Source organism: Priestia endophytica DSM 13796 (assembly GCF_900115845.1).
Taxonomy (GTDB): Bacteria; Bacillota; Bacilli; order Bacillales; family Bacillaceae_H; genus Bacillus_I; species Bacillus_I endophytica.
Genome location: NZ_FOXX01000002.1, coordinates 346,030 through 460,305, shown reverse-complemented (window position 1 = coordinate 460,305; position 114,276 = coordinate 346,030). Strand labels below are relative to the sequence as shown.

General features: G+C 36.8%; 130 protein-coding genes, 3 pseudogenes and 1 riboswitch (2 of these 134 cut by a window edge). Of the genes and pseudogenes, 39 read left to right on the top strand and 94 right to left on the bottom strand.

Translation table 11 applies throughout. The annotated features are described in order from the left end of the window. The 3 genes in view from BM012_RS06765 to BM012_RS06755 are tightly spaced (at most 3 nt apart) and all read right to left on the bottom strand, a layout consistent with a single transcriptional unit that may run on beyond the window. Positions 1–347, bottom strand: the 5' end (the start) of a protein-coding gene (locus BM012_RS06765) for an FtsW/RodA/SpoVE family cell cycle protein (protein WP_061803796.1). Its footprint begins 901 nt before the window's first position; 347 of the gene's 1,248 nt are visible here — the first part of the coding sequence; its start codon is at positions 345–347; its stop codon lies beyond the left edge, outside the window. 3 nt (positions 348–350) lie between these two features. Beyond that, complete coding sequence (locus BM012_RS06760; protein WP_061803795.1) at positions 351–758, bottom strand: PadR family transcriptional regulator; 408 nt, start codon at positions 756–758, stop codon at positions 351–353. Then, positions 743–1,300, bottom strand: coding sequence for a sigma-70 family RNA polymerase sigma factor (locus BM012_RS06755; protein WP_061803845.1), 558 nt, complete (start codon positions 1,298–1,300; stop codon positions 743–745). The genes BM012_RS06760 and BM012_RS06755 overlap by 16 nt, the downstream gene beginning before the upstream one ends. A 115-nt stretch (positions 1,301–1,415) precedes the next feature. Here BM012_RS06755 and BM012_RS06750 point away from each other — a divergent pair, with 115 nt between their 5' ends. The 3 genes from BM012_RS06750 (at position 1,416) to BM012_RS06740 (ending at position 3,094) form a co-directional block, all read left to right on the top strand. Then, entirely contained in the window at positions 1,416–1,661 is a 246-nt protein-coding gene (locus BM012_RS06750; RefSeq protein ID WP_019393292.1) for a hypothetical protein, read from the top strand. A 315-nt stretch (positions 1,662–1,976) separates the two neighbouring features. Next, on the top strand, positions 1,977–2,117 hold the full coding sequence (locus tag BM012_RS06745; protein ID WP_082802547.1) for a YrzI family small protein: 141 nt from the start codon (positions 1,977–1,979) through the stop codon (positions 2,115–2,117). Between the two features lie 182 nt (positions 2,118–2,299). Further along, positions 2,300–3,094 carry an ABC transporter ATP-binding protein gene (locus tag BM012_RS06740; protein ID WP_061803794.1) on the top strand — a complete coding sequence of 265 codons (795 nt, stop codon included), beginning with the start codon at positions 2,300–2,302 and terminating at the stop codon, positions 3,092–3,094. Positions 3,095–3,104: 10 nt separating this feature from the next. On the opposite strand, the gene BM012_RS06735 is transcribed toward BM012_RS06740, so the two are convergent. The 8 genes and pseudogenes from BM012_RS06735 to BM012_RS06695 form a co-directional block, all read right to left on the bottom strand. Beyond that, the gene (locus BM012_RS06735) at positions 3,105–4,349 is read right to left on the bottom strand and encodes a DNA polymerase IV (RefSeq protein WP_061803793.1); all 1,245 of its coding nucleotides are present in this window, start codon (positions 4,347–4,349) and stop codon (positions 3,105–3,107) included. 105 nt (positions 4,350–4,454) lie between these two features. Beyond that, positions 4,455–4,901, bottom strand: a complete 447-nt coding sequence (locus BM012_RS06730; RefSeq protein ID WP_061803792.1) for an OsmC family protein — start codon at positions 4,899–4,901, stop codon at positions 4,455–4,457. Positions 4,902–4,947: 46 nt separating this feature from the next. Then, a complete protein-coding gene (locus BM012_RS06725) occupies positions 4,948–6,069 on the bottom strand; it encodes a GerAB/ArcD/ProY family transporter (protein WP_061803791.1) in 1,122 nt (373 codons plus the stop codon). A 17-nt stretch (positions 6,070–6,086) separates the two neighbouring features. Beyond that, positions 6,087–7,261: pseudogene (locus BM012_RS06720) on the bottom strand (Ger(x)C family spore germination protein). A 24-nt stretch (positions 7,262–7,285) separates the two neighbouring features. Beyond that, positions 7,286–8,881, bottom strand: coding sequence for a spore germination protein (locus BM012_RS06715; RefSeq protein WP_061803789.1), 1,596 nt, complete (start codon positions 8,879–8,881; stop codon positions 7,286–7,288). A gap of 395 nt (positions 8,882–9,276) precedes the next feature. Continuing rightward, complete coding sequence (locus BM012_RS06705) at positions 9,277–10,014, bottom strand: tryptophan-rich sensory protein (RefSeq protein ID WP_061803787.1); 738 nt, start codon at positions 10,012–10,014, stop codon at positions 9,277–9,279. A 120-nt stretch (positions 10,015–10,134) separates the two neighbouring features. Further along, positions 10,135–11,559, bottom strand: a complete 1,425-nt coding sequence (locus tag BM012_RS06700; protein WP_061803786.1) for an amino acid permease — start codon at positions 11,557–11,559, stop codon at positions 10,135–10,137. A gap of 88 nt (positions 11,560–11,647) precedes the next feature. Then, positions 11,648–11,823, bottom strand: a riboswitch (Lysine riboswitch). Between the two features lie 111 nt (positions 11,824–11,934). After that, positions 11,935–12,816: a Cof-type HAD-IIB family hydrolase gene (locus tag BM012_RS06695; protein WP_061803785.1), complete on the bottom strand. Its 882-nt coding sequence runs from the start codon at positions 12,814–12,816 to the stop codon at positions 11,935–11,937. A gap of 341 nt (positions 12,817–13,157) precedes the next feature. On the opposite strand from BM012_RS06695, the gene BM012_RS06685 reads away from it, so the two are divergent. Both BM012_RS06685 and BM012_RS06680 read left to right on the top strand, forming a co-directional pair. Then, positions 13,158–13,943, top strand: coding sequence for a hypothetical protein (locus tag BM012_RS06685; protein WP_061803783.1), 786 nt, complete (start codon positions 13,158–13,160; stop codon positions 13,941–13,943). A 90-nt stretch (positions 13,944–14,033) separates the two neighbouring features. Beyond that, positions 14,034–14,450 (top strand): hypothetical protein, encoded by a 417-nt coding sequence (locus tag BM012_RS06680; RefSeq protein WP_061803782.1) that lies wholly within the window; start codon positions 14,034–14,036, stop codon positions 14,448–14,450. A 77-nt stretch (positions 14,451–14,527) separates the two neighbouring features. On the opposite strand, the gene BM012_RS06675 is transcribed toward BM012_RS06680, so the two are convergent. The 9 genes from BM012_RS06675 to BM012_RS06635 all read right to left on the bottom strand — a co-directional run bounded on the left by BM012_RS06675 (position 14,528) and on the right by BM012_RS06635 (position 22,432). Then, a complete protein-coding gene (locus BM012_RS06675; RefSeq protein WP_061803781.1) occupies positions 14,528–15,085 on the bottom strand; it encodes a GrpB family protein in 558 nt (185 codons plus the stop codon). 104 nt (positions 15,086–15,189) lie between these two features. Next, positions 15,190–15,918: a glycerophosphodiester phosphodiesterase gene (locus BM012_RS06670; protein ID WP_061803780.1), complete on the bottom strand. Its 729-nt coding sequence runs from the start codon at positions 15,916–15,918 to the stop codon at positions 15,190–15,192. 50 nt (positions 15,919–15,968) lie between these two features. Further along, the gene (locus BM012_RS06665) at positions 15,969–16,265 is read right to left on the bottom strand and encodes a hypothetical protein (RefSeq protein WP_061803779.1); all 297 of its coding nucleotides are present in this window, start codon (positions 16,263–16,265) and stop codon (positions 15,969–15,971) included. A gap of 248 nt (positions 16,266–16,513) precedes the next feature. Then, positions 16,514–16,804: a hypothetical protein gene (locus tag BM012_RS06660; protein WP_061803778.1), complete on the bottom strand. Its 291-nt coding sequence runs from the start codon at positions 16,802–16,804 to the stop codon at positions 16,514–16,516. A 117-nt stretch (positions 16,805–16,921) separates the two neighbouring features. Next, on the bottom strand, positions 16,922–17,761 hold the full coding sequence (locus BM012_RS06655; RefSeq protein ID WP_061803777.1) for a glycerophosphodiester phosphodiesterase: 840 nt from the start codon (positions 17,759–17,761) through the stop codon (positions 16,922–16,924). A gap of 193 nt (positions 17,762–17,954) precedes the next feature. Next, complete coding sequence (locus BM012_RS06650) at positions 17,955–19,247, bottom strand: amidohydrolase (RefSeq protein WP_061803776.1); 1,293 nt, start codon at positions 19,245–19,247, stop codon at positions 17,955–17,957. A gap of 112 nt (positions 19,248–19,359) precedes the next feature. Next, positions 19,360–20,262 carry an extracellular catalytic domain type 1 short-chain-length polyhydroxyalkanoate depolymerase gene (locus BM012_RS06645; RefSeq protein WP_061803775.1) on the bottom strand — a complete coding sequence of 301 codons (903 nt, stop codon included), beginning with the start codon at positions 20,260–20,262 and terminating at the stop codon, positions 19,360–19,362. A 287-nt stretch (positions 20,263–20,549) separates the two neighbouring features. Further along, positions 20,550–21,806: a SulP family inorganic anion transporter gene (locus tag BM012_RS06640; protein ID WP_061803774.1), complete on the bottom strand. Its 1,257-nt coding sequence runs from the start codon at positions 21,804–21,806 to the stop codon at positions 20,550–20,552. A 41-nt stretch (positions 21,807–21,847) separates the two neighbouring features. Continuing rightward, the gene (locus BM012_RS06635) at positions 21,848–22,432 is read right to left on the bottom strand and encodes a beta-class carbonic anhydrase (protein ID WP_061803773.1); all 585 of its coding nucleotides are present in this window, start codon (positions 22,430–22,432) and stop codon (positions 21,848–21,850) included. A gap of 294 nt (positions 22,433–22,726) precedes the next feature. Here BM012_RS06635 and BM012_RS06630 point away from each other — a divergent pair, with 294 nt between their 5' ends. Beyond that, on the top strand, positions 22,727–23,167 hold the full coding sequence (locus BM012_RS06630; RefSeq protein ID WP_061803772.1) for a YtoQ family protein: 441 nt from the start codon (positions 22,727–22,729) through the stop codon (positions 23,165–23,167). Positions 23,168–23,204: 37 nt separating this feature from the next. Here the strand turns inward: BM012_RS06630 and BM012_RS06625 are convergent, their stop codons facing one another. The 8 genes from BM012_RS06625 to BM012_RS06590 all read right to left on the bottom strand — a co-directional run bounded on the left by BM012_RS06625 (position 23,205) and on the right by BM012_RS06590 (position 30,901). Continuing rightward, positions 23,205–24,572 (bottom strand): PTS transporter subunit EIIC, encoded by a 1,368-nt coding sequence (locus BM012_RS06625; protein WP_061803771.1) that lies wholly within the window; start codon positions 24,570–24,572, stop codon positions 23,205–23,207. Between the two features lie 27 nt (positions 24,573–24,599). Beyond that, the gene (gene murQ, locus BM012_RS06620) at positions 24,600–25,484 is read right to left on the bottom strand and encodes an N-acetylmuramic acid 6-phosphate etherase (RefSeq protein ID WP_061803770.1); all 885 of its coding nucleotides are present in this window, start codon (positions 25,482–25,484) and stop codon (positions 24,600–24,602) included. A gap of 112 nt (positions 25,485–25,596) precedes the next feature. After that, positions 25,597–26,439 (bottom strand): MurR/RpiR family transcriptional regulator, encoded by an 843-nt coding sequence (locus tag BM012_RS06615; RefSeq protein ID WP_082802545.1) that lies wholly within the window; start codon positions 26,437–26,439, stop codon positions 25,597–25,599. A 115-nt stretch (positions 26,440–26,554) separates the two neighbouring features. Then, entirely contained in the window at positions 26,555–27,025 is a 471-nt protein-coding gene (locus tag BM012_RS06610; RefSeq protein ID WP_061803768.1) for a TraR/DksA C4-type zinc finger protein, read from the bottom strand. A gap of 95 nt (positions 27,026–27,120) precedes the next feature. Further along, positions 27,121–28,419 carry a nucleotide sugar dehydrogenase gene (locus tag BM012_RS06605; RefSeq protein WP_061803767.1) on the bottom strand — a complete coding sequence of 433 codons (1,299 nt, stop codon included), beginning with the start codon at positions 28,417–28,419 and terminating at the stop codon, positions 27,121–27,123. A 99-nt stretch (positions 28,420–28,518) separates the two neighbouring features. After that, complete coding sequence (locus tag BM012_RS06600; RefSeq protein ID WP_061803766.1) at positions 28,519–29,406, bottom strand: diacylglycerol/lipid kinase family protein; 888 nt, start codon at positions 29,404–29,406, stop codon at positions 28,519–28,521. A gap of 164 nt (positions 29,407–29,570) precedes the next feature. Beyond that, complete coding sequence (locus BM012_RS06595) at positions 29,571–30,332, bottom strand: TPM domain-containing protein (RefSeq protein ID WP_061803765.1); 762 nt, start codon at positions 30,330–30,332, stop codon at positions 29,571–29,573. After that, positions 30,329–30,901 (bottom strand): LemA family protein, encoded by a 573-nt coding sequence (locus BM012_RS06590; protein ID WP_061803764.1) that lies wholly within the window; start codon positions 30,899–30,901, stop codon positions 30,329–30,331. Before BM012_RS06590 ends, BM012_RS06595 begins: the two co-directional genes overlap by 4 nt. Before the next feature lie 184 nt (positions 30,902–31,085). Here BM012_RS06590 and cls point away from each other — a divergent pair, with 184 nt between their 5' ends. Next, complete coding sequence (gene cls, locus BM012_RS06585) at positions 31,086–32,555, top strand: cardiolipin synthase (protein WP_061803763.1); 1,470 nt, start codon at positions 31,086–31,088, stop codon at positions 32,553–32,555. Between the two features lie 33 nt (positions 32,556–32,588). On the opposite strand, the gene BM012_RS06580 is transcribed toward cls, so the two are convergent. The 4 genes from BM012_RS06580 to BM012_RS06565 all read right to left on the bottom strand — a co-directional run bounded on the left by BM012_RS06580 (position 32,589) and on the right by BM012_RS06565 (position 35,763). Further along, a complete protein-coding gene (locus BM012_RS06580; protein WP_061803762.1) occupies positions 32,589–33,206 on the bottom strand; it encodes an NUDIX hydrolase in 618 nt (205 codons plus the stop codon). Between the two features lie 84 nt (positions 33,207–33,290). Further along, the gene (locus tag BM012_RS06575; protein ID WP_061803761.1) at positions 33,291–33,746 is read right to left on the bottom strand and encodes an NUDIX hydrolase; all 456 of its coding nucleotides are present in this window, start codon (positions 33,744–33,746) and stop codon (positions 33,291–33,293) included. A gap of 124 nt (positions 33,747–33,870) precedes the next feature. Continuing rightward, positions 33,871–34,356, bottom strand: coding sequence for a DinB family protein (locus BM012_RS06570; protein ID WP_061803760.1), 486 nt, complete (start codon positions 34,354–34,356; stop codon positions 33,871–33,873). 90 nt (positions 34,357–34,446) lie between these two features. Next, positions 34,447–35,763 (bottom strand): MATE family efflux transporter, encoded by a 1,317-nt coding sequence (locus tag BM012_RS06565; RefSeq protein ID WP_061803759.1) that lies wholly within the window; start codon positions 35,761–35,763, stop codon positions 34,447–34,449. A 386-nt stretch (positions 35,764–36,149) separates the two neighbouring features. Between BM012_RS06565 and BM012_RS06560 the strand changes: the two genes are divergently transcribed. Together BM012_RS06560 and BM012_RS06555 are read left to right on the top strand one after the other, a co-directional pair. Beyond that, complete coding sequence (locus tag BM012_RS06560) at positions 36,150–37,061, top strand: ABC transporter ATP-binding protein (protein ID WP_061803758.1); 912 nt, start codon at positions 36,150–36,152, stop codon at positions 37,059–37,061. Next, on the top strand, positions 37,058–37,975 hold the full coding sequence (locus BM012_RS06555; protein ID WP_061803757.1) for an ABC transporter permease: 918 nt from the start codon (positions 37,058–37,060) through the stop codon (positions 37,973–37,975). Before BM012_RS06560 ends, BM012_RS06555 begins: the two co-directional genes overlap by 4 nt. A gap of 45 nt (positions 37,976–38,020) precedes the next feature. Here BM012_RS06555 and BM012_RS06550 read toward each other — a convergent pair whose 3' ends face one another. The 5 genes from BM012_RS06550 to BM012_RS06530 all read right to left on the bottom strand — a co-directional run bounded on the left by BM012_RS06550 (position 38,021) and on the right by BM012_RS06530 (position 40,715). Beyond that, complete coding sequence (locus tag BM012_RS06550; RefSeq protein ID WP_061803756.1) at positions 38,021–38,239, bottom strand: hypothetical protein; 219 nt, start codon at positions 38,237–38,239, stop codon at positions 38,021–38,023. 68 nt (positions 38,240–38,307) lie between these two features. Continuing rightward, entirely contained in the window at positions 38,308–38,748 is a 441-nt protein-coding gene (locus BM012_RS06545; protein ID WP_061803755.1) for a hypothetical protein, read from the bottom strand. 83 nt (positions 38,749–38,831) lie between these two features. Then, positions 38,832–39,182 (bottom strand): polymorphic toxin type 35 domain-containing protein, encoded by a 351-nt coding sequence (locus BM012_RS06540; protein ID WP_139210310.1) that lies wholly within the window; start codon positions 39,180–39,182, stop codon positions 38,832–38,834. Positions 39,183–39,274: 92 nt separating this feature from the next. Further along, positions 39,275–39,499 carry a hypothetical protein gene (locus tag BM012_RS06535; RefSeq protein ID WP_040058151.1) on the bottom strand — a complete coding sequence of 75 codons (225 nt, stop codon included), beginning with the start codon at positions 39,497–39,499 and terminating at the stop codon, positions 39,275–39,277. A gap of 115 nt (positions 39,500–39,614) precedes the next feature. Continuing rightward, complete coding sequence (locus BM012_RS06530) at positions 39,615–40,715, bottom strand: M24 family metallopeptidase (protein WP_061803753.1); 1,101 nt, start codon at positions 40,713–40,715, stop codon at positions 39,615–39,617. Positions 40,716–40,905: 190 nt separating this feature from the next. Here BM012_RS06530 and BM012_RS06525 point away from each other — a divergent pair, with 190 nt between their 5' ends. After that, positions 40,906–42,006, top strand: a complete 1,101-nt coding sequence (locus tag BM012_RS06525; protein ID WP_061803752.1) for a mechanosensitive ion channel family protein — start codon at positions 40,906–40,908, stop codon at positions 42,004–42,006. 41 nt (positions 42,007–42,047) lie between these two features. Here the strand turns inward: BM012_RS06525 and BM012_RS06520 are convergent, their stop codons facing one another. The 4 genes from BM012_RS06520 to BM012_RS06505 all read right to left on the bottom strand — a co-directional run bounded on the left by BM012_RS06520 (position 42,048) and on the right by BM012_RS06505 (position 45,207). Then, positions 42,048–43,415: a hemolysin family protein gene (locus tag BM012_RS06520; protein ID WP_061803751.1), complete on the bottom strand. Its 1,368-nt coding sequence runs from the start codon at positions 43,413–43,415 to the stop codon at positions 42,048–42,050. Between the two features lie 112 nt (positions 43,416–43,527). After that, positions 43,528–43,923, bottom strand: a complete 396-nt coding sequence (locus BM012_RS27160; protein WP_019393245.1) for a MerR family transcriptional regulator — start codon at positions 43,921–43,923, stop codon at positions 43,528–43,530. A 123-nt stretch (positions 43,924–44,046) separates the two neighbouring features. Then, on the bottom strand, positions 44,047–44,787 hold the full coding sequence (locus tag BM012_RS06510) for an NAD-dependent protein deacylase (RefSeq protein WP_061803750.1): 741 nt from the start codon (positions 44,785–44,787) through the stop codon (positions 44,047–44,049). A gap of 12 nt (positions 44,788–44,799) precedes the next feature. After that, a complete protein-coding gene (locus BM012_RS06505; RefSeq protein ID WP_019393243.1) occupies positions 44,800–45,207 on the bottom strand; it encodes a CBS domain-containing protein in 408 nt (135 codons plus the stop codon). Between the two features lie 171 nt (positions 45,208–45,378). On the opposite strand from BM012_RS06505, the gene BM012_RS06500 reads away from it, so the two are divergent. Further along, on the top strand, positions 45,379–45,918 hold the full coding sequence (locus tag BM012_RS06500; protein ID WP_061803749.1) for a 5' nucleotidase, NT5C type: 540 nt from the start codon (positions 45,379–45,381) through the stop codon (positions 45,916–45,918). A gap of 46 nt (positions 45,919–45,964) precedes the next feature. On the opposite strand, the gene BM012_RS27030 is transcribed toward BM012_RS06500, so the two are convergent. The 4 genes from BM012_RS27030 to BM012_RS06485 all read right to left on the bottom strand — a co-directional run bounded on the left by BM012_RS27030 (position 45,965) and on the right by BM012_RS06485 (position 49,094). Continuing rightward, entirely contained in the window at positions 45,965–46,096 is a 132-nt protein-coding gene (locus BM012_RS27030) for a hypothetical protein (RefSeq protein WP_260393240.1), read from the bottom strand. Positions 46,097–46,427: 331 nt separating this feature from the next. Then, positions 46,428–47,762 carry a sensor histidine kinase gene (locus BM012_RS06495; RefSeq protein WP_061803748.1) on the bottom strand — a complete coding sequence of 445 codons (1,335 nt, stop codon included), beginning with the start codon at positions 47,760–47,762 and terminating at the stop codon, positions 46,428–46,430. Beyond that, positions 47,759–48,421, bottom strand: a complete 663-nt coding sequence (locus tag BM012_RS06490) for a response regulator transcription factor (protein ID WP_061803747.1) — start codon at positions 48,419–48,421, stop codon at positions 47,759–47,761. Before BM012_RS06490 ends, BM012_RS06495 begins: the two co-directional genes overlap by 4 nt. A 133-nt stretch (positions 48,422–48,554) precedes the next feature. Then, positions 48,555–49,094, bottom strand: coding sequence for an HD domain-containing protein (locus BM012_RS06485; protein WP_061803746.1), 540 nt, complete (start codon positions 49,092–49,094; stop codon positions 48,555–48,557). Positions 49,095–49,347: 253 nt separating this feature from the next. Between BM012_RS06485 and BM012_RS06480 the strand changes: the two genes are divergently transcribed. The 5 genes from BM012_RS06480 (at position 49,348) to BM012_RS06460 (ending at position 52,917) form a co-directional block, all read left to right on the top strand. Beyond that, positions 49,348–50,652 (top strand): hemolysin family protein, encoded by a 1,305-nt coding sequence (locus BM012_RS06480; protein WP_061803844.1) that lies wholly within the window; start codon positions 49,348–49,350, stop codon positions 50,650–50,652. Positions 50,653–50,675: 23 nt separating this feature from the next. Continuing rightward, entirely contained in the window at positions 50,676–50,933 is a 258-nt protein-coding gene (locus BM012_RS06475) for a hypothetical protein (protein WP_061803745.1), read from the top strand. Positions 50,934–51,060: 127 nt separating this feature from the next. Beyond that, positions 51,061–51,540 (top strand): helix-turn-helix transcriptional regulator, encoded by a 480-nt coding sequence (locus BM012_RS06470; protein ID WP_061803744.1) that lies wholly within the window; start codon positions 51,061–51,063, stop codon positions 51,538–51,540. Between the two features lie 97 nt (positions 51,541–51,637). Next, positions 51,638–52,393 carry a DUF4397 domain-containing protein gene (locus BM012_RS06465; RefSeq protein ID WP_061803743.1) on the top strand — a complete coding sequence of 252 codons (756 nt, stop codon included), beginning with the start codon at positions 51,638–51,640 and terminating at the stop codon, positions 52,391–52,393. Further along, entirely contained in the window at positions 52,360–52,917 is a 558-nt protein-coding gene (locus BM012_RS06460; protein ID WP_082802544.1) for a class F sortase, read from the top strand. Before BM012_RS06465 ends, BM012_RS06460 begins: the two co-directional genes overlap by 34 nt. 138 nt (positions 52,918–53,055) lie before the next feature. Here BM012_RS06460 and yidC read toward each other — a convergent pair whose 3' ends face one another. From yidC to BM012_RS06440, 4 genes are all read right to left on the bottom strand, one after another. Then, the gene (gene yidC, locus BM012_RS06455) at positions 53,056–53,817 is read right to left on the bottom strand and encodes a membrane protein insertase YidC (protein WP_061803741.1); all 762 of its coding nucleotides are present in this window, start codon (positions 53,815–53,817) and stop codon (positions 53,056–53,058) included. An 11-nt stretch (positions 53,818–53,828) separates the two neighbouring features. After that, positions 53,829–54,122, bottom strand: coding sequence for a hypothetical protein (locus tag BM012_RS06450; RefSeq protein ID WP_061803740.1), 294 nt, complete (start codon positions 54,120–54,122; stop codon positions 53,829–53,831). A 165-nt stretch (positions 54,123–54,287) separates the two neighbouring features. Further along, positions 54,288–54,779 (bottom strand): PTS sugar transporter subunit IIA, encoded by a 492-nt coding sequence (locus tag BM012_RS06445; protein WP_061803739.1) that lies wholly within the window; start codon positions 54,777–54,779, stop codon positions 54,288–54,290. Positions 54,780–54,897: 118 nt separating this feature from the next. After that, entirely contained in the window at positions 54,898–55,473 is a 576-nt protein-coding gene (locus BM012_RS06440; RefSeq protein WP_061803738.1) for a hypothetical protein, read from the bottom strand. Positions 55,474–55,800: 327 nt separating this feature from the next. Between BM012_RS06440 and BM012_RS06435 the strand changes: the two genes are divergently transcribed. Then, positions 55,801–56,976 carry an FtsW/RodA/SpoVE family cell cycle protein gene (locus BM012_RS06435; protein ID WP_061803737.1) on the top strand — a complete coding sequence of 392 codons (1,176 nt, stop codon included), beginning with the start codon at positions 55,801–55,803 and terminating at the stop codon, positions 56,974–56,976. A 213-nt stretch (positions 56,977–57,189) separates the two neighbouring features. Here BM012_RS06435 and BM012_RS06430 read toward each other — a convergent pair whose 3' ends face one another. Further along, positions 57,190–58,479, bottom strand: coding sequence for a hemolysin family protein (locus tag BM012_RS06430; RefSeq protein ID WP_061803843.1), 1,290 nt, complete (start codon positions 58,477–58,479; stop codon positions 57,190–57,192). A 145-nt stretch (positions 58,480–58,624) separates the two neighbouring features. Here BM012_RS06430 and BM012_RS06425 point away from each other — a divergent pair, with 145 nt between their 5' ends. Then, a complete protein-coding gene (locus tag BM012_RS06425; RefSeq protein ID WP_061803736.1) occupies positions 58,625–58,792 on the top strand; it encodes a twin-arginine translocase TatA/TatE family subunit in 168 nt (55 codons plus the stop codon). A gap of 159 nt (positions 58,793–58,951) precedes the next feature. Here BM012_RS06425 and deoD read toward each other — a convergent pair whose 3' ends face one another. Further along, positions 58,952–59,656: a purine-nucleoside phosphorylase gene (gene deoD / locus BM012_RS06420; RefSeq protein WP_019393224.1), complete on the bottom strand. Its 705-nt coding sequence runs from the start codon at positions 59,654–59,656 to the stop codon at positions 58,952–58,954. Positions 59,657–59,833: 177 nt separating this feature from the next. Between deoD and BM012_RS27025 the strand changes: the two genes are divergently transcribed. Then, positions 59,834–59,962, top strand: coding sequence for a hypothetical protein (locus tag BM012_RS27025; protein ID WP_019393223.1), 129 nt, complete (start codon positions 59,834–59,836; stop codon positions 59,960–59,962). Between the two features lie 24 nt (positions 59,963–59,986). Here BM012_RS27025 and BM012_RS06415 read toward each other — a convergent pair whose 3' ends face one another. From BM012_RS06415 to BM012_RS06400, 5 genes are all read right to left on the bottom strand, one after another. Beyond that, positions 59,987–60,295, bottom strand: a complete 309-nt coding sequence (locus BM012_RS06415; RefSeq protein WP_040058486.1) for a hypothetical protein — start codon at positions 60,293–60,295, stop codon at positions 59,987–59,989. A 104-nt stretch (positions 60,296–60,399) separates the two neighbouring features. Further along, positions 60,400–60,903, bottom strand: coding sequence for a hypothetical protein (locus tag BM012_RS06410; RefSeq protein WP_061803735.1), 504 nt, complete (start codon positions 60,901–60,903; stop codon positions 60,400–60,402). Between the two features lie 23 nt (positions 60,904–60,926). Then, complete coding sequence (locus tag BM012_RS06405; protein ID WP_061803734.1) at positions 60,927–61,580, bottom strand: phosphatase PAP2 family protein; 654 nt, start codon at positions 61,578–61,580, stop codon at positions 60,927–60,929. Between the two features lie 53 nt (positions 61,581–61,633). Next, positions 61,634–61,765: a hypothetical protein gene (locus tag BM012_RS27020; RefSeq protein ID WP_268801465.1), complete on the bottom strand. Its 132-nt coding sequence runs from the start codon at positions 61,763–61,765 to the stop codon at positions 61,634–61,636. A 60-nt stretch (positions 61,766–61,825) separates the two neighbouring features. Next, complete coding sequence (locus tag BM012_RS06400) at positions 61,826–62,623, bottom strand: serine/threonine protein kinase (RefSeq protein WP_161939295.1); 798 nt, start codon at positions 62,621–62,623, stop codon at positions 61,826–61,828. 168 nt (positions 62,624–62,791) lie between these two features. On the opposite strand from BM012_RS06400, the gene BM012_RS06395 reads away from it, so the two are divergent. Further along, positions 62,792–63,865 (top strand): DUF2515 family protein, encoded by a 1,074-nt coding sequence (locus tag BM012_RS06395; RefSeq protein WP_061803733.1) that lies wholly within the window; start codon positions 62,792–62,794, stop codon positions 63,863–63,865. A gap of 40 nt (positions 63,866–63,905) precedes the next feature. Here BM012_RS06395 and BM012_RS06390 read toward each other — a convergent pair whose 3' ends face one another. After that, entirely contained in the window at positions 63,906–64,079 is a 174-nt protein-coding gene (locus tag BM012_RS06390) for a YozD family protein (protein WP_019393216.1), read from the bottom strand. 145 nt (positions 64,080–64,224) lie between these two features. Between BM012_RS06390 and BM012_RS26310 the strand changes: the two genes are divergently transcribed. Continuing rightward, on the top strand, positions 64,225–64,395 hold the full coding sequence (locus tag BM012_RS26310; RefSeq protein WP_161939294.1) for a hypothetical protein: 171 nt from the start codon (positions 64,225–64,227) through the stop codon (positions 64,393–64,395). Here the strand turns inward: BM012_RS26310 and BM012_RS06385 are convergent. Together BM012_RS06385 and BM012_RS06380 are read right to left on the bottom strand one after the other, a co-directional pair. Further along, the gene (locus BM012_RS06385) at positions 64,390–65,058 is read right to left on the bottom strand and encodes a hypothetical protein (RefSeq protein WP_061803732.1); all 669 of its coding nucleotides are present in this window, start codon (positions 65,056–65,058) and stop codon (positions 64,390–64,392) included. The two genes, BM012_RS26310 and BM012_RS06385, sit on opposite strands and share 6 nt — an antisense overlap. 154 nt (positions 65,059–65,212) lie before the next feature. Continuing rightward, positions 65,213–65,428 carry a YozE family protein gene (locus tag BM012_RS06380; protein WP_061803731.1) on the bottom strand — a complete coding sequence of 72 codons (216 nt, stop codon included), beginning with the start codon at positions 65,426–65,428 and terminating at the stop codon, positions 65,213–65,215. A 364-nt stretch (positions 65,429–65,792) separates the two neighbouring features. Between BM012_RS06380 and BM012_RS06375 the strand changes: the two genes are divergently transcribed. Then, entirely contained in the window at positions 65,793–66,824 is a 1,032-nt protein-coding gene (locus tag BM012_RS06375) for an acyltransferase family protein (protein WP_019393212.1), read from the top strand. 114 nt (positions 66,825–66,938) lie between these two features. Next, a complete protein-coding gene (locus tag BM012_RS06370) occupies positions 66,939–67,775 on the top strand; it encodes an aminotransferase class IV (RefSeq protein WP_061803730.1) in 837 nt (278 codons plus the stop codon). Positions 67,776–67,813: 38 nt separating this feature from the next. Here the strand turns inward: BM012_RS06370 and BM012_RS06365 are convergent, their stop codons facing one another. Together BM012_RS06365 and BM012_RS06360 are read right to left on the bottom strand one after the other, a co-directional pair. Then, on the bottom strand, positions 67,814–68,086 hold the full coding sequence (locus BM012_RS06365; RefSeq protein WP_061803729.1) for a YokU family protein: 273 nt from the start codon (positions 68,084–68,086) through the stop codon (positions 67,814–67,816). Further along, positions 68,086–68,508, bottom strand: a pseudogene (locus tag BM012_RS06360) (lysine 2,3-aminomutase); the annotation flags it as partial. The gene BM012_RS06365 and the pseudogene BM012_RS06360, both read right to left, overlap by 1 nt. 46 nt (positions 68,509–68,554) lie before the next feature. Between BM012_RS06360 and BM012_RS06355 the strand changes: the two are divergent. Further along, a complete protein-coding gene (locus BM012_RS06355; RefSeq protein ID WP_061803727.1) occupies positions 68,555–70,111 on the top strand; it encodes a recombinase family protein in 1,557 nt (518 codons plus the stop codon). A 209-nt stretch (positions 70,112–70,320) separates the two neighbouring features. Here the strand turns inward: BM012_RS06355 and BM012_RS06350 are convergent. The 6 genes and pseudogenes from BM012_RS06350 to BM012_RS06325 all read right to left on the bottom strand — a co-directional run. Then, positions 70,321–71,325 (bottom strand): annotated as a pseudogene (locus tag BM012_RS06350) (KamA family radical SAM protein); the annotation flags it as partial. Between the two features lie 43 nt (positions 71,326–71,368). Next, positions 71,369–72,235 (bottom strand): putative beta-lysine N-acetyltransferase, encoded by an 867-nt coding sequence (gene ablB / locus BM012_RS06345; protein WP_061803726.1) that lies wholly within the window; start codon positions 72,233–72,235, stop codon positions 71,369–71,371. A 14-nt stretch (positions 72,236–72,249) separates the two neighbouring features. Continuing rightward, the gene (locus BM012_RS06340) at positions 72,250–73,518 is read right to left on the bottom strand and encodes a peptidase (RefSeq protein WP_061803725.1); all 1,269 of its coding nucleotides are present in this window, start codon (positions 73,516–73,518) and stop codon (positions 72,250–72,252) included. 12 nt (positions 73,519–73,530) lie between these two features. Next, positions 73,531–74,187 carry a 3-oxoacid CoA-transferase subunit B gene (locus tag BM012_RS06335; protein ID WP_061803724.1) on the bottom strand — a complete coding sequence of 219 codons (657 nt, stop codon included), beginning with the start codon at positions 74,185–74,187 and terminating at the stop codon, positions 73,531–73,533. Beyond that, on the bottom strand, positions 74,166–74,864 hold the full coding sequence (locus tag BM012_RS06330) for a CoA transferase subunit A (protein ID WP_061803723.1): 699 nt from the start codon (positions 74,862–74,864) through the stop codon (positions 74,166–74,168). The genes BM012_RS06335 and BM012_RS06330 overlap by 22 nt, the downstream gene beginning before the upstream one ends. Continuing rightward, positions 74,861–76,210, bottom strand: a complete 1,350-nt coding sequence (locus tag BM012_RS06325; RefSeq protein ID WP_061803722.1) for an aspartate aminotransferase family protein — start codon at positions 76,208–76,210, stop codon at positions 74,861–74,863. The genes BM012_RS06330 and BM012_RS06325 overlap by 4 nt, the downstream gene beginning before the upstream one ends. 189 nt (positions 76,211–76,399) lie before the next feature. On the opposite strand from BM012_RS06325, the gene BM012_RS06320 reads away from it, so the two are divergent. The 5 genes from BM012_RS06320 (at position 76,400) to BM012_RS06300 (ending at position 82,833) form a co-directional block, all read left to right on the top strand. Beyond that, complete coding sequence (locus BM012_RS06320; protein WP_061803721.1) at positions 76,400–77,095, top strand: response regulator transcription factor; 696 nt, start codon at positions 76,400–76,402, stop codon at positions 77,093–77,095. Beyond that, positions 77,092–78,075 carry a sensor histidine kinase gene (locus tag BM012_RS06315; RefSeq protein WP_061803720.1) on the top strand — a complete coding sequence of 328 codons (984 nt, stop codon included), beginning with the start codon at positions 77,092–77,094 and terminating at the stop codon, positions 78,073–78,075. The genes BM012_RS06320 and BM012_RS06315 overlap by 4 nt, the downstream gene beginning before the upstream one ends. A 112-nt stretch (positions 78,076–78,187) precedes the next feature. After that, positions 78,188–78,958: an ABC transporter ATP-binding protein gene (locus BM012_RS06310; RefSeq protein ID WP_061803719.1), complete on the top strand. Its 771-nt coding sequence runs from the start codon at positions 78,188–78,190 to the stop codon at positions 78,956–78,958. Further along, the gene (locus tag BM012_RS06305; RefSeq protein ID WP_061803718.1) at positions 78,933–80,828 is read left to right on the top strand and encodes an FtsX-like permease family protein; all 1,896 of its coding nucleotides are present in this window, start codon (positions 78,933–78,935) and stop codon (positions 80,826–80,828) included. The genes BM012_RS06310 and BM012_RS06305 overlap by 26 nt, the downstream gene beginning before the upstream one ends. Before the next feature lie 19 nt (positions 80,829–80,847). Then, positions 80,848–82,833 (top strand): FtsX-like permease family protein, encoded by a 1,986-nt coding sequence (locus BM012_RS06300; protein ID WP_061803717.1) that lies wholly within the window; start codon positions 80,848–80,850, stop codon positions 82,831–82,833. A 30-nt stretch (positions 82,834–82,863) separates the two neighbouring features. On the opposite strand, the gene nagE is transcribed toward BM012_RS06300, so the two are convergent. From nagE to BM012_RS06280, 4 genes are all read right to left on the bottom strand, one after another. After that, positions 82,864–84,225, bottom strand: a complete 1,362-nt coding sequence (gene nagE, locus BM012_RS06295; RefSeq protein WP_061803716.1) for an N-acetylglucosamine-specific PTS transporter subunit IIBC — start codon at positions 84,223–84,225, stop codon at positions 82,864–82,866. Positions 84,226–84,729: 504 nt separating this feature from the next. After that, positions 84,730–86,130: an ATP-binding protein gene (locus BM012_RS06290; protein WP_061803715.1), complete on the bottom strand. Its 1,401-nt coding sequence runs from the start codon at positions 86,128–86,130 to the stop codon at positions 84,730–84,732. A gap of 150 nt (positions 86,131–86,280) precedes the next feature. Then, the gene (locus BM012_RS25820; protein WP_113713948.1) at positions 86,281–86,409 is read right to left on the bottom strand and encodes a YjcZ family sporulation protein; all 129 of its coding nucleotides are present in this window, start codon (positions 86,407–86,409) and stop codon (positions 86,281–86,283) included. 72 nt (positions 86,410–86,481) lie between these two features. Next, a complete protein-coding gene (locus BM012_RS06280; protein ID WP_061803714.1) occupies positions 86,482–86,799 on the bottom strand; it encodes a hypothetical protein in 318 nt (105 codons plus the stop codon). 331 nt (positions 86,800–87,130) lie between these two features. Between BM012_RS06280 and BM012_RS06275 the strand changes: the two genes are divergently transcribed. Beyond that, positions 87,131–87,877, top strand: coding sequence for a DUF4397 domain-containing protein (locus BM012_RS06275; protein WP_172461072.1), 747 nt, complete (start codon positions 87,131–87,133; stop codon positions 87,875–87,877). Between the two features lie 40 nt (positions 87,878–87,917). Here BM012_RS06275 and BM012_RS06270 read toward each other — a convergent pair whose 3' ends face one another. From BM012_RS06270 to ilvA, 5 genes are all read right to left on the bottom strand, one after another. Then, a complete protein-coding gene (locus tag BM012_RS06270) occupies positions 87,918–88,493 on the bottom strand; it encodes a YpmS family protein (protein WP_061803713.1) in 576 nt (191 codons plus the stop codon). After that, the gene (locus BM012_RS06265) at positions 88,490–89,311 is read right to left on the bottom strand and encodes an SGNH/GDSL hydrolase family protein (RefSeq protein ID WP_061803712.1); all 822 of its coding nucleotides are present in this window, start codon (positions 89,309–89,311) and stop codon (positions 88,490–88,492) included. The genes BM012_RS06270 and BM012_RS06265 overlap by 4 nt, the downstream gene beginning before the upstream one ends. Before the next feature lie 123 nt (positions 89,312–89,434). Next, the gene (locus BM012_RS06260) at positions 89,435–90,040 is read right to left on the bottom strand and encodes an SCO family protein (protein ID WP_061803711.1); all 606 of its coding nucleotides are present in this window, start codon (positions 90,038–90,040) and stop codon (positions 89,435–89,437) included. Positions 90,041–90,125: 85 nt separating this feature from the next. After that, positions 90,126–90,377 carry a DUF2535 family protein gene (locus tag BM012_RS06255; RefSeq protein ID WP_061803710.1) on the bottom strand — a complete coding sequence of 84 codons (252 nt, stop codon included), beginning with the start codon at positions 90,375–90,377 and terminating at the stop codon, positions 90,126–90,128. Positions 90,378–90,470: 93 nt separating this feature from the next. After that, the gene (gene ilvA, locus BM012_RS06250) at positions 90,471–91,739 is read right to left on the bottom strand and encodes a threonine ammonia-lyase IlvA (RefSeq protein WP_061803709.1); all 1,269 of its coding nucleotides are present in this window, start codon (positions 91,737–91,739) and stop codon (positions 90,471–90,473) included. 207 nt (positions 91,740–91,946) lie between these two features. On the opposite strand from ilvA, the gene BM012_RS06245 reads away from it, so the two are divergent. Then, entirely contained in the window at positions 91,947–92,174 is a 228-nt protein-coding gene (locus BM012_RS06245) for a hypothetical protein (protein WP_061803708.1), read from the top strand. Between the two features lie 25 nt (positions 92,175–92,199). Here BM012_RS06245 and BM012_RS06240 read toward each other — a convergent pair whose 3' ends face one another. The 11 genes from BM012_RS06240 to BM012_RS06190 all read right to left on the bottom strand — a co-directional run bounded on the left by BM012_RS06240 (position 92,200) and on the right by BM012_RS06190 (position 103,393). Continuing rightward, positions 92,200–92,943, bottom strand: a complete 744-nt coding sequence (locus BM012_RS06240; protein ID WP_061803707.1) for a lysophospholipid acyltransferase family protein — start codon at positions 92,941–92,943, stop codon at positions 92,200–92,202. A gap of 67 nt (positions 92,944–93,010) precedes the next feature. Further along, a complete protein-coding gene (gene folA, locus BM012_RS06235; protein WP_061803706.1) occupies positions 93,011–93,496 on the bottom strand; it encodes a type 3 dihydrofolate reductase in 486 nt (161 codons plus the stop codon). Further along, on the bottom strand, positions 93,493–94,287 hold the full coding sequence (locus BM012_RS06230; RefSeq protein ID WP_061803705.1) for a thymidylate synthase: 795 nt from the start codon (positions 94,285–94,287) through the stop codon (positions 93,493–93,495). The genes folA and BM012_RS06230 overlap by 4 nt, the downstream gene beginning before the upstream one ends. Before the next feature lie 32 nt (positions 94,288–94,319). Continuing rightward, on the bottom strand, positions 94,320–95,222 hold the full coding sequence (gene purU, locus BM012_RS06225) for a formyltetrahydrofolate deformylase (RefSeq protein WP_061803704.1): 903 nt from the start codon (positions 95,220–95,222) through the stop codon (positions 94,320–94,322). Positions 95,223–95,452: 230 nt separating this feature from the next. Continuing rightward, positions 95,453–96,046: a YpjP family protein gene (locus BM012_RS06220; RefSeq protein ID WP_061803703.1), complete on the bottom strand. Its 594-nt coding sequence runs from the start codon at positions 96,044–96,046 to the stop codon at positions 95,453–95,455. Positions 96,047–96,360: 314 nt separating this feature from the next. Next, entirely contained in the window at positions 96,361–97,149 is a 789-nt protein-coding gene (locus BM012_RS06215; protein WP_061803702.1) for a class I SAM-dependent methyltransferase, read from the bottom strand. A gap of 64 nt (positions 97,150–97,213) precedes the next feature. Next, positions 97,214–97,651 (bottom strand): BrxA/BrxB family bacilliredoxin, encoded by a 438-nt coding sequence (locus BM012_RS06210; RefSeq protein ID WP_019393178.1) that lies wholly within the window; start codon positions 97,649–97,651, stop codon positions 97,214–97,216. A 142-nt stretch (positions 97,652–97,793) separates the two neighbouring features. Next, complete coding sequence (gene ilvD, locus BM012_RS06205; protein ID WP_061803701.1) at positions 97,794–99,509, bottom strand: dihydroxy-acid dehydratase; 1,716 nt, start codon at positions 99,507–99,509, stop codon at positions 97,794–97,796. 192 nt (positions 99,510–99,701) lie between these two features. Further along, positions 99,702–100,823 carry a conserved virulence factor C family protein gene (locus BM012_RS06200; protein ID WP_061803700.1) on the bottom strand — a complete coding sequence of 374 codons (1,122 nt, stop codon included), beginning with the start codon at positions 100,821–100,823 and terminating at the stop codon, positions 99,702–99,704. Between the two features lie 46 nt (positions 100,824–100,869). After that, a complete protein-coding gene (locus tag BM012_RS06195; RefSeq protein WP_061803840.1) occupies positions 100,870–102,750 on the bottom strand; it encodes an ABC-F family ATP-binding cassette domain-containing protein in 1,881 nt (626 codons plus the stop codon). Then, positions 102,731–103,393 (bottom strand): HD domain-containing protein, encoded by a 663-nt coding sequence (locus tag BM012_RS06190; protein WP_061803699.1) that lies wholly within the window; start codon positions 103,391–103,393, stop codon positions 102,731–102,733. The genes BM012_RS06195 and BM012_RS06190 overlap by 20 nt, the downstream gene beginning before the upstream one ends. Positions 103,394–103,543: 150 nt before the next feature. On the opposite strand from BM012_RS06190, the gene BM012_RS06185 reads away from it, so the two are divergent. Next, positions 103,544–104,086 carry a hypothetical protein gene (locus BM012_RS06185; RefSeq protein WP_061803698.1) on the top strand — a complete coding sequence of 181 codons (543 nt, stop codon included), beginning with the start codon at positions 103,544–103,546 and terminating at the stop codon, positions 104,084–104,086. 42 nt (positions 104,087–104,128) lie between these two features. On the opposite strand, the gene BM012_RS06180 is transcribed toward BM012_RS06185, so the two are convergent. Beyond that, positions 104,129–104,629, bottom strand: coding sequence for a glutathione peroxidase (locus BM012_RS06180; protein ID WP_061803697.1), 501 nt, complete (start codon positions 104,627–104,629; stop codon positions 104,129–104,131). Positions 104,630–104,810: 181 nt separating this feature from the next. Here BM012_RS06180 and metA point away from each other — a divergent pair, with 181 nt between their 5' ends. Beyond that, positions 104,811–105,719 (top strand): homoserine O-acetyltransferase MetA, encoded by a 909-nt coding sequence (gene metA, locus BM012_RS06175; protein ID WP_061803696.1) that lies wholly within the window; start codon positions 104,811–104,813, stop codon positions 105,717–105,719. A gap of 42 nt (positions 105,720–105,761) precedes the next feature. On the opposite strand, the gene BM012_RS06170 is transcribed toward metA, so the two are convergent. Beyond that, a complete protein-coding gene (locus BM012_RS06170) occupies positions 105,762–106,454 on the bottom strand; it encodes a class I SAM-dependent methyltransferase (RefSeq protein WP_061803695.1) in 693 nt (230 codons plus the stop codon). A 92-nt stretch (positions 106,455–106,546) separates the two neighbouring features. On the opposite strand from BM012_RS06170, the gene BM012_RS06165 reads away from it, so the two are divergent. Together BM012_RS06165 and BM012_RS26305 are read left to right on the top strand one after the other, a co-directional pair. Then, positions 106,547–106,774: a DUF3892 domain-containing protein gene (locus BM012_RS06165; protein ID WP_019393169.1), complete on the top strand. Its 228-nt coding sequence runs from the start codon at positions 106,547–106,549 to the stop codon at positions 106,772–106,774. A gap of 15 nt (positions 106,775–106,789) precedes the next feature. After that, a complete protein-coding gene (locus BM012_RS26305; protein WP_019393168.1) occupies positions 106,790–106,960 on the top strand; it encodes a hypothetical protein in 171 nt (56 codons plus the stop codon). A 26-nt stretch (positions 106,961–106,986) separates the two neighbouring features. Here BM012_RS26305 and BM012_RS06160 read toward each other — a convergent pair whose 3' ends face one another. From BM012_RS06160 to BM012_RS06150, 3 genes are all read right to left on the bottom strand, one after another. Then, positions 106,987–107,871 carry an EamA family transporter gene (locus BM012_RS06160; RefSeq protein ID WP_061803694.1) on the bottom strand — a complete coding sequence of 295 codons (885 nt, stop codon included), beginning with the start codon at positions 107,869–107,871 and terminating at the stop codon, positions 106,987–106,989. A 91-nt stretch (positions 107,872–107,962) separates the two neighbouring features. Continuing rightward, positions 107,963–109,267 carry a Na+/H+ antiporter NhaC family protein gene (locus tag BM012_RS06155; protein WP_061803693.1) on the bottom strand — a complete coding sequence of 435 codons (1,305 nt, stop codon included), beginning with the start codon at positions 109,265–109,267 and terminating at the stop codon, positions 107,963–107,965. A 216-nt stretch (positions 109,268–109,483) separates the two neighbouring features. Then, positions 109,484–110,065: a VanZ family protein gene (locus BM012_RS06150; protein WP_061803692.1), complete on the bottom strand. Its 582-nt coding sequence runs from the start codon at positions 110,063–110,065 to the stop codon at positions 109,484–109,486. A 257-nt stretch (positions 110,066–110,322) separates the two neighbouring features. Here BM012_RS06150 and BM012_RS06145 point away from each other — a divergent pair, with 257 nt between their 5' ends. Further along, a complete protein-coding gene (locus BM012_RS06145) occupies positions 110,323–111,000 on the top strand; it encodes a GntR family transcriptional regulator (RefSeq protein WP_061803691.1) in 678 nt (225 codons plus the stop codon). 14 nt (positions 111,001–111,014) lie between these two features. Next, a complete protein-coding gene (locus BM012_RS06140) occupies positions 111,015–111,521 on the top strand; it encodes a GNAT family N-acetyltransferase (RefSeq protein ID WP_061803690.1) in 507 nt (168 codons plus the stop codon). Positions 111,522–111,549: 28 nt separating this feature from the next. On the opposite strand, the gene BM012_RS06135 is transcribed toward BM012_RS06140, so the two are convergent. Continuing rightward, on the bottom strand, positions 111,550–111,897 hold the full coding sequence (locus BM012_RS06135; protein WP_061803689.1) for a winged helix-turn-helix transcriptional regulator: 348 nt from the start codon (positions 111,895–111,897) through the stop codon (positions 111,550–111,552). Between the two features lie 186 nt (positions 111,898–112,083). Here BM012_RS06135 and hxlA point away from each other — a divergent pair, with 186 nt between their 5' ends. Continuing rightward, positions 112,084–112,716, top strand: a complete 633-nt coding sequence (gene hxlA / locus BM012_RS06130; RefSeq protein ID WP_061803688.1) for a 3-hexulose-6-phosphate synthase — start codon at positions 112,084–112,086, stop codon at positions 112,714–112,716. A gap of 3 nt (positions 112,717–112,719) precedes the next feature. Continuing rightward, positions 112,720–113,277, top strand: a complete 558-nt coding sequence (gene hxlB / locus BM012_RS06125) for a 6-phospho-3-hexuloisomerase (protein ID WP_061803687.1) — start codon at positions 112,720–112,722, stop codon at positions 113,275–113,277. 28 nt (positions 113,278–113,305) lie between these two features. Here the strand turns inward: hxlB and BM012_RS06120 are convergent, their stop codons facing one another. Next, positions 113,306–114,276 carry the final stretch of a type IA DNA topoisomerase gene (locus BM012_RS06120; RefSeq protein ID WP_061803686.1) on the bottom strand. It continues 1,183 nt past the right edge of the window, so only the last 971 of its 2,154 coding nucleotides appear in the window; its start codon lies beyond the right edge, outside the window; the stop codon is at positions 113,306–113,308.

Below are 114,276 nucleotides of genomic sequence, written 5' to 3'. Positions count from 1 at the left end.
CTAATTGAAACACCTATACTGTGCATTTTGAGCATATCTGATGAGGAAACTTTCGTAAAAAGAATAGGAGTTAGGAAACTTAATGCTATTAAGGAAATCATCGTTAAAAGAGCAAACCAATCTATAATAGGTCGATGCAGTTTATTCATCTTTTTCCCAATTTGAGCTGGACTCCCCATTTGTTCAATTGTTTTCTTTTCTGCTTCTTCCTTCGTCATTCCTTCTGCTTCCCATAAGGAAGAAAGCTCTCTCATATGTTGATAAAGCTCTAGTCGAACGACTTTTTTCGCTTCCTTAGAACGAATATGAGCTGTAACACGATTTAAAAAAGCTTCTTTCATATCCATTGATTACTCTCCCAAACTCCAACTTTGGGCAAAAGTCTTCACTTCTTTTCTCATATCACTTGCTTTTCCTAATACTTTCGCTCCTGTTTCCGTTAACTTGTAGTATTTTCGCTCAGCTTTCCATTCCCCTACAATCCAACGTTTGTTCTCAAGTTCGTGAAGAAATGTATACATCATCCCTTCTTTCCCTTCGAACGCAAAAAGAGCTTGCGACTTTAAGGCAGTTAGAATTTCCATGCCGGTTTTTTCTGTTCTCACAAGTTGCAACACAGCGAAAAGTATCTTATTTTTTTCACTATCCCCCCCGTTTATGGAAGAAGAAATAGCACGACGGTGCCGATCTGTAAACTGTAAATCTTTAAAAACCGTATTCTTCATCGCTTTTTTTAAGGATGCTAATTTTTCATCCATTGTTCGGCCTCCTTTAATTCATCTTTTAAAAGCTCTTTTGCTCTTCTAAGGCGTGTTTTCACCGTATTTTGTTTAATACCAATAAGCTCTTCAATTTGTTTTAGCGACATTTCTTCAAAATAGAAAAGGTAAATAACTTCCCTATATTTTATAGGCAGATTCATGACAACACTTACTAAACTTTCATCTTCACTTTTTTGGATTACTTCTTCTTCAACACTTTTTTGCTTAGGAGAAGAAAAAAGCGAAAGTTTTTCAGATACCATAACTTTTCGGTAGTGCCAGCTTTTAAAATAATCTTTACAGTGATTAATCGCAATCCTCCATAGCCATGTTTTCATTTTAGCTTGCCCTTTATATGTAGGAAGTGCTTTGTAGCATTTCACGAAAATCTCTTGTGTTAAGTCTTCTGCAATTTCGCGACTTTTCACATATGAATAAACAAGCTGCAGCACATCTTGGCCATAATCAATCATTAGTTCTTGAAGTACTTCATCACACTGATCCTCTTGGATTAGCTTTTCGAGTGCAATCTCACTCATTCTGACACCCCCTTCTTCTCTTTTCATTTGACGAACTCTCCTCTCTAAAAGTTTGATTTTTTAATCTATGTTTTTATGGACATACTAATGATATATGTATGAAAGGAGAGATTAGATGAGTCAATACTCTGGTTTAATTGTTTCAGGACACTATGTTAGAGAAGAAAATATGTTTTATATTCGAGCAATTAACGATATTTTTCATTCTTCGTCTTATACAAAGGATGAACTGAACTTTTTTTACGAACAAATAAAAAAAGGTGGCTTCCTCAATTTTAAAGATCCTGCTCCTCTTTCACATACTGAACAACATATGCTTCTTAATGATTTAAAAGAGATTAGCCATCTATACTCTCTTTAGCTATTTTCTTAGAAACCTTTTATAATTTCTACCCTTTTTGCCTATTTTTTCAAAAATACCTTTACCTTTTTCTGATTTTTCTATATAATTACATCGTTAAGAAAAAAATTCCAAGGAGGTCGACACTTATGAAAAAGTTTATGCATACTCATGCTTGCTGCCGTTTTTCTGTATTCCATCCGACCTTTCGTGGAGTGAAATAAGTTTTATTCTTTTCACATTCTACGCCACAGGACGGATGATGTTCTGTGGCTTTATTACGTTTAAAGCCATGAGTATTCTCGTGGCTTTTTACTTTGAAAGGAGGTGAAAAGAATGACGCTCAACTTAATATTTTTTACCATTTCTTTTAAAAAAAAGAAGTATACGAACGAAGAAATCGAATACAACGAGTTTGTAGAAAAGATTATGAAAGAACAGCACGATAAGATTATTAACTATTACTACCACAACTAATAAATCCATTTTGAAAGGTGATGATACGCATGAAAAGAAAGACAATATGGAAAAAAATCCAAGTTACACACTATATGGAGACTGACTCAACATAGCCTTCTTGGAAACGGTAAGCTGGACGAATTCAGAAAATAAAGTAAACTATACTAATAGACCTTTATTTTTTGGTAGGAGGAACAGCAATGAATACCATTATTTCGCTAGACAACATTTCATGGATCAGACAAAAACAGCCGATTATTAAAAATGTGTGCTGGACAATACAGGAAGGTGAACATTGGGCACTTGTTGGCCGAAATGGCTCTGGAAAAACGACACTGTTAAATATGATTAATGGCTATCTTTGGCCAACAAAAGGAAGTATTTCTGTTCTTGGAGAATCGTTTGGTCGCGTTAATTTACAAGAGCTCCGCAAGCATATTGGAATTGTTAGCTCCTCTCTTAGCGAACGATTTTCTTCAACAGTGCTCTGTGAGGAAGTGATTGTAAGCGGAAAATTCGCTTCTATTGGATTATATGATCAAACAGAAGAAGCAGATTTTGAAAAAGCGGCTGAGCTTATGAGCATGCTTAGAATCAAGGGCCTAGCAGCCCGAGAGTATGGCATCTGCTCACAGGGCGAAAAGCAAAAGGTGCTTATTGCGCGAGCTCTTATGGCAAATCCCAAGCTTCTTATTCTTGATGAGCCATGCAATGGCCTTGATTTACTTTCACGTGAAGCATTTTTAGAAAGTATTGAAACACTAGCATGTCTTGAGGATGGTCCAACCTTAATTTATGTAACACATCATATCGAAGAAATTTTACCTGTTTTTAACAAAACCTGTTTGTTAAAAGATGGAGAGGTGTATGCTCAAGGGAATAAAGAAGAGCTTTTAACCTCTAAAACGTTATCAACCTTTTTTAACGTTCCTCTTGAAGCTCAAACAGAAAACGGAAGAACTTACGTTAAAATTCTTCAACAAGAAAAGCGCTAAACAATTATGTTTAGCGCTTTTTCCATGCTCCATATTTTTTCTTGAAGTTTTCTTCAAAAGAAGAAGATTTTTGAATATGACGAACTCCTCGATGTAAAAGCGGCTTATCAAATTCTTTATTAATATCTTCTACAACATCTAAAATTTCTTCGTCTTGGATTTCATTTTCATATGTAAACAAGCTAAGCTGCTTTAATGATTGCTCTTTTTCTTCAACCCGAAGAGCTGTAACACCAAGAAGACGTACAGGAGAACCACTCCAATGTTTGTCAAATAAAGAAGAAGCAACTTGAAAAATATCTTCTTTCTCCTCAATTGGATTCATCAATTGCTGACTTCTTGTTACAGTTTGGAAATTGGCGTACCGTATCGTAATTTGGATATCGTCTGTTACGGTATTTCTCAATTGCATTCGTTTGCTAACTGTTTGAGACAAACTATTTAACGTATTTAATAGCAGTTCATCATCGTCACTATTAAAGGCAAGCGTTGTTGAATTTCCTATGCTTTTTACTGTTGCTGCAGCATCAGGATCAACAGGGCGTTTATCTATTCCATTTGCACGCTTTTTTAGCTGTGGTCCTAGAACACCAAGTAAAGCAGATAGCTTTCTCTCTTCTTCTCGAGCAAGGTCTCCTATCGTTTGAATACCAATACTGTGAAGCTTCTCAGCCGTTTTTTTGCCAATTCCGTGCATTTCATGTACAGTCTTTGGCCACAGCTCTTTTTGAACATCCCTTTTTCGTAAAATAGTAATGCCAAGCGGTTTTTTAAAATCAGAAGCCATTTTTGCTAAGAATTTGTTCGGTGCAATTCCGATTGAAACAGGCAAATTATATTTTTTTAAAATGTCTCTTCTAATTCTTTCAGCAATTTCCACAGGCGTACCAAGCTCATGACAGTTTGTAATGTCTAAGTACCCTTCATCAATTGAAGCAGGTTCAAGCAACGAGCTTATCGTTGATAAATAGGTAAAAAGGTTTAAAGATGCTTCTCGGTACAGAGAAAAGTTAGGCGTGCAAACAGCAAGCTCTGGACATTTCTTCCTTGCCTCCCACAAAGGCATTGTTGTATAAATTCCATATTTTCTCGCTTCATAATTGCACGTTAAAATAATTCCTCTTCGCTTCGTTCCTGCTACTGCCACTGGTTTGTCTCTCAAAGATGGATTGTTCGCAATTTCAACAGAGGCGAAAAAAGCATTTGCATCAATATGTAAAATAACGCGTCCCTTTTTTGGATACATCGATTTCATGAGCATCTTCCTTTAATATCGCTTTCCCTTTATCTTATCAAAAGAACGTATGTTCCTCAATAGATATAAAAAAAGTGATGAGCCCCACATAGGGCTCATCACTTTTTAAACTACACGAACAGTTTCTTCTGTTGCTAATTTTACATTCCCAGCTAAAGCTCTTGAAATCATACATGACTCTTCTGCTTTATGTGCTAGACGACGCGCTTTCTCAACTTGAAGAGAAGTTGATTCTGCTTTTAAGGTAATAACAGGCTTATGCGTTATGCTTTCATATGTAAAGATGTTGTTTGTAACATCCACAACAGCATCTGAATGAAGAGTTAAACTCTCTACCCCAATGTCTGCTCTCTCAAGCATAGCAGCAAGTGTTATCACATAACACGTTGCAGCTGCTCCAAGCAGCATTTCATCAGGATTCGTCCCAATTCCAGGTCCGCCCATTTCTTTTGGAATAGAAATAGAAGACTTTAAATTCCCTGCTTCAATATGCCCGTCGCTGTTTCTTCCTCCGTTCCAAACGGCTTCTAATTGAAAAGGATGTTTAGCCAATGTAATTCCTCCTTCTAAGTGTTTGACTTTGTCACTATAGCACACATTACGAAAGGCGCGTACTTTTATGCTCTTTGTTTTTCCTTATCTTTTTTTGAATATAAGCAATAACTAAAAGAAGCAGTGGAAGCATTTGGGGCACAATATGAATCATAATAATATTATGTCCTGTTCCTTCTTTAATGTGCTCAGGATAACTGCTCGCAATTGACATTGAAAGGAGGAGGATTAAAATGCCGAATGGATATGTGAGCTTTTTATAGTCTTTAAACTTAAATAATTCTGCAGTACCAATCAAAACAGCGTAAAAGAAAATACTAATTTTAAAGAATCCACCAAGAATAAGATAAACCATAAAAAACACATCAAGACGCTCTAAAAAATCAGCTACTTCAATTCTTTGGATTGTTCCGAGCAAAGGAAACTGAGAGCGCTCAAAAAGATCTAATCCAAGTACAGATAGGTTAATCACTATTGTAAGCATTAAGTTAATTCCGCTTAACAAAATAGCTAAAATTCCTGTTATTGTACTTTTAGACTTATCATTTAAATAAGGAAGAAGCATTAAAAACACAACCATTTCCCCAAACGGAAAATAAATCATTGACGTTACTAATGTTTTCAATACAGGTTTCCAGCCATTTTCAAGGATCGGCTTTAAATTACTTAAATCAACAAGGCCTGACGCAATGATTAAAATAAATCCAGGTATAGCCAAAAAATAAAGAAGGGAAAAAAACAGCTCCCCTGTTCTAGCAATAACTTCAAACCCTTTATAAACGGCATATACTATTGTTATCATCATTAGCATGCTAATGATAAATAAAGGGGTATCTACGTACGAGAATGCAATAAGAAACTCTCCGAAATCACGCAGTACCCGTGCAGATATATAAATAAAATAGACAAGATACATCACAGCTACAATACGCTCTAGAAATGAGCCAAGAATTTTTGGAACATAGCTTGTTAGAGGCTCATCTGGATAATACTTGTGAAGGCGATCGTAGAGAAAAAAGAGACATATCCCACTAAACATCCCAAGCAAAACAGCAATCCACGCATCCCTGTCAGCTCCCCCGCCAAGACCAACAACAAGAGCGCTTCCATGTTCGAAAAAGATAATAAGAAAGAACAGTTGCTTTGTACTTATTTTAATATTTTCCACGTTATTCACACTTTCTGTTACCGATTAGGATTAGAAAGGAACGGCTGATTACGAAGACCTGTCCTACGGATAAAAGCGTTAACGTTTACATCTACATCTACTTCTGTAAATCCCTTTACATTCCAATCGCACTTCAATTCTTTCCATTTTTTGGACTGTGTTCATAAATCGTTCTTCCAAACCCAAAAATATCACTTTTATCCTTTTTCGCTCTTTTTACTGTTTTCATTACTTCTTGTTCAATTTGCTTCTCCCATAGATTTTCGATTTTTTGAATGACCTGTGGGTCTCTTAAATCAACAGAAACATTAACTCCATTAATGTTTCCTTCTGTTTCGATATTTATCAGAATAATAGGACGTCCATGCTTCCATTTGACATCAAGCTTTGATTTTGCTCTTATTGTTTGCAACGCAATCACTTTCTTATGATTTTCCCAGTCTGTGCTATCTACAATGTCTTTCACTTTATTTGTTGTCCACAAAATTCCGTGCACATTGTATCCTTTTACCCAATCAATTAGTTTTCCTTCTCTAAAAATAGCAATGCCGCTTGCTTCTAACTTTCCTTTTGGATCACTTCCTTGGATACTTTCTTGCATTGACCCTTCTTCTGCACTACCTTGAATTGAAATGCCGTTAATAATAGGTTCTCTGCCTTGAGAGGTGATTTTTTGCAAAACCTCATCAACAGTTACTTTTATATTTTGTCCTCCATTGTCTTCCGCATTTTTAAGCATTTTATTTACATAAACGGCTGGAATTCGATCAATAGGAGTTAAGTTTTTAATTACATTCTCAGCACTTGTACCTTTTGCAATCACAATTGTAGCCGTTTCCCTTAGTTGATCACTTCGTTCAATAAAATCAAATAGTTCATATAGTCCTTTTGTTCTTGCTAATTCTTCATCAATGACAATTAAGTTTGTATGAGCATAGTATAAATTTCGTGACATTTTGCTTGTAACATGTCGACTAGCTTCAAATGGATTAAATGCTGTACTAGACATAATTGTCACAGGAGCATCTTGAACACTTGCTTGTTGTCCACCTGCAACGCTTCCTGGATTCACAACCTGCAGCGAAACTTTATATTTGTTTTCATCTTTATCTTTACTAATTCCAACTGCTGTAACAAAAGCTAAATCAGACATTTCTTTACTGCTCCAACAACCTGATAAAAAAAACAACATAAAATGATCATAAAAGCCCGTATACTACGTTTCATCTTGATTTTCCTCCTCTTCTGTTGGAGGATGAGGACGTTGATTTCTTCCTTGTCTTTTGACATTATCTTCATTTATCAGTGCTGGTCTACGATCAAGTGACCAAAAGGGGGCTCGAATAAACGTATCTCTTAGACCTTGAAAATCAAGTGGAGCAAGAGGAGACATATAAGGGACACCAAACGACCGCAAACTACCTAAATGAACAACCATTATAATTAATCCTAGGAAAATACCATAGAAGCCAAACGCAACTGCACAAACCATTAGAGCAAAACGAATAACACGGGCTGAAATAGCAATTGAAAATGACGGAGTAGCAAAGCTCGCGATTGCTGTTAACGAAACAATAATAATCATAGCTGGAGATACAAGACCAGCTTGAACAGCTGCTTGTCCAATAACAAGCGCTCCTACAATAGAGACAGCTTGCCCGACTGCCCTTGGCATTCGAACTCCTGCTTCTCGTAAAATTTCAAAAGTTACTTCCATAATTAAGGCTTCTACAAATGATGGAAATGGAACAACTTCTCGCTGTGCTGCAATTGAAAAAGCAAGCTGACTTGGAATCATTTCTTGGTGAAACGTTGTTGCTGCTATATAACTTGATGGCGCAATTAAAGAAATGAAAAAAATCATAATGCGCAAGAAGCGCAATCCTGAACTAATATCAAACCGAGTATAGTAATCATCAGGAGCCTGAAAAAATTGAATAAATAAAGCAGGCACAACAAGGGCAAACGGTGTTCCGTCTATAAGAATGGCTACTCTACCCTCAAGCAAATTTGCTGCTACAACATCAGGACGCTCTGTATGATAAACGGTCGGAAATGTTGTAAATGTTTCATCTTCAATAAGCTCTTCAATATTTCCCGACTCTAAAATTTTGTCCACATCAATTCTTGACATCCGGTCTCTTACTTCTTGAACAATTTTATCTTTTGCAATGCCATTCATGTAGACGATGCTTACATCTGTTTGAGTTGCTTTTCCAAGCTTTTTTGTTTCCATTCTAAAATCCGTACTTTTAATTCTTCTTCGAAGCAGAGCTGTATTTGTACGAATCGATTCTGTAAAACCATCTTTTGGTCCTCTAATGGAAACTTGCGTCTGTGGCTCCTCGATAGCTCTCTGTTCTCCCCCTCTAGCGCTTCCTGAGAGTGCTTGTGGATAACCATCAACTAAGACGATGGTTTCTCCATCTACTAAAGACTGAAATAGCGTTTCCCAATCCAACACTATCTTCACGTCATCAAGAGCTACCACTTTCGTTCGCAAAAGCTGAATAGGATTCCACTCATTAAAATAGCGTTCAATATTAGAATCCTCAAGCAGCATCTTAAGGAGAGAATCATTAATAATACTTGCCTCAACTAGTCCATCAATAAAAATAATGGCACACGAAATTTGTTCGTTATAGCCAATTGAAAATTCTCTTACAATAATATCTGAGCTATATCCAACTTCTTCCTTTACCCTTTTAATATTACACGTTAAATTACGATGAAGAAGTTCTGCTGGAGATTGCTCTTCATGGGTGTCATCTGACTTGCTGTCTTCTTTCTTTTTTCGTTTCTTAAAAAACATGGCAGAGACCTACCTTTTTTTATCCATTTTCTGCAGAAATGAGCACAATTATGCATTCATCTGTATAAAGAGAACTTCAAATGAAAAAAGTAAAAAAAACAAATGATAATTGCTGGAGGAAGACTACTTTGAAAATGCTTTTTTGCTCTTTTGCTTATGAGTTCTTTATCTTTCTCTTTAGCCATTGTTTTAGACCTTTTTATGAACTACTCTGTAGCGAGAGCTATTCGTAACGTATTTTATGGTTTTCGCGTTATGGCAGCTTTAGAATTCTTTTTGTTTTGTTTTCTACTTCTGTCTCTTGTTATTTATGTAGGCAGAGAAGTATAGCAACAAAGAAAAAGCAAAAAAAATTAAGAGCCAGCTTTATTTTAATAACAAAGCTGGCTCTTATATTATGAAAGACGTTTTTTTCTTCTAATAAGGCTTATAATAATGAAAATGATGATGAGGACGATAGAAATAGATGCTGTGATAACGATAGCATGCATATCTTGTCTTTGAACGATGATAGCAATGTATGCCCAAATGAAAACAAGAGAGTAGGCAATATCTCGATTTTTCAGTGTAAAGTAAATACTTAGTAATCCTCCTACTAATAGCATAATAATTGTCCATCCATATTCACTAACACCGAAAAGTTCCGTAATTCCTTTATATTTCAGGAGGGTAAAAACATTAACAATTGTCGCAATTGAAACCCAACCAATATAAATAGAGAATGGAAGACGCATGAGCCATGAATGGTGCTTTGTTGCATTCTGTGTTTTCGTGTAAATTACAATAAGCGTAACTAAAACGCCCAAAATGATAACAAGAGAAAGTGCAACATTTTCACTTCCAAAAACAGGACTCCATAACCCATTAAAAATGACGTTAAGTGCAAACCAAAGGCCAACTTTTTCATATATTTCTTTGTCTATCCCTTTGGCAAAAAATTGACGAATAGCATAAAAAGCTAAAAGAAGAAAAATGAGGCCCCAAATTGAAAAGGCGTAGCCAGCTGGTGTTATAAAAGCATTGATGCTGTCCGAGATTTTAGACACGTTGCGGCTTTCTGGAAAAAAGTAATTTGTACTGATCATAAATAAGAATGCTAAAAGATTAATAGCGCTTATAATAAGATATTTCATCGTTATTCCTCCTTCTTTATCTTGTATTCCACTTTTTATCACTTGATAAACACTATTCAAAACACTGCCTTTTCATCCATAAAAAAAGCTGAGGGAAAGTTTCCCTCAGCTTTTCATACTTTACATTTCTTGTGTGCTTTGTTGTTTTCCTTTGCGCTTTACAAGCGGATAAAATACAATTCCGATTAAAAAGAGGCCAATTCCTAAAGAAAAAGTTTTCATATCTGCAGTTCCGGAAATAATAACCCATGCCGCATAAATGAATGCAAGCCCAGCAATAATTCCGTCTTTTATACGCGAAGATGTTCCACCTAGCTCTGCGTATGTTTCACCTTTAATGACAACTTTTAAGAAATAAATAGTTGAAATTAAATATGGGATAAGATAAGCAAGCGTTGATGATGTCGTTAAGAAAGAATAGGCTTGACTAATCGTTCCTGAAACAGTTGAAAAAATAAAGATTTGAGACATAATATTCGTTACAAGTAAAGCATTACTTGGACTTCCTTTTTTGTTTGTTTTTGCAAAAAAGGCTGGAAAGTTTCCTTCACGCGCTGCTCTGTATGGAACTTCTGAACTTAATAAGATCCACCCAAGCATTGATCCAAACAAGGAGACAAGCGCAAGAAGTGCCATAATGATACTGCCGCCACGACCAATTAAAACGTTTAAAACGTCTACAAAAGGCTTATCTGATGCTTGAAGTTCGCTATGTGGGAGTGCCCCCATTGTGATCATTGTAATTGTCATATAAATAATAATAGCAATTGTTACACCTGCAACAGTGGCCTTTTTAATATCGCGCTGTGAAGATGCTCGACCTGATAAAATAACTGCTGACTCAATACCAACGAATGCCCATAGTGTTGAAATAGCGGCATTGTACACTTGACTTGAAAGCCCAAGCGGATTTCCTCCATCTGTGCTCTCAACAGGATAATAAAAACTTCCCATTGTTGAGAACTGAAAAGCAAATAACCCAGCAATAATGAAAAGAGCGAATCCTACGACTTTTGAAAATGTCGTAACAAAATTCAGTTTACCTGCTGCATTCATACTTGTAACTAAGATTGTATGAGTTCCCCATAAGAAGATAGAGCAAACTACAAAAGTAACCAGCTTCCCTAATTCAATCGGTTGAGACCCAACATGAAATAATACTCGACCGTCTCTCATAATCGGTAGAAAAGTAGACAAATAGCCTGCAAAACTTGTAATAATCGCTACGTTGCTAATCCAGTTTGCTACCCAGTATCCCCAAACGGTTGTAAAACTTGCTACATCACCTGTTTTTTTATTTTCAAATAGCGCTCTCGCATAACTCTGCGGTCCCGCTTGTAGCTCTGGTTTTCGAATTGATAGCGTTCCAAAAGTTAGGGCAAGCATTAATACACCAAACCCAGTAACAGCCCATGCTGTCATAACGCCAAGTGGACTTGCCACTTGTGCAAGCGTACTTGGAAGCATGAAAATTCCTGATCCTACCATGTTTCCAACAACAAAAGCTGTTAAGAGCCAAAAGCCCCATTTTTTCGTTTGTTCCATGCTGCAAAAATCCTCCAATAAGTAATTTTTAGCAGACAAAATAAAAAAGTATGGAAATGCCCATACTTTTGCATTCACTCTGCCATATCTCTCTGATAGCCCTCCACAAAAACTTGTGGCAGTCCTGTACTTATTTAATACAGGCCCAGCTTATAAAAAAAGTGGTTTTTTATAAGCTTCGGCGCCCATTCCTTTCACATATGTTCATAAGCTCCACTTGCTTCCCATATGTTACTCCTAATACGCGCAACCTCTACCTCACCGAGAAAGAGTGAGGATTTATATTATTTTTACTACGTTATAATACCAAAGAGAACATGAGCTGTCAAAGCCCTATTTTGTGTAAAATAAGGAAAAACAGCTCATATTTGTTTCTTATGCTTTTAGAGAACTTTTTAATACCTTTTCAATCGCTTTTGCTACTCCATTATTATCATTTGTTTCGGTTACATAGTCACATAATGACTGCACTTCAGGATCGCCATTTCCCATTCCAAAACTTGTAGCTGCTTCATTAAACATACTAATATCGTTGCGATTGTCTCCAATGGCGACTGAATGTTTCATATCAACTTTTAAATGCTCTGCCATTTTACGAAGCGCAATTCCCTTTGTTGCCTTCAAGTGGTTGACCTCCACGTTATGCAAAGCAGATGAACTAATAGCTACGTTGTCACTTTTTCCTAATTCATCTTTTACAACTTGAAGCTTGTTTAAGTCGAAGGAGAAAAAGAGGAATTTAAAAATATTAGTATCTTCTTGGAGCGCTTTTTTCATAAGCTGTTCTTTTGGTAAAAAGGTAACGCCAGCCTGCTGTGACTGTTTGGCAGCTAAAAGATCAAGTTCGAAGCGAGAAATTTTTTCATTGGAGCTTCTCACTCGGTCCGCTTCCGCTTTCATTACATCTCCTGCATTTTCATATGTATACACACCGTCTTGCACATACATTTCAAAGTAAACTTCCTCATCGTTATGGAAGCGAAGATTCATAGCATTTTGAATGTCTTGCTCCTCTAGAGATTGGCGATGAAGAACGTTTCCTTCTTCATCTCTTACGTCTGCTCCGTTTGCACAAATCTTAGGAAGTTTAAGATCGAACGGTTGTAAAGGACGCATTGCATCCTCATAACTTCTTCCAGTTGCAATGACAACCTTAACCCCAGCGCGCTGTGCATTTTTGATTGCTTCTACATTTTCAGCAGGCACCTTACCTTCACTATTTAATAATGTTCCATCCATATCAATTGCAATAATCATCAATTGTTCCCCCTTGCTGTATTTGTTTTTACTATAGCGTATGAAACGCTTTTCATTGAAAGATTTTTTATTATTTCATGTTATTTTTTAGACATAGTAAAAATATTATTCCCTATTTCATATGTTTCAATCAAAAATTAGAGTTTCATGAAATGCTTGTGAATTATCGCTCTTTTTTGTTGTCCTCTTCTCCTTTTCTATAATACTATAGAAAGAAGGAGATTTTTTACGATTTCTTGGTCTATTCACAAATTTTGACGATTGTTTTTTCACATGCTGTATATTATCTTGTATGTAAGCACCTTTAGGACCTATCCTAGAAAGGGGGTAAAGAAAAAACATTGATTCGTTCGCTAAAAAAAGCTCATCGCCTATCATCTGTTTCATACCTTGATTCACCAACGGCTTTTTCGTTTTATGCCTTGAGTTTTACATACATCGTACACATCGGGATATTAACGTTTAAACCACTTTCTACCGAGCATTATATAAGCGCTTTCGTTAACCTTCTTATTTTGTTGATTAATGGATTTTTATTAGCTACAGATAAAAGGGTTATTAAAAGCGTACGCTACAACAAACAAGCTCGGTTTCTCTACTTCTCAACAGCAGCTATCTGGTTATCTGCAGGAGCTATTTTTACAGAAAACTACTTTTTAATGGCTGTAACAGTAACTGTTATCTTTTATTTAATTGTAGAAGCTGTAAGACTTCTTTTATCTTTTTTCTACTATTGGGGAATTGCGCTATTTTTCCCTTATGAATACAAAGAAAAAAGTGACGATATGATTCGTTCAGGTCAGGAACTTTCCATGTTTTTAACAGCACCTGAACAAAAAGGACTTGCTTTCATAAGGCTTGTACATGGAATGTTGTATATAGCTGCTATTTTTGTTCTTTTTATGATTGTTTCTATTACAATGCCTATTCCAAACGAGAGCCTGTTTTCTTTATTTGATCAAGGAAGAAAACTTGCTACAGAAGCAGAGTTAACAAAACCATCTAATATTTTTATTTTTGGAGCTCTTTTCCTATCTGTTCTTGCTTTTACAGTTCCAAAAGTGAAGCAACTTGAACAACTTGCACTAGAGCGAAAGGCAGCCATTCAAAAATCACATGCTGTGTAACGTATAAGTTAAAAAGACTTATACGTTTTTTTGTGTAGAGTAATGTAAAGTGTAGTAAGATAGTGGATAAGAGTAGGAGGCTTTTTTCTTATGAAATACCTATTAATCTTTTGGGTGGTGATTGTATTGGCTGGATTCTCAAATGATCGACAAGCTCGGAAGCAAAAAGTGGAAGATAACATATTAAGAGCCGAGGTAAACATTTCCTATCACTCTAAAACAAAAGAATACACAATAGAGGCTTCACTACACAATAAAACATCTGCAGACATTCAACTTTTATTTGATCATGGCACTCTTCTCTGGCTTAATAAGAATGGAACAACTCAACCTTCTAATACGTTTTCAACACAAGTATACTCAATGCTTCTAGAAGGAAAAACAAGTGAAACCGTTAGTAGAACTCTTACAAAACAAGAGTGGAAAAAAGAAGGCTATGCTCTGTATGTTCAATACAAAGATCAAGATGGAAAAAAGCATATTCTTGCTCTTCATTCTCCTACGTAGCTAAAAAAGCTCATGCGTCTAGACGCATGAGCTTTATAATAAGTTAAATGAAGATAACAATTTCAGCGTGCTTGTCTTTATCGACTTAAAATCCCTTGAATAACGCTCGTTTTCGCTTTCGCGTATTCATTTGTACTTTCCCATTCTCGAAGTGCAAGCTTTCGCTTAACAGAAGCATATGCCTCTAAACTGTCTTCACTACTTCTTAAAATATCGCGAAATTGTAGATGCCTTTCCCATAAGTTGCTCCCCTTTACAACAACATGAAGATGTGCTTCATGATGAAAATCGGCATCCTGTGAAAAATCATGATCTCCATCCCTAATAATGTCTGGAAGACCTTCCTCTTTAAATCGAACGAAATAGCGTCGATTTGGCAAAATGGTTTCATATTGTTGCACATATGTATAACCAAGCTCTCGAATTGGATCAATAGCATACTGTAGTTCTTCTTCTTTTTCCACTCCTACAATTACGTCAATGATTGGTTTTGCCATCATATTTGGTACAGAAGTGCTACCAATATGCTCAATGCTAACCTTCATTGGTGCTAATTTTTCCTCCAACTGTTCTTTCAGAACCCTAAACTTTTCTGGCCACTGTGCATCATACGGAACAAGCTGTACTTTTGCCATTCTTTCTCCCCCCTCATCACTTTCCCATATTATTATATAATAGAAAGATTAATGAGGAAAAGAAGAATTATTGCTTTTTCAGAAAATAAGCGTATTCTGTCGGTTTAACGCGCTTTTTGAGTTTCCGCTACAAGATCAGGATAATCACAAATAATACCATCAACACCTAGGTTATAAAAGCTTTGAATTGTTTTTTTACGATACACAGCATAAGGAATAACTTTCATACTATTTTGGTGAATACGTTTTACAAGCTTCTTTGTAATAAGTCTTCTGTTCGGGTTTACATATGTAGCATATGCTGATATTTCTTTTAATTTTGCAGAAGATATCCCCCATATACTGTACTTTACAAGAACTCCTACTGAAATTTTCGGAAGACGTTTCTTAATCCGTTGAACAGCTTTCTCATCAAAAGATTGAACAATGATTTGATCAGACTCTGCTAATCGAAAACTTTCAAGCGTTCGTACAAGCTTCTCCTCCATCCCTGGATATAAAGAAGGATTCTTTAGTTCGATTAGAAAACCTACTTTCGTTCGGAATGTTGCAAATACTTCTGGGAGTGTAGGAATACGCTCGTTTTTAAACTCCCCGGAAAACCACCCTCCAGCGTCAAGTTCCTTTAGCTCATGAAGCGTTTTTTCACTAACAAGACCATTTCCATCTGTTGTGCGCTCTACTGTCTTATCGTGTATAAGCACAAGTTCTCCATCCCTGCTCATTTGAACATCAATTTCAAGATAGTCTGCCTTCATTTTCAATGCTAAAAAGTAAGCTGCAAACGTATTTTCTGGGGCATACCCTGAAGCACCTCTATGAGCAATATTCATGACTTCTCCCCTCTTATCTTTTTCCTTCATAAAAAAGGTGGAGCAATAACTCACTCCACCGAAATTTTGCTTGCTAATTCTCCATTTTTTAACCATACGTGTACTTCTTGACCCTTTTTCAGTCCAAACACGCCTTGATCTCCGCCCTCAAATTCTGTATCTTTGTCTGCTGTTACTTCAATGATTTGATATCCTTCATCTTGAGTTAATGGACCAAGGTATACTTTGCTTCCGCTAATATCAACTACTTTCCCATGATAATCCGCTCTTGTAAAAATAAAAAAAGCCGCACATATAAGAACAACAACTGCAACAGCAGGTATAACGATTCTTTTTTTAAGCTTCACTGGCTTTCGTTCCTTTCATCTCTTTTTCTTATATTTTCTTATTTATTCGTTCTTTTCCTTTAAGAGAAAAAGAGGAAATATGCAAATGTTTCTGTCATTTTTTGACGACTCTAAAGATATGTTTTAGGATTGTGCTTTATATAAAATTTCGTTTCTATTGCTCTCGATCGTTCTTTAATAAAAGAGGAGGCTTTTCAATAAGAGCTTAAGATCTCTCTAGAGCTTCTTTAGAAAACTTCCTCTTTTGATTAATACGCACTTGGCATGTGAGCTGCTGCAATAGAAAGAAGAATAAAGACGATGAGTACAGCACCATTTATAATGACCGCTACGATAGACATTTTTGTTCTCTCTTTAAAAAAGCTGATAATCGTTAATACGATTCCAACGAAAGATAAGAGAAAAGCACCGAAGAAAAAGAAAATGCCAAACGCAAATTGTAAAACAGTCGGTATAAAGAAGATCCCTGTACAAATAAGGCTTGCTATGCCGAACCATAATGAAGTTTTTCCAATATTCTTTTTTGTTTCTCTATACAATGAAACCTCCCCTTTTGTTTTTATTTCAAATATGACCGGTAACTTGATAATTATTCCAACACTGTACATCTTATCACGAAAAAGAGAAAGAACAAAACATAGAAAAAAGAGAAAATTCTATGAGTTCTGATTCTCAATTACATCCTTTAATACGTCAGGATTATTGGTAAAAAGACCATCTACGCCCCAATTTATAAGCTTCCCCATTGCCTTTTTATCATTAACTGTAAAAGCATGAAGAAACAAACCTTGACTATGAACTTTTTCAATATATCCTTTATCTAAACACGTAGCACGGGGACCAATTCCGTCTGCATACGTTTTAATTTCCTTTATTTCCTGTAATGATGGACGACAAAGAGAAAGCTTAATGAGTGAAAGTTCAGGCTTCTTCTCATGAATGCTTTTTAAACTTTTCGCACTAAAAGATTCAATTAAAAGATGCTCTTCTGGAATATTGTATTTATCCACAAGTTTAAGCAAATTCTCTTCCATTCCTTTATAGCTTTGTGGCGATTTTGTCTCAATATAGTAATGCTGATCACGCCCAAAGTAAGCAAAAATTTCTTCGAGTGATAGAATTGATTCTTTTTCAAATGACTCTTTTGCTTGCTCAGGATATTTTCGATTAAACCATGAACCAGCATCAAGCTTCTTTAATTGATCATATGTGTAATCTTTCACACGACCTTTTCCATTTGTTGTTCTTTCTAATTTTGAATCATGAATCGCCACAAGGACGCCATCCTTTGTTTGCTGCAGGTCTATTTCAAGATAGTCTGCTCCCATATCAAGAGCTTTTTTATAAGAAATCATCGTATGTTCAGGTGCATATGCAGAGGCACCACGATGAGCAATATTTAAAATAGGATGAGTAGATTGTGCTAGAACAAATCTATGTTCAGAACTCACGAGAAGCAGAAGTAACCCAATCGCGATAAAAATGCGTTTTGTCATCGTTTTCTCCTTTTTATGTAAGCCGTGTTTTTTACTATTCACGGTTCTTTCTTTTTTTATGTAAAAAGATTGTGTTTCTTTCATTATCATCTGTTATCCGCATTTCAAATGCTATCATAATTCTTTCATGTTGGGAACATTAGGAAAGGAGAAAGCGTAAAAAAGGTGCTAAAAGTAGCACCTTTTTTACATTTTATAATGTTTTATAGTAGTAATTTAGATCGTATATGATTCTTTCTTCATCTAGCGTTAAGAGAACACGGTTCTCCATTACGACATTTCCGTTAATAACACTATCAGAAACATCTTTTCCACTTGCTGCATATAAGAGATGCGAAGAGGCATTTTCAAGAGGTTGAAGATGAATTTTATCTCTTGGATCAATCGAAATGAAATCTGCTTTGTACCCTTCTTTTAAAACACCTGTATCCTCATATCCTAAAGCTTTTGCTCCATTCAAGGTTGCCATTTTTAGCATGCTATAAGCAGGCATTGCTTCTGGCGTTTTGTGTGTACCCTTTTGCAAAAGTGCAGCTGTGCGCATTTCTTCGAACATATCTAAATTATTATTAGAAGCAACGCTATCTGTTGCAATAGCTACGTTCACGCCTGCACTATTTAGGCGTGAAATATCAGCAACTCCAGATCCTAGCTTTAAATTACTAATAGGGTTATGAGCAATTGATGTTCCTTTTTCATTTAAAAGAGCAACATCTTCGTCTGTTAGGACAACTCCATGAGCAAAAATAGTAGGCTGTTCGTAAAAATCAAGCTCTGCTAGATATTGTACAGGAGTTGTTTCATGTTCTCTAAGACAATCATTCATCTCTTTTTCTGTTTCAGAAACATGAATATGAAGAGGCAAATCAAGCTCTTTTGCAATTGAAACAGATGAACGCAGCAGCTCTTCACTACAAGAATACGGACTGTGTGGAGCAACTGTTGTTCTAATTAATGAACGATCTTTCTTAATATGTTGAGCGATATCATGCGCTTCTTTTGCTATAGCTTTATCTCCCTTGTCATTAGAAAACAGGGTATACGCTAAGTTACCTTTCATTCCGGTATCTTTTACTGCTTCGTAAAGTTTAAATACATCAAGACCAATTGGATTATACATATCGTTAAAAAGCGTTGTCCCGCTCTTCATCATTTCAACAATAGCTGCTTTTGAGCTTGTAATAGCGAGATCTGTTGTAAACTTCGCTTCAAGAGGCCAAATTTTTTCCGTTAACCATGGATGAAGAAGCATATCATCTCCAACGCCACGTAGAATGTTCATTACAATATGAACATGTGAATTCACAAGCCCTGGCATAACCCATTTCCCGCTCCAGTTGTAAGTTTCTTCACAATCTTGCAATCGCTCTTCTTCCATCTTTCCAATATAGGCAATTTTTTCGTCTTCCGTTATAATCATTCCGTCTTTAATTATTTTTTCCTGATCTAAGGTGAATATATCGCAATGATAGAACGCTTTTTTCATTATATGTTTCCCTTCTTTTATGGTTTGAAGTTAAATTTTTTCAAGTATAGCATACCTGTTAAGCTCTCCGTAAGGCGTTCGTTTACTTTCCTAACATTCAAAATAATCAAGCTTATTGCTGGTTAAAAAAATTCCACATCATTTCACTAGCACTTGGAGCAAGAGGATCTGTGAACGTTCCTTTTACACTTCCTCCTGGCCATGAATGAAGCATGCTATTGATTGTCACGTAGTGAATTTTGATGCTTTTATCCGGAGATTCATATTCTTCAATTTTATACGTCTTCCCAACCGGTACCGCCCTCTTGTCTGTTCGAACAGGCGTAGAGGGAATTATTCCATCTTTTCCATTTTTGTTCATTAAATTACACAAAGTGATCCACTGTTTTATTAATTTATTAGCGTTTATTGGATGAACAACACGGTCATATGTACCGTGAAAGACAATAAGAGGAACCCTTTTATTGTACACAGCTGTTTTTTCGTATAAAAGCTCTCCCATCTTTTCAGCATCATGCTGTGGTCCGTTAATCATAGCGAGCGCACGCTCTGATTTGGTTTGGGCTGCTTTATAGGGAAGACCCCCTACAACTCCTATTCCTGAAAAAAGATCTGGATAAACTCCCCCTACGATGAGAGCCATTGCCGCCCCGGCAGAAAGACCTGTTATGTATATATCAGATATTTCATATTTTTCTTTCACATGATTAATCATGCTAACAATTTTGCGAGGCTCTCCTTTCCCTCTTTCTTGATGATCTGCATCATGCCAACTCCAGCATTTCCCAGAATCTTCACTTCTTGGCTGATCAGGATATAAAACAAGAAAATTGTTTTGGCGAGCCGTATCATTCATTTCTGTTGCCGTAGCAATAGTGAAAGGATTTTGCGTGCATCCATGCAAGACAACCATAAGTGGAGACTTTTCGTGTGGGCGATTATTTGGTGGTACATAAAGATAGTAAGAGCCCTGTTTAAATTTATATTCTTCAAAGCTTTCTTCTGCTTTTATCATATACACCCTACTCCTCGTTATTTTCAGAATAAAATTCGCTTCATCATAGCTTCATCGTTCTCTTCTCTTATTCCTTCTTTTTTTAATTTAAAAACAAGATAAAAAAAAGCATTCTCTCTTGTTTAGAGAAAATGCTTTAATAGAGGATGAACTTTCACCTAAAGTCCACCATGGACGGAGTTTCTTAACAATATACCTGCACTCAAAGGACTTACCTTTACTATAGGTTAGTTTACATGTTTTGTCTTCTTCCTTGTTAGAAGAACGAACACATCCTATCATTTTTCTTACATTCCAGCAGTTGAGCGAACTTTCTTTCCTATTGCTGTCTTGTTAAAGTTAAGGACAAAGTATGTGAGCATTCCAACGCCGATTCCAACCATCAAATCAAAAAAGACGGTGAAAAAGAAGGTAACAAGCAATACAAATGATTCACGTGATTTTTCTTTTACAATGCCCGCAAAATGTTTACGTTCACTCATATTCCACGCTACCACCATTAAAACTGGGGCAAGGCTTGCAAGCGGAATATGAGAAGCATAAGGAGCGAGCACGAGGAGGACCATTAAGGCGAATAAAGCATGCACAACACCTGAAAATCGAGTCGCTGCTTTGTTTCGAATATTTGTTGCCGTTCTTGCAATAGCTCCTGTAGCAGGAATTCCTTGAAAAAATGGTAATATAGTGTTTGCAATGCCTTGGGCAACAATCTCCCGATTACTTTTATGCTTGGTGCCAGCCATTTCATCTGCTACAACAGCCGAAAGTAGAGATTCCAACCCACCTAAGAAGGCAATGGCTAACGCTGCAGGAATAAGGGTAATAATTTTTTCTAGTGTAATTTCAGGAAGTCCAAACTGTGGAAGCGTGTTCGGGATTGCTCCGTAGAGAGTATTAATGGTTACAAGCTTATCAGGGAAAAGCAAAAGCGCAAAAGCAGTTGAGACGAGAACCCCAATAAGAGCACCTGGAATTTTAGGGACAAAGCGAGTTGCTAAAATAATGCTTGCAAGACCAACGATGCCTGTTAACACTCCATAAAAGTTAGCATCAGGTAGACTTTTAATAATGGAAACCATTCCAGCTAAAAATCCAGCTTCATCATTTGTATCATATAGACCTAAAAAGTGTGGAAGTTGGCCGTAGAAAATGATAATCGCAATCCCTGCTGTAAAACCGATAATAACAGGTTTTGGAATATATTTAACAAGCGAACCTGCTTTACATAATCCAAGTATAATGAGAATAAGCCCTGCCATAAAGGTCGCAATCATTAGATTATCAAATCCGTACTGTGTGACAATCCCGAGCAGTATCGGAACAAATGCCCCTGTTGGTCCTGCAATTTGAAATTTTGACCCTCCTAATGTAGAAACAATAATCCCGGCAATTACAACAGTATAAATTCCATGTACAGGTTCCGTTCCTGAAGCAATAGCAAATCCCATCCCAAGTGGAATAGCTACGATTCCTACAATAATCCCGGCAATCAAATCGCGCCTCAGCATCTCAAGCGTATATGGCTGTTTTTTTGTTGTATTCATTTTCTTCCTCCTCACCCATCTTCCTTTGTCCTCACTTTTTCTTAGACAGTACGCTCTACTTTTTCTTCTTTTATAAGCGATGTCACATGATCAACCTTTCCATTTTCTGGATTAATGATAAGACCGTGAATTTTTATTCCTTGAGGCAGAAGTGGGTACTCATGGAGGAATGAAACACTTTCTTTTACGCTATCTTCTACATGATCAAATCCTTTGAGCCATCTTTCAAAATTAACTCCTTCATTTGCTAATTGTTGCACGCCTTGTTGAATGTCGCTTCTGTCCTTCCATTTTTCAAGTAAATTGTCGCAACAAAATCCTGCCATACCGCAGTCATGATGACCTACGACAAAAATTTCTTCAACACCAAGCTCATAAACTGAAACAAGGATGCTTCTAAGAACATTTTCACTTTTTTCACAAACAAGAGCACCTGCTGTTTTAATAATGTTGGCATCTCCATTTTTTAAATCAAGGGCTTCTGGCAACATTTTAATTAAACGAGCGTCCATGCATGTAATGACGAGCATATTTTTATTAGAAAATTTACTTGCTTTAAACTTTTCTCCTTCGCCTTTTGCTACAAATTCCTCGTTCTTCTTTAACATGCTTTCTAATCGTTCCACCTTATTCATCCTTTCTTCCCTACGGCTTTTTAATTTGAACCGTTTTCTTTTATGTTCTTTTAAAGAATAAAAGGAAAATATGAGAGAATAATTAGATAAATATTAGAATTCTATGAGATTTTAGAAAATTTAAAAGGCATTTAACTTTCTTAATTTTTAATACAACTCAATTTTGTTAACTTATTGTAAATTAAACAACAAGTATTACAGAACTAATACAAAAGAACCTTTCTAAAGAAAGGTTTCTTTCTTATGATAAAAAGGTATAATGAACTGAAAAAGGAGGATTACATAATGGAACTTACCATTTATTTAGCAGGACAGATTCACGATAACTGGCGCGATATATTAAAAAGTGAAGCAAGTGACTTAAACTTACCACTTACATTTGTTGGTCCAATGGAAAATCACGATCGTTCTGATAACATTGGCGAAGAAATTCTAGGAAAACAACCTAATAATATTTTCAAAGATGAAGCAGCTTCTGCTATTAATAATCTACGAACTGAAATTTTAATGAATAAAAGTGATGTTGTTATTGCTCTTTTCGGAGATAAATATAAACAGTGGAATACAGCCATGGATGCATCACGCGCAATTGAAAAAGGAAAACCGCTTATTTTAGTTCGCCCGGAAACTCTTCATCACCCATTAAAAGAACTGTCAAACAAAGCACAAGTTGTTGTGGAAACACCACAGCAAGCTTTGCAAGCTCTTTCTTATGTATTTTCATAAAAAAAGCGTCTCGCATATGCGAGACGCCTTTTACCTTCTATTCTACTGAAACCTCTTTTTCTTTCCTAAGGTTTTGAGCCATTTCTTCTTTATAGCCAAAGAAGTAAGTGAAAATGAAACCTGCCCCGTAGGAGATTAAAAGACCAAGCAAGTATAAAATAATTTTCCCATCTACAACAAGCAGTGTAAGCGGAAGCCCTGAGATTCCTACTGCTTTTGTTGCTGTTGCGAAAACAGCTTGTGAAGCTCCTCCAACAGCAGCTCCTAGACACGCTGTAATAAATGGACGTCCAAGCGGTAAAGTCACCCCGTATAAAAGCGGTTCTCCTACCCCTAAAAATCCTACAGGAAGCGCTCCATACAAGTTTTTCTTAAGGCGCTCGTTTTTCGTTTTTGCTAAGATAGCAAGCCCTGCTCCAACTTGACCTGCCCCAGCCATCGCTAAAATAGGAAGAAGCGGAGTAGCTCCTGTTGCTTGAATAAATTCCATATGAAGAGGAATCAATCCGTGATGAAGCCCTACCATTACAAGAGGCAAAAATGTACCTGCTAGTACGGCACCAGCGAGAGGCCCACCTATTTCTAGCACAGCAGTTAAGATGCTTAAAATCCCTTCTGAAAGAAGCCCTCCCAGTGGCTGAATAATGTACATTGTACTTATTCCAACAATAAGAAGCGTGAGAAGAGGAGTTAAAATAATGTCTACAGCGTTCGGAATAAACTTTCTCACATTTCGTTCAATAACGGTCATAAACCAAGCTGAGATGAGAACAGCAATAAGTCCGCCCCGCCCTGCTGTTACTTCTTCTCCCATAATTGTAAGATCCAGAGTATCAAGAGCTGGGTTAATAATTAATAAACCTGCAATCCCCCCCAGAACTGGCGTACCCCCAAATTCTTTTGCAGCATTAATCCCAACAAAAATCCCAAGATAGGTGAAAATACATCCTCCAATAAACTTCATTAGCACAATCAGTTCATTTGCTTCATCAACACCGCCGTTGATAAGCGTACTTACAATCCCGTTAATAAGCCCTGAAGCAATAAGTCCCGGCAAAAGAGGGATAAAGACGTTTCCAATTTTCTTTAGACCATTTTTGAAAGGTGTATTGTTCTTTTCTTGAATTTTTCTTTTTTGATCTTCTTCAACTGAAGATTGATCAAAAAACTGCTGAAATTCTGAAGCCACTTTATTCACAAAACCAGGCCCTAAAATAATTTGGATTGTTTCATCTTCTACAACTCCAATAACATCGTCTATTTCTTCGAGTTTTTGAATATTTACCTCTTCTCGGTTATAGACGTTCACTCTAAGCCTTGTCATACAATTTGTAAAATTAGCGACATTCTCCTCAAACCCAAGACAAGCTAAAATTTTGCATGCTACTTTCCGCTCCTTTGACATTGTACTCCCCCTCTTTTTTTACCTATCTTAAAGAGCCTGACGTACAAATCCATTACTAGTCTGCAATTTTTTTTGGGCTTCCTCTGCTGTACAATTGGTTAAAACCATTAAAATGGCAACTTTAATATTTTGTTTTGATTGATCATAATAGATAGAAGCCTCTTCATATGATATACCTGTCGCCTCCATAATAATTCGTTTTGAGCGCTCTACAAGCTTCTCATTTGTTGGCTGTACGTCTACCATTAAGTTTTTATATACTTTGCCTATCTGAATCATTGAAACAGTTGAAATCATATTTAGCAAAAGCTTTTGGGCTGTTCCTGCTTTTAATCTTGTTGAACCTGTAAGAACTTCCGGGCCTGTATTAACTTCAATTGCCACGTCTGCTAGAGCACTAATAGCTGTTTCTTTATTACATGAAATCGCACATGTTGATGATCCTCTTTCTCTAGCATATCGCAAGGCTCCTATAACATATGGTGTTCGTCCACTCGCTGCAATACCAATAACAGTATCATTAGAGGTAATGTTCAGCAATTTCATATCTTCTGCTCCTAAATCTTCACGATCTTCTGCTGCTTCAACAGCTTTAATAAAAGCTGACTCTCCTCCTGCCATGACCCCTTTTACAAGGTTTGGATCTGTGCCAAACGTTGGCGGACATTCCACAGCATCAAGAACACCAAGACGTCCACTCGTTCCTGCTCCAACGTACAAAAGCCTCCCCCCTGATTTAAAGCTTTCTACAACTAGACTTACAGCTCTTTCAACTTTTTCTAATTCTTTTTGAATAGCTTCAGGAACTTTCTTGTCTTCTTCGTTCATAATACGTAAAATATCTTGAATACTCATTGTATCTAATTCTTCTGTTTGATTGTTGCGACGTTCTGTTCCTAAACGTTCTAACACTTCCCCACTCCCTTTGATATCGCTTTCATATATTCTTATTTTATGAAAAAATGAAACAAATAGTCAATATTTTTATTATTTTTAGTGAAATTATGTTTCATTCAGCATATTGCTACCTTCTTAAATTTATGACCGCTTCTCTTGTTTCATGAAACTTTTGAAGAATATCATCACTAAGACGGTTAAAGACATTAATATACAAGGCATCAACAATGTTAAGCTGGGAAGTTCTAGAAGCAATGCTCCCAATTCGGTAATCTTGTTCAACATCTGGAATACAAAGTGGGAAATCTGCTGTTTTATAAAGCGGTGTTTTTTCAAGTTTTGTAATAGCTGCGACACATAACCCTTGTTTCTTAGCTAGTCGAGCTAGTTCGACGACTTCTTTTGTTTTTCCAGATGTTGAAATTCCTACAAAAAGATCTTTTTTCTCCATGCTTGTAATTAAATTAATGGCCATATGAAAGTCGTATGAAACTAAAGAAGGATAGCCAAGCTTTGAAAACTTATATGTAGCATCCATAGCACTTACAGCAGATCCACCAACACCGAAAAAAAAGATTCGGTTTGCTCCTAGACATTTCTCAATGACACGTTCAAATATACTCCCATCAAGAGAACTTTCCGCCATATCAAGCGCTTTTCGACTAGCGTTCGTTACTTTCATAAAAAGCTGCAACGGAAGATCATCCTTATGAATTCTCGACACTTCGTTAATATAATCGTTTCCACTGAGTTCACGCAGCAAAGACATCTTAAATGTTTTATAACTTTTAAGCCCTATTTTCCTACAAAAACGAACAATGCTAGCTTCACTTACCTTACAGCGAAGAGAAAACTCTTTTGTTGTTAAAGTTGGAATTTCTTCAACATTACTTAAGATATACCCAGCGATCTTTTCCTCTGACTTTGTAAATCCTTTTTTACCTTCTTTGATTTGTTGCAATAAGCTCAATGACAATCCCCCACTTTTTATAAAGTCAATCTATTTTCTTTATTTTACGGGGTGGAAAAATGGAATACAATATTTCTTTTCCATATAAAAAGCACAATCACATATTGTGATTGTGCTAGAAAGCATCCTGTTCTTCTTTTAATGAATCAACGGTTAAAGTCTTTTCTTCATCAATGCGTCGACTTGGCTGTGTCGCTCGGTCTGCATTTGGAGAAGGCTGTCCTTTTTCAAACTTCTCCTGTGCTTTAGCTGTTCGTTTTGCATAAGGATTAGCTTTTAAACGTTCGTATGGGATTTCTTCACCAGTATCTACACAAATACCGTATGTGCCATCTTCCATACGCTGTAATGCTTCATCTACTTGTTGAAGTAAGCGTTCATCAACTTCACGAATCGTCTCATCTCGTTCACGCTCATATTGCTCTGTTGCAATGTCTGCTAGATGATTGTCAACTCCATTCGTTAATTCACCTGTTGACTCTTTTAAATCTTCTTTTGGCGTTTCTTCTACTCGCTCTGTTTTATATTTTTTCATATTTAAAAGCATTTCTTTCAAATGCGTTTCTTGTTCTTTAGTTAAAGCCATTTTATTCTCTCCTTTTTTCTTTACTATTTTCATTCCCCCTTTCCTATTGTTTAAACATATAAAAAAGCTATCTCAAAGACAGATAGCTTTTTCCCTTACCTCTTAAAAAAAGATGTTCCGCCACCAAGCTCAACTACTTTAGCAGTTCCTTTTGCACCTTGGAGCACTCCACGCGTGTCAAAAATAAGGTTTGCCTTTTCTAAAATCTGCTCTTTTGGCAGCACGCTATGATCTGTTAAAATTACAACACAGTCGCTTTCACTTAGCTCTTTATCAAGTAGCGAGACGCTATGATGAACATCCCCATTGATCATAATACGCTCAAAGTGTGGATCGTGATAAGTTACATTAACCCCTTTTTCAAGAAGGTGTTCCATCACTTCTACAGCTTTTGAATCTCTCACATCTGGTATATCTCTTTTATACGTTAATCCGTAGAGTAAAACGCTTGTTTCTTCAGGTTCTTTTCCTACTATTTCTAATGTTCTTTCAACAATATACTGAACAATTTTTTCATTTGTAGAAGTTGATAACTCAATAAAGTTGCTAGTAACCCCTTTTTCTTTTGCTTTAAATTGCAAATAGAGAGGATCTACCGGAATGCAGTGACCACTAATGCCTGGGCCTGGATAAAAAGGCGCGAATCCATATGGCTTTGTGCTTGCAGCTGCAATCACTTCCCATACATCAATGTTCATCTGATCACAAAGCATCGCCATTTCATTAATAAAAGAAATGTTGATAAATCGGTATGTGTTTTCTAAAAGCTTTGTAAGCTCGGCAATTTCAGGTGAGGAAACAGGGACAACCGTTTGATAAATCTTTGAATATAAATCACAAGCAACTTCCTGACAATCTGAAGTAATTCCTCCAATTACTTTCGGAATATCTCCAAGCGAGAATTGAACATTCCCAGGGTCAACGCGTTCTGGAGAGTATGCTAAATGAAAGTCTTTCCCTGCTTCAAGCCCACTTTCTTCTAAAAGAGGTTGAAGAATCTCTCTTGTTGTTCCTGGAAACGTAGAGCTTTCGAGAACAACAAGCTGACCTTTTTGAAGATGAGCTTTTAACGCCTCTGCGGCTTTCTCAATATAAACAAGATTTGGAACATATTCTTCTTTAAGAGGAGTTGGAACACAGATAATGATTGCATCTACTTCCTCTACATTTTTATAGCTAGAAGAAACAGAAAAACGTTTTGATTTCATACTTTCTTCTACACTCTTGTCACTAATATCTGAAATATAGCTTTTCCCATTGTTTAAAGAGCGAATTTTATTTTCATCTAAGTCAATTCCAACAACCGTGAATCCTTTTGATAATAGCAACATAGATAGAGGCAATCCAACAAATCCCAACCCTACTACAGCTATTTTCTTCTTATCATTATGCATGTAAAAACCCGCCTTTGCTCTATTCCTTTTATAGGGTATGCATAATGAAAGAAGTTGGCATGGACACCACACCAATTATAAAATATTAATTCTTTTATTTTAGAGATTCCCTACAATCACTTCTAAAAATCGTGGTAGAACGGTTATAGTATCTGGAGTATAATATTTGCGCTCACCATCACAGTCAATCTTTTGTGCTGATGATGTGGTCACTTTAACATGCTTAGCTTGAAATTTAAGAATACTTTCCTCTTGAATAACTTTCTCATCTGAAAAATTTGAGAGAAAAAGCTTCCAAAACGTCTGTACGTTTGATTCCGTTACAACAAGCACGTCCAAACAAGAATCTTGAAGATGGTTTTTCGGAAAAAAAGGTCTTAGCCCTCCTGTAAAAGCCCCGTTTCCTACTACAACCATAACAGCTTCTCCTTTAAACTCCTCTTCATCGCCTTCTATTTCTACATAGAAAGGTTCAACATTTGTAATCGTTTTAGCTGTACTCATATAATAAGAGAGTTTACCAAAACGAGCTTTTGAATCTTTCTCAATATTTTCAGATACTTCATTAATGAGCCCAATTCCCCAAAAGTTTGAAAAGTATTGATGCTCACTCTTCCCAATGTCTACTTTTTCAACTCTTCCTGTTGCAATTTGCTGTGCTGCTTTGATAATATTTTGATCTATTCCAATTCCTCGTGAAAAATCGTTACATGTTCCTCCTGGAAGCACCGCAAATAAAGGTCTTGTTTTTAGCTCACACATAGCATTAATGAGCTCGTGAATCGTTCCATCCCCCCCTGCTCCAATAATTAGATCAACTTTACTTTCAAGCTCTTTTACTAAGCGGGCGCCGTCTCCTTCTCTTTTTGTTTCATAAACAGAAAGTGGAGCATACGTGCTTTCTATGATTTCCTTTATATGTTGTAACTCTTTTTTTATTTTTCCGTTGCCTGCATTAGGATTTAAAATCAGTGCTGCTGACATCATCGTCACCTTCCCCTATTCATAGTACTTTATCTTTGTTTATTCCCTTTTTCAAAAAATTGTACACAATCCCCCCTGTATTGCTTGTCCTTTTTTACATGAGTCTTAGAGAAACGCTCACAAAGAACTTATCGTTCAAATGAAAGAGTTTCTCTCGCTTTTGTTTTCTACCATTTCCGGCTTGCTCCCCCACCGCCAGCGCTTCCACCACCGCCGCCGATATTGCCTCCACCTCCACCTCCTCGAAAAAGAAAAAGAAGCTGAAGCAATAAATTTGTAAGAAAGCCACCAAAAAACTTTACATCAATCACAATAAGAATAATCAAGATAATACCTATAATAATTGCAACAAACGGATTCATTTCTTGTCCTGAAGAAGCTTCCTTTTCAGCTGGTGTGGCTGTTTTTCCTTCCCATTTTGTTTCCACTCCGTATTCCTTAGCTGTTTCCGCATAAAGAACGCGGTATGTTTCAACAATTCCTTTTCCATACTTCCCTTGTTTAAAATAAGGAAGGGTAAATTCATCCAAAATAACTCCTGCTTTAGAATCAGGTATTGCTCCCTCAAGACCATATCCGACCTCAATGCGAACTTCTCTTTGTTCACTGCCTTTTACAACAAGAAGAAGAACACCATTGTTAAGCTCCCTGTCACCTAGCTTATACTGTCTAAATGCCTCAATTCCGTACTCTTCAATTGCCATTCCATCTGTTGAAGAGACCGTTAGTACCGCAATTTGAGCTTTTGTTTTTTGTTGAAGACTTCTCCCCATTTGCTTCAATTCCTTGGCTTCCTCTGTTGTTAGAAGCTTTGCAAAATCTTGAACATAAATATCGCCAACTGGTGTTGGAGCGTTAGCACTTGCTGAAAAAGGGCAAAGAAATAGAGTAAAAAAACAGGGGAACATAAAAAAACGGGAGAGGCTCATTTGCTTCCGCTCCCAAAGTCTACTTGAGGATTTTCTTGATCTTTCTCACTTACTTCATAATACGATTTTTTTGAAAATCCAAAAATATTAGCCATAATGTTTCCTGGGAAACGTCGAACTTTTAAGTTGTATGTTTCGACACTTTCGTTGTAATCACGGCGAGCAACAGCTAAACGATTTTCTGTTCCTTCAAGCGTATCCATTAAACTCCTAAAATTCTCGTTTGATTTGAGGTTTGGATAATTTTCAACAACAACGAGAAGACGATTCAAAGCTCCGTTCAAGTTCTCATCTGCGTTTGCATATTCCTTTGGAGTATTTGCTCCCGCAAGCTGGGCACGAGCATCTGTTACAGATTGAATGACTTCTTTTTCTTGACTTGCATATCCTTTTACAGTTTCAACTAGATTAGGAATTAAATCTGAGCGACGTTTTAACTGATTTTCTACCTGTGCCCATGACGTATCTACTTTTTGTTCCTGTGTGACAAGACCGTTATATGAACTAAACGAAAAGATTGCAAGCAGTACGATGACGCCAAGGACAATCCAAAGTCCCCATTTTTTCACATTATCCACCTCTTTTTCTGATCTTAGTTATAGTATGAACGAAAAACATTTTTTATTTCATGCGTTGTTAAAATAGCTATTTCTTTTCTTTCTAACGCTTTTTTTCTATAATTGAACAGAAGTAGCGGTTAAAAACATAAAGATCAACTCAACCTACTACAACAGCAAACTAAAGGAGCATTCTATGGAAGTAAACGATTTCTTTGCCGGGATCATGCCTCCTTATGTCCCAACAGTGCTGCTTGTTCTAAATATTTTGCTTGCAATGGCAATTGTCTTTTTAGAACGACGCAACATTACAGCAACATGGGCATGGGTTATGATATTAGGGTTTATCCCAATTGTTGGATTTATTTTATATTTAATATTTGGTCAAAATTTAAGCAAAAGAAAAATTTTTACTTGGGATAAAAAAAGTAAAGAATATATTAAGAAAATTGTTGCAAATCAGCGCGAACTTCTTCAATCACATATGTTTGATTTTCACAATCCCATCAATAAAAAGCACCAGCATTTAATTGCCATGCTTTTAAATAACGATCGTGCTATTTTCACTCAAGATAATGAAGTTGATCTTTTTATTGACGGAAGGGAGAAATTTGACTCCCTTTTTCAAGATCTTGAAAAAGCGAAACATCATATTCATATGCTGTACTACATTTTGAGATCAGACGAGCTTGGGACTAAACTTGGGAATTTGCTTATTAAAAAAGCGAAAGAGGGAGTTAAAATAAGGCTTCTTTACGACGATATGGGCTCTAGAGGACTCAGTCGGAAGCTTGTAAAAAGCATTCGAGCAGCAGGGGGAGAAGTTGAAGCATTTTTCCCGTCTCGCTTTCCACTCGTTAACCTCCGCTTAAATTACCGCAATCACCGAAAGCTTGTTATTATTGATGGAAGCATTGGATATATTGGTGGATTCAACGTTGGAGATGAGTATTTGGGACTAAATGAAAAGTTTGGATATTGGAGAGATACGCATTTACGTGTCAAAGGTGAAGCTGTTCACCATATTCAAAGCCGCTTTATTTTAGATTGGAATCAAGCTTCAAAACACGATATTTCTTTTAAGGGACATTATTATCCTCCAGTTTCTCCCAGAGGAGACGTTGGTGTTCAAATTGTTTCAAGCGGTCCTGATTCTCAATGGGAACAAATAAAAAACGGCTATATTAAACTTATTTTATCAGCGGAACGCTATATTTATATTCAAACTCCTTACTTTATTCCTGATGATAGCTTACTTGATGCACTTCGCATTGCGGCTCTTTCAGGTGTAAAAGTAAAAATTATGATTCCAGACAAACCTGATCACCCTTTTGTATATTGGGCAACATATTCGTATATTGGAGAGCTTTTAAAAGCAGGAGCAGACGTTTATATTTATGAAAACGGCTTTCTTCATGCAAAAACTATTGTTATTGATGATGAGATTGCTTCAGTTGGTACTGCAAATATTGATGTAAGAAGCTTTCGCCTAAACTTTGAAGTAAACGCTTTTCTTTATCATTACAAAACCGCTATGAAGCTTGCCGCAATCTTTGAAGATGACATGCTAAAGTCAAAGAAACTGACTCGTGAGATTTATGATCAGCGCTCCTACTATATCCGCTTTAAAGAATCGATTTCTCGCTTATTATCACCTATCTTATAAAAAAAAGAGACAAAGCTAGGCTTTGTCTCTTTTTTAATCTATAATCGTCTCCATATTAGGATTTTCAAGAAAGCGGAAAAAGGTGTCAATTTGGGCCTTTGTCACACGTTTGACAGAAAGCGGTGGCAAATTTTCTTGCTCACAATATTGAACATCAAGTGTTTCCATCCCTGCTTTAAGCTCTCCGCCTTTTACTTCACAAAGAAGATAGAGATTGTAAATATGGAAAAATGATGGTGGGTGATCATGGTGATGCTGATCAAAAACGGCAAGAAGACGTACAGGCTCCACCTCAATTCCTGCTTCTTCTTTCACTTCTTTTACAACAACTTCACGCGGGCTTAATCCAATGTCTGCCCATCCTCCAGGAAGAGACCATAGCCCATCTTGTTCTTCTTGCACCATTAAGATTTTATTTTCCTGAAACACAACTGCTCTTACCGCCACTTTTGGAGTTGGATATCCTACTTCCCCCTCCAATAGGGTGTCTAACATATTAGCATCTACTTTTGTATACTGAAGCAGAATTTCTTTGCTTAGTTCTCTAAGTTGTTCGAAACGTTCAATATCATACTTATCTTTTGAGTATGCTAATCCCGCTTGCGCAATTCCCTGCATTTGTTGTACCCATGCTAACCAGTTTTCACTCACAGTCTCTCACCCTTTACCTAGTTTTCGAGCAAAAAGACGCTCGTCTTTTATAGTATGCAAAGATAAAAAGGCATGTTTCTCTATTTATTCTAGTATTGTTGCACCTACTTTTAGCAACACTTTACTCGTTCTCTTCTCAAGCGGCGGTAAATTTTCTTGAGAAAAGAAAGAAAGTTTCTTTGCTTCCTTAAAGTTACACTGCAAGCTTCCGTATGGGTCAATAGCTAAAAAAACGGAAATGATATTATACACTTCATCACCGTTAGGATATTTAAAATAGTAGTCTTCCCCTGAAAGAATATCCATAAATTGAAGTTTATGAGCTGTTAACCCTGTTTCTTCTTTGAGCTGTCTTGCAGCTGCTTCTTCAAATGTTTCTCCAAGCTCCATAGCTCCACTCGGCAATCCCCATGTTTCTGTATCTTTCCTATGTAATAAAAGTACTTTATTTTCCTCATTCACAACGAGAATCATGGCACTTGGGACAAAAAGAGAAGACGCCCCTATTTTCTTTCTCATCTGCTCAACGTATCTTTCCATAACAATCCTTCCTCATAACAGCGATTTTTCCTAATCTTAACATAGATTTCACACCTATTGTGTACTGCTTTATATTTATTTTCTTTTAAATAAGAAAAAGGCCGTCCGATGAACGGCCTTCTCCTTATTTACTTTGCCCTTTTAAAGCATAATTCAATCCTTTAATTACACCATCATGAAGAGTTTCGTGCCAAAGGCTGAAAGAAAAAAGCTCTCCAATTGTTTTCATTTCCACGCTTCTAAGTTTGAATGGTTCAACAAGCTCATTATCAAATTTCCCTGCAAATGTTTGAGGAAATTGTTCAAGCTGACGAGTTAATTCTTTCTTAACTTCTTCTAGTGATGGAGCTGTTTTTTCCCATCCGTCTTTTTTTGGATCTGTTCCCATATCAAAATGAGAAATAAACTCTTCTGAAAGCTCTGGTTTTTGTCGTAATCCTAATCCATATAGCACGCGTTCTTGAATAACGGCAATATGTCCTAAGTTCCAGTGGATAGAGTTGCTGAATCCTTCTGGAATAACATCAGCCTTTTCCTCTGACGTTGTCTCTAGTAAACGAATTGTCCCTGAACGTAAAAATTGAAATTGATTTATTAAACCTTTTTCCATACTATCGCCTCCCACCCCTATCTTACACTTTTCAACTAGGAAATATAAAACAATAACATCTGAAACTCTACTAAAATAGAGCAAATATATTTAAACAGGCATTCCCTTGGTCAGTACCTGTTTTTTCAGTTTTGGCAAAGAAGCAACCAAAAATAAAGAACGACCAGCGTTAAATACTAAAAAGGCAATCCACAACCCATGATTTCCATAAAACGGGGGAAGCAAGAAATACGAGACTAAAAAGAAAAAGAGTGCAAAAATAGTAGAATCTCGAATTGGTTTTGCTCTTGTTGCTCCTGTGAAAACACCGTAAAAAAGCAAACCAGCACCTGTAGCAAAAGGAAATAGAGTGAGCCAAAAACTATACTCTTTAGCAGCTTCAATTGTGCTCATGTCGTTTGTAAATAACGAGAACAAAGCACTGTCCATAAAGAGGTAGCACAAACTTAAGAAACAAACAACAATGAGTCCCCAATACATTGTAAGCGAAAGACCTTTGTTATACAGAGATTCGTTATTACTTCCAACAGCTCTTCCTACAACAATACTTGTAGCATTAGCAAAACCATCTAAGCAATAAGCCATAATAAATTGAATTTGAAGAAGAATGGCGTTTGCTGCTAGTATTTCCGTACCAAAATCCGCTCCTTTTGCTGTAAACATATTGTACATAACAATTAAACAAAACGTTCTAATAAAAAGATCACGGTTGACTTCAAGCATTTTTTTAAAAGAGGAAAAATCAGCAGTGCTCACAAATGACCATTTTTTTAAAGAAAGGTTAAATGTTTGAGCAATGATGATCATTCCCACAACGGCTCCCGAAACTTCAGCAATTAGGGTTGCAAAAGCAACGCCCTTGACCGCCCAACCGAATCCTTGGACAAATAAGAAGTCGAGAACGATATTCACAACGTTCATTCCAATCTGCAGAAAAAGAGACACTTTTACCCGTCCAGTGCCAATTAAAAAGCCTAATATGACATATGTTATAAGCGCAAATGGCGCTCCCCATATGCGGATATAAAAATAGTTTAATGCAAGTTCCTGCACTTCCTGACTTGGTTTGATAACCATTAATGCTATCTTGCCGATCGGCCACTGCAATAAAAGAAAAGAAACGCCAACAAGTAGAGCAAGAAACATCGGCCGCGTTAAAGCATGAAGAAGTTCTTCCTTTGCTCCCTTCCCTACTGCTTGGGCTGAAAATCCCGACGTGCTTACTCTTAAAAACCCAAACAGCCAATAAATCGTGCTAAAAATTAAACTACCAATGGCAACCGCTCCAATATATGTAGCTCCGCTTACGTGTCCAACAATTGCTGTGTCAACAGCGCCGAGAATGGGAGTTGTCATTGTTGACAGCATAAGCGGAATGGCCAGGCTAAGATATTCTTTATGTCTCATATTTTCACTTCCTTACTCTTTTAAAAAGCAAATGTTCTGGCTTACATGTATCAACAATAGCTCCTTCTTTCATGACTATAATTTTGTCGCTCCCCCCCCTTACACAGAAGTTAGATCATGCGAAAGAAACAAATAAGGGTTTCCATATAATTCTTTTAAAAATTCTAAGATAGAAAAAGCAGTTAAAGATAAAAATACCCCTTTAATTTTCTTCATGGCACCTTATAATGCGTAATGATTACGATTTATCCTCACTAAGGATAATGTATTTTCAAAAGAAAGTAAATAATTTATTTAAAAATGGACTTTTAATGAAACCAACTTCTTCCTGCTCCGTACTACTATATTGTGAAAGAAACTCACAATCTATCAAAGGAGGAAATAGAATGGAAAACATGGTTGAAGTTCGTGAACTTCAGAAAGTAATTGGTAAAAACACCATTATTGATAATCTTTCTTTTTCAATTCGAAAAGGCGAGATTATTGGACTTGTTGGCCCAAACGGCGCAGGTAAAACAACAACGATCAGGATGATGGTTGGCCTTATTTCAATGAATAGCGGGGATGTTTTAATTAACGGCCACAGCATCAAACAGGAGTTTGAAAAAACGCTTGAGGGAGTTGGAGCAATTGTTGAGAATCCGGAGTTCTATCCTTATCTAACAGGACGTCAGAACCTTCTCCACTTCGCTCGTATGCATAAAAATGTTACAAAGGAACGAATGAAAGAAGTTGCAGAGTGGCTAGAAATTGATTCTTACCTTGATAAAAAGGTGAAAACATATTCACTTGGCATGCGTCAGCGACTAGGTTTAGCTCAAGCTCTCCTACATAATCCTAAGTTTTTAATTTTGGACGAGCCAACAAATGGCCTTGATCCTGCTGGTATTCGTGAGTTCCGTCTTCTTTTAAAGAAGCTTTCTCATGAAAGAGGATTATCTGTGTTAGTTTCTTCACATTTACTTGCTGAGATTGAACAAATGTGTGATCGTATTGTTGTTATTAGTAAAGGAAAGCTTGTTCGCGTACAAGATGTGAATCAAAACAGTACTGATGATACTTCTTCTATTTATGAATTGCAGTGTGATCAAGCAGAAAACGTTGTCGCTTTCTTAACGGAAAAAGGACTAAAAGCGGAGCAAAAAGAAGATCTTGTCCAAGTTTCAATTACAAAGCTTGAAGCTTCTCCTCTCATGAAAGAACTTTTTGACAATGGATTTACGCTTTATCGCTTTAATCCTGTCCGCAAAACACTTGAAGATTCATTCTTTGAAATGACAGGAGGCGACCAAAAATGATGAGTTTAGTACAAAATGAATGGATGAAAATCTTTAGACGTCGCGGAACGCTCGTAATGCTGATTTTAACCGTAGTTGCAGCAATTGGAATTGGCATCATTAGTCAGCAAACAACTAACTTCCTTGCAGGAGATGACTGGAAGCAGACGGTGCAAGATGAAATAAAAGATGATCAAAAAACGCTAAATGACTCGAAAGTGTCAGATAGTGAGAAGCAGTTTGCTCAAGAAAATATTGCGAAAAATCAGCTTGCACTTGATAAAAATATTAATCCTTATGGATATACACTTCCTCAATTTTTAAATGAATCTACCTTTTTAATTTCCTTTGTTGCTCTATTTATGGTTGTAATCGCAGCAACAACGATTTCAAGTGAATTTTCTTTTGGCAGTATTAAACTTCTTATGATTCGTCCGTTTAAACGCTATAAGATTTTAACATCAAAACTTATTGCTATTTTCTTAACTTCTCTTGTCTTTCTTGCTGTATTGCTTGCTTCTTGTTTCCTTATCGGAATCATCTTGTTTGGATTTGAAACAAGCGCTACAATTTTTGATATGAGTTCTGCAAGTGGAATTAAAGAAGTTTCTATTGATGGAGATTTCTTTTTGTCTTATCTTTATGGAATTATAGACATCTTACTTGTCGCTATTTTAGCATTTGCGCTCGCGACTGTGTTTAAAGCGAACGCCATTGCAGTTGGAATTTCCATTTTCCTTATGCTCTCAAGTAACGCAATTGATTACTTCCTTCAGTCAAAATTTGACTGGGCAAAATATTTATTCTTTGCGAATACTTCCCTTGTTGGAGCTGAAGACGTATCATTTACGTTTATTGTCCAAATTGTTCACATTGCCGTCTTTTTATTTGCTGCCTATTTTGTCTTCTCAAAACGGGACATCACAAACGGTTAATATCTAAAAAAGGTGGATGCATATGCATCCACCTTTTTTAAATCTTTAATCACATCCTCCTCCACCGCCATCACTTCCGCCACTATCACACGAATTTGAATCACTTGCAAAAAAGCTAAAACCGCTCGTATGGCCAGCATCACCTGACACTTGGCTTCTTTTCTTTCTCTCTTTTATCTTTTCATCATTAGCCATATTTACAAGAAAAGTAATAATACCTACAGTAAATAATAAAATAATGGCTCCTATTATCAAAATGTTCATCTTTTCCCCTCCTTTTCCTTATTATAGTTATACGAAAAGAAAGGCTATAAGTTTCAATTTTCTGAATTCTAAGCAAGTAAAGATAATGTGAAAGATGAACCTCTTAAGAAAAATGTTAACCTCTGCTCCATTTTAGCCAACAAATCTTTAATATCTGTTGCAACTCGTTCATGTTGCCAATAAATAGAGCCTGTATGATCTATGAACATATAAATATCTTCTTTCACTTCTAAAAATGGTAGCATTGTAGCTTCTCTAGAAGATAGCTCCATTAATTCTGAAGGACTAATAATCCGATTAAACAACCGCTGGGACGCTTCAGGATACACAAATCCAAACCCTACTTCTTTATAAAAAACGGCAAGCTCTTTTGGTAACCCTCCCGTAAAATACTGCTCACATTGTTTGATTTCTTGAGAAGAAGCAGGAAAGAAAACGTGAAGAGCGGCAGGAAAAGATGTTAAAGGTTTATTATGAACATAGCTTTGCAAATACTGAAATTTTTTCATTTTTTTCTTCCTTTCTTTTCACAAATAATTTTATAAATGAAATGTAAAAAAAGCAGTACACGACGCACCACTTTCTCAGCATGCTATAGCGTTTTTCCTTCGAAGTTTATCCATGCGTTTGAAAGTTTGTAGGATCCGTCTTTTAATTGTAAATAAACAACTTCAACAGGTTCTCCCTCAATCCTCTTTGTACGCTTAAAAATTTTTTTATATTTTTGATCTTGTCCCGTTTGAATTACAAGTCTAATGATTTTATCAATCTCGTCCCAATTTCGATTTGGTACAAGACGTTCCCAATAGTGATTGCTTCGCCTACTCCCATAAATAACATGGTGAATTTGATTTTCATTCATCGCTTGCAGCTGAACTAACAAATGATCTACTAACAGAGAGGTCGAATATACGGGTGAAAACGGAGCTAAACCAACGGGCAACACCTCGCTAACATTTAATACTAGCTTATTGCGAACTTTCTGTTATAATGACAAATCTCCATAAAAAAAGAAGCACTTTTTGTGCTTCTTTTTTAAATATGAAAGTGATCCATATCTACTATATAACTTGTTGACTGTTCATGAGGAACTTTTGGCGCTGGTGGTCCAATATCACGAGGCTTTTCATTTGGCGTTGGTTGCATTAAAAAGGCAACGGCTGCCACAACAAGTGCTCCTATAATTGGAACAATCCAAATTAGCCAAAATATTCGCTTTCCTTTTCTATATTCATCTTGATTTTCATTAGGTTCATTCATTTTTTGTAGCTCCTTCCCTCCTCCAAATTAGACCATATATTGAGGAGTGAAAACAAGAAAATAACGTTTTAAAAAATTCCTTTTCTTATTAGTGTCACCACTTGTTCACAATTTATTAAGAAATAACGATAAGCTCTTTTGGAAATTTTGTGAGCGTTTCATATCCATCTTTTGTAATTAATACATCATCTTCAATTCGAACCCCTCCAAGATCTGAGAGATAGATACCAGGCTCAATTGTATAAACCATTCCTTCTTTTAGCACTCCGTCATTATTTTTACTCATTGATGGAAACTCATGAACGCTAATTCCTAGTCCATGCCCAATGCGATGTGTAAAGTACTCCCCATAACCTGCTCTCTCAATTGTATCTCGTGCTACAATATCAAGGTCACCAATTCTTGTTCCAGGACGGCTCTCTTTGAGTGAGGCATTGTTAGCTCGAAGTACTGTATCATAAATTTCTTTTTGTTTATCGCTTACACTTTGATAAACAACTGTTCTTGTAATATCTGAGCAGTATCCGTCAAGCACAACACCAAGATCAAAAAGTACAAAATCCCCCTTCTTCAAAGGACGGTTTCCTGGATTACCGTGGGGCTGACCTGATTTTTCTCCGAAAAGTACAAGCGTTGAAAATGACATTTCGCGAATTCCTTTTCGCTTGAGCTCATATTCAATTGTTGCAACAACGTCCATTTCTGTAACGCCTTCTTTTAACGCTTGTACCCCTACTTCCACTCCATAGTCCGCAAGCTGTGCTGCTTTTCTCAATATCTCAATTTCGTTTTCTTCTTTAATAAGACGAAGTTCATTCATCTTCTTCGATCCGTCCACAAAGCTCGCTTTTTCGAAAATCTCACTAAGTTTTTCAGCTCTTTCGTATGTTAAAACTTCTTTTTCAATTGCTACCTCTTCTGCTCCTTGAAGCCCAAGCTCGCTTATTTTCTGACCAAGAATTTCCCATGGTTCTTCATGATCTTCATATGATAGCATTTCATCTTCCCATCCTGCATCTCTCGCTTGCGTTGCTTCCATTTTAGGAAGGATAAGAATCGCATCCCCTTTTTTTGATGCCAATAAGCCTAAAAGACGCTCGTGTGGATCTGTATAGAACCCGCTAAGATAAAATACGTTTTCTGTGGAAGTGAAAAAAGCGCCATCAATGTTTTGTTCCTCTAACCATGTTGTTACTTTTTTTAATCGTTCATTCATTATTCTTCCTCCTTAATTACTTCCTCTTGTTTACTTTTCTAAAATAGCATTTCTCTTTACTCTTTTAAATCTTATCAAAAAGTTTTATTATAAGTATAATCATGCTAATTAAAGGGTATCATATATATGCATTTGTTACTATTTTAATAGAATGATTAGGCGTGAGATTTATAAATTTGGAGGGAAAGGCTTGGAAATATTGGGTTTAAATGTAGATATTGAAACATGGAAAAGAATTGGAATATCAGTAGTGATCTTTGTTCTCTTTTTAGGACTTCGCAAACTATTTACGTCGTACCTTTTCAAACTTGTACTTGGTTTCGCTCGTCACAAACGAATTAATCTTATTACAACAATATTAGAAGGATTTGAAAAGCCAATAAGATGGCTTTTTGTTATCATTGGTCTCCAGTTAGCGCTTAAATATTTCCCATATACAGTGCTAGAGCATGATCTTCATCGTCATCTTTTTCGCTCGTTATTTATCGCGATGATTGGATGGGGAGTTTACAATGTAGCAGGCTCAACTGCTATTTTCATGGCTACCTTTATTAAAAAATTTGACATTCAAGTTGATAGAATTATTATTCCATTTGTGCAAAAGCTTATTCGCTCACTTGTTATTGTTATGGCAATTTCTATTATTGCACAAGAGTGGGGCTTTAACGTAAGTACATTTGTAGCAGGCCTTGGGATTGGAGGATTGGCATTTGCTCTTGCGGCAAAGGATGCGATCGCAAACCTTTTTGGCGGGATTATTATCATTACAGAAAAACCTTTTACAATGGGAGATTGGATTAAAACACCAAGTGTTGAAGGGGTTGTAGAAGATATTACATTCCGAAGTACAAAAGTACGAACATTTGATCAAGCGCTTGTTACTGTACCAAACGCGACCCTTTCAAGTGAATCGATTATTAACTGGTCTAAGATGGGAAAACGTCAAGTTTCCTTCACGTTAAGTTTGACATACAATACACCTCTTCACGTCGTGAAATCGTGTGTGGAAGAAATTCAAAGCATGCTTGAAAATCATGATGAAGTTGATAAAGAAACCATTATCGTTCGCTTTGAAGACTTTAGTCAATCTAGCCTTGATTTACTTGTCTACTTTTTCTCTACCAACACTGCCTATGTAGAGTATCTCCGCATTCGTGAAGATGTAAATTATAAAATAATCGGTATCTTAGAAAAGTACGACGTTTCTATTGCATATCCAACACAAACGCTTGTTGTACAGCAAAATGACCATCCACTTGCTGAAAATCAGTTTCAACGCGCAAACAGCTAATCGCAAAAGCGATTAGCTGTTTTCATTTCTTTCTTCTATTATTAAGACATTGCTTCAGACTGCTGTGCCGTCTTCATTGGAGCTGAAGCTTGCTGAGTTTTTAACAACCTTGGAGCAGATGGTTTTGTGACTTCAATATACTTGATGTGATGGCTATCCATTTCCACCACTTTGAACTTGAATTCTCCGTGCTCGACAACGTCTCCTTGTTTCACATCAAGCTTTTCTGTTAGAATCCATCCTCCAATAGTATCAATGTCTTCATCGTCAATTTCAATTCCTAATAAGTTATTAATCTCACTTACAAGTAATTTTCCATCAACAAGATAGTGGTTTTCTTTAATTTTACGAATCTCTGGGATTTCGTCTGTGTCAAATTCATCGCGAATTTCGCCCACAATTTCTTCTAAAATGTCTTCAACAGTTACAAGACCGCTTGTTCCACCATATTCGTCAATTAAGACTGCCATATGAATTCGCTCTCTTTGCATTTTAAGCAGAAGATCGTGAATGGGAATAGAATCAATGACCTGAATGATGGGTCTTGTATATTGTTCAAGTGACTTCTCGTCTGGCTGTTTTTCATGAACAAGATCTGCAAACATTTCTTTTACATTTAATAACCCGATAATATGATCTTTATCCCCGTCAATAATCGGATAGCGAGTAAATTTTTCTTCACGGATAATCTCAATTGCTTTTATAATAGACTCATCCTTTGAAAGACTTATCATCTCTGTACGAGGAACCATGATTTCTTTCGCTACACGATCATCAAATTCAAAGATTTTATTTACATATTTAAACTCAGATTGGTTAATCTCGCCGCTTTTATAGCTTTCAGATAGCAAAAGACGGAGCTCTTCTTCCGAGTGAACCATCTCGTGTTCACTTGCTGGACGAAGTCCAAACATTCCTACAAACAAACGAGCTGAACCGTTTAATACCCAAATGAATGGATACATTACTTTGTAAAACAAAATAAGAGGACGCGCTGATAAAAGCGTCACTTGCTCAGCTTTTTGAATGGCTACTGTTTTTGGTGCAAGCTCCCCAACAACAACGTGTAAAAACGTTACGGAAGCAAATGCGATACCAAATGTAAGAATATGAGAAAGTGTAGATGGTATATTCAGCTCTACAAACAGCGGGTTAAGCAACCTTTGAACAGTTGGCTCACCAAGCCATCCTAATCCTAAAGCTGTTACAGTAATACCAAGCTGACACGCTGATAAATACTCATCAAGATGTGAGACGACTTTTTTAGCTGCAAGAGCATTTCGTCCTCCCTCTGCAACGAGCTGATCAATTTGTGAGCTCCTCACTTTCACAATGGCAAACTCCGATGCTACGAAGAAAGCAGTTAAGGCGATTAAAATCGCCACAAGCACCAAGTTTAATATGTCCAAATAAAGCCCCCACTTACCAAAAGTAAGCGAGGTGTCACCTCCTAATAATCCGAAATTTTTACTATTATATCTTTATTTTTAAATATTCAGACTAACTTTTACACGAATGAGCTCAAATATTTCGCAATGATGCTAGCGAGTTCATAAGTGCTGAGCTACGATCGGACAATTTGTGATTTATTGTACGTTTTTCCCCGTCATTTAACAGCTGAAAAAAAGGCAAAAGCTCACAAATATCGTGTTCTAGCCGTTCCATCCGTCCTTCTAAATATTCAGCCTGTTTTTTAAGAGCCTCATTGTCTTTTTCTAATGAGCGAACCATATCTAAGCGCTGTTTAATTTCACACAAAGGCATATGTTCATTTTTACATTGCTCAATAAATTTGAGGTCTTCTAAAGCTTGCTCCGAATAGAAGCGATAGTTTGATGGAGAACGAACAGCTTTTAATAACCCTTTTGTTGTATAATAATCAATTGTCCGTTTAGATACATTAGCTTTTTGAGCCAATTCACTTATCCGATACTCTGCCCCATCCTATCACCTCTTTCATTTTAATTAAATTAATCATACAATACAAAAACCATACAGTCAAACGTGACAGTTTGGCTTCTAACATAAAAGCTTGTTTTCTTATACGTTATGCAGCGGCCCTAAAATGTGTTGAAAAGCATCGCTAATATTCATATGAAAAACGTAATCAAAAAGCGAATCAAAGCGCGTTGCCTCTCGATTAATGATAATGAGCTTTGCATCTGTATGTTCTTTCACGATAAGCGGAATTTGGTTTACTGGTCCTACTTCAAGTGACGAGCCAAGCACAAAAAACAAATCGGATTGCAGAGCATCTCTTACCGCTTCTTCAAATTGCTGAATTGGATCGCCGAAAAGTACAACATTAGGTTTTAAAATTTCCCCACATTCCTTACATCTTGGACAATCATGTTCATTTAAATATTTTAAATCATACTCACGATAGCAAGAACGACAGTGCGCTTTTTTGATTGTACCGTGAATTTCATAGACTGGTTCATGTCCTGAATCATAATGAAGGCCGTCAATATTTTGGGTAATAACACGAATGTTCTTCTCTTTTTCCTGCAGTTTTGATATGTAATGGTACCCTTTATTTGGTACATAGTTATGAAGCATTCTAATTCTAAAAATATCTTTAAAAAGCGTCCAAAATAAGACTGGATCTTTTTCATAAAAATCAAGCGAAACAATGTCTGTAAAATTCATATTTTGTTTATATAATCCATTTGAAGAACGAAAATCCGGAAGGCCTGATTCTGTGCTCATTCCTGCTCCTGTGAAGAAAGTAATTGTATCTGCTTGCTTAATTAGCTTTTGAACTTTTTCAATATCTGTCATGAAAATTAATATTCACTCCTCTATGACTAGTCTATTAACATAGAACTCCATAATTTCGCGTCTTCTAATAATCCCAATAAAAATCCCCTGATCGTCTACAACTGGAACAAAGTTGCGCTCCATCACACTTAAAAACATATGATCCACTTTCTCATTAATCGAGATTGCTTCTACTTTCTCATGCCTTGGCACGTTAGAAAGTGGAATACGCGGCGTATCTTCAAATGTAAACTGTTCACTTTTTAGCTTCCAGAGCAAATCTCCTTCTGTTAAGACTCCTATGTAATGACCTTGCTGATCAATAACTGGAATGGATTTGTAACGATGATATTCCATTTTTTCTAACGCTTGCCTCATCGTCCATTCAATGTTAACAGTAACAACTTCTTGTTTTGGTATCAGAAAAAAAGCAATATTCATGTATAATTCCCCTTATCGTTTGTTCATATAATAGCAATATCCCCTTGCCTTACTATTCTTCATTTTACCGTAAATTTACGCTACGCTCAAAGAATAATAGGAAACTTCATTTTCTTTTCAGGCTTATGTTTTATATAATGAAAAGCAGATTGCACAAAAGGAGTAACTATAATGAAGACACTGCTTATTGATATGGATTCTGTTTTATGCGACCTTATGACAGATTGGCATAAGCGGTACAATGAAGATTATAACGATAATTTATCAGTAGATCGTTTACTATGCTGGGACTCAGCAAAATATGTAAAAAAAGAGTGTGGAAATAAAATTTACGACTACTTAGATGAAGAAGGACTTTTTCTAAATCTAAAGCCGCTGCCAAATGCTATTGAAGTTCTCGAAAGGCTTCATAAACACTACAATATTTTTATCGTTACAACGAGTCATACCTATGCATACACCGAAAAAGAACTGTGGGTCAGAAATCATATCCCTTTTATTGGGGCAAAGAAAATCATTTTTACACACCAAAAAAATCAAGTAAAGGGCGATCTGCTTTTTGACGATGCTCCTCATAACTTAGAAGCGTTCAAGGATGCAGGACGACAGGTTGTTGCGATGGATTATCCATACAACCGCAACATCAATGTTCCTCGTGTGAAAAGCTGGCTCGAATTTGAAGACTTTCTTCAAACAAAAGCATTTTATTAAAAAGGAAGCACGAGTTTGCGTGCTTCCTTTTCTATAAACTGAACGTTTATTTATCGTACGTGTTGTGAGAAAATAACGCTTGAAAAGCGTGTGAAATCTCAATTGATTGAAATACTAATAAAAATGTTGCCGTTATTGAGAAAAACCCAATAAGTAATGGTCTCATAATCGCTAACATATATTTCAACTCCCCTTTGTTTGAAAAGTTAACAATTACTACACTTAGTATAACATTAATTTTGTGAAATAAAAAGTTATTTGTTCCCAACTTCATTTTTTAAAATAAAAAAGAGCTCTAGGCTATATTAAAACCTAGAGCTTTCACTTATTTACAGGATCCGTAATAGTCGTTAATTAAATCTAAAATGGTTGGAAACTCTTCAACAGGCGTAAAGACTTGTTGCTCTTTTCTTTTATCTTCTCCTTGTTCCATTTTCATGTCTCCTTTCCTTCATTCTGTTATAAAACATATGAAGGGAAAGAAGAATTGTTGCATAACAAATAGAAATTTATTGCTTTTGATTTGGGAATTCAAGTAAAAATAGAACTCCATGCTCATTATTTTTTACTGAGATTTCCCCTTCATAAAGCGTCACAAGACGCTTCACAATCGCTAATCCAAGACCAAAGTTTCCTTTGTCCCCTTTTTGAAAAGGTTGAAATAATCTCTGAATTAAATTTTCTTCAAGATGTGGTCCATCGTTATAAAAAGAAAGAAAAACCGTATCTTCTCTTTCTTCCAAACGGATTGAAACGTGCTCTTTTGCATATTTTAAAGCATTATCTAGCATGTTTTCACATATAACACGAAAATGCTCTTCCTGACCATAAACAACAAGGGAAGGACATGCTACATTAACAGAAACATCCGGTCTATTTGTCCGCAGTCGCTGAACAACCTCTTTTACAAGAACGTCCATTTCTACTTTGTGCTTCTCTTGATTTTGTTGAGAAACGTAGTCAAGCTTTGTCAAATAAAGTAAATCTTTAATTTTACTTTCTAGACGATTCGCTTCACCATCAATCGTTTCAAGGGTGCTTTCAAACGTTCCATTTGGATGAATGCCATCACGTAGAGCTTCCGTATAGCTTCGAATAACCATAATAGGAGTTTTTAAATCGTGCGAAATATTTTGAAGCATCGATTGCTGTGCTTCATCCTGCTTTTTAAGCTGAACGCGCATCTCATCAATCGAATGAGCAAGAACCCCTATTTCATCTGACCGATCTGTTTCAAGCGTACTATCCCATTTTCGATTAGCAATGCGCTGAACATGTTGCTTCATCTCTACAATTGGCTTTGCGAGCCATTTTGAAAAGAAAAAAGCAATTAAAATTCCGCATAAAAGAACAATTAAAGAAACGAGAAAAATACGTTTAAACAATGTTTTCACAAGCTGCTGGCGATAGGAATCCCACATATAAGAAATTTGATAAAAACCTTCGCCTTCTACACGAATTTTTCTAATCGCATAAAGCATTTCTTGATTGTGGACATTCAGCTTATAACGTTGTGTATTCTTCTCTTGGCTTATTGCTTGCTTATATAAAAAGTTGAGCACGTTGTTTGGTAAGCTCGTATCATTAGCAATCTCTCCATTAACCCCAAGAAATACGTGTTGAACAGAGCGCAGGTTTTGCTGCTGCTTCAAGTCTTGAAGCGTTTGAAAAGGTTCGTTATGGCTTGTTAATGTTTGCTGTGAAGCCTCAATTGTTGCATATGTTTCACTTGTAAAAAATTCATTAAGCGTTCCTCTGACAAAAATTAAAATCATCGCTCCCATTAAGCAGATAACCGCGGTAAATACAATTAAAATTTGTGCAAAAAGCGGTTGCTTCTTCATAGCGAAACGGCTCGATATCCATAAGCATAGATTGTTTCAAGCTTTAAGTGCGGCACCTTTTTCCGAATCCTTCTTACAAGGTCGTCCACAACGCGATCAGAACCAAAATAATTATCTCCCCAAATTAAGTTCAAAATTTCTTCTCTTGAAAAAGATTGTCCAAGATGGGAAGCAAAGAGGAATATGATATCAAACTCTTTTGGAGAAAGAGCAATTTCCGCTCCATTTTCTTCAATCGTCCGCATCATTTGATTGATTTTATATGGACCATATTGCAAAACACTCGGTCGAGCTTGTCCATATATACGCTGAAGCAATTTTTTTGTGCGTACAACAAGTTCTTTTGGCAAAAACGGCTTTGCCAAGTAATCATCACTCCCCATTTCAAGACCGATAATTCGATCAAGATCAGCATCCCGCGCTGAAATATAAATAATGGGTACATTTTCATCCACTTTTTTGATTCGTTTTAAAAGCTCATAGCCATCTAAATCTGGCAACATAATATCTAAAATCCATAGATGAGGTTTTTGAGGGATAAACCGGCTAGCTTCTTCTCCTGTTAAAAAAGATGTTACCTTCCAGCCTTCTTTTTCTAAATACGTTTTAAGTACGGTGTTCAACGTTTTTTCATCTTCTACTAAATAAATATCATACATAACGAAGGATTCCTCCACGATTACTTTTCTTCAACTGCTCTGTTTCTATTGTACAAAAAGTAAGGAGGATGGCAAGGAGAAAGGTGGGGAAGACATAGGAAATAGCCAGCTTCAAAAAAGCTGGTTGAAGGAGTTAACTTGATTTTTTGTAGCCCTGATCTTTTTTAAGCACATCCGCTACTTTTTGGTCCAATGCTTGAATCTTTCTTAACGCTAAGTCATAGTCCATTTTTCGGTAGTGATGGTTACCGCCTGGCTCTTCGTCTGCTTCGTCTGCTAAACGAACGACTTTTTGAAGATTGTTTTTATCAAGATGACCCTCTGGTAAATAAGAGTCTGTATGAAGCAAAACCGCCAGTGCCATTTCTTTTGCAGAAGCAGGATCTTCACCTAGACGAATTAATAATTTATGAGCGCGCTCTGCGCCTTTTATCGCATGAATATCGTTTTCACGGTATTTTTCATAATCCCACTGTCCGTTCGTGTACCATTCGTAATGTCCAACATCGTGGAGAAGGGCGGCTTTTGTAGCAAGATCTGGGTTAACCTCATATTCAAGCGCTAGTCGAAAAGCGTGATGAGCAACAGATACTGCATGAGCAATCCCTGATCGTCCTAGATATTTTTGTGCAATAGGATGTGTAAAAACATCTGTCAAAGTGACGTTTCTCAACTTCTATCCCTCCTTTGTTTTAGGTATTTCTATAAACATTAACACAGATCATGTGGTGTTATCAATAGTTTTGTTACGCTATTTTACAAAATTAGCATCAAAATAGTGCGTAAAAAAGTGCCCTTTTTTTCACACTATTGCATTTTGTACGCTTGTCCCTCCCTTCTCCTTCTGTTAGTAGAAACACGTTTGTTGGATAAACTAAGGAGAAATATTTTGGAAAGGAGATGACCTTGGCTTTTCAAGGACTATGATGATTTTTCTTAACCTGTTTATTATCGTTATTTTAATTGCACTAACGGCTATGTTCGTTTCAACAGAGTTTGCAATTGTAAAGATTAGACACTCTAAAATTAAGCAGATGGTAGAAGAAAATATAAAAGGAGCCGAAGCTGCTGAACAAGTTGTTTCCCATCTTGATGAGTATCTCTCTGCTTGTCAACTTGGTATTACAGTCACAGCTCTTGGAATCGGATGGATTGGAGAGTCAACAATAGAGTCTATTTTACATCCTCTTTTTGTTTTTCTACATCTTGAGCCATATGTTCCAAGAGCATTCTCGATTGTTTTAGCTTTCCTAATTGTCACATTTCTTCATGTTGTGATTGGAGAACTTGCGCCTAAAACATTCGCAATCCAAAAAGCAGAAAGAATCACCGTCATGTTTTCTCCTTTCCTAATCTGGTTTTACAGAATTACGTATCCGTTTATATGGCTTTTAAATCATTCTGCTCGCATGATTACAAAAACATTTGGGCTTCATTCTGTTAGCGAGCACGAAATGGCTCATTCTGAAGAAGAGCTTCGTTTGCTTTTATCCGAAAGTTACGAACGTGGCGAAATTAATCAATCAGAATTTCGCTATGTCGATCGCATTTTTGAATTTGATGACAGAGTTGCTCATGAAATTATGATTCCTCGTACAGAAATGGTCGCTGTTAACAAAAATATGACGATGAAAGAGTTCTCCCAATATACAGATCAACAACCTTACACACGATATCCTGTTATTGAAGGGGATAAAGATCATGTAATTGGATTAATTAATGTGAAAGAAGCGTTAAAAAGCTATGTTCGCGAAGACTCTGCTAACTCAAGAACCATTGAGGAGCTCATTAAACCAATCATTACTGTTTTAGATTCTATCCCTGTTCGTGATCTTCTCTTAAAAATGCAGAAGGAACGAATTCATATGGCCATTTTGTTTGATGAATACGGAGGAACACAAGGACTTGTTACAGTAGAAGATATTTTAGAAGAAATTGTAGGAGAAATACGAGACGAGTTTGATGTAAACGAAATCCCTTATATTCAAACGCTTTCAAAAACTCAATATATTTTAGATGGAAAAGTGCTCATTGAAGAAGTTAATCATTTGCTTGGTATCTCTATCGAGGAAGATGAAGTAGATACAATCGGCGGCTATTTGCTGCTCCAGCAAATTGGAGATGGATCAAACCTGTATGCGGATGTTGAAGGCTACCGATTCACTCCTAAAAACATGATTGGAAATCAAATTAAATCTGTTGAAGTAAATAAGATTCCCGCTGAACACTAATTATCGAAAGAAGGCGAAGGAATGTGGAAATATTTTACACCAATCCAGAACAGCAGCTTTTTATTACCCTACCGCTTTTAGCTGTTATTGCAGGTTTTCTTTATGAAGTTTTGTTTCGCAACATTTTTATAGGTCCTTTCTTTTCCTTTTGGTTTCCACTTTTGCTCTACTGGAGCATTCCTTCCTTTCAACATTCTCTGAATTGGATAATATATAGTATAGGATATGCGTTCATTTCTTTACTTTCTTCTTATACAACTAAAAAGCGGCTTAAACTCTAAAAATCGCATTCCCGTAACAAAGAGGTTTCTTTCTTTATACATTTCCTTACATTTTGGTTACAACGCTTGAATTTTGTTTTCTATACGATATGATACGAACGGATAGCTTTTTCGTACGGAGGGGACTATGGATAAACAATACTTCACAGAACTCATATCAAATCAGATTCGTTATGTACGTTTAGAACAAAAGTTTACTCAAGAAAGAATGGCTTATTTACTTGGCATCTCAAAAAAAACACTTTCTCAAATTGAGAAGGAAAAGAAAACAGCAAGTTGGGCTGTTATTGTAACTCTTTGCGCTCTTTTTGAAGAAAGTACAGCATTGAAAAAAGCTATTGGAGACAATCCTGTTGATACAGTTCAATGTATTGCTTTAGAAGACTCCGATCCTCCGAAAGATAAACGACTTGGCGGCGGTATTTGGTGGCGCGAATTAAAATCAAGCGGCCCATTTCGCTTACAGCAAAACATTATTAGTAAACACTATCGTATTTTAGATTTTCATAATTATCGTTATTCAAGCTCTTTTTCAGAGAAAGAAATGATGAGTAGAATGAACGAATTACTTAAACAGTGCCCACTGCAGCCTATTTTTAAAAAATAGGCTATTATTTTTGCTTTTTTCTCCTTTCTCCTTCTGCATATATTTCAGCAATCGAGCCATTATAAGAATAACCTATTATAATGAAGGAGATAAAAAGATGAGAAAGCTTTGGCTTGTTTTATTTAGTGCTATAATTATGTTTCCTTCTTTAGCACATGCTGAAGAAAAAGAAACGCTAGTCCGTATTGTGAACGCTTCAAGTAACAATGAATCTGTTGACATCTACATCGATCATAAGCCGGCTGTGGAAGGGGCTCTTTTTAAAAACGCAACAGATTATATGACTTTAAAAGAAGGAGCTCATACAATAGAGGTCTATCGTTCTGGTGAAAAGGAAACACCACTCATCGTAGGTGATGTAGAAACAGAAGGAAATCAAGCATATACTGTGATTGCATTCGAAAAAGAAAAAAAAATGAGCTTAAAACTTCTTAATGATGAAACTTCAGCCCCAAAAGGAAAAGCAAATGTACGAGTTTTAAACCTTGCTCCTGTTTCTAACGATCTTGAAGCAAGTATCAAGAATGGGAAAAAACTTTTTGATAATCTTGCTTTTAATGATGTTTCTTCTTATGAAGAAATTAAGGCGGAATCAAAACTTCATATTAAAGATAATGATAAAAAAGTAACATCACTGTCGCAAACACTTCAGTCAGGATCTGCCTATACCGTATTGGCAGTAAACTCGCGAAATCAAGTTGAGACCGTTCTCCTTCAGGATAACGCCATTTTGTCACCATCTCTTGTTCCGAAAACTGGAATGGGTGGAATGAGTTCTTCCCATACCCTTTCATATGCTGCTCTTGTTATTTTAGGAGGATGCGTATTTTTCCTCCGTCGCCGTCACCAATGAAGCACTTCTTTTTAGGCAGTATTTTTCTAGTCCTTCTGTTTTTTAATTTACCTTATACTCTTGCTGCTCATCATGATCAGCCTGCTCTGCTTCTTATTCCAACGGCAAACATTGTAGCCCCTATTGAAGCACATGGACTTTCACAAAACGGGGAGCTTATTTTACCCGAAAACAACAATAGCGTAACGTGGTTTCAAAATAGTTCCTTCCCTGGAGAACGAGGGAATGCTGTTATTGCAGGACACGTTGATACTAAAAAAGGACGGGCTATTTTTTATTCACTTCCTAAACTGCGAAAAGGCGACACGTTTTTTATTCAAAAGAAAAGTGGAAAAATGATGTCTTTCACAGTGACAAAAACAGCAGTATATGAACGAAATCAGTTTCCTGTGAACAAAGTTTTTGGTTCTTCTTCAAAAAGAACCGTCCATTTGGTTACATGTACAGGGCTGTTTAATAAAGCAGAAGGAACACATGCAGACCGCCTTCTTGTGACTGCAACATTAAATCCTTTTTCACATTAAAAAAAGCGTTCTTTTACAAACGCTTTTTGTCACGCTCTTACGCCCAAAGGTTACGCGAGCATGCTTAATTTTAGTATAAGTTATGAAACGGTTTTCAGAACAAGTATAAAAAGCGCGGAGAAAATCTCCGCGCTTCCTTTATGCGTTATTCTTTTTTTCAGCATCTTTTGCTTTTAAAAGCGTCATACGTCTCTTAAGGTAAAGACCTTGGAATGTTCCAAAGACGTTTCCGATTACCCAATAAAGAGCTAACGCAGATGGTAAACTTAAACCAGCGATTAAAACAAAAACTGGCATAATGTACATCATAATTTTCATTTGCGGTAATACTTCATCAGTTGTCATCCCTGCTTTAACTTGTAGGAACGTTGTACAAGCAGCAACAATAGGGAAAATGAAGTATGGATCTGGAGCTCCTAAACTCACCCATAGGAACGAATGGTCAGCAATTTCTTGTGTTCTTGCGATAGCATAATAGAAAGCCATAATGATCGGCATCTGGATAAAGATTGGTAAACATCCACCAATCGGATTGATGCTGTGCTTCTGATAAAGCTGCATCATTTCTTGCTGTAATTTCTGTTGTGATTGCGCATCTTTTGATGGATACTTTTCACGAAGTTTTTCCATTTCAGGACGAAGCGCTTGCATTGCCATTGTACTGCGCTGTTGTCTAATAATAAGCGGCAATAGAATAAGACGAATTAAAATGGTAACTAAAATAATTGACAAGCCATACTCGTTGCCTAACCAGTGAGCAACATGTGTTAATAGTTGAGACATTGGATATACAAAGTACTCATTCCAAATCCCTGTGCTATCTGAAGTAATAGGCTCTTTAATACTACAGCCGGCTAAAAGAAAAAGGGCCGGGATAAATAGGGCTAACTTTTTTTTCATAATCCTTCCTCCTAAAGAAATCGTGGTTGAAATACGCCGTTCATTGCAGAAGAGAAAGGATCTTCTTCATCTATGTTAGCTGGCTCTTTTACGGGCTTTTTCACTTGCAAGTAGGAAAAATAGTGTAAAGGTCTACATACTCTCCCTTTTTCAAATAAATGTTTCCCTGTTACTAACTGCTTGTCTATTCTTTGGGCACGAACATAAAAGTAAGATCTTTTATTGCATGCTAAATAATAGGAAACCGCTAGTAGAAACAAACTTGCATATGAAACGCACAGCAATAATTCAATTGAAAAGTCCATATAACAACTCTCTTTCGCGTTTCTACTTAATTCCTTCCCTAGTATACCATTTTCACTTGTAATATAAAACTGTTCATTTAAGATTATAGGGAAAAATGCCAAATTCTCCTCTATACAAAAAAACGCTCTCCCATCCCTTTAGTGGAAGAACGTTTTGAATATCCATTATTTCATTGTTACTGTCATACAAACGGTTTCTCCTTTTATAACAGAATCCGTAGCTACCAAAGAAATTTTTTCCGAATCAGCACTGTTTGTGACAACAACAGGCGTTACCGTACTTTTAGCCTTCTCTCTTACTTTTCCTAAGTCAACAGTTAATAGCTTGTCTCCCTTTTTAACTTTTGAACCTTCTTTTACATGAGCAGTGAATCCTTCTCCTTCCATAGCTACTGTTTCAAGCCCAACGTGAATAATAATCTCCGCTCCGTTTTCTGTTTTTAATCCTATGGCATGTTTTGTGTGAAAAAGCTGGACAATCTCACCGTCTATCGGAGCAACAACTTCTCCATTTGTTGGTTCAATTGCAAACCCTTCTCCCATCATTTTTTGCGAAAAAACAGGATCAGGAACGTTTTCAAGACTAAAAATGCGGCCAGTAAGAGGGGCGGTAATATTTTCTTCTCTCGTCTTTTTTCCAAACAATTTTTTGAACACGTCTCTCTCTCCTTTTAATTTTTTTAATCTTTTGCTTATTTAATCATTTTTTCTTTCGTTCTGCAAAAAATAACGCTCAATAAGAAAAAGTACAGAAATCTTTCTGCACTTTTTGCAACTATTTTCGTTTCGAACCGTTCATACTTGTAGAGTTATTTTTTATACTAAAAAAAGAATGGAAAAGCTCGTACGTGTAGAAGATGATGAGAAGGACAACCCCAGCTACAAATGGACTTTGAAGCCAGTTTTTTATGAGCGCACCTTCTTCAAGAGGTATATTTTTAAATAGAAGATAAAGAGCGAACGTTGCTAATAAAACAGACAAAAGGAGCTGTAATTCAAATAAATCACCTGCATCTCTTCGCTCAAACGAAAGGTATACCCCTGGAAGAGAAAGAGAGCTTACGCAAGCTGTAAGTATACCGAGGAGAGTCATTCTTATGCCTGATACTCTACCAACAATAAAGGCTGTTAAAGCTCCTATAAAAAAACAAAGAACAAGTGCATTATAAAGAGACAGAGGTAAATGGAAGCAGCAAAGGTAGATGGCGGAAAAGGTAGCTGAAATAGTGGTGGAAAAAGTAATAAGCGCTACTGTCGTCTTTTTTTCTTTTAGTGACGTTTGATAACGATAGAGATAGAAAAGCGTCCAAGTAAAGCACCATAGTAAGAAAAACAGAATAAGAAACGACATATTTTTCCTCCTTCAAATCTATTTATAGTCGCACTTCATAACTCGAATATTTAGTAAGGGAACTCTATCTTACATATATGCGTACTTTGCTAGATTTAGTCCTTTCTTCTCTACCTTCTATGTTAATTGAACTATTTTTTTAAAGATGATGGAAAATACTTTGCACATTTCACAAAGAATCGCTAAGATTAAGAAGGACTAGAAGCCTCTTTTTTCCTTTTATAGGGCTAGAAGAGAGCTGATGAAAAGAGAAGTTTAGCTTTATGTTTCAAAGGAATTACGATATAATATTTTTCTACAAAACAATGAAATTGCTAGGTGAAGAGAATGGGAAATAATCGATCTAATGTGCCTCGTTTTGATGTTAATATAGCATTTTTGCTATTTTTGTTTTTTTGTGTTAGCTGTATCGGCATCTACAGCGCTCAGTCTTCAGGACAGTACAACGAAAACTTTTTAGTAAAACAAATTATATGGTATATCGTTTCAGGAGGAATTGCTTTCGGGGTTATGTTTTTAGACAGTGACCAACTTCAAAAGCTTTCCTGGTACGCGTACGCATTTGGAGTCTTTTTATTACTAATTTTATTTGTAGCCCCTAACACAAGTTTTACACCAGTTCGTAATGGAGCTCAAAGCTGGTTCATCTTTCCAGGGCTTGGTTCTATTCAGCCTTCGGAGTTTGTGAAAGTCTTTCTTGTAGTTGCATTAAGCAACGTCGTCACAAAACATAACGAAAAGTATCGTATTCGCGGTTTTCGTGAAGACTTTCTTCTTCTTTTGAAAATGGGCCTAACGCTTGCTCTTCCACTTGGACTTGTATTGAGTCAGCCTGACCTTGGAACAAGCCTTGTACTTCTTGCTATCTTTGTTGGACTTGTGTTTGTGTCGGGTATTTCATGGAAACTTATTGCTCCTGCTTTTTCTGTTTTAGCTGTTTTTGGGGGAACAGTATTGTCTCTTGTTATGTACGCTCCTGACTTTCTTGAAAAGTACTTAGGAGTCAACCCATACCAGCTTACACGTATTTACGCATGGCTTGATCCGCGTTCTTACAGCGGAGAAGGCGCTTATCACCTCTTGCAGTCATTAATGGCCATTGGTTCCGGAATGGTTGAAGGGAAAGGAATTAGTGGAGAAGGTGTCTATATTCCTGAAGGTCATACAGACTTTATCTTTGCTATTATTGCCGAAGACTTTGGCTTTATTGGAGGAAGCGTCGTAATTAGTCTTTTCTTTGTTCTTATCTACTATCTCATTAAATTAGGTCTTGAAACAAAGGAAGCTTTCAACTCCTACCTTTGTGTTGGTGTAATTTCAATGGTTACGTTTCACGTTTTCCAAAACATCGGTATGACCATTCAAGTTCTTCCGATTACAGGTATCCCTCTTCCGTTTATTTCATACGGAGGAAGCTCCCTTATGGGGAATATGCTTGCGATGGGTCTTATGCTTGGTGTTTCATATCATCACAAACGCTATATGTTCAGTTCAAACGGGTAGTAGAGCAATTAAAAATTGCTCTACTTTTTTTATTTACAAAATTATATAAAAGTGGTATATTTATTTCATAGAAAGCGTTTCCAATATGATTTCTTCCTGAAGCATTGTTGCTGAACGCTTTTGCTCAAAGGCCTTGCCATTAGCCTTTTATCCTTTTTTCATTATACAAACGATTAGCCCCTAGAACCGCGTTCTAGGGGTGCTTTTTTTTCGTTAAGCAACATGCTTCACTTCTACTTTTTGAATACTTTTACCGTTCATCTCTTTTACTGTAAAGAACACATGATTATCATACGAAACAGTATCTCCTTCTTTCACATCGTAATTTTGCATAAGAAGCCAGCCGCTAATTGTATCGACTTCATCATCCTCGAGTGAAAGATCTAAAAGCTCATTCACTTTTGCAATAAGTACTTTTCCATCAAGTAAAACTGTAGAATCATCCACTTTCTCAATGTACGGTAATTCATGAACATCAAATTCGTCACGAATCTCTCCGACGATTTCTTCTACAATATCTTCAAGTGTGACAATGCCAGACGTTCCTCCATATTCATCAAACAAAACAGCTAAATGCGCATTCTCTTTTTGCATTTGCAGGAGCAAATCATGAATGGCTACTGAATCAATGACTTGAATAACAGGACGAACGTAGCGACTGAGATTAACGTTTGGATTCTTTTTCTTCATCAAAATGTCGTTATATAAATCTTTGACATTAACCATTCCGACAATTTGGTCTTTGTCATCGCCATGTACAACAGGATAACGAGTAAATTTATGCTGCTTAATTTCCTGTAAGTTCTCTTGTAGTGATTTTTCAAGCTGCAGCACAAACATCTCTGTTCGGGGCACCATAATTTCACGTGCTAATCGATTATCAAATTCAAACACATTTTGCACGTATTGCAGTTCCGAGGAGTTGATCTCTCCACCTCGGTAGCTCTCAGCTATTAGAAGACGAATTTCTTCTTCACTATGAGCCATTTCCTCCCCGACGGCTTTAAAGCCAAACATACGAGCTAATATTCGCGCTGATGTATTTAAGAACCAAATAAATGGATAAAAAATGCGATAAAACCAAATAAGGGGGGTCGCTGTAAACATCACAATCTTTTCAGCTTTATAAATCGCAAATGTTTTTGGTGCAAGCTCCCCTGTTACAACGTGTAAAAAGGTAACAAGAGCAAAGGAAACGACAAAAGAAATGGTTGATGAAAGAGAAGCAGCTAAACCTATTTTTTCAAAAAGCGGTAGGAGTAAACGATGTATTGTCGGCTCCCCTAACCATCCAAGCCCAAGAGACGTTAACGTAATCCCAAGCTGGCAAACAGATAAATATTCATCAAGGTGAGTGACTAGCTTTTTCGCAGCAACCGCTCGCTTGTTTCCTTCTTTTATGCGCTGATCTAACTGTGAAGCTCGGACTTTTACAATGGCAAATTCAGAAGCAACAAAAAAGCCCGAACATATTAAAAGCAAAATTAATGAAACTAATTTAATGGCAATCAATTTCGTCGTACACGTTAAAATGTACGAACTACACCTCCTTAAAAATTTTAATAAAGTTCTTCCACTCTTTCCTTTCCAAGCTTTTCAGTGTATGATAAATGCACGTGATACATCTTTATTAAGGTGGGTGAACAAAATGGCAATTGGTCCTGGTGAATGGTTCATTATTATTGTTGTTGCTCTCCTTATTTTTGGTCCTAAAAAACTTCCAGAGCTTGGCCGAGCCGCTGGTACAACTCTTCGTGAGTTCAAAAAAGCGCTCTCTGGTGAAAGCTCTTCAGACACCAAAGAGAAACTGAAGTAAAAAAGTCCCTTAAAGGGACTTTTTTGGCTTTAAAGTCTTGTTCCATGAATATCGTTACCCTTTTCATAAAGTTGTTAATCTTTTAAAAAAAGCTTTATCATAAAGACATAAAGGAAAGGGAAAAAAGCTGCTGTCCACCCGGACAAAGCAGCCTCTTTCTTATTGCTGTATCGCTGTTTCAAGCGCTACTTCAATCATTTCGTTAAATGTAGTTTGTCTTTCTTCTGCTGTTGTTTCTTCTCCTGTTAATACATGGTCACTAACCGTTAAAATGGATAGTGCATTTCGGTCAAACTTTGCAGCAATCGTGTAAAGAGCTGTTGTTTCCATTTCAATCGCTAACATACCATAGCGAGCCCATTTTTCCCAATCTGCATTTTCATTGTAGAACTGATCTGCCGTAAAGACGCTACCAACGCGAAGACTTAACCCTTTTTCTGTGCCAACATCGTACGCTTTTTTCAGCAAATCAAAATTAGCTGTTGGCGCATAATCAATGCCACCAAACGTCATACGGTTCATTTGTGAGTCTGTTGAAGATGTCATAGCTAAAATAACGTCACGAACGTTTACATCCTTCTTTAAAGCCCCACACGTACCAACACGGATAAGATTTTTCACATCATAAGATTGAATTAGTTCTGTTGCATAAATAGAAATAGACGGAACACCCATACCTGTTCCTTGCACAGAGATGCGCTTCCCTTTATATGTACCTGTATATCCAAGCATACCGCGCACTTCGTTATAGCACGTTACATCTTCTAGAAATGTCTCAGCAATGTATTTTGCACGAAGCGGATCTCCTGGAAGTAAAATCGTTTCTGCAATTTGTCCTTTTTCTGCTCCAATATGTACACTCATTAAATTGTCCTCCTAATAGAAATAGCTTCTCTTTACTATACCATATAAAAAGCTGAACTTGTAATTCCCAAGCTCCCTCTTCCTAGTGAAAAATGGATGGCTATTTTTTGTTGAAATGCTCATCCTATGAAAGAACATATCGTTCACATTAAAAATGAAAGTAAGGAGCTGATGGAAGTGGGAAAAAAGCAACGTAACCGCATTAATAGCCCAAAGAAAAATAACCATGTAACAGTCGATAAAGAAGTGCATGAAAAAGAACATAGCGCTATAAAGCGAAAAAATGGCCCTGGCAATCATATATAAAAAAAGAGCCTGTAATGGCTCTTTTTATACGTGAGAATGAAGCTGGACAGGCTTCCATCCTCCTGAAAGAAGCTTATAATAATATTTCCCTCTTGTTCCTTCATCAATTAAAATGATATCTCGCGTTCCAACATAGCGAGCGTGAAAATCCTTTGGCAAACGATCTGATACATTAAAATTTCGAAATACTTGGCTAATAACATCCGAATGACTGTGCCCTTTTAAAGACATCTTATACACTTGGCGATAGCCGTTTCGGTCCCCAGGATTCGGCGTTTGCATAATGGTAATTTCATATTTCAATGGTCTTTTGACAAGTCGTTTGAAAGTCATTAACACGCTAATTCCCCCCTGCTTTTTCTTCTTTACATTATTAGCTAAGAGGAGAGCGATTTCCTTTCTCTAAAAAAAACTAATTTTGTCGAACGTTTACATATCTAGGAAATACGGTTGCGCGGTTCCTTTTGAGCATGGATTTGCGACTGTATGTCTTGATCTTTCATTTTTAAAGTAGCATGAGAAATCAAGTCATATTGAGTTGCAGAAAGTGAAACGAAAAACACGGTATCATGCGGATAGCATGTTACAGATAAATCAGCTGTTACCGCAAATTCCCCAGCCTCATTTAACTCATAAGTTTGGGGGCCACATAAAACATATGGGCGCCTATTTGGCACAAACTTAATATCCTCTAAAAAGGTTAATGCTCTCTCTTTTACTGCATATCCAAAAGAAGAGGTTAGAATTTTAATCATCTCACCGTGCACTTCTCCGTGTAAAAACGGAATTTTTTCAAACATATATTGAATTCGTCGATATGGGACCAACGACTTTAGTTTTTCATAGTATTCTTTTACTTCTAAAAGAGGAGACTCTTGTAACAATTTAGAGGCGCTTTTTAAAAATAAAGTTTGTAAAGACAAGTAAGCTCTCTGTTCCATTAGATGTATAATCCTCCCTTTGCCTAAATCAACTCATCATTCATGGGCACGTTTTTTTCCTCTGGTTCCGTTAAGCGCTGGTGAATTTTGATTAACAAAATTAAGACAACTCCTCCAGCGAGAAATCCAGCTGTTACATCTGTAAAATAGTGAACACCCAAGTAAATGCGACTAAAACCAATTAAGCCAATGAGCATGCTAAACAAAACGACTACAACAACTTGTGGTGCTTTGCGAGACACACAGTATGTTATCAATACATAAGCTACAAACCCAAAGAAAACAAACGAATTCATGGAATGACCGCTTGGAAAACTAAAATGTGTAGCTGGGACAAGCTGGTCTTGTGGACGTGTTCTTGCAAAAAACTCCTTTAGCATAAAGTTTAAAGTGCGTGGCACAATAAAAGAAAGAATGACAAATAAGGTAAGAACTTTGTCACCTTTATATAAGCTATATCCAAACAAGATAAGCGTAAAGAACAAAATAAATTTCCATGACCCTAAGTTTGTAATAAACAAGAAAACGGTTGTAGCCGCATCACTTTGAAACGAAGAGGCAAAAGAAGCAACCTCTTTATCAATTCCTACGATAAAAGATGTTTCATACGTAAATCCAATCATTAAAAAAAGTAAAATCATCAAACATAACCATACAGTTAAACGAAGCTTCCCCATCATTTTCATCCTTTATAAAGAAGACAAAGCTCCCTCTGTCTTCTTCTGACATGTTATTTTTTAGGTTTTAAGTAATGTTCATTTTTAGGAGATTGAGTGATATATGGAAGAAATTCGCGTGAAAACTCCATTTTCTCTTTCTCATTCATGTTCCCTTTTTTCTTCTCCTCATAACGATTACGCAATGAAATCGCCTCCTTTCACACATTAATGTGTGTTAAGGTGGCGAACATTATCCGCGTTAATCACTTTTTCAGGTGCTTTTGAATATCATTTTGTAATGCTTCAATGTTTTTATAACAAGGGGCTGTACCAAACATTTTACGTATCATAACTTTCACGTTATCGTGAATGGAAAGCTCTTCTTCCCAAGACTTTTCTCTCCCACTAGGCGTGTATGTAGAGTAAAGTAAGAAGAGCAAGAAATGTGCAAGCATATATAAATCATCTTGAATTTCTTCTTGCTTCTTACTTTCTTCCACCCTCCTAGCTAATCCAAAATCGATAATCGAAATAGACTTTTCTCGTAAAATAATATTTGGAATACGCAAATCGTTGTGAACAATGCCTTTTCTGTGAAGGATCTGAACTAAGTCTGTAACATCAAGCAGAGCTTTTAACGCTTCCTGCTCAGAAAATTTTCTATCTTCTTCAAAAATCAGATCTTCAAATGTTTTACCGTGAATGTAATCCATCACAATGCAATAGTGGTTATCCCAAATGAAGGCATTACGAAGAGTGGGAAATTCCGCATTTGTTAAAGAGGCTAAAATATCGGCTTCCGTTAAAAACGAGTTCTTTCCTTTTTTTGTTCCTTTTCGTGAAGGACGCAGCTGTTTTAACACATAGTGATGTTCTTCATTTCTTAAATCTTGGACAATGTACGTAATGCCGAAGCCTCCAAATCCTAAGACTTCCTTGACAACGTAGCGGTTTATAATAATCGTATTCAGTTTAATTGGATGATCAAACAATAATCGTTTTATATGTTTTAACATGTAATTACCGCTTTTTGATTTTTGGCTTTTTGCTTTCTTCTCCAATTCATGCTTCCCGTCCTCTGCTTTTATAGTGAAATTCATCTACTTTAATAACGTTTTATACGCTTTAAGAGTTTCACAATCCGAGAGAACATACGCCTTAATTATGTTCCCCTTTAGATTATTTTCAAACCTATTATACATAGAAATATAAAAAGGAAGTGGTTTTCGTTGTTCACAAAATTATGGTCTTCCTTCAAAAAAGAAAAAAACGTCTCTTTTCCGATTTCAATGGCTTTGTGCGTATCATTCTTAAAATCGAAGTTAAAGGAACAGCAATCTTCATCTCTTCTTTCGACAAAAGAAGAAGCCATTATTAAAAATATTCGGTCAATCACAAGACGTGCAAATATTAATAATATAACAAGGACAAATGCTTACCTCGACTTTTTTAAGCAGCACCCTTCTATTCATTGGGCACTACTGGCGCACTTTGTTTCCCGCAATGGAGGGTATCATATGACAGATTTAGAAGGAAGTTTAATTCCGCACATTTTAAAACTAAAAAACCGGAAAGCTTTCTTCTTATTTTTAGAACGAGCCAATGCTCTTATTTTTCATGATGCCTTTCCACAGCTTCTTCTTTTTAAAGAAAGTACACTCTGTCAAAAACCTCTTTTTCATCTTCTCCCTTTTTTCAACGTTTCTTGTTTTATGGAAAAAGTATGGAACGTTTTTTGGGAATATCCTAACAGTGAATTTCTTACAACAGCTCTTATTATTAATGAGCAACATCATCTTGAACAGAAGCTTGTGACAACAAAAGTTGTACAGCAGAACGTACTTAGAACATGGCCTTTTTTACTTCAACAGTCTTTAGGATTAACAGAAGTCTTACTACCCTCATCTTCTCGTTTATTCAGCATCACTGTAAATGACTTTTCGTCTCTTACAGAACGTATTAAAGTAGGAAAAATGTTGTATAGTATCCTATATGATAGAGTTTTATTTGATGACTTCCTTCTCTTCGCAGCCTCTACCATCCATAGAGGATCACGCGAAGATTATGCTGAGCACTTATTTTCAACTGTGAAAATGCAAAAAACAAAGCTGTATAGTCCTCCTCTTAAAACCGCTTGGTCTAATGTTGTTCATCCTTCTCTCCCTCATCAAGACTGGTATAAAAATGATCATGTTTTAGCTTTGTTTGCAAGTGAGAAATTCGTCATTCCTAGAGATATAACGGCAAGCTATTCTCGTAAAATTAAAGCGCTAAACTCGCTTTCTCATACGCTCTCTTCATAAAAAAGAGCACAGAACAAAGCTCTGCGCTCTCTTTCTTTTTCTATTCTTCTTCCTCTTCTTCATCAATGATGCTTTTCACAATAAGATAGTCAAACATAATGTCCGCAAGCTCTTCTAGCTCTTGGGATGAAGGGACAAACCCTCGGCGTATTAACTCCTCATAGAAAAAATCAGCCATTTCTTCCGTGTCAATCACAACTTCGATTTCTTTCACAGAATCCCTCCTTTGTAAAACGTATGAGATATAGAAGCTATGTATGTACAAAAAGCATGAACAGAACTCTTTTTTTCTTTTTTAGTTCTACTAACTCTAGTTTATCCATAAAGTAGAGTAACTAGTAAAAAGGAGCGTGTTTATCATGAAAAATTCTTGTGCACAAAAAGAAATCCAAGCAAAAAGCCATACAACTTCTTCGTTGGAAGAAAGAATTGATGAGTGCTTGGAAAAGGGTCTTCATATTTTACTTTATGTCGGAGCGCTACCTGTCACGCTCTGGATCATCCTACAGTTTTTCACTAACTTCTTATGAAATTTTACGTAAATGTTTCAATACTAAATCCATCACTTCTTTATACTCTTCATCTTTGAACCACTCATATAAAAAGGAATAATCATTATAGACATCTAATAGACCATCGATAATTTTTAAACGTTCTGCCATAAGACGCTCCTTGTTTTCTCCTACTTCATTCGGCTTTTTCATCGCTGGTAACAACTCCGTCTTATTAATTTCTTTTCCAGAATAAAGAATACCAACATTTTGAATGTAACGTTCTGCATACTCATACGGAGCAACAAGATGAAGTTCTTCTTCTCCTGCTTCAAGCCACTCTCCGTCTTTTACACGAGATAGTTCGTAAATAATATCTTCCCAGCTGTCTTCTTGATAGCGCCAAATTTCAGTGCGAATCCCAATAATTTTAAACAAATCTTCGCCATAATTATGGACTTGCACAACATCACCAAAAAAATATTTGTACTCTAGGTCGATTCTTTCTTGAATAATGATTTGTCCATCATACTCTTCAAGGGATTCAATCGCATCTTCTAGAAACAAGCCTTCGCTATGATTAACCTCATATACATGCATTCCGTCCATCAATTTGATGTCGGTAATGGTGCCAACTGTTCCATAGATGGTAATGACAACAGTATCTCCAATGCTAAATTTCGGTTCTTTTCCATTAGCCATCTTCTTGCACCTCCTTAACACCTCAGCAACAATTACGAAAAGTTAAGATAGTATATGCAAAAAGAGAAAAAGCGCAATAGGAAGATGAAAGAAAGATGCATTTAACCCAAAAAACTTTTACATAGAAAAAGCCGAGGGAGTTTTCCCTCGGCTTTTAACGCTCTTCTTCGTAAAGTTCCCATGCTAGATCAAACGTTGACATCCCATCAAAATAGTCCCCGTTAAGTTCTAAATAAGAGCTAATTTCGTTATAATCTGTTGAATCATTAGGAAAACTATGGTCTTCATACATGTGACGCGCAAGCTTACCAAGCGGATCAGAAGATTTATTGTGACGGTGCTTCATCATGTAGTGGTAAAAAGATTTCATTGTGACTCTCCTTTTTTACGATAATTTCTATTGTGAAGCAGGAAGGGAGTAAATTCTCACAGTAGTAATGCTTTAACTTTTAAGCTTATAATCACACTCTTTTATTTTTAAGATTGCTGTTTGTATTTCAGAAAGTTGGGTAAATTGATGGATAAGGATATAGCCTACCCTTCTGTCTGCTCCCACTGCAAAGTGTGGGAAACTATGTGAAATCGTAACATAAAATTAATGTTTGTTAAAGAAGGATTACAAATCATTGAAGAAACGTTAACAGCGGACAAATATTCACACTTACGCGATAAGATAAGAATACACTATTTCTTAAATGAAAGTTAACTAATTTTATCAAACGTTGGAGGTACCTATGAGTACAGGTCAAACAAATAAACGAACAGCGTATTTTGATAACGCCAAGTTTGTGCTTATTTTCCTCGTTGTGTTTGGTCATACGATATCTCCTTACCGAACGGAAACGAGCGAACTGCTGTCTGTCTATCACTTTATTTTTATCTTTCATATGCCGGTATTTATTTTACTTGCCGGATATTTTTCAAAGAATTTTCATAAAAAAGGATACTATAAAAAAACTTTTACAAAAGTCCTTCTACCGTATTTAATATTTCAAACGGTATATACTTTTTTCTATAATTTCATCTATGGAGTTGATACGTATAGTGTAGACTACTATCTTGTTCCTAGATGGGCAATGTGGTTTTTACTGAGCTTAGTATTCTGGAAACTTATGCTTCCTTACTTTGCAAAGCTCAAACCATCGATTGGAATGACCGTTTCGATTTTACTCGGTTTACTCGTTGGGCTCTTTAACTTTTATGATGGAATTGAAGACTTCTTAAGCATTAGCCGTATGCTTGTTTTCTTCCCATTTTTCCTTCTTGGTTATTATTTATCACAACGAGAAAATCCCTTTGGTTTGCTTGTAACTCCTGTTGGACGGGTATTATCAGTCGTTATTTTACTTTGTACGCTTATTGGATCGTATTATTTCTTAAACGATACGCAATATACGGAAATGCTTTATGGTACAAAAATGTATGATAGCTTTTCAGATTTCTACATTCGAATTGCTCACTACGTTATTGCCTTCATTGTATCATTTGCATTCATGGCCCTTATTCCAAGCAAACGCTCCATTTTCACAGGAATTGGGCAGCGCTCCCTTTACGTTTATTTACTACACGGTTTCTTCCTAAAATGGTTTTTCACAACAGATTACGCTCAGACGATGCAAACGGTCAGTGATTTTGCATTCCTAACGCTTCTGTCCATTGCCATTACGCTATTAACTGGAAGCAAACTTGTTGATATTGTGCTTAGTAAAATAAAAGGAATGAAACGCTTGTTTCGACCAAAAAACGTTACGGCGTCTTCTAAATAAAAAAAGCTTCTTCCAAATTGGAAGAAGCTTTTTTCTATGAAAAAGAAGGTTTTTTCTCTATATGAGAGAATTGTTCTTTTAAAGGATTATCTCAAAACGTAAGGAGAATAAAACATGGAAATTGCTTACTATCAAAACAAGTTTATAGACGTAGACTCTCCGGCTCTTCCTATTGATGAACGAGGACATCAATTCGGAGATGGAGTATACGAGTATGTTCGAGTATATGACGGGACTCCGCTTTTTTTAGCTGAGCATCTTGATCGCTTAGAAAAAAGCGCAGCTGAAATTAAGCTGACCCTTCCGTATCGAAGAGATGAGATAACAGGAATTATTTATGAAGGAATTAAACGTTCTTCCTTGAAGGAAGCAGCGGTCTATTTCCAAATCACACGGGGAATTGCTCCTCGTAACCATTCGTTTCCAAACGTTAAAGCTGTATTTTCTATGACTGTAAAGGAAGCTACTATTTTTACAGATGAAGCTCGCAACAAAGGTATTTCTGTCATGCTAAAGCAGGACGAACGGTGGGCCAACTGCTTTATTAAATCACTGAATTTGCTTCCGAATGTGCTTTCAAAACAAGAAGCAATTGAAAAAGGATATGATGAAGCGATTTTTGTACATGAAGATTTCGTGCGTGAAGGTACAAGCTGCAATGTCTTTATAGTAAAAGACGGCACTCTTTATACTCCTCCTGCAACAAGGTATATTTTACACGGCATTACAAGAAAAGCCGTGCTAGACTGCGCACGCGAATATGATATTCCAGTTCGAGAGCAAGCCATTAATACAACATTTTTCAAAAACTGTGATGAAGCATTTATTACAAGCACATCCATTGAAATTATGCCTATTTATTCTATTGAAGATCAAACACTTCCGAAAGAGCGCCCTGTAACAGAAAGGCTTTATTCTGCTTATCAGAGTTTTTATAAACAAGAAGTATAGAAAGAAAGCCTTTCAATATGAAAGGCTTTCTCTTCTCCCTAAAAGTTAAAGTAGTTGCGCTTGAGTAAGCGAGGCTGTTTCATTAAGTGATGAAATGAAATAGAGTCTTCAATTTTGTTCGTATCAATCAGTAAAAGTTGATCTTCAATATTTGCAATAACATCTTCTTCTTGATACTCCATTAAACAGTTTTCGCATTTCACACAAGGAGTCTCTGTAATTTCAATACTTCTCGTGCCATCAGGAAGTTCCCAATACACTGTATTTTTTTCGATTTTTGCTCCTTCTGCTTCACACCATAAACAGTTCATCAGCCTCTACTCCCTTCCTGTTTGTCACGTTCACTCTCTTTACGGCGCTCTGCTTCGTATTTCTTTACTTTTAATTCATCACGCTTTTCTCGTTTATTTTTCAATGTTTCATGCGTTGGATTACTTTCGTATGTTTGGCGTCTGTTATATCTTTTTAATCCTTGTGGCACAAGATTGAACTGTTCATCATTCATTAAACTGGAAATGCCTGTTGTTGTCTTTTTCTCTTTCATATATGGATAAACTTCTTCAAAATAAGCATCTGCTGTTCCTTCTGTATAGCTTTCAGGCTCTGGATATGTTGTAATAACCCCTTCAAAGTTTCTAAGCACAACTTTTTTAGCGCTTTGAGAAATAATATAATTTGGCTGAACAGAAATCTTTCCGCCTCCTCCTGGAGCATCCACAACAAAGGTAGGTACGAACATTTTTATTGATCCTATCATAGAAAGGAGCCTCCTCTTAAAGATGACTATTCGTCATGTTGCTATTTATTTGCGCATTTCAAGAGATAAAAAAGAGGGAATTGATACTCTTTCTAATCATCGAGACATTTTAATTGACTTTTGTCGCTCTTCGCAGTGGACATATGAACGTTATGAGGAAATTGTGAGCGGAGGTGGTTCAGAGCTTGAGAATCGACCAGAGCTGTACCGCCTTCTTAATGATATTGACTTGTTTGATGGAATTTTAGTTTTTGAGTTGTCCCGTTTAAGCCGTAATGGTCTTGTTTCTCAACAAATTAAACAAGTTTGTATTGATTACGATAAAAAAGTCATCACCCCTTATCAGATTTATGACTTAGCAAATAATCACAATGATCGGCTTCTATATGACTTCGGATCTGTGATTGCTTCACAGGAACATGCACTAATTGGAAAAAGATCGAAAACAAATAAAAAAATTATGGCAAAGTCAGGTCTTCATGTTAGCGGCAGCGTACCTTTTGGATATATTCGTAATCCTCATACTAAAAAGCTTGAAATTCATCAAGAGCAAGCAGAAATTGTAAAGCTTATTTTTCAGCTTCATGCGAAAGGCTATGGCAGCTTTTCTATTCGTAATATTTTAAATGAACGAGGATATAGAACAGCAAAAGGAGGCTACTTTGAGCTTCCAACAATTAAACGAATCATAAGAAATCCTGCTTATAAAGGAACAAACGTCTTTAATGACCGCAGAAAGGTAAAAGAAAGGGATAAGTTTATATACAAAATCGTAGAAACGATTCAAGTACCGAACGCATGGGATCCTATTATTCCTCCTGAAGAGTGGGAAAAAGCAAATGAAGATCGAAAAAAAAGAGCCGAGCATGCCGAAACAACTCGGGAAAAAGCGGCAAATAAAACAGGCGTCACTCTATTGAAAGATCTTTTATACTGCGGAGTATGCGGCAAAAAAATGACCATTCGAAAAGATAAAGGTTCAAAATATATGTTAAAACGATGTGAATATTTGCTTCCAAGTGGGGAGAAATGTCCAAACAGAGGGGTAATGTTGAAGTATGTAGAAGAAGATGTTGTAGAACATATTAAGCAATATAAAGACGAGATTATTTCTATCTTATATTCATTAAAGCTTGATGAGTGGAGCGGAACTGAAAAAGACTATAACAATCATCTTGAGCAGATAGAAAAAGAAATACGCCGTATTCGAATTGAAGAAGAAAACTTATTAAATCTTGCCATAAAGGGACTTTTTTCAGAAGAACAAATTTTAACAAAACGACAGGAGCTTTTGAACACGCTTCATACGTTTACAACTCAAAAAGAAGCGATTATAGATGAGTTAACAAATTTGAAAAAACTCGATACAAAAGAAAGACTGCAAACAGCTGTTGAAGGAATTCATGAACTAGAAATTGTGTTAGAAAACGATATGAGTGAGGAAGCAAATAGAAGCATGAAAAGGATCATTCATAAGATTTATTATAAGAGAGTTATACCAGAAGATCTTTTAAAAAAATCAACGCGGAATAAAGAACGCAAGCTTTATCCGTTCACGCTTAATATTCATTATAAGTAACTCTTTTACAAATAGAGCCAACCCTTCTTTGCATATGGTGAATAAGGGGGGACTCATTATGAAACATGCTGAACAAAGACCTTCTTCAGTTGTGACAAGCAATGAGCCAGACCTTGAAAACATGGCTCTTGTTCTTTTTGAGCTATTGGTAGAACATGGGATTGCTTCTTAGAAGCAATCTCTTTTTTTATACATATTATTGGATCCTCAGTAGGTACGGCATACCCTGATGTGTGACCACGCAGCCCTTCCATAATTTCTAATCCTTTTGAGATAGGTGCTCTAAAATGACTAATTCCTTCTGATAGATCACATTGATAAATATAATATGGGCGAACCCGAATCTTCACTAAGTCATGCATAAGCTTTTTCATAATTTCAACGCTGTCGTTAATTCCTGTTAAAATGACCGCCTGATTGCCAACAGGAACTCCTGCATCTGCCAACATCTCACATGCTTTTTTTGATTCTTCTGTAATTTCAATAGATGTGTTGAAATGCGTATTCAACCATACAGGGTGATACTTTTTTAAAATGGTACACAAGTTTTCTGTAATGCGCTGAGGAAATACAACAGGTGCTCTTGTGCCAATCCGAATAATTTCAACGTGTGGAATATCTCGTAAACTTTTTAAAACATACTCTAAAATTCTATCATTAATTAAAAGACCGTCACCACCTGAAATTAAAACATCCCGTACAGCCGGTGTATTCGCAATATAGCTAATCGCTGCATCAAGCTGTTTTTTAGGAACACCCATGCCAATTTGCCCTGAAAAACGTCGTCTCGTACAGTAGCGACAGTACATAGAACACTGATTTGTAACAAGAAATAAAACGCGATCAGGATAGCGATGTGTAAGTCCTGGAACAGGAGAATCTTCGTCTTCATGAAGCGGATCTTCTAAATCATAACGTGTTTTATAAATTTCCTTTCCAACCGGAACAGACTGCATTCGAACAGGACAACGTGGGTCTTTTTCATTCATAAGCCAAGCATAGTATGGCGTAATATTTAGAGGAATTGTTTTCGTTGAAATCCGAACCCCTTCTTTTTCTTCCTCTGTTAGATCCACAACTTTCTCTAGCTGTTCAAGCGTGCGAATCGTACTGGTTAACTGCCATACCCAGTCGTTCCACTGCTCTTCTGTTACATCCTTCCATAACTCAATATCTTTCCAGTGTCGCTTTGGTTTATAGAGTGATGATTTCATACTATCAGCCTCCTTATTCCATTATATGTGAGAGGGTTCCTACCTAGAAGACAATCTCCTTGTCAGAATTCTTCACCCACACATTCATATTTTCAAGTGTTTTATAAATATAACAATTGTTAACAAGTCGACCATAATAGCGATACTGAAGCTGATGAAAGGCTACATTCATTCCAAACGACTGAGCTCGTGCAATTGTATACAAACAAAAAATTTGAGATTTTGTGAGCTCTTGCTCGAGCGATAGAAGCAATCTTTTCATCAGTCCTGCCTTTCTATGAGAAGGAAGTGTTGCACAATCTGTAAGCTCTGCGTTGTGATACATTATATTGACATCTGCTGACGCTGCGCTCACAATCTCTCCTTTATATTCAGCGACATACCATAAGTAATCTTTTTTTAGAAGTGATGAGACATACGCTCTATCATGAAGAGGTGTTGGATAAACTGAAAAAACTTCTTTATAAAGCTTTGAAAGATTTTCGCTATCCGCATTCGTTCCTTTTCTAATGTTATAAAGAGACGACTCAACTGCTTCGTCTCCCTTTTCAATAGACTGAACGGCTCTTAATGTTTGAGACTCTTTTACATATTGTTCACTATAGCGACGTTGATCTTCTTCATAGCGAACCATAAAAAAAGCATCATCTCCGTTAAAATAAGAAGGAATCAATGCTTCACACTCATAACCATTTGATAGAAGAGACAGAAATTGAGCCTGTCGTGCTTTAACAATTGTTTTATGAAGATGATGCTTGCGCGTTAGAAACTGAACTTTCTCAATAAGTAAAGAAGTTGAGCCTCTATAGTCTTCAACGCGAATACGTTCATTAAATAAATCAATAATAACCTCAGCCCACAGCGCATCTTCTTTAATTTCTATTTCCTCATAGTACCCGTTTTCTTTCATCTCCTCACTCCCTTTTATTCTTTCACCCCACACCAATCTAGCATTGTTAATGCAATAATTTCTGCTGTTTGAAACACCGATTCAATCTCAATATATTCATTTGGAAAATGGGCTACCTCTGTCACGCCCGGACCAAAAATGATAGCTGGAGTTTTAGCACAGTTTGTTAAAAGTCCCCCATCTGTTCCCCACGGTGAAGCTTCAACAGTTGGCTCCTTTTTACAGATTAAAGAATATGCATCAGTCAGACACTTTATAAGTGGATGCGTTTCTTCTACTTCACTTGGAAGCCAATGTGCTCCAAACCAAGAAACCTCTGCTGGATGAAGAGCGAACCATTCATCTTCCTCACTGAGCGTTAAAAGCGATGTTTCGACCATTTTTTTTGCATCATGGATGCTTTCATGTGGTCCAATACCAAGTCTCCCTTCTAAAACTACTTCGTCTGGCACAGAAGAAGGCCAAGAACCTCCGCTCACCTTTCCAACATTAATTGGAATCGGAATTGGCACGTTTTTATAAAGAGGACTTGTAATCTCTTCATTTCGTATTTTCTCAAGCCTGTTTAAATGGTGCAGCACCTTTTGAGCTTTTTCAATTGCACTTACTCCCTCATAGCGTGTTCCGCCATGTGCCGATCTTCCTTTCACTTTGATGCGAAACCAGGCTGAGCCTTGCTGGCTAGGAAAAATTTTCATGTTGGTTGGTTCAGGAATCAAAGCTCCGTCTGCTTTATATCCTCTTAAAATGCAGGAAAGTGTCCCAGCCCCTCCGCTTTCTTCTTCAATCACACTTTGAAAGATAACGTCTCCTTTTAATGAAACCTTTAACTCCTTCAGTACTTTAAGAGCTAAAAGCATTGAGACGTTTCCCCCTTTCATGTCTGTTGCCCCGCGTCCATATACCTTCCCATCTTTTACAACTGCTTCATAAGGATCAGAATCCCACCACGCTATATCTCCTTCTGGCACAACATCAATATGACCGTTCAATATTAGCGAACGCCCTCCTCCACTTCCACGTAAAAGTCCCACAACATTTGGACTTCCTTTAAACGTTTCTCTTGTCGAAACAAAAGCAGGATGTGCTCTTAGTTCATTAATATCTGGTTCCCAGACATCAATTTGAAGACCAAGCGAACGTAAATATTCAATGACAATAGCTTGAACGCTTTCTTCATGGTTTTGAACACTTCTTTCATTTACTAACCTTTTTAATAGATTGATTCCTTCGCTTTTATATGTTGTTAACATTTCATGTACTTTCTCTTTATATTCCTTCATCCCTTTGCCTCCTTAAAATGACGAAATGGAACTTCCAAGGTGAACTGTAGCGCCTGTTGCTTTCACAACATCTTTTACACTGTAGGACTCCATGACTTCCGTGAGCCAAAGTTTTTCTTCTTTAATGTGAAAAACAGCTAAATCGGTAATAATCATATCCACACATCCTGAAGACGTAAGCGGTAAAGAACAGTTTTTAACAATCTTTGAGCGCCCTTTTCGATCAAGATGACTCATAACTACAATTACCTTTTTGGCCTTTTGAGCAAGCTCCATTGCTCCTCCCATACCAGGCACGCGTTTCCCCGGAACAATCCAATTAGCTAAATCTCCTTTTTCACTTACTTCAAGAGCTCCTAAAACCGTCATATCAAGAAGACCGCGCCTTATAATAGCAAAAGCAATAGAGCTATCAAAATAAGAAGCTCCCTTCACTTCTGTAACAGGCAACCCTCCTGCATTACATATATGAGGATCTTCATGGCCTTCGTACGGAGTCTCTCCCATTCCTAACATTCCGTTCTCAGCATGAAACATAACGTTTTGTGCGGTTAAGAAGTTGGGAACGAGCGATGGAATACCGATTCCTAAGTTAACAATCATGCCATTTTTAACTTCTTTAGCCGCTCTTTTGGCAATTTTATTTCTTACGTCTTTTCCCATACCCATTTCCAGTTCACTCCTTTGCTTTGCACAATCATGTCAACGAAGCAGCCTTGTGTCATAATTTCATCTGGGTTCAAACTTCCAAGCGGGACGATTTCCTCTACTTCAGCAATCGTTTTTTCTCCTGCCATTGCAATAAAAGGATTTGTATTTTGGGCAGTCTTGTCATAAATTAAATTTCCGAACGGATCTGCCTTTTTAGCGTAAATAATAGACACGTCTGCTGTAAGAGGTGTTTCGAGTAAATACGTTTTCCCGTGTACTTCGACTTTTTTCTTCCCTTTTGTGACTGTTTCATTATCCATTCCAATGTCTATTAAAATACCGCCTAATCCAACCCCGCCTGCTCGTATACGTTCAATTAGCGTCCCTTGTGGAGAAAACTCGATTTCAAGCTCTTTATTTGTCATCTTTTCTCCTGCTACTGGATTTGACCCAATATGAGATACAATCACTTTCTTTGCTGCGCCGCTTACGATAAGCTTGCCAATTCCAATTGTCGGAAATCCTGTATCATTCCCAATCAGAACAAGATCTTCTATCCCCGTATCAACCATTCCTTGAATAAGTGTTGGTGGACTCCCAATTCCTCCGAATCCCCCAAACATTACAGTGGAATGAGATTTAATATGTGAGAGCGCTTCTTGGACTGAGACAATCTTCCCGTACACATTATTCATTCTCTTTCCTCCTGATTGTTTTTTAAGCGCATCTCTATACTTGATAACGTTTTTTCAAATCGACATAAGAGTTCTTTTATCTCCCCTTCTTTTATTGTAAAAGGAGGGGAAATAATAACAGCATCTCCTCTAACACCTTCAATCCCTGCTGCTGAAGGATAAAGAAGTAGACCATTTTGCATTGCGGTTTGGATAATTTGATTTGTCAGTTGGGCAGAAGTTGGAAATGGCTCTTTCGTTTTCTTGTCCTCTACAAATTCTACTCCTAATAAAAGTCCTTCTCCTCTTACATCACCAATGATAGAAAAACGTTCTTTCAGTTTTAATAGTTCTTTTTTTAAATACGCTCCCTTTTGAGCTGATTCATCGACTAGATTATGTTTTTCAACATATTGAAGAACAGATAAAGCTGTTGCACAAGACAAAGGATTTGCGCTGAACGTATGCCCACTCATAACCAGCTTAGAGCCTTTTTTTATAGGAAGTATCACTTCTTCTGTTGCAACAGCTGCTGCAATTGGCGTATATCCTGCACCTAACCCTTTTCCAAGCGTAACAATATCTGGTTTTGCTTCCCAATGATCGTATCCAAACATTTTTCCTGTTCGGCCTAATCCTGTCATGACTTCATCTGCAATAAATAAAATATTATAGCGGTCACAAATATCCCGGATACGTTCATAATACCCAGGTGGTGGCGTAATGGCAGCTCCTGCTGCTCCAATGATTGGTTCTGCAATAAATGCTGCAATATGCTCTTCTCCAATTCGAATAATGGCCCGTTCTAATTCATCAGCACAGCGCAATCGACAGGAAGGAAATTCCATTTGATATGGGCATCGATAGCAATAAGGAGCTGAAACAGTTGGATAATCTTGCAAAAGAGGAACAAAACGCGTTCTGCGGATAGAGTGACCTGACATTGATAAAGACCCAATTGTAATACCGTGGTAGCTCATCCAGCGTGATAAAATTTTCAGTTTGCTTCCTTGCCCTTTTTCTTGAAAGTGTTGCAGCGCCATTTTCATCGCCGTTTCCGTTGCTTCTGTTCCACTGTTAACGAAAAAACTGTAGCTTAGATGGCCATTAGAAAGCTTATAAATTTTTTCAGCCAATCTCTCAGCAGCTTCGCTTGTAAACTGCGAGCGATAAACAAAACTAACGCGTTTTGCTTGATTTTCTAAAACATCTGTTATTTCTTGAACGCCGTGACCAACACTAACAGTAACCGCTCCTGAAGAAGCGTCCAAATAGTCTTTACCATGTTCGTCATATAAAAAAACGCCTTTTCCATATGAGACTTTTGGATATGTGCCGTCAAGAATGGGTTTAATCAAATGAGACATCTCTTTCTCCTCCTATCCCGCAGTCGAGCCTTTGTCTAGAAAAGAGATTTACCCCGCCTACTTTATAGATATGTGAGAAGAAGGTCTTTTTTTCATATAATTTTTAAAAGCATATTTTGGATATCAACAGTAAGAAGCAGAAGAATTTGGTAAAATAGGAATGGAGATTGTACATAAGGAGATTACAAGATGCGAAAAATTTTTATTATAGAAGATGATCCAAGCCTTGTTGTACTGCTAGAAGAACACTTACAAAAGTTCGGATATGAAACATGCAGCGCTCAAAATTTTGAAAAGGTAACAGAAGAATTTCAGACCTTTGCACCAGACCTTGTTCTTCTTGATGTGAACTTGCCTAAATTTGATGGCTATTACTGGTGTCGACAAATGCGTTCTTGTTCAACATGCCCTATTTTATTTATTTCAGCGCGCGAAGGAAAAATGGATCAAGTGATGGCGCTTGAAAATGGGGCTGATGATTATATTACGAAACCATTTGATTATGAGATTGTAATGGCCAAGATTAAAAGTCAGCTTCGTCGAGCATATGGCACATATGCTAATAACTATCATGATCGTAACGTTAAAGCTGGAGGCCTTACCTTAGACTTCGAACGTCTCTTTTTATCCTATAATCAAAAAAAGGTAGAACTTAGTTTAACAGAAGCAAAAATCTTAGATGAAATGATGAAAAAGCATGAACACGTCGTGAGCCGTGACCGATTACTCGAAAAAATTTGGGATGAACAAGCTTTTGTAGATGATAATACGCTAAATGTATACATTGCTCGCGTTCGCAAAAAATTAAAAGAATTAGAGATCTATAACGCTCTGCAAACAGTAAGAGGCGCAGGATATCGGCTCTATGTTGGTGAAGGAGAATGAAACTTTTTTTCAAAGATCACCTTCTTCTTACAGTACTCTATGGTATACAGCTTGTGCTCACTTTACTTATTTATTGGCTTGATGGAAACGTGCGTATTACAACATCGCTTTACTCTATCTTATTAAGCAGTGTGATTTACATTGTGTACCTTTTTTATCGCTATACAACACATCGTTCGTTTTATACAAAACTTTCTTCTCCTCCAGAGAGTCTAGACGATGTTGGAGAGAAAAAAGAAGAAACCCCTTTATCATCTGCGTTTTATGAGTTTGAAAGAAAAAGATTGCAGCAATATCAACAAAACATTCACCAATATAAGCACAGGCTTGACCATCATATTACCTTTATGAATCAGTGGGTTCATCAAATGAAAACACCCCTATCTGTAATTCACCTTATGATGGAAAGGCGAGATGATCGGGAAGCCCTTGCAATTCAAGATGAAGTAGATCGGCTTAAAAAAGGGCTTGATCTTGTTTTATATACGTCACGTCTTGGTGCTTTTACTCATGACTTTCACGTTGAAATGTTAGAGCTAAATGAGCTTATCCGGAAAGTGACATCTTCTCAAAAACGTCTGTTTATTCGCAACCGCGTTTATCCACATATCGACATTAAAAAAAATACGTGGATTACATCTGATGAGAAATGGTTGTCTTTTGCGCTTACCCAGTTGATCACAAATGCTGTCCGCTATTCAAGCGAAGGAAGCAAATTATTTTTCACCTCTTATAAGGAAAAAGACCATATAGCTCTTGAAGTGAGAGATGAAGGCCTTGGGATTCCTAAAGAAGACCTTCCACGCGTGTTTGACCCCTATTTTACAGGAGAAAATGGCCGGAAATTTCAAGAATCAACGGGTATGGGGCTTTATCTTGTTAAACAGATTGGTGAAAAGCTTCACCATACCATTACGATTACTTCAAGAATTGAAGAAGGCACAACAGTCCGACTTCTCTTCCAAAAAGCAGCGCATTAAGTGCACTGCTTTTTTATATTACAACATTGTAAGGTTCTTGTAAGAAAGCAACATAGCAACATATGCCTCTCTCTCTTACAATAAAACTATCAAACAAAAAGGAGTGCTTACGATGGCTATTTTAGATGTTAGGCATCTAACGAAAATATACGAAGGGAAAATCTCATATAAAGCGCTAGATAACATCAACTTTTCGATTGAAAAAGGTGAATTTGTGGGCATTATGGGACCGTCTGGAAGCGGAAAAACAACCCTTTTAAACATGATTGCCACAATTGATAAGCCAACATCAGGAGAAATATTTATCGGAGGAAAAAATCCTCATTCTTTAAACAAACGAAATACAGCTCTTTTTAGACGTCGTGAGCTCGGATTTGTTTTTCAATACTTCAATCTACTTGATACGTTAACAGTTGAAGAAAATATTGTTCTTCCATTAACACTTGATGGCGTGAAAATAAAAGAAATGGAAAAGAAACTTGTTTTTGTTTCAAAAAAGCTTGGAATCGATAACATTTTAAAAAAGCGTGTCTATGAAATCTCAGGAGGACAAATGCAAAGAACCGCCATTGCTAGAGCAATTATTCATACTCCTTCTCTCATATTAGCAGATGAACCAACAGGTAACTTGGACTCTAAATCATCCAAAGATGTGATGGAAACAATGTCTGCTATCAACATCGAAGAAGGTGCCACAACAATGATGGTAACTCATGATGCTGTTGCTGCAAGCTACTGTGATCGCGTTATTTTTATTAAAGACGGAAAATTTTATAACGAAATCTACAAAGGAGAAAATAGACAAGCATTCTTTCAAAAAATTATTGATATGCTTTCTCTTTTAGGAGGCGACACACATGACCTTTCAACAGTTCGCTTATAAAAATGTAATCCGAAACAAACGAACATATGGAGCTTATTTTTTAAGCAGTGCTTTTTCCGTTATGATTTTCTTCATGTATGCGCTGTTTATTTTTAATCCCCATATTAAAACCGGTCTCGTTGTAGGAGTCGCCGTTCAAGCCATGACAATCTCTGAATATATTATGTACATTTTCTCGTTTTTCTTTGTGCTCTATTCAGTTAGCACCTTTTTAAAAACGAGAAAGCGAGAGTTTGGCATTTTAATGATGCACGGTATGTCTAAACAGCAACTATATCAACTTGTTTTTTTAGAAAATATGCTCATTGGTATCTTCGCCATTATAACTGGAATAGTGTGCGGACTTCTGTTTGAAAAACTCTTTTTACTGCTTGGAGGCCGTATACTTGGTATCGGGGAAATTCCTTTTTATCTATCATGGAAAGCCGTCAGTTTAACCTCTTTTTCCTTTTTATGTTTGTTCGCAGCCGTATCAATATTCACTCTTTTTACACTTAGAGTAAATAAACTCATTGATCTTTTTCAAGCCGTGCAAAAACCAAAAAGAGAACCGAAAGCATCTGTTTTACTTTCCCTTTTATGTGCGCTCCTGCTCTTTTCTTCTTATTTCTTAGCCTTTACAACAAAAGGCGGAGATATTGTCATTAGAATGCTTCCGGTTATTATGATGACGATTGTTGGAACCTATTTTTTCTATACGCAAATGAGCATTTTTATTGTTAAGCTTTTACAGAAAAAACGCACGATTTTCTTGCAGAAAACAAATATTGTGACAATCGCCAATCTTGCTTATCGACTGAAAGATAATGCTCAAATGTTTTTTCTCGTCACTATTGTTTCAACCGTTTCTTTTTGTGCAATTGGGGCATTTTCCTCGTTTAATGTATTAAACAAAGAAGTAGAAAAAAGCTATCCAGTAGCCGTGAACTATATTTCAAAAAAGAACAATATGTTGGAAGAAAAACACGTGCAGGCCATTGAAGATAGCTTGCAGCAAAACAACATATCGTATATCAAAATGACCTTCCCTATTCGCTATGTAAAAACAACAGAAGGAGAAGAAGTTTTATATGTTTCTTTTTCCCAATATCAAAAATTTTTGAAGGAAACAGGAAAGACAGAAGCAATTCGCCCGTTAAAAAATGGGGAAGCTTACCTTCTCCCAACAACCCTTTGGGACCAAAAACAGTTTACAGCACAAACATATTCGCTTACGGGAGAAAACCATGGTTCCCTATCTATTAAGGATGTGGCTAGCCACATTATGTTGCCAAACACCCTTTTGCCAAGTCGAGGCGTGATCGTAAGTGATAAACTTTACGAAAAACTTTCTCCCTCCAAGACTGAAACCTATGTTGGCTGGAACACAAAATCTTTCTCCAACACAAACGGTGTTGGCGCAAATATTAGTCGTACTGGCCTTGTTTCACCTAGCGATGATAAATCATATGCACTGGCCATTGGAGGAACAGTGTTAGCTTCTCAAAAGCAAATTTTCAATACGATGTTCTTTGTAGCTTTGCTTGTTGGAATCGTATTTTTCATTGCGTCCGGAAGCTTTTTATATTTCAGGCTTTATGCGGATTTAGAGTACGACATAAGACAATATAATACAATTGCAAGAATTGGGCTAACAGATCAAGAGTTGCGTACGATTGTTACAAAACAACTTCTCTTGCTTTTCTTTGTTCCTTTCATGCTCGCTGTTTCTCACAGCCTGTTTGCTTTTAAAGCACTACAAAGCTTGTTTTCTATTTCAATTGCTCAAAATATGAGTCTTGTTCTATTAAGCTTCTTAGCAGCTCAAATTGCTTATTTTTTACTTATTCAAGCACGATATTTAAAAATGCTCAAAACAAAGCTTTTATAATTTAAGGAGGAGCTACCTCTTGACTTTTCGTCAGTTTGCTTACAAAAACGTTACGAGAAACATAAGAACATATGCAGCTTACTTTTTAAGCAGCGCTTTTTCCGTTATGATTTTCTTCGTGTACGCCCTATTCATTTTTAATCCCTACATTCGACAGGGTATTACTGTAGGAGCAGCCATCGATGCGATGAAAGCTGCGGAATATATTATTTTTCTTTTTTCATTCTTTTTTGTGCTCTATTCGATGAACGCATTTTTAAAAACCCGAAAACGTGAATTTGGGATTTTAATGATGCACGGCATGTCGCGTCATCAGCTTAATCGAATGGTCTTTTTAGAGAATATGCTCATTGGAATCGGGGCGATCATAACAGGGCTTTTATTTGGTCTTTTAACCGCAAAACTATTTTTAATGATGGGTGCAAAAGCCATCGGAATAACAAATATCCCTTTCTACTTTGCATCAAAAGCCTTTTTCTTAACCGTTTTTTCATTCTTAGGATTATTTTTTGTTATTTCATTGGTTACTAGCTTAACGATTCGAACGAAAAAACTTCTTGATCTTTTCCAAGAATCTCAAAAGGTAAAAGAAGAGCCAAAAAACTCAATTGTCCTTTCTCTTATTGGCTTAGCATGCCTTATTACAGCCTACTATTTAGCGCTAACAGCAGAAGGCGGATTATCTGTTTTAAAACGCTTCTTTCCTGCTGTAATTCTTACGATTATTGGTACATACTTTTTCTTTGGTCAAACAAGTATTTTTATCCTTAATCTTGCTAAAAAGCAAAAGCGCCTTTTTTTCAAGAAAACGAATATAATCACAATCGCAAGTCTTGCTTACCGTCTCAAAGACAATGCGCGTATGTTCTTTATGGTAACAATCGTCTCGACGGTTTCGATATGTGCTATCGGTACGCTCACTTCTTTTAATACGTTCGCAGAGCAAATCGAACAAGATTACCCATATGCCATTAGCTATATAGCAAATGGCGAACATAAAACAGAGGAAAAGCATGTTGAAGAGATTAAACAAGCGCTTAAAGAAAAAAACTTGGACTATACGACATTCTCGATGCCAATTCTCATCATTCAAGGAAAGGTTGAAACAAAAGAGGCGAACATATCAGCAGGAGCTTCTATTCAAAGAAACGGTGTAAGTGAAAACCGTCCCTTTGCCTTTATTTCGCACTCAAATTATATAAAGTATGTAGAAGGAGCTGGCAATCATGTTTCGACTCTGTCGCATCTAAACGAAAATGAAGCACTCATCCCTCCAGCAAATACGCTCACCAAAACATTTATGGATGAGAGCTATATGAATTTTTTGAAAAAAGATGAGTATCAAATCCCTGGAGAACCTGTAATGCATATTAAAGATACAGTAGAACACATTTTGTTTCCTCCTGATATCATGGCTTCAGATACTCTTATTGTAAAGGACGCTGTGTACGAACTCCTTCTTTCAAAAGGAAAGACTGAAACGTTCACAGGATTCAATGTGCGGGAGTGGAAGGAAACGGCGGGACTCCTGCCCGGTTTAGCTGGGGACAGTGGAATTGTCCCCTATAACCCGCACAAGAGCTATTCTATAGCCGTTAGCGGAGAGCCTTATGCTGAACAAATGAAAATGGCGAACATGCTTCTGTTTGTTTCTCTCCTCGTTGGCGCTGTCTTCTTTATTGCAGCCGGAAGTTTCCTCTATTTTCGTCTTTATGCTGATTTGGACTATGAGAAACGCCAATATGTAACAGTTGCCAAAATTGGTTTAACTGAAAAAGAGATGAGCCATATTGTAACAAAACAGTTGCTTTTGCTTTTTTTCATTCCTCTCCTTGTGGCGACTATTCATAGTACTGTTGCTTTTGCCGCTCTGCAAGATTTCTTTGCTCTCCCGATTTTCAGAGGAATCATTACTGTAATTATTAGCTTTTTCATTTTACAGGCTTGCTATTTTATAGTCATTCGAACTCGCTATCTAAAAAAAATCAAGCAATCACTCATCTAAAAAAGCCGCTCAAGTGTGAGCGGCTTTCTTCTATTCCCGTTTTCTACGAATCTCGTTTGCTACAAATTCAACGTCTGTTCCAATTACAACTTGAACATCTCGTTCATTTAGTTTTATTACCCCTTTTGCTCCTGCTTTCTTTAATACTTCTTCTTGAATGAGCGATGTATCTTTCATTTTCAAGCGAAGTCTTGTAACACAGTTATCAAGCTCCTCAATATTTGAAACGCCTCCAAGACCTGCAATATACTGCTCTGCCGCCTTTTCATACTTTCCTTCTCCATTATGTTGCACTTCTTCTACAACTTCATCTTCACGACCTGGTGTTTTAAGATCAAATTTCTTAATGACAGCATAAAAAATAATAAAATACAAAATACCGTAAATAACACCAACACCTAGAAGAAGCAGAGGCTTTTGTGCAATATTATAATTCAACAGATAATCAATAGCACCTGCGGAAAATCCAAATCCATCGTGAATGTCTAAGCTTACCGTAATATACATTGATAATCCTGTTAATAGAGCGTGGACAACATATAAAACAGGAGCTAAAAACATGAAAAGAAACTCAATTGGTTCTGTCACACCTGTTAAGAAGGACGTAAGAGCAAGGCTTACAAGCATTCCTGTTACAAGCTTGCGGCGCTCTTTTTTGGCTGCTGCAATCATCGCAAGTGCAGCTGCTGGCAATCCAAACATCATAATAGGAAAAAATCCTGTCATAAACGTGCCTGCTGTTGGATCTCCTGCAAAGAAGCGAGCAATATCCCCGCGTTCACCGTTATATTCACCAAATAAAAACCAAACAATATTATTTAAAATATGATGAAGACCAACTGGAATAAGTAAACGATTTAACACTCCAAAAATGCCTGCACCAAGAGCTCCTAAATCAATGAGATACTGCCCAATTCCATCAATAAAACTTTGAATTGGCGGCCATACGTACCCAAAAATCCCTGCGAGTACAAGCATAGATCCAGCCGTTATAATGGGGACAAACCGCTTTCCACCAAAAAAACCGAGCCACTGTGGCAATTGAATATTGTGATAACGATTGTATAACAGACCTGCAACTGTTCCAGCAATAAGACCTGCAAAAACAGCCATATCGTTATGCTTGTCAATGGCTTGTGTTCCCCCTACAAGCACAAAATAGCCAATGGCTCCTGCAAGAGCCGCTGCTCCGTTGCTGTCTTTTGCTAGTCCAATGGCAACCCCAATGGCAAAAATAAGCGGAAGCTGTGCCATTATTGCATTACCTGAAGCTTCCATAAACGGGATATCTAACATATCTTCCTTTCCTAATCGAAGCAGCAGAGCTGCTGCTGGCAGCACAGCAATCGGAAGCATAAGTGCTTTCCCTATTCTTTGTAAGAAGCCTAACATTTTGATCCCCCCCATATCCACCTTTTTTATTTATGATCACATCTTCTAGTAAAGAAAGATGTGAATAACGATTTTCTGTCTATCTCAACTTTGAATTTCTAACGATATCCTTGATATAACGAACACACAGCTTCAAGCTTTCTGCCTCTTTCCATAAATAATACGGAACTTTCTTCTTTAATATGCCATCCAGCTGCCTCTATTTCATTTGCTTGAAATATGTATTATCTTTTAGAACATCAATTTATTTGAAAGGTTAACTTCCATATCATAATGAATGTTTATAATTACTAGAAAGCCTATTCTATTCATCCAGATGAAAGATAACAACCTCTTTATCGGTATGCTAAAAGTGAGAAACAATGTTTACGTGCCAAACATTATTCCAGCCGTTAAAAAGCACCATTTTGCTCACTTTTAAAACTCTTTTTTCTTACATTACTTTCAGCATATCTTCTAATAAACTAGTTACCTATACCATTTATATTTTAAAAAAAGAGCCCTTTAAGACTCTTTTTCACAATTTAAAACAATGGGAAGCGTAATTTTCACTTTTGTTCCTATACCTATTTTGCTTGTAAACGTCATTTTTCCCTGATGTTGTTCAATGATTTTGTAGCTAATCATTAATCCTAAACCTGTCCCGGTTTCTTTTGTAGAGAAGAAAGGTTCACCGATCTTTTGTAAAACGCTTTCCTCCATCCCACAACCTTCATCCGTAATCTCAACAACTGCTAAACTCCCTTTCGTTTTTAAAGAGATATGAACGGTTCCTCGCGTCATTGATTCAATTGCATTCTGAATAACGTTAATAAACACTTGTTTTAAAGCATTCTCCTCACAGTAAATCCATGCATCTACCGCTGTAAGGTCTGTTTTAATTTGACAATCTCGATAGCTTGCATGTGTGTTAAGTAACAGAGCGACATGCTGTAAAATACGACATAGCTGTTTAGGTTTATAAGCTGTTTCCTTTTTTGATTTTGCAAGCGTTAAAAACTCTTCAATAATAACCTCAATTCGTTCAATTTCAGCAATCATAATTTCGCTATATTCTTCATTATATTCTTTGGATACTTTTAAAAGCTGAATAAACCCTTTAACAGCTGTCATTGGATTGCGAATCTCATGAGCCACTCCAGCGGCTAGTTTGCTTACCATTGTTAATTTCTCAGAGGTTCTTGCCATCTCATCATATTTCTTTCGATTCGTAATATCACGCATAAAATATTGAATAGCAGGCTTTCCTTGAAACTCCATTTTAGTTACGGATGATTCAATAAATTTCACACCTTCCTTAGCCAAGATTTTCACTTCTACTCTTGGTCTAAACGGCTTATCTTGCATGATGGCATCCATTCGCTTTTTTACAAACCTAATATCGTCTTCATGAATGAACGACAGCAGCTCTTTTCCAATATATTCATACTTACTTCTTCCACCTAAAAGTCGAATAGCTGCCGGATTCACATAACGCACTTTTTCATCAACTACAACTAAAAAAGCATCTTGACTTTCTTCAATAAAACGTTTGTACTGATTCAACTCTCTTAAAACAGCATCCTGCTTTTCAAGAGACAACGACACTTGATTAAACTGAATAAGCTGATACGTACTTTTACTTGTCTTAATCGGCTTTATCGTCATATCGTACTCTAAAGTTGAGATGTGCTGAACCCTTATTGTCTTTTCAATGCTTTCTTTTAACAAGGTTAATAATTGTGCTAATGACAAATTGAATAAAGCCGTAAAGTAAAAGAAAAAAGAACGCTTTTTTTCCTTTTCAACATCGAGAAGCTTTTCTGCTTCATCATTTGCAAAAATACATGTCCCGCTTTGGTCGATAATCAAAGTTGGCACAACGCTCTTCTTAAAAGCTTCTTTTAATAATATTAAATTATCCATAAATCCACCTTCGTTTTGCTTATGTATCACTAGTATAGTATGGAAAATAAGAGATTTATATGGTTTTTCAACATTTATTTGAAAGTTTTTCTCTTTTATTTCTATAAAGTAAAACGGGATGGATCATCATCCACCCCGTTTGCTTTATTATTAGTGGAAACAAACCGCTCCAATAATGATTAACAAGATAAAGAGTACTACAATTGTTGCGAAGTTAAAGCCTTCACAGTCACCGCCATATGGATAGTAATAGCCACAGTTTTCATACGGATAATACATCTCTCTATTCCTCCTCATTTTCATTTACAAAAACAGCTTATGTTTTCTTATAAAAATGGTTTGTGTATTTGCCTATTTTTTCTTCTTATCATTAAACAAGAGAGTAAGAAAAAAGAGAAACAAGGAAAGAGAAAGAATAGGAACTATCATACTTTTTACATAACCTACAACATAACCAATATAAGGAATCTTATACAAATAACGATGCTCTCCGCTTACGTATTCTGTGACAACAAGTGATCCTTTAAAAGCAGATGTGTTGCTATTTACAACACTCACTTCATAGCCGGCTAGAAGAGGCAAAAGAGCTAATAAAAACAGTGTAAAACAAATCGTATATAGAACAAGGATATAACGGTAGGCAGTAAAAACTTTCTTCTTACTCTCCATTGTTCTCCACCTCAAACGTTATAGTGTGCTTCGCTTTAGAAGACGAATTCTCCACTGCGTTTTCCGTAAAATATGTTAAACACGACAGGAGGATAATGCCTCCTAACATGAAGCGAAACGTTTTAACATAGAAATGCTTCATCCTCTCACTCCTTACTTTTCAGTATAGCGAGTATCTTTTTACTTTCGAGTTCTCCGTACGCCATTATATGCGCCTATCGCCTTAAAGGTTATTCATAAATAGACTTTAAAAAGAGGATACGTAGCATTTTTCATTCTTTTCCTGCATAAACTTGCTACGTAAAAATTTTGCTTTGAGGAGGACAAAGTCTTGAATACTAAACAGCAGCACTATGCTCAAAAAGCCGCTATGTACGATTTATTAGCTCAGTACTACAAATACAGAGATCCTTCTTTACACATTGCTTACTACCAAAAACATTTTAAATATGCTACAAAGCTTTCCTATTCGTTATCAAATATGCGTAGTAATAGGCAAGGAACAAGAATCCGTATTCTTCACGCTTCTCCAGGTGCTCCTTCTGTTGATGTATACCTTAATGGACGAAAAACAATCCCAAACTTAATCTTTAAACAAGAAACAGATTATATTGAACTAAGAGAAGGTGGGCGCTATAGAATTGATCTGTACAAAGCAGGTGAAACAGCTCGACCTCTTATTAGTGCAGAAAAAGAAATTAAAAAAGATATGCAATATACAATTATTGCAGCTGGAGAGCCTACTAATTTGTCACTGCTCGCTATAAAAGATGAACACACAGTGCCAAAAGGAGAAGCAAAGCTGCGCTTTATTCACCTTTCTCCAAACGCCCCTTCCATTGATGTTGCAGCAGTGCGTGGAGACGTTATTTTCCCTAATGTATCTTTTAAAGAGGTTACAAACTATTTAGCATTAACTCCAATGGAAGTGAACATTGAGCTGAGAAGAAGCGGATCAAAAGAGGTTTTATTAAAAATCCCACCGCTTCGTCTTCGTCCAGACCGAACCTATACGGTATACGGAGTTGGACTTGTAAATGAAAATCCTCCTCTTGAAGCTTTAGTTACACAAGATTAGCTCAATAAAAAAAGAGCCTTCTCGTTAGAAGGCTCTTTTTTTACGGTTGAACACTTGGATCAATAAGCTTAATTGATATTTCGTCATTTTTTAAGTCGAATTTCTCAGCTTTTACTCGAAAACCATTTTCAAGCTCCATTTGATTTAGAGCAACATAAATGGATTCTTTTTTCGGATTAATACTTACCCACTCAGGCATTGGGAAATGATTATTCACATACTTCAATACTGTCTCCACCGGTAGTGGTAACGCTCCAACGGAAAGACCTGTTTGTTCAAGAACAAGGTTACCGTTTTTCTGGACAATAGGTGCAAATGTCATTTTAATATCAACGTCACGCCCAAAAGCAACGATTGTTCCATATACTTCAACTTCATCATTTAAAACAACATTATATGCTAACGCATCACTAGCAAACTCTTGTTTCAAATACTTATCAATAAGCGCATTCAGGTTTTTCTTATCTCCTACAACTCCGAGTTCTATACCGTTTACCTCTTCTTTTGAAGGAGCCTGTCGCTGTTCAATTGGCTGAAAAATAGCTACTACAGCGACTAGAACTAAAATAATATTTAAGCAAAGTAAACTAAAAAAAAGCGTCTTCCATTTTTTCATCCTGCTATGTCCTCTCCTCTATACGTTGGATTGGCGAACACCATTTTTTCATCATCTATGTTTTCAAGAAAAACGCGCTCGCTAATTCTGTCTGCAATTAATTTATACCCTTTTGTGTTTGGATGAAAATAGTCATTTGATAATAAGTTTTCATTTGTGCTTGTGAAAATATCAGCAACTTCAATATATGTTATCCCTTCGTATTGAGATGCCACTCGTTCACTTGAACTATTCCATTCTTCTACAACAGTATCGATCTCTTTTAAATCACTAAGCGTATTTAAAAACGGATTGTAAAATCCAATAAGGTAAATTGGAGCATCCTCGTTAATACTGCGCATCTTTTTCATTACTTTTTGTAGTCTTTTTTCATACTTTCTCTGCTCTTTTTTATACGTGTTGAAGGTAATGTTATCATAATGATCTCGCATAACTTTCATCATATCATTGCCGCCAATTGTGACGAAGATAATGTCCGCATCTTCAAGGCTTGATTTGATATTTTCATAATCTAACCTTTTAAGAAGCTGATCTGTACGATTTCCCGTTTTCCCAAAGTTGCTCACTTTTACTTTTCCAACAGAAGGCTGTTTTTCAATTTCTGAAGCAACGCGTGTTACATAGCCTTCTTCTTTCGTTGAATCGCCAACTCCTTTTGTTAAGGAATCACCAATCGCAACCATGTTCACATTTGCAGGAAATATATCTTTTCCTTGTTTTGTTGACACTTCTTTGGACTCTTCCTCATTTTGAGTTGGAGGTGAAGCAGAACAAGCTGACAAAAAGAGAATAAGAAAAATAAGACCTATTTTTTTCATCCTATGTTCACCCCTGTTACTAGATGTCTCTAATGTATTATCATATCATATTCTTTAAAACTAAAAAATCATACAAAAAAAACCAACCTATATTCCCCCTACTAAAGGGGTCGGTTGGTTTGATCAGGACGATTTTTCTAATTCCTTTGCTTCATGAATAATATCAGCATAAGGAACATTAGACACCCCATCATAGTCCTTTACAATTTGACCTTTTTGATTTAATAGAAAAAAGGTTGTTCCATGAATCACTTGATCTCCTGAACTCGGCTTTTGAACATTCATATAAAAGTTCTCTCTTGCGAATGTTTCAATCTCTTCTTGGGAGTATCCCGTGAGAAATTGCCAATTATCGCTATTTGCCTCAAATCCTTCGCTAAATTCTTTCAGCTTCTCACTGCTATCAACAGTTGGATCAACTGTGAAAGAGACAAACTCCACATCTGCTCCTTCTTCTTTCGCTTTCTCTTGAAGTTTTGCCATATGAGACGTCATTGGAGGACAAACTGTTGTACAGCTTGTAAAGATAAAGTTCGCTATCCACACTTTTCCATCTAAGCTTTTTGATGAAAATGGTTCACCACTTTGGTTTTCGTATGTAAAATCAGCAATTGGGTCTGATAATTGCTGTTCTTCTTTTGTTTCTGCCTTACTTTCTTCTTTCTTCTCTCCACATGCTGTCAGTAAAAAAAGCGCGCATACTAGCCATAAAAAGCTTTTTCTTTTCATATCCAATCCCTCCTAAGAATTTCAAAAAACGCTTTCATATTTTAGAAAAAAAGAAGAACGGTCATTTTAGCCCGTTCTTCTTTTTTTAAGCATTATGTTTTAAAGGAACTGTTAAAAAGATTTGCTCATATGTTGTCCATTTACAATGTTTTTTCATATATTCCTTAAATGAATAGAGTTCTTTTCGGATTTCTTTTCTTTCAATCATTTTGACGAACGATTCAAAATGAACAGAAATCGTAAACGAAAGTGGATGATGATGTGGCACTACCGGAATTTCAATAACCTTTACTTTTTGTCCATTTGCAAGCTTAAATTCCAAACTTTTAAATAACAAGCAGATCAGCCCTCTTTTTCACCCGTTTTTCTCTATTATAACTTCCCTTTAACGTAAAATCATGTCATAATATGACGCTTCATTAATTTTTTTTTAGACAAATAAGTGGAAAAGCTGACTATCTTTATTAATCTCTGTAAATGGGAAAGCTTTTTGATTCATTCGTTCAATAAGAGGGAAATAGTCTTCTTTATGCTTCACTTCAATCCCAACAAACGCCGGTCCGCTTTCACGGTTATTTTTTTTCGTATATTCAAATCTTGTAATATCGTCTGTTGGTCCTAATACTTCATCAAGGAATTCTCGAAGTGCCCCTGCACGCTGTGGGAAGTTTACAATAAAATAGTGCTGAAGTCCTTCGTAAAGCTTTGAACGTTCCTTAATTTCCTGCATGCGGCCAATATCGTTGTTCCCACCGCTTACGATACAAACAATGGTTTTTCCTTTAATTTGATCTTTATACGCATCAAGAGCTGCGATTGAGAGCGCTCCTGCAGGCTCTGCTACAATAGCATTTTCATTGTAAAGAGATAGAATTGTTGTACAAACTTTCCCCTCCGGCACAACTACAATATCATCAATAACTTGTTGACAGATATGAAATGGCAAACAGCCTACAGTTTTTACTGCTGCTCCGTCTACGAATCCATCAATATGCTGAAGCGTTTGAACACTTCCTTTTTTTAGAGCTTCATGCATTGAAGGAGCCCCTGCAGGTTCTACACCGACAATGCGTGTTTGAGGAGAGACGCTTTTAATGTAAGTACCGATTCCTGAGATAAGCCCTCCTCCACCAATGCTTGCAAAAACGTAATCAAAGTCTTTCTCTGTATCATTTAGCATTTCAACTGCAACTGTTCCTTGTCCTGCAATGACATCAGGATCATCAAACGGATGAATGAACGTTCTTCCTTCTTCTGTACCACACTCCGCTGCTTTAGTGTAAGCATCATCAAACGTGTCGCCCGTTAAAACAACTTCTACAAATTCTTTTCCTAAAAATGTAACTCGATTGATCTTTTGTTTAGGAGTTGTGGCAGGCATAAAAATCTTTCCGTCGATTTTCAAGTGTTGACACGCATATGCAACTCCTTGCGCATGGTTTCCTGCGCTTGCACAAACAATGCCGTTTTCTCTTTCTTTTTTTGATAGTTTTTTGATTTTATTATAAGCTCCGCGAATTTTAAAGGAACGGACGTTTTGTAAATCCTCTCTTTTTAAATAAACTTCACATTCATAGCGCTCTGATAAAAGATCACTTTTTTGAAGAGGCGTATGGTCCACAACATCTTTAATTGTTTGATGAGCGATCAACACATCCTCAAGATGAATGTTTTTCTTTGTTTCTACTTGCTGGCTCATAATCAACTTCCTTCCTTTTCATTCCCTTTTTAATTTGTACATTATAGCACAAAAAATTAAGAAAAATCACTATATTTTATAAATTTCATCATTTCACTATGTGAAATTTACATAAACTAACGGATAATCCTAGTAAAACTTCTTATATTAAGGTGGAACTCCCTTTTTGATAGAAAAGCGGGAAGTAATTGGAGAAGGAGATTTCCGATGGAATTCACCCTAAAAAGTAAAGAAAGTGCCATCCCTTGTTTAGTAACGCTTGATGATGAAAACGGTGGTCGTTATATGATTCGAAAAGAAGATACAAGCGGAGAAGTTTTCAATAGTTCTTCACAGCTTATAGCTTGGGTTTCAGCTAATTGGCATGGAGATGATTTTGTAGACTCAGATTCTTTTCATCATATGATGAAAGAGCTTGATAAATACGAAGAATAGACGCCTCTACAATAAAAAAAGAGGATCATAATTGATCCTCTTTTTCTCCGTCTTCTTTTAGAAGGCCACCTTGAAGGGCTTCTTCTACTTTTTTAATCAACTGCGTTTTTGTGATGGTATCATCTAAATGCTCCCGTATTGGAGAACCAATATGAACAGACAGCGTGCTCGGACGAATGCGAAATGTTCCTTGCTCATCAATTTCTTTCGTTCCATCAATAGAAACTGGCACAATGGGCACCCCTGCTTCTACTGCCATTGAAAGGTCTTCTCCGTTAAGATGATGCAAATCCTTGGAACCTTTTTCTTTACGTTCAGCAAACACGAGCAATGAATGACCTTGTGTTAATAAATGAATTCCTGTACGATAAGCTTCTTTCATTCTTGTACTATCATTGCGATCTATAAGTACGCAATGCATAGAGTTCATCCATTGATTCCATAGCGGATAGTTTTCAAACTTTTGCTTTGAGAAGAAACCAAAAGGCTTTTGAATATAGCCTAAAAGAGCTGGAATATCGTATGGACCTTGATAGTTACTAACAAATAATACAGGCCCATCCAACAGCCTCTCTTTTTTGTTTACTTCTACTTTGGATCCGGTTAATTCAATGACTTTACGTCCCCATTTTTTGGGCTTATCATGCACTTCCTTGTCCCGTTTTGCAGGCGACATTAAAGGTGGAAGATTTCGAACACGATTTAGCTCAGACAAACTAAAAAAAAGAGAAGAAAGTGAATAACCACCAATATAAATTGTACGAATCATGTTGGAACCCCCTTTAAAAGCTGGTTTTCCCTCTTTCTCGTCCTGTTTTCATCCGAGAAGGTTAATGCTAGCTTCGTTCATAGACAACAAATTCATAATCATAAGCATTTTTTTCATCTTTTTTATGCTCTTCAGAATCTATTATCTTCCATTCTTCTTTTGAAAATACAGGAAAATGCGTATCTCCATCAAACGTAGCACGAATGTGGGTAACATACAAACGATCTGCAACAGGCAGTAGCTGTTCATAAAGACGGGCTCCTCCGATAATAAACAGCTCCTCATTCGAACGATTCGCCATTTCTTTCAGCTCGTCCAATGAATGAATAACCGTTACACCTTCTTCTTGGAATGATGTACTGTGCGTTAACACAACGTTCTTCCGATTTGGAAGAGGTCTACCAATCGACTCATATGTTTTTCTTCCCATTACAATTGTATGATTTGTTGTCACCTTTTTAAAATAAGCAAGGTCAGCAGGAAGATGCCATGGTAAAGCATTATCTTTTCCAATCAGATTATTGTCATCCATTGCAACGATGAAAGAAATCATACGCTAACAGCTCCTTTTATATGCGGATGTGGATCATATCCAACAAGCTCAAAATCGTCATACGTAAAATCAAAGATGTTCTTAACGTCTTTATTAATTTTCATTTTTGGCAGCGAACGCTCTTCACGTGTAAGCTGTAGCTTTACTTGTTCAATGTGATTTGTATAGATATGCGCATCACCGAGCGTATGAATAAATTCCCCTACTTCTAAATCACACGCCTGAGCAATCATCATTGTTAAAAGAGCATATGAAGCAATATTAAACGGAACACCTAAGAACACGTCAGCAGAACGTTGATAAAGCTGACAAGATAGCTTACCATCTGCTACATAAAACTGAAAAAGGCAGTGACATGGAGGAAGTGCCATATTCTCGATATCAGCTACGTTCCAGGCGCTTACAATAAGACGACGTGAATCTGGTGTTTCTTTAATTTGTTTTATGAGATTTGAAATCTGGTCGATGCTTTCTCCGTTTGGCGTCGACCATGAGCGCCACTGATGTCCATATACAGGGCCAAGTTCTCCTTTTTCATCTGCCCATTCATTCCAAATTCTTACTCCGTTCTCCTGCAAATAGGCAACATTTGTGTCTCCTGCTAAAAACCAAAGAAGCTCATGAATAATAGACTTCACATGAAGCTTTTTTGTTGTTACAAGTGGAAAACCTTCTTTAAGATCAAAGCGCATTTGATAACCGAACGTACTAATTGTTCCCGTTCCTGTTCGATCCTCTTTTTTTGTACCGTTGTTTAAAATGTGTTGACATAGATCTAAATATTGTTTCACTTTGATCCCTTCCTCTCACTTACTTCTTATCATTAATCAAAAACGATCGTTTTATTTCCATAAACAAGAATACGATCTTCTAAATGCCATTTTACACCGCGAGCTAAAACGCTTTTCTCAACAGAACGACCAATTCTTTTTAGTTCTTCAATTGAATCACGGTGGTCAACTCGCTCAATATCTTGCTCGACAATTGGACCTTGATCAAGCTCATCTGTTACATAATGAGCCGTTGCTCCAATAAGCTTTACACCGCGCTCATATGCACGCTCATATGGTTTTGCTCCAACGAATGCAGGTAAAAAAGAATGATGAATATTCATAACGCGATTCGGATGTCTTGTGACAAAATCAGAAGATAAAATTTGCATATAGCGAGCTAAAATCACAAAATCAATTTCGTTGCTTTCTAAAAGTTCAAGCTGCGCTTTTTCTGCTTCTGGCTTTGTCTCTTTTGTAACTGGAATATAGTGAAAAGGAATGCCTTTGCTTTCTACGAACTCTCGCATTGTTTCATGATTACTAACAACCATCGCTATATCTGTATAAAGCTCTCCACGCTCGTAGTTCCACAGAAGCTCCTGTAAGCAGTGATCTTCTTTAGAAACAAAGATCGCTGTCTTTTTTCGATTTGAAGCTGATTGTAGCTGCCAGTCCATTTTAAAAGATGAAGCAACTTCATGAAATGACTCCTTAAGTTCGCTGTAACGCTTTTGAAAATCAGGGCATTCAAACTCTATTCTCATAAAAAAAAGACCATCAGTATGACTTGTTGAATATTGATTTGATTCAACAATGTTTGCTTTATATTCGAAGAGCCACTGAGATACTTTTGCGACAATCCCTGGTTTGTCGTTACAACTAATAAGCAGTCTTCCTCTATTTTGATATTTATTTGTTACATATTCGAATTTTTTTTGGCGATAACTATTCATCTTTCTTCCTCACTTCTCCATCCATTTTTGTTTCTTCAGCATATGTAAGAACTGAATATCCTTTTGGTTTCAAGAGCACGTTTATTTTATCTTATTTTTCAACCTTTTTCAAAAGCCATTTAATATAGATTTTAGTGTAGCATACCGCTTTTTCTTTTTCTATGAAAAAGATAAGGCAAAACAGGTACAATAAAAAAAGCGCTCGTATTTCTACGACGCTTCTTCGGTGTTTAATTTAGCCATTTTGGTGGCATATTTTGATTCCAATAAATTTTCCCTAAATCATAATGTTTTTGAAAGCCGTCTTCACTTGTATGATAATGAAAGTTAAACCAATATCCGTCTTTTGGCGGATGATCTCTTCTGACGTGAAAACGAATGACATCTTCTCCTGTTTCCCGATTGTATACATTAAAGATTTTTTCTCCATATCCTCCAGAAGGAGACTCGGTAATTCCTAAGTTGGACAACTCACCTTCGTCAGCTTGTTCTGACACCTCTGTTAAAGCCTCTTCAATCTTTGGTAGAATTGCTTCTCTAAATTCCTCTTCAATAACAGGGGAAATTTTGGTTCCAAACTTTTGAAATGACTGACTTTCTGCTTCAGCTAAGGCATTTGTTACAAAGTCTTCTTTTGAAAGAGGTGGACTATAAGAATAAGAGGTTTCTTCACTATATGGAATTGCTACATCTTCAATATAACTTTGCTTTTCAGGCTTGTCCGCTTTTACATCATCTACATACAAGTAATCTGGCGGACTAACAAGGCCAAACGTAAACACCGTAATTAATACAATAAACGTCTTTCGCAACCATTTTGGCATACACTTTCTCCCCCTCTTTACAACGTGTACCACTACTCCGAACATACTTTTCTTTATTTTAACATTTTTTAAAAGAGTCCCCTGAACTTTTCAGATTTTTAACAAAAGTAATGAAGGTGAAAACTCTCTTAAAATCTTTGCAATATTTCTACTTTTTCATATAACGGATGAATTAGGCTAGAAGTTTCATTTTTTCTTTTAAAAGAGTTCTTTTTTGACACACTATGTAAAAAGGAGATGAATGAAGTGGATACTATTTTTGTCATTTCATTGTGTATTGTGCTCGTCTATAATATTACACTTACACTTTTTGATTAAAGCTCAATTGTGAGTAGGTTTTTTACACCGTAGTGAAAAAGAGCCGTTTTTCGTTTATGAACATCAAAATTTAAAGCATTAAAAAGCGGGCTTCTGAAATGATCTTTTAAAACAACTCTTTTTCTTGCAACTCGGCACGCTTCCTTCACCATCTTTTTTGTCACCGGATAGTGAAGAGCGAGCGGACGGAGACTTTCAATTCCTGCTGATTCTTCCACAGTTTGATGAAACATCGGATCAAAATACACAACGTCAAATGACTTATCTTCACAGGAGATCAAATAATTTTCGCTTTCTTCTGCGATTACTTCTATTCTTTTCATTGCACGGTTCAACTCAGCAATGGATGTTTCCCAGCTTTTTAACCCTTCTTTTACAATATAAGCAACATAGCGATTACCTTCTGTCCCCACCACTTTTCCTTTTTCTCCAACAGCAAGACTTGCCATAGTACTGTCAGAGGCAAGGCCAAGCGTACAGTCTAAGAAGGAATCTCCTTCTTTAAGATTTACGGCCTCCAAAAATGGGTCCCTCTCTCCTTTTATCCAACGTTTTGCACGAAACATGGCTGAATTAGGATGAAAGAAAAAAGGTTCACTACTCTCTTTATAAAAAAGCTCAAGTCTTTCTTTTCCAACAACGAGAATGTTACAATCCCTCTCATCTCTAAGCTTTGATATCGAGCGCTTTCTTCGTTCTTCAAACGGGACCTTAAGTACCTTTGAGATCTTATAAGCCCGTTCAATTATCTCTTGATTTGTTCGTCCAGCAGTTGTAACAATCATCTCTTTCGTCCCTTACATGTAATTTGAACGTCAAAAAAGAGTGTCACTAGACACTCTTTCCCGCTTACTTACAATGTGTATTTAGTCCTGTAATAATATTTTCCATAATGCTTTCAAGCGCATGATCTTCAATGTTATGACGAGGAATAAAGTGAACAACTTCTTTTCCTTTTAGGACCGCCATTGATGGCGAAGAAGGCTCAATATCTGTAAAATATTCTCTCATTTTAGCTGTTGCCTCTTTATCTTGTCCTGCAAAAACCGTTACAAGATGATCTGGTTTCACTTCGCTATACAAAACAGCTTGCGTAGCAGCTGGACGAGCAAGACCTGCTGCACATCCACAAACAGAGTTTACAACAACAAGCGTTGTTCCTTCGACATGCTCCATAAAGTCTTCTACTTCTTCAGCTGTTGTCAATTCACTAAAACCTGCCCGAACAAGCTCCTCACGCATCGGCTTGACAAGTTGACGCATATATTCTTCATATGCCATTGACATAATTCATTCCTCCTTATTCCTTGACGGTAACAGCATACTATAAAAGAGGGCAAAAAATCAACGAGCTTGCGCTAAATTCGACAATATTTTTACTATTCATTTAAAAAAGAAACCTTAGCAGTACCAAGGTTTCTTCCTTATACTATTTTGAAAAAGCCGTCTCTTTTTTTGCTGTTTTTTCAAATTTATCTGTTACAGCTCCTTCTGATGAGCATGATACAAGATGTGCGTATTTTCCTAACACGCCTTTTGTATGAAGAGGCTTTGGTGTCCAAGCATCACGGCGCGCTTTTAATTCTTGTTCTGAAACGTTCATTGATACAGTCTGAGCAATAGAATCAATTGTTACTTCATCACCTGTTTGCAATAAAGCAATCGGACCTCCAACTTGGGCTTCAGGCGCAATATGTCCTACAACAAGTCCATGTGTTCCACCTGAGAAACGTCCGTCTGTTAGAAGCGCTACTTTTTCTCCAAGTCCTTTTCCAACGAGCATTGAAGAAATCGAAAGCATCTCAGGCATCCCTGGTCCGCCTTTTGGTCCGACGTGGCGAATAACTAAAACATCGCCTTCCTTAATTTCATCATCTACAATCGCTTTTGTTGCTTCCGCTTCTGAATCATATACTTTTGCAGGTCCTGTATGGACTTTTACTTTTACCCCGCACATTTTTGCCACAGCACCACTTGGAGCAAGATTTCCTTTTAAGATGATAAGCGGTCCGTCTTTTCGTAGCGGCTGATCAAGAGGAACGATAATGTCCTGACCTTCTGCTAGATCCTGTGCTTCCTCTAAGTTTTCGGCAAGCGTTTTTCCTGTTACTGTTAAGCAATCTCCGTGAAGATAACCTGCTTTATATAGCATTTTCATAACAGCTGGTACCCCACCAACGTTGTGAAGATCTTGCATCACGTATCTTCCGCTTGGCTTTAAGTCTGCAATATGCGGTACTTTCTTTTGAATGCGATCAAAGTCTTCAATTGTTAAATCAACGCCAACAGAATGAGAAATTGCAAGAAGGTGAAGTACAGCATTTGTAGAACCACCAAGCGCCATTACAACTGTAATTGCATTTTCAAATGCTTCTTTTGTCATAATATCTTTTGGATAGATGCCTTTTTCAAGCAAGTTATAAACAGCTTGTCCTGCTTTATAGCAATCTTCTGATTTTTCTTTCGATTCTGCTGGGTTTGAAGAACTTCCAGGTAAGCTCATTCCAAGAGCTTCAACAGCAGATGCCATTGTATTTGCTGTATACATACCACCACATGAACCAGATCCAGGACATGCATTACATTCAATTTTGTTTAGTTCTTTTCCGTCAATGTCACCTTTATTGTATTGACCAATTCCTTCAAAAACAGAAACAATGTCAATGTCTTTTCCATTATGTTTTCCAGGAGCAATGGTTCCTCCGTATACGAAAACAGCTGGTACGTCTGTACGTGCAATCGAGATCATACAACCTGGAATGTTTTTATCACAGCCTCCAATTGCAACATAGCCATCTAGGTTTTCAGCCCCAATTACAGTTTCAATAGAGTCAGCAATTACTTCACGACTTGAAAGAGAGTATCTCATACCATCTGTTCCCATTGAAATTCCATCGGAAACAGTAATGGTATTAAAGATCATTGGAGCACCGCCAGCTTCACGAGCTCCTTTCTTTGCCTCAACCGCCAAATCATCAATGTGAATGTTACATGGCGTTACTTCACTCCACGTACTAGCAATCCCAAGCATTGGTTTTTTAAAATCTTCGTCTTTAAAACCAACCGCACGAAGCATAGCACGGTTAGGTGCCTTTTTTACGTCATCACTGATTACCTTACTTTTAATTCTTAAGTCTTTTTTCACTACAATGTCCCCCAAATCAATTGTTATTGTTAAATAATATAGTACTTTTTGAGAGTGATTGCAATAATATTCTTAATTTTTTATTTTATATAATTTTTCTGTTAATATAAAAGGCTAATTTCTATCTCTTACGGAAGCGCTTTATTATTTCTATATAACAAAAAAAGAGTAAAGGGAACTTCCCTTTACTCTCTAGCGTTTACGTGCTTCTGTCATTTGCTTCCAAACAGAACCTTTCGCTTCTTCTCCACCTTGAATACGCTCAATAGCAAGTTTGATTTGCATACTTACTTCAAATTCCGGATCATCTTCAACAGCTTTTAAAGCTGGTAAGGCACTTTCATCTCCAACTTCATATAAAAACATAGCTGCACGCCAGCGGACTAATTTACTTTTATCTTCTAACGCCTCTATTGCTGCAGGCATAGCTTCTACAAATCCTAAGTCTGACAAACAGTCTGCTGCTGTTCTTCTAACCGTTACAGATTTGTCTTTTAATGCTTTATCAAGATATGGAAGCACGCTTTGATCTTCAATCATGCCAAGATAAACTGTAGCAAGACGTCGAATTGACACTTTGCTGTCTTCTAATGCTTTGTTTAGAAGAGGAAGATCTTCAATAGTTGGATCCATTTGCTCTAAATGTGCATAGCGCTTTGTCCAATCTTCATCTTCGAACATTTCAAGCGTAACTTTATAGCTTTTACGCTCTACAACCGCTGATTTTGTTTCTCCTTTTTGCGAAGAGCTAACAAGTTCTTCTAAGCGTTCCTCTGGATATGCAGCATCAATTTCACTTGCAACTTCCTTTGCGATTTCCTCAAGATCACCATAGCGAACTCCATGATCTTTCCATTTTCGTTCAAGTACAACGTTGTCATCTTCTCGCTGAGCCTTCACAACCGCTTCTTTGAATCGAGCTGGCAGACCTTCACGTTTTTCCGTTTCCCCATCTGTTAGCTTAATCTGCATTGGAATACCTTTGAAAAGTTGAAGAGAAACGTTCACTTCGCCAAAGTGCTCATCAACTTTATCCTGTTTTTCTTCACCTTCTACTTCTTCACCAAATAAAGCACGCACTTTTGGTAAGATTTCTTTCCAATCAAATTTTGCATTACGCTCTACTGCCAAAAAGTCAGCTACATGATAAACGCCTTTCACGCCATCGATTTCCATCAAATCTTGAATAATCTTTGGTGCTTGCTCAACGTTTGTCCCATTATAGTTGTTGCTTTTACCAGCTGGAAGCTCACTATCAAGCGTGACTTTCATCGTGTTTGGACTTGGTGTAGGTTCAATTGACTTAATGTTCATGTTTCCACTGCTCCTTTTTTTACTTCTTAAAGGGATTGTAACACAATTACCCATTCAGCTCTTCTATAAGCTCTGAAAGCTCGGCCCATCGCTCAATTGCTTGTTCAAGTTGCTCATTCAACTCCTGCTCACGATTCATAAGCTCTTGAGCTTTTTCATAATTTGTTCCAACTTCAGCAAGGTCATTTGCGACAGTTTCAAGCTCTGTTTCAAGCTCAGGTATTTTTTCTTCAAGCTCCGTCCACTCTCGTTTTTCATTGTAAGACAAACGGCGTTTCTTTTTCTCTTGTGAAGGCGTTTCTTTCGGCTTTTGTTTCTGAACCGTTTTCTTTTTTGTGCTTTCTTCTAAAAGCTCACTATATGAACGAAGATATGTTGAAACTTCTCCTTCTCCTTTGAAAACAAATAAGTAGTGCGCAATTTTATCTAAAAAGTAGCGATCATGTGAAACAGTAATAACAACGCCAGGAAACTCTTCAATATAGTCTTCAAGAACTGTAAGCGTTTCTGTATCAAGATCGTTTGTCGGCTCATCAAGAAGCAGGACGTTTGGGGATGTCATTAAAAGACGAAGAAGGTAAAGACGACGTCTTTCTCCTCCTGAAAGCTTTCGAATTGGTGTACCGTGCGTATGAGTTGGGAATAAGAAACGCTCAAGCATTTGAGAAACAGAAATGGTCTTTCCATCTGTTGTTTGAACAACTTCCGCTCCCTCTTTTACATAATCAATCATACGCTGGTTAAGGTCAATTTCTTCACTTTCTTGTGTATAATAAGCAACTTTCACTGTCTGGCCTTGCTCAATTTCGCCGTGATCAGGCTGGATTTTCCCTGCAATCATATTTAAAAGCGTTGATTTACCGCTTCCGTTATATCCTACAATACCAATATGGTCGCCTCTTTGAATAATGTGAGAAAAGTCTTTGATAAGCAAACGATCTTCAAAGGATTTGTTCACTTGTGTAAATTCCACCACTTTTTTACCAAGTCTACTTCCTGATAAGCTAATCGAAAGTTTATCATCTTGGCTACGATCAAGACGCCCTTCAATATCTTCAAATCGCTGAATGCGTGCTTTTTGCTTTGTTGAACGTGCTTTAGCTCCACGTCTAATCCAAGCTAGTTCATTGCGGTAAAGATTGCGAAGCTTTGCCTGACTTTGACGCTCTTCTTCTTCTCTTTGTGCTCTTCCTTCAAGAAAAGATTGATAGTTTCCTGTGTACGTGTACATATTTCCTTCATGAAGTTCAAAAATACGGTTTGTAACACCATCAAGAAAATAGCGATCATGCGTCACAAGTAAAACAGCCCCGCTATATCGTACAAGATAATCTTGTAGCCACCCAATAACTTCATAATCAAGGTGGTTTGTTGGCTCATCTAAAATGAGCAAATCAGGCGTTTCAATTAAGCATTGAGCAAGAGCTACTCGCTTTTTTTGCCCTCCTGATAAGTTGCCCATTTTTTGACGAACATCATGAATACCAAGCTTAGATAAGATAGCTTGAACGTTTGCGTTTGTGTCCCATGCATTCATTGCATCCATTCGTTGTTGAAGAGCATAAAGGTTTTCTTGATGGCCTTCACTTTCGGGATGCTTTTCAAGATCATAGAGAGCTTTATCATATTTTTTCAGCAGCTCAAACATTGGGGTACTGCTCGTAAATACTTGCTCAATGACTGTCAAATTCTCATTAACTTCCGGATGCTGTGCTAAATAACTAATTGTATAATCTTTTGAATGAGAGATCTCTCCTTGATCGTCTGTATCAAGGCCTGCAATAATTTTTAATAGCGTTGATTTGCCTGTTCCATTAACACCGATAATACCAATGCGCTCACGTTCACTAATTGTAAAGCTTATATTGTTAAAGAGAAGCTTTTCTCCGTATGTTTTTGTCATGTTTTCAACTGTTAACATCTTCATTTGTACCATTCCATTCTTCCTTAAATTTCTCTAAAAACTCCATCATAAAACGATGACGATCTGTTGCAAGCTCAATTGCTTTTTTGGTGTTCATCTTTTCTTTTAAAAGGAGAAGTTTTTCATAAAAATGTCCAATAACGCTTGACGGATTTTGGTGATATTCATCTTCTGTCATCACTGTTCTAGGAATCTCGTCCTCTTTAAACAAAACATGACCTTTTGCCCCTCCGTACGTAAACGCTCTTGCAATTCCAATCGCCCCAATAGCGTCAAGCCGATCTGCGTCTTGAACAATTTTCCCCTCTATTGTAGAAGGGGGCTCCCCATTCCCCCCTTTAAAAGAGACGCTTTTAATAATGTGGATAATGTGATTGACATCATTCGGAGGGACATCGCAAGCTCGAAGAAGCTCATCAATACGCTTGTATGCTTCCTCTTCTGAAGAAACAAGTTTTGGATCTGCACAATCATGAAGGAGTGCTGATAGCTCAATGATGTCTCGGTTACCTCCTTCATGAACAGCAAGATGTAAAGAAAGCCGTCTCACGCGAAAAACATGTTCTAAATCGTGACCAGTCCGATCATCTTTCAACACGGAGCATACAAATTTTTCTACCGTTTTTACTCTTTCTTGTTCGTTCATTTTCTCCTCCGGTACTTTTCTTCTCCCCTATTTTAACACAGCGTCTCAAAAGGATAGGCACTTGCGGATTTTTTTTAGACGATTATCTCTTTTTGTTTCTTTTACATAGGATACTAACGTACGAATTCAAACTACTGAGGAGCTGACAAAATGTTTCGTCATAGAAATCACCACTGTTGTATGCCACTGCCAAAACCTATGCCTTGTCACCAACCAATGCCTTACCATCAGCCAATGACAAATCCTGCACAACAACTGCCTTACAACATGTCACCGGAGCATATGATGGGCAATCACAATATGCCTGAACAATATGACATGATGGACTACAACATGATGCCACATATGGATGATCAAAAAGTGATGGGAGATTATGATATGGGAAATGAATCTCCTATGATGAATATGCCGTATGATATGGCACCACAGCATATGAATCCGCCTCATCAGGTGATGGGAGATTACGATATGGGAAATGAATCTCCTATGATGAATATGCCGTATGATATGGCACCACAGCATATGAATCCGCCTCATCAAGTGATGGGAGATTACGACACAGCGGAAATGCCTTATCATCAACAACTGCCTTACAACATGCCTCATCAAGGTCATCAAATGATGCCTGAGCATCAATACCCTCAGCACTATCCACAAGCACCATCCTGTTCATGTGGAAAAAAGAAGCGTTAACTAAAAAAGAAGCGGCATTATAGCGCCGCTTCTTTTTTATCTTTATTGCACAACATCTGTTTTTTCTTCTAAAAGCTGCTCAATATCATGCTCTAAGTCTTCCGGAGCCGTTTTTGGGCTAAATCGTTGAACAGGTTCACCATCTTTATCAATTAAAAATTTTGTAAAGTTCCATTTAATAGCTTTCGAACCTAATATGCCTGGTGCTTTTTCAGCTAGGTATTGAAAAAGCGGATGAGCATTATCTCCTTTAACATCTACCTTTGCAAACATTGGGAAGTCAACTCCATAGTTGCGCTGACAGAACGATTGAATTTCCTCCTCGTCTCCAGGCTCCTGCCCGCCAAATTGATTACAAGGAAAGCCTAAAATGACAAAGTTGCGGTCTTTATACTTTTCATATAGATTTTGAAGCCCTTCAAACTGTGGAGTAAATCCACATTTGCTTGCTGTATTAACAACAACAATTACTTTTCCTTTATATTGCTCTAGTGACTGTTCTTCACCTTTTATATTTTGAGCTGAAAATTGGTAAATGTTCATCTTTATTTCCTCCTATAGGTCAACGAGCTTTTTTTTACTTTTCCCTTTTTTTAAGAGATGAAACTGCCTATATAATCGTTTATCCAATATTTTTCACACTTCCTGTTGAAACTTCTTGCAGTTGTTCTTATAATAGATTTATTGCAATTTTTCAGATTTTTAGAAACAGGAGGGATATTCCATGCCGATTAACATCCCCTTTGATCTTCCGGCAAAAGAAATACTTACAAGCGAGCGGATCTTCGTAATGGATGAAACAAGAGCTTTCACACAAGACATTCGTCCATTAAATATCGTTATTTTAAATCTTATGCCTCAAAAAGAAAAGGCTGAAACTCAATTTTTACGCCTGCTTGGAAACTCTCCTCTTCAAGTGAATATAACGCTTATTCATCCTGAAACACACCAAGCAAAAACAACGAGTAAAACTCATCTTGACCGCTTTTATTCAACTTTCCCACAGATTAAGCATCAAAAATTTGACGGGATGATTATTACAGGAGCTCCTGTTGAACATATGCCATTTCGCGATGTTACATACTGGCAAGAGCTCTGTGAGATTATGGACTGGTGTAAAACAAACGTTACTTCTACTATGCACGTATGCTGGGGTGCACAAGCTGGACTTTATCATCATTTTGGAATTGATAAAACCCCTCTCGATAAAAAATGTGCAGGTGTTTTTTCTCATACTTCCATTGCTGAACCAGTAAAACTGCTCAGAGGATTTGATGATCTATTTTTCTCTCCTCATTCACGTCATACAGATGTAGATATAGAAGAAGTCAAAAGACATCCTGACCTTGAGCTTCTTTCTTCATCAGAAGAAGCAGGCGCTTATTTAATGATGTCTCGTGATGAGAAGTTTATTTTTGTAACGGGACATCCTGAATATGATGTTCAAACGTTAAAAGAAGAATATGACCGAGATGTCCAAAAAGGACTGGAAATTCAAGTACCACGTCATTATTTCCCAAACAATGACCCTGCAAGCTCTCCGCTTAAAACATGGCGTTCACATGCCAATCTTTTGTTTATGAATTGGCTTAACTATTATGTTTATCAAGAAACGCCTTACAATTGGAATTGAAAGAACCGCTTGTCCGCACTACAACAGTAAAAGAAAGAGCATTTATTGCTCTTTCTTTTTTTCTAGCACAAAAAGCCAAAAGAAGGATAAGGCTTGTTGAAGTGGCCGAGAAAGTTTGTCAGCTTCATTCTTTTGTACACCTGTCTTATAAACAGGATAACCATCAAGCACATACCATCCATTTTCAGAAGACATACGTTCAAATTCCCACGGCATCATTGTGTTGCAAATCACGTCTTTTCCATACAAGCGCTCATAGCTGTTTGACCTCGGTCCTGCTGTAGGTCCAAGAATTGCAACGAAAGCCTTTCCTCCCTTTTTTACTACTCTTTTTAATTCTTGCAAAGAAGAAAGTGGAGTTTCTGTCCACTCCAATGCATTAATGACCATCGCTCCATCAAATTCTTCATCTCCAAAAGGAAGAGAGGCAAAATCACCTTGAACAAACTTCAATCCCTCTTGTCCAAAAAGCTCTTCTGCTTTCTCAATCATTTTAGAAGACAAATCAACTCCTGTTACATTTATATTTTTGCTATGTAAAAGAGAAGAGCCAAACCCATCACCACAGCCAACATCAAGATATTTTTCGCCTTTTTGTGCAAACTTCTCAATTGTTGGAATTACAATACTCCTACTTCCTGTTTCCCACATTTCTTTGCTTTTGCTATTCCATGTATTTGCTTGGTTGTCCCATTTTTCTTTTGAGGTTTCATGCCATTTAAATTGTTTTTCCATCTCTATATCCTCCTCCTTCTCTCCCTTTTCTTTTATGATACATAAATTTATCGATGACTCAAATATTAAAGGTTAAAGAAGGAGGAAAGTTTATGGAACAAAAACAGTTTGTTGCTGTGCAAAAAAATGCTGATGGAGATCTTACAGCATTTAAAACTTCCGATGGTTCTTTGCTTTCATATGAAGAAGCTCTTCAAGAAGTTTTAGCAGGTTCAATTGCTAACGTCAGCGCATTTAAAGGAAAAGATGGGGAAACTTATATAAGAAGCAACCCTGATAATCGAAAAGATAATAATCTTGATCAACTACCTCTATTCTAAAAGGAGTGTCCTTAGATGACTAAAAAACCAAACAAAGGCAGCATGAATCAAAACTCTCCAAAACTTCAGCACTATTTAGTTGAATCAGGAGAAGAAATCACAAGCGGTGATAATAGCAAAGGAAATAAACATAACAAAGATCAATCAAGCAAAACAAAAGAAAAGAAGCTTCATCGTAAAAGATAACAAAAAACCACGCCAAGTGCGTGGTTTTACATTTGCTGTCTTATTTTAGTTTTTGTGATCCCTTTAAACTGAGGATAAGCAATCCCAACAAAAATAAGAATTAATCCTGTCCACTGTAAGGGTGAAATGGACTCATGAAGAAAGATCCCTGAACAAATAACAGCTGTTGGAAGCTCTGCAGCTCCTAAAATACTGCCAATTCCAGGATCTACTTTAGGCATACCAAGTGCAAAAAGCAACGGTGGCAAGCATGCTCCAAAAAGACCGAGCATACTTCCCCACAGCCACAGTCCTTCTCCTAAGTCTCCGTTGAACACGAAAGTTGGCTGAAGGACTATAAATGTTAACACAACTGCTCCAATACTCATGTAAGCACTGCGCTGAATAGGCGGTACACTCACTTCTACTTTGCCACTAGAAAAAATAAATAAAGCAAAAGACAATGCGGCAAGAAGCCCAAGTACAATTCCTTTTGGATCCAATTGAAGTCCTTTTCCTTCTATCAAAGCGCCAGCTAGCACTGTTCCTCCTAAAAGAAACAGAGCGGATACAACGTACCGAGCACTTGGTCGTTTTTTAGCAAAGATACTTTCTAACAAAATCCCCATCCATGTAAATTGGAAAAGAAGAACAATAGCAATTGAAGCTGGAATGGTTTTTAAAGCATTATAATAAAGCACGCTCGTTGAAAATGTGAAACATCCAACAGCAATCAGCTTCATCTTTTGTTTCCATGTCAAACGATTACGCTTACAAAATAAATTTAACATCCACAGAAGCACAGCACCAATTAACATCTGACTTCCAATTACATTTTCAACACCAAATCCTTTTGAATAAGAGATTTTCACGATGGTTGATAAAATTCCATAGCTGCATGAACCAGCAAGCACGAATAAAATAGCTTTCATGTCTTCCTTCTCCTTTATTTGAACTAAAAGAGGGCTTTTCACTTGGAAAAGCCCTTTTTATTATCCCATACATTAATGTTATTGGAAACGCCTATTCCCCCACTTCTTTTCCTTTCGAAGAGAAACGTGGATAACCTATTACGATAGCAATAATACCGCAAACCGCAATTAAAAATGGATAATAGGCATAAGGTAAAATCTCAACTGGTGATAATGAAGCAAATTGAGCAGCTGCAAGCATTTGAGCTCCATACGGGATAAGCCCTTGTACAAAGCAAGCAAAAATATCTAAAATACTCGCTGATTTACGACGGTCAATTCCGTACTGATCTGCTACATTGCGAGCAAGAGGACCTGCAAAAAGAATTGCAATCGTATTATTTGCTGTAGATATATTTGTTAAACCAACAAGAGCGGCAATTCCAAATTCTGCTCCTTTTTTAGAAGAAATGTTTTTCGTCAGAACATGAAGGAGATAATGAATTCCTCCATTATATTTAATAACTTCAACCATTCCTCCAATAAGCATTGATAAAATAACAAGTTCAGACATTCCTAGGATACCGTCTTTAATTGCTGAAAAATACTCCACAAGATTATAACTAGACGTTAACATCCCTATAATTCCTGTAATGATAATGCCCCCTGTTAATACAGCTAAGACATTTACACCTAAAAGAGCGGCAATAAGGACAGCAAGATAAGGAAGAACCTTAATAAATTCAAAATTATGCTCTCCAATAGACGTATGATTTCCAAGTGTCATTACAGTCAAAACAATGATTGTTACAATAGCTGCCGGCAATACAATGAAAAAATTCGTCTTAAACTTATCTTTCATTTTTGTTTGCTGTGTACGAACAGATGCAATCGTTGTATCAGAAATAAACGATAAGTTATCCCCAAACATAGCTCCTCCTACAACGGTTGCCATGACAAGAGCTAAAGAGATATCTGTTTGGCTACTAATCCCTACACCAATAGGACCAAGAGCAGCAATTGTTCCTACTGAAGTTCCCATTGCAAGCGATAAAAATGCTCCTATCACAAATAAACCTGCAAGAATAAGATTTGCTGGAAGAATGGATAAAGCCATATTAACTGTTGCATCAACAGCTCCCATCTCTTGAGCAGCTTGTGAAAAGGCTCCCGCTAGAATAAAAATAAGAACCATTACAATAATATCCGAGTTTCCTGCTCCTTTAGAAAATCTCTCCACTTTATCTGTTAGACTTTCTTTTCGATTAAATAGAAAGGCTACAATAGACGCAATAAGGATGGCCACTAGGACAGGAAGCTTATAAAAATCTCCTGTAATAATACCTGAACCGAGAAAAAGACCAAGAAATACCACAAGTGGCAATAAAGCAAGAGGATTTCCTCTTGAGTTTTTCATGTTGTTATCCCCTCTTTCTTTGAACAATAAAAAAATTCTTCTTAACGAGAAAGAAGAACAATTGTAAAACTTTGTATATAAACAGAGAAATATTTCTCGTCATTTTAAACGTTTTTACAAACATTCTTTCATACTGTAATAGGAAAGAGAGAAAAAGTCAATTGATTTTACTATTTTCAGATAACTCCAACATTTCTTCTCCCTTTCCATTCTGGATTATTTCATCAGTAAATTGAGTTTTTTTCCTAATTTCTCTTTTGTAGACGAAGAAAGCATAGCATTTAATATTTTAGCTAAACTGGCTCCTATCAATGTCCCCACTGTATTGAGAATAAGGTCATCGACGTCTGTTGATCTTCCAATTGGGAAAATATACTGAAATAGCTCTACAGTAAAGGACAAACACATTCCATAAAAAGTCACTTTAAAAAGGGACGCTTTTTTTCTCAAACAGAGAAAAAGAAAAAAGCCAAACGGCATAAAAAGCAAAATATTCAATCCTAAGTTACTTATTGTGACATTTGGATCTGTTGAATACAGAAGCAAATTGTACATCCCTTTTAATGGTTCAACATTAAGCACTCGTGCATCTCCGTAATTATAGCCTGTCGGGTACATTGTGATAAATAAAATAGAGATAGTACTTATGCCGAGTGCACTTTTTAGAAAGAAACGGCTTACCTCAAATGGATTTTTCCCCTTTTTTTCCAGAAAAGAAAGGGTAAGAACATACAAAATAGACGTCACAACTAACGGCGGAACAGCTGAACCGAAAATCGTCCAAAGAAATCCAAACATCTTTCTCACCTTTTCTTTTTTGCGTGTTAGCTTTTAAACTCTATCATAACTATTTCCCTCTTCCAATAAAGAACTACGTTTCTAATTAATATGTAATACAAATGTAAAAGTCCAGTAAAATTTGGGTATATTAACTCTCCCTTCCTCGTCTTTCTTCTTTATTCTCTGCGATATTCTTGTATTCTTTTTTTCCTATCCTCCCTGTTTTCTGATAATATAATAGAGGAACTGTACGTAATGAATGTGAGGTAATGGCCATGACGTATTCAATAAAGAAATCGCTTTCTTATCATGAGCAAGTGTACAAATCACTGAAAGAAATGATTTTCAAAGAAGTTTTTCAGCCAGGAGAACGCATTTATGAAACCAAAATTGCTCGTGAATTTGAAATTAGTAGAAGTCCTGTCAGAGAAGCAATCCGAGCTCTTGAACAAGAAGGACTTTTAGTAACAGACGAAAAATCAAGAGTGACAGTCTATGAACCAACGTTAAAAGACGTTGAAGATATTTATGAATGCCGTAAAGCACTTGAATCGCTTGCAGCTTCATTAGCAGCTCGTCATGCAAGAGACGAAGATATTAAAAAACTTTCAGAAAACCTGAAGCAGTCAAGAGAAGTAATTAGAAACTTAAAAGATAATCAAAAAGGAAGCGAAGAGATGCTTCATTTAAACACGGAGTTTCATCAAATTATTAGACGTTCTACAAACAATAAGCGCCTACAGAAACAAATTAACGACCTTCAGTCTCTTACTTACTTTTATCGAAAGCTGAACATGGAAGGAGAACAAAGATGTCAGCGCATTGTAAAAGAACATGAAGAGATTTTTGAACTCATTAAAAATCGTGATGAGGAAAAAGCTTTGCTGCTTATGAAAGATCACATTAATAATGATCTTCAACATCTAAAAATTGTGATTACAAATCATCAATAAAAGAAGGAGCAGCAATGAATATCAAAACTTTTAATGCCGTATATTCCATTATGGAAGCGGCTTTTCCACCATCAGAACGACGAACACGAGAAGGACAGCTAGAACTTCTTAATCATGAACAATACAGCATTAAAACAAAAGAAAATAAAAATGAAGAGATTGTAGCTTTTCTAGCTTCTTGGCAGTTTCCTACCTTTTCATTTATCGAACATATCGCTGTTTCCTCTTCTTGTCGTGGTCAAGGATTAGGCAAACTGCTCATTCATGACCATCTAAAGTCAACAAATAAGCCTACAATTCTTGAAGTTGAACCTTGCTGTGATGATATTACAGAACGCAGAATTCGTTTTTATGGAAACCTCGGCTTTCATAAAAATGATTTTCCTTACATGCAGCCTCCGCTTCAAAAAGGCGAGGATTTTATTCCGCTTGATATTATGAGCACGCCTAGCCTGCTCAATGATAGCGAGTTTTCTACCATAAAAGAACAACTTTTTAGAGAAGTATACAAATTACAATAAAACGCCAAAAGCTAGCAAGGATATCCTGCTAGCTTTCGTGCTTTTCTAATACATTTTCCATATAATCTTTCCCCCATTCATACATGGCATCTAAAATTGGCATCAAACTTTTTCCCTGTTCTGTTAACGAATATTCTACTTTTGGAGGCACAACAGGATACACTTCACGGTGCACAATAAAGTGTGCTTCAAGCTCTCTAAGCTGGTTCACTAACATGCGCTGTGTAATCCCTGGCATAAGAGCTTTTAATTCACCAAATCGTTTTGTTCCTTCTTTCCCTAAGTGCCATAAAATAAGCATCTTCCACTTTCCACCTATAACAGCTAGCGTTAGTTCTTTTTCACAATTAAATGTTTTTTCTGCAAAGTTTGGCAATTTACACCATCATTCCTTTTCTCATAGTATACTTTTAGACACTATATGATTTCAAAGTGCGTACTTTCATAAGAATAATATACCTAGTATACTAGCCAACAAAGTGTTAGTAAATGAAAACAGCTGAAGACACTACCACAGGGTCACGTTATCCATCAAACTTAAAGAAAAAAGGAGAATCTACACGTGAAATTACAATTAGCTTTAGATCTTGTAAATATCCCAGAAGCAATTGAAGTCGTAAAAGAAGTTGAGGAACATATTGATATTGTTGAAATTGGTACACCTGTTGTAATCAATGAAGGATTAAAAGCTGTTAAAGAAATGAAAAATGCATTTCCAAACTTAACAGTGTTAGCAGACCTTAAAATTATGGATGCAGCAGGCTATGAAGTTTCTCAAGCATCTGAAGCTGGAGCAGATATTATTACAATTTTAGGTGCTGCAGAAGATCAGTCTATTAAAGGGGCTGTTGAAGAAGCGAAAAAACGTGGAAAGCAAATTTTAGCAGATATGATTGCTGTTAAAGATATCGAAACTCGTGCTAAAGAACTTGACGAACTTGGCGTTGATTATATTTGCGTTCATACAGGCTATGACCTCCAAGCAGTTGGGAAAAATTCATTTGAAGATCTTGCTACAATTAAAAGCGTTGTTAAAAATACAAAAACAGCTGTTGCAGGCGGCATTAAGCTAGAAACGCTTCCTGAAGTCATTAAACAAAAGCCAGATCTTGTTATTGTTGGTGGAGGTATTGCAACACAAGATGACACACATGCTGCTGCAAAAAGCATTAAAGAACTTATTAACAAAGGTTAAATAATGGATACTATTCACTATTTCAATAAAATTGTGAAAGAGCTTGAACACTCTGCCCCACTTATTTCAAGTGATGAAGCTGAAACGCTCTTTTGTCATATTGTAGGAGCAAAAAAAGTTTTTGTTGCAGGTGCTGGCAGATCTGGATTTATAGCCAAATCGTTTGCAATGCGAATGATGCATATGGGGATTGATGCCTATGTTGTTGGCGAAACAGTGACTGCTACATTTGAAAAAGATGATCTACTCCTTCTTTGTACAGGCTCAGGTGAAACGAAAACATTAACAGCTATTGGGGAAAAAGCAAAAACGGTCGGCGGCACAATCGCAGTTGTTACCCTTTCTCCTCTTTCAACGATTGGGAAAATGGCAAACACGACAGTCACATTACCAGGTGCTCCAAAAGATCAAGATGGAAGTCATCATGAAACGATCCAGCCAATGGGTTCTCTATTTGAACAAATAATGCTCCTCTTTTTCGATGCATTAATTCTTCGATTTATGCATCATAAAGAACTTGATACAAACAAAATGTATGGAAAACACGCAAATCTTGAATAAAAAAGAGGCAACCTCAGTTGCCTCTTTTTTATTTTTTATTAAATTCCATCTTCCAGCTATAATAATCATTATCCGGGTTTTTCTCATAGCGCAGCATCGCATCAAACTTATTCCCTTTTTTACTTGTTAGCCCTTTAACAGGCGCGATGCCGTTCTTTAAAAGCGCTTTGACCATCGTTTTCGTTGGTTTTTTCTTCATTGAGCCTAGAAATTTATCATTTTTCCAAATTACAAATTTACAGCCGCTTTTCCAATTGCTGCAGCCAAATCCTTTTTGCCCTTCAATCACTCCGTGTCCACAAACAGGACATTTGCCGAGCACTTCGTTTGGCTTCCGCTGTGACGATACTTCATTAATTGTTACATCTTTCTCATTTTTAATCGTTTCAACCGACTTTGTAGTAAAGTCAAAAATTAGCTTCAAGAAATCGTCTTTTGTAAACTGTTTTTTCTCAATATCAAACAGTGATTTTTCAAGTCGTCCTGTAAAGTCTAGATTAAACAAATCTTGAATCGGAAATGTTTCAACAAGCTTACGACCAAGCTCTGTTGTGACAAGGTTTTTGTTTTGACCTTCAATATAGCCAACATCTTTTAACTTTTTAATTGTTTCAGCCCGCGTTGCTGGTGTACCAATACTAAAGCCATCTAAAACAGCATTCACGCTTTCTTCATCGTCTCCATCAACGTTTTTCCCTGCCGTTTCCATAAGACGTAAAAGCGTTTTTTCTGTATGCTGCTTTGGAGGCTTTGTCGTATGAGTTGTGACTTCATGCGCAACTAACTCAACATCTTCTCCTTTCTGAACAAGAGGAAGCATAGTGTCTTTAGACTGAATGTGTTCAACTTTCTTCCACCCTTCAACAAGCTGAACTTTTCCTTTTGAAACAAAAAGACCTTTTAAATCTACGTCTTTCACTTTTGTTTCAATTCTTGTTTCTTCATACTCTGCAAGAGGCATAAATTGCATAATAAATCTGTTTTTCACTGCCTCATAGA

Excerpts from the sequence above, each read along its gene's own strand:
- BM012_RS06760 (WP_061803795.1), bottom strand. The coding sequence starts at position 758 with ATGGATGAAAAATTAGCATCCTTAAAAAAAGCGATGAAGAATACGGTT.
- BM012_RS06755 (WP_061803845.1), bottom strand. The coding sequence starts at position 1,300 with ATGAGTGAGATTGCACTCGAAAAGCTAATCCAAGAGGATCAGTGTGAT.
- BM012_RS06750 (WP_019393292.1), top strand. The coding sequence starts at position 1,416 with ATGAGTCAATACTCTGGTTTAATTGTTTCAGGACACTATGTTAGAGAA.
- BM012_RS06745 (WP_082802547.1), top strand. The coding sequence starts at position 1,977 with ATGACGCTCAACTTAATATTTTTTACCATTTCTTTTAAAAAAAAGAAG.
- BM012_RS06740 (WP_061803794.1), top strand. The coding sequence starts at position 2,300 with ATGAATACCATTATTTCGCTAGACAACATTTCATGGATCAGACAAAAA.
- BM012_RS06735 (WP_061803793.1), bottom strand. The coding sequence starts at position 4,349 with ATGAAATCGATGTATCCAAAAAAGGGACGCGTTATTTTACATATTGAT.
- BM012_RS06715 (WP_061803789.1), bottom strand. The coding sequence starts at position 8,881 with ATGTTTTTTAAGAAACGAAAAAAGAAAGAAGACAGCAAGTCAGATGAC.
- BM012_RS06705 (WP_061803787.1), bottom strand. The coding sequence starts at position 10,014 with ATGAAATATCTTATTATAAGCGCTATTAATCTTTTAGCATTCTTATTT.
- BM012_RS06700 (WP_061803786.1), bottom strand. The coding sequence starts at position 11,559 with ATGGAACAAACGAAAAAATGGGGCTTTTGGCTCTTAACAGCTTTTGTT.
- BM012_RS06695 (WP_061803785.1), bottom strand. The coding sequence starts at position 12,816 with ATGATTATTGCAATTGATATGGATGGAACATTATTAAATAGTGAAGGT.
- BM012_RS06680 (WP_061803782.1), top strand. The coding sequence starts at position 14,034 with ATGAAATACCTATTAATCTTTTGGGTGGTGATTGTATTGGCTGGATTC.
- BM012_RS06675 (WP_061803781.1), bottom strand. The coding sequence starts at position 15,085 with ATGGCAAAAGTACAGCTTGTTCCGTATGATGCACAGTGGCCAGAAAAG.
- BM012_RS06670 (WP_061803780.1), bottom strand. The coding sequence starts at position 15,918 with ATGAATATTGCTCATAGAGGTGCTTCAGGGTATGCCCCAGAAAATACG.
- BM012_RS06655 (WP_061803777.1), bottom strand. The coding sequence starts at position 17,761 with ATGACAAAACGCATTTTTATCGCGATTGGGTTACTTCTGCTTCTCGTG.
- BM012_RS06650 (WP_061803776.1), bottom strand. The coding sequence starts at position 19,247 with ATGAAAAAAGCGTTCTATCATTGCGATATATTCACCTTAGATCAGGAA.
- BM012_RS06645 (WP_061803775.1), bottom strand. The coding sequence starts at position 20,262 with ATGATAAAAGCAGAAGAAAGCTTTGAAGAATATAAATTTAAACAGGGC.
- BM012_RS06640 (WP_061803774.1), bottom strand. The coding sequence starts at position 21,806 with ATGAATACAACAAAAAAACAGCCATATACGCTTGAGATGCTGAGGCGC.
- BM012_RS06630 (WP_061803772.1), top strand. The coding sequence starts at position 22,727 with ATGGAACTTACCATTTATTTAGCAGGACAGATTCACGATAACTGGCGC.
- BM012_RS06625 (WP_061803771.1), bottom strand. The coding sequence starts at position 24,572 with ATGTCAAAGGAGCGGAAAGTAGCATGCAAAATTTTAGCTTGTCTTGGG.
- BM012_RS06610 (WP_061803768.1), bottom strand. The coding sequence starts at position 27,025 with ATGGCTTTAACTAAAGAACAAGAAACGCATTTGAAAGAAATGCTTTTA.
- BM012_RS06605 (WP_061803767.1), bottom strand. The coding sequence starts at position 28,419 with ATGCATAATGATAAGAAGAAAATAGCTGTAGTAGGGTTGGGATTTGTT.
- BM012_RS06600 (WP_061803766.1), bottom strand. The coding sequence starts at position 29,406 with ATGATGTCAGCAGCACTGATTTTAAATCCTAATGCAGGCAACGGAAAA.
- BM012_RS06595 (WP_061803765.1), bottom strand. The coding sequence starts at position 30,332 with ATGAGCCTCTCCCGTTTTTTTATGTTCCCCTGTTTTTTTACTCTATTT.
- cls (WP_061803763.1), top strand. The coding sequence starts at position 31,086 with ATGGAAGTAAACGATTTCTTTGCCGGGATCATGCCTCCTTATGTCCCA.
- BM012_RS06575 (WP_061803761.1), bottom strand. The coding sequence starts at position 33,746 with ATGGAAAGATACGTTGAGCAGATGAGAAAGAAAATAGGGGCGTCTTCT.
- BM012_RS06570 (WP_061803760.1), bottom strand. The coding sequence starts at position 34,356 with ATGGAAAAAGGTTTAATAAATCAATTTCAATTTTTACGTTCAGGGACA.
- BM012_RS06565 (WP_061803759.1), bottom strand. The coding sequence starts at position 35,763 with ATGAGACATAAAGAATATCTTAGCCTGGCCATTCCGCTTATGCTGTCA.
- BM012_RS06560 (WP_061803758.1), top strand. The coding sequence starts at position 36,150 with ATGGAAAACATGGTTGAAGTTCGTGAACTTCAGAAAGTAATTGGTAAA.
- BM012_RS06555 (WP_061803757.1), top strand. The coding sequence starts at position 37,058 with ATGATGAGTTTAGTACAAAATGAATGGATGAAAATCTTTAGACGTCGC.
- BM012_RS06550 (WP_061803756.1), bottom strand. The coding sequence starts at position 38,239 with ATGAACATTTTGATAATAGGAGCCATTATTTTATTATTTACTGTAGGT.
- BM012_RS06545 (WP_061803755.1), bottom strand. The coding sequence starts at position 38,748 with ATGAAAAAATTTCAGTATTTGCAAAGCTATGTTCATAATAAACCTTTA.
- BM012_RS06535 (WP_040058151.1), bottom strand. The coding sequence starts at position 39,499 with ATGAATGAACCTAATGAAAATCAAGATGAATATAGAAAAGGAAAGCGA.
- BM012_RS06530 (WP_061803753.1), bottom strand. The coding sequence starts at position 40,715 with ATGAATGAACGATTAAAAAAAGTAACAACATGGTTAGAGGAACAAAAC.
- BM012_RS06510 (WP_061803750.1), bottom strand. The coding sequence starts at position 44,787 with ATGACAGATATTGAAAAAGTTCAAAAGCTAATTAAGCAAGCAGATACA.
- BM012_RS06505 (WP_019393243.1), bottom strand. The coding sequence starts at position 45,207 with ATGAATATTGCTTTTTTTCTGATACCAAAACAAGAAGTTGTTACTGTT.
- BM012_RS06500 (WP_061803749.1), top strand. The coding sequence starts at position 45,379 with ATGAAGACACTGCTTATTGATATGGATTCTGTTTTATGCGACCTTATG.
- BM012_RS27030 (WP_260393240.1), bottom strand. The coding sequence starts at position 46,096 with ATGTTAGCGATTATGAGACCATTACTTATTGGGTTTTTCTCAATAACG.
- BM012_RS06495 (WP_061803748.1), bottom strand. The coding sequence starts at position 47,762 with ATGAAGAAGCAACCGCTTTTTGCACAAATTTTAATTGTATTTACCGCG.
- BM012_RS06490 (WP_061803747.1), bottom strand. The coding sequence starts at position 48,421 with ATGTATGATATTTATTTAGTAGAAGATGAAAAAACGTTGAACACCGTA.
- BM012_RS06480 (WP_061803844.1), top strand. The coding sequence starts at position 49,348 with ATGATTTTTCTTAACCTGTTTATTATCGTTATTTTAATTGCACTAACG.
- BM012_RS06470 (WP_061803744.1), top strand. The coding sequence starts at position 51,061 with ATGGATAAACAATACTTCACAGAACTCATATCAAATCAGATTCGTTAT.
- BM012_RS06465 (WP_061803743.1), top strand. The coding sequence starts at position 51,638 with ATGAGAAAGCTTTGGCTTGTTTTATTTAGTGCTATAATTATGTTTCCT.
- BM012_RS06460 (WP_082802544.1), top strand. The coding sequence starts at position 52,360 with ATGCGTATTTTTCCTCCGTCGCCGTCACCAATGAAGCACTTCTTTTTA.
- yidC (WP_061803741.1), bottom strand. The coding sequence starts at position 53,817 with ATGAAAAAAAAGTTAGCCCTATTTATCCCGGCCCTTTTTCTTTTAGCC.
- BM012_RS06450 (WP_061803740.1), bottom strand. The coding sequence starts at position 54,122 with ATGGACTTTTCAATTGAATTATTGCTGTGCGTTTCATATGCAAGTTTG.
- BM012_RS06440 (WP_061803738.1), bottom strand. The coding sequence starts at position 55,473 with ATGTCGTTTCTTATTCTGTTTTTCTTACTATGGTGCTTTACTTGGACG.
- BM012_RS06435 (WP_061803737.1), top strand. The coding sequence starts at position 55,801 with ATGGGAAATAATCGATCTAATGTGCCTCGTTTTGATGTTAATATAGCA.
- BM012_RS06425 (WP_061803736.1), top strand. The coding sequence starts at position 58,625 with ATGGCAATTGGTCCTGGTGAATGGTTCATTATTATTGTTGTTGCTCTC.
- deoD (WP_019393224.1), bottom strand. The coding sequence starts at position 59,656 with ATGAGTGTACATATTGGAGCAGAAAAAGGACAAATTGCAGAAACGATT.
- BM012_RS06415 (WP_040058486.1), bottom strand. The coding sequence starts at position 60,295 with ATGACTTTCAAACGACTTGTCAAAAGACCATTGAAATATGAAATTACC.
- BM012_RS06410 (WP_061803735.1), bottom strand. The coding sequence starts at position 60,903 with ATGGAACAGAGAGCTTACTTGTCTTTACAAACTTTATTTTTAAAAAGC.
- BM012_RS06405 (WP_061803734.1), bottom strand. The coding sequence starts at position 61,580 with ATGGGGAAGCTTCGTTTAACTGTATGGTTATGTTTGATGATTTTACTT.
- BM012_RS26310 (WP_161939294.1), top strand. The coding sequence starts at position 64,225 with ATGAAAAATTCTTGTGCACAAAAAGAAATCCAAGCAAAAAGCCATACA.
- BM012_RS06385 (WP_061803732.1), bottom strand. The coding sequence starts at position 65,058 with ATGGCTAATGGAAAAGAACCGAAATTTAGCATTGGAGATACTGTTGTC.
- BM012_RS06380 (WP_061803731.1), bottom strand. The coding sequence starts at position 65,428 with ATGAAATCTTTTTACCACTACATGATGAAGCACCGTCACAATAAATCT.
- BM012_RS06375 (WP_019393212.1), top strand. The coding sequence starts at position 65,793 with ATGAGTACAGGTCAAACAAATAAACGAACAGCGTATTTTGATAACGCC.
- BM012_RS06370 (WP_061803730.1), top strand. The coding sequence starts at position 66,939 with ATGGAAATTGCTTACTATCAAAACAAGTTTATAGACGTAGACTCTCCG.
- BM012_RS06365 (WP_061803729.1), bottom strand. The coding sequence starts at position 68,086 with ATGAACTGTTTATGGTGTGAAGCAGAAGGAGCAAAAATCGAAAAAAAT.
- BM012_RS06355 (WP_061803727.1), top strand. The coding sequence starts at position 68,555 with ATGACTATTCGTCATGTTGCTATTTATTTGCGCATTTCAAGAGATAAA.
- ablB (WP_061803726.1), bottom strand. The coding sequence starts at position 72,235 with ATGAAAGAAAACGGGTACTATGAGGAAATAGAAATTAAAGAAGATGCG.
- BM012_RS06340 (WP_061803725.1), bottom strand. The coding sequence starts at position 73,518 with ATGAAGGAATATAAAGAGAAAGTACATGAAATGTTAACAACATATAAA.
- BM012_RS06335 (WP_061803724.1), bottom strand. The coding sequence starts at position 74,187 with ATGGGTATGGGAAAAGACGTAAGAAATAAAATTGCCAAAAGAGCGGCT.
- BM012_RS06330 (WP_061803723.1), bottom strand. The coding sequence starts at position 74,864 with ATGAATAATGTGTACGGGAAGATTGTCTCAGTCCAAGAAGCGCTCTCA.
- BM012_RS06325 (WP_061803722.1), bottom strand. The coding sequence starts at position 76,210 with ATGTCTCATTTGATTAAACCCATTCTTGACGGCACATATCCAAAAGTC.
- BM012_RS06320 (WP_061803721.1), top strand. The coding sequence starts at position 76,400 with ATGCGAAAAATTTTTATTATAGAAGATGATCCAAGCCTTGTTGTACTG.
- BM012_RS06315 (WP_061803720.1), top strand. The coding sequence starts at position 77,092 with ATGAAACTTTTTTTCAAAGATCACCTTCTTCTTACAGTACTCTATGGT.
- BM012_RS06310 (WP_061803719.1), top strand. The coding sequence starts at position 78,188 with ATGGCTATTTTAGATGTTAGGCATCTAACGAAAATATACGAAGGGAAA.
- BM012_RS06305 (WP_061803718.1), top strand. The coding sequence starts at position 78,933 with ATGACCTTTCAACAGTTCGCTTATAAAAATGTAATCCGAAACAAACGA.
- nagE (WP_061803716.1), bottom strand. The coding sequence starts at position 84,225 with ATGTTAGGCTTCTTACAAAGAATAGGGAAAGCACTTATGCTTCCGATT.
- BM012_RS06290 (WP_061803715.1), bottom strand. The coding sequence starts at position 86,130 with ATGGATAATTTAATATTATTAAAAGAAGCTTTTAAGAAGAGCGTTGTG.
- BM012_RS25820 (WP_113713948.1), bottom strand. The coding sequence starts at position 86,409 with ATGTATTATCCGTATGAAAACTGTGGCTATTACTATCCATATGGCGGT.
- BM012_RS06280 (WP_061803714.1), bottom strand. The coding sequence starts at position 86,799 with ATGGAGAGTAAGAAGAAAGTTTTTACTGCCTACCGTTATATCCTTGTT.
- BM012_RS06270 (WP_061803713.1), bottom strand. The coding sequence starts at position 88,493 with ATGAAAAAATGGAAGACGCTTTTTTTTAGTTTACTTTGCTTAAATATT.
- BM012_RS06265 (WP_061803712.1), bottom strand. The coding sequence starts at position 89,311 with ATGAAAAAAATAGGTCTTATTTTTCTTATTCTCTTTTTGTCAGCTTGT.
- BM012_RS06260 (WP_061803711.1), bottom strand. The coding sequence starts at position 90,040 with ATGAAAAGAAAAAGCTTTTTATGGCTAGTATGCGCGCTTTTTTTACTG.
- ilvA (WP_061803709.1), bottom strand. The coding sequence starts at position 91,739 with ATGAGCCAGCAAGTAGAAACAAAGAAAAACATTCATCTTGAGGATGTG.
- BM012_RS06245 (WP_061803708.1), top strand. The coding sequence starts at position 91,947 with ATGGAATTCACCCTAAAAAGTAAAGAAAGTGCCATCCCTTGTTTAGTA.
- BM012_RS06240 (WP_061803707.1), bottom strand. The coding sequence starts at position 92,943 with ATGATTCGTACAATTTATATTGGTGGTTATTCACTTTCTTCTCTTTTT.
- folA (WP_061803706.1), bottom strand. The coding sequence starts at position 93,496 with ATGATTTCTTTCATCGTTGCAATGGATGACAATAATCTGATTGGAAAA.
- purU (WP_061803704.1), bottom strand. The coding sequence starts at position 95,222 with ATGAATAGTTATCGCCAAAAAAAATTCGAATATGTAACAAATAAATAT.
- BM012_RS06220 (WP_061803703.1), bottom strand. The coding sequence starts at position 96,046 with ATGCCAAAATGGTTGCGAAAGACGTTTATTGTATTAATTACGGTGTTT.
- BM012_RS06215 (WP_061803702.1), bottom strand. The coding sequence starts at position 97,149 with ATGATTGTTACAACTGCTGGACGAACAAATCAAGAGATAATTGAACGG.
- BM012_RS06210 (WP_019393178.1), bottom strand. The coding sequence starts at position 97,651 with ATGTCAATGGCATATGAAGAATATATGCGTCAACTTGTCAAGCCGATG.
- BM012_RS06200 (WP_061803700.1), bottom strand. The coding sequence starts at position 100,823 with ATGAACATTAAGTCAATTGAACCTACACCAAGTCCAAACACGATGAAA.
- BM012_RS06195 (WP_061803840.1), bottom strand. The coding sequence starts at position 102,750 with ATGAAGATGTTAACAGTTGAAAACATGACAAAAACATACGGAGAAAAG.
- BM012_RS06190 (WP_061803699.1), bottom strand. The coding sequence starts at position 103,393 with ATGAACGAACAAGAAAGAGTAAAAACGGTAGAAAAATTTGTATGCTCC.
- BM012_RS06185 (WP_061803698.1), top strand. The coding sequence starts at position 103,544 with ATGTTTCGTCATAGAAATCACCACTGTTGTATGCCACTGCCAAAACCT.
- BM012_RS06180 (WP_061803697.1), bottom strand. The coding sequence starts at position 104,629 with ATGAACATTTACCAATTTTCAGCTCAAAATATAAAAGGTGAAGAACAG.
- metA (WP_061803696.1), top strand. The coding sequence starts at position 104,811 with ATGCCGATTAACATCCCCTTTGATCTTCCGGCAAAAGAAATACTTACA.
- BM012_RS06170 (WP_061803695.1), bottom strand. The coding sequence starts at position 106,454 with ATGGAAAAACAATTTAAATGGCATGAAACCTCAAAAGAAAAATGGGAC.
- BM012_RS06165 (WP_019393169.1), top strand. The coding sequence starts at position 106,547 with ATGGAACAAAAACAGTTTGTTGCTGTGCAAAAAAATGCTGATGGAGAT.
- BM012_RS26305 (WP_019393168.1), top strand. The coding sequence starts at position 106,790 with ATGACTAAAAAACCAAACAAAGGCAGCATGAATCAAAACTCTCCAAAA.
- BM012_RS06160 (WP_061803694.1), bottom strand. The coding sequence starts at position 107,871 with ATGAAAGCTATTTTATTCGTGCTTGCTGGTTCATGCAGCTATGGAATT.
- BM012_RS06155 (WP_061803693.1), bottom strand. The coding sequence starts at position 109,267 with ATGAAAAACTCAAGAGGAAATCCTCTTGCTTTATTGCCACTTGTGGTA.
- BM012_RS06150 (WP_061803692.1), bottom strand. The coding sequence starts at position 110,065 with ATGTTTGGATTTCTTTGGACGATTTTCGGTTCAGCTGTTCCGCCGTTA.
- BM012_RS06145 (WP_061803691.1), top strand. The coding sequence starts at position 110,323 with ATGACGTATTCAATAAAGAAATCGCTTTCTTATCATGAGCAAGTGTAC.
- BM012_RS06140 (WP_061803690.1), top strand. The coding sequence starts at position 111,015 with ATGAATATCAAAACTTTTAATGCCGTATATTCCATTATGGAAGCGGCT.
- hxlB (WP_061803687.1), top strand. The coding sequence starts at position 112,720 with ATGGATACTATTCACTATTTCAATAAAATTGTGAAAGAGCTTGAACAC.